Raw genomic sequence first — 115,343 nt, forward strand, 5'->3', positions numbered from 1 at the left:
CTGGGGTGGTACTCTGGATCTACACAAAGGTTCAGGTCAGGAAGCAATGAAAAAAGCAGGACTGCTGGACAATTACTATGCGCTGGCATTACCCATGGGTATTATCATGACTGATGAAAAAGGAGAAACCCTGTTCACGAAACAGTCTACTCCCGAAAATCAGTATGACAATCCTGAAATCAATAGAAATGTTTTGAGAAATATACTATTAGAAAGTTTAACCGTTGATACTGTAGTCTGGGACAAAAAATGTACCGGACTTGATGCTCTGGATGGAAAGTGGCTGCTGCATTTTGAAAACGGAATTCAGGAAACTGCAGATCTGGTTATCGGGGCGAATGGTGGAATGTCTGACGTAAGAGCATTTATTACAGACACTAAAGTTGAAGATACCGGCACCATGATCATCCAGGGAGATATTCCTCAACCCGAAACAGAATGTCCTGAATTTTATCAACTATGTCGTGGTAAAAGGCTGATGGCTGCTTATGGAGGCAACTTACTGGTGGTCAACCCCAACAATAACGGGGTATTGACCTACGGTGTGATTTTTAAAAAGCCTGGAGAATGGACAAATCATAATGAGTCTAATTTTCAGGATGCAAACCTCATCCGCTCCTTTCTTTTGGAAAGATTCGCTGATTGGGATGATCATTTCAAAAAATTATTCCTTTCTACAGCATCTTTTAGCTGTCTTCCGACCAGAAAATTCCCATTGGACCAACCGTGGAATAATGACCGTCCTTTGCCTATAACACTTATCGGAGATGCGGCTCATCTGATGCCTCCATTTGCAGGTCAGGGCGTGAATACCGGCTTACTGGATGCATTGATTTTATCCGAAAAATTCGCTAATGAATCCTATGAATCGTTGGAGGCTGCTATTACAAGCTATGAAGCAGAAATGTTTATCTATGCCCGTGAAGCACAATTAGCCTCAAGCACAAACGAAATTGAAATGCGCCAGCCTGATTTTTCTTTTAAACAACTGATTCAATAGAGAAATATGAGAAGGTAAGCGTCTTGGCGCGAAGTCTTCGACTTCGCGCCAAGACGCTCCATAAAAATTTAAAGATTACTTTTTTAGCAATACGTCAGAAGCCGTGATCATATATCCATCATCTGAAAGATCTTCCAACAGTATATTGGGAGTGAAGCCCTCGCCTACTTTGGCATATTCCTTTTTGTTACGGTCTACGATATTTCCTATTGTTAAAATAAGAAATGCTCCGTCAGAAAGTTTGTATTCCTGATTTCCGGAGGTCAGTCCCATTGTATTCTGCCCGATAACCGTTGTATTCTTTTGTCCGGCAAACGCAACCGTGCAGAATTCACCTGAACTTGATGTTTTTTTGTTGACCATTACGACAATTGGTTTCGTGATGCGCTGAGGAATTTTTTTGATGTTAAAATGATGGGCAAGCTGCTTACCTTCATACAGGTTTCCTTTGTCATCATAATCATAAAACGCATATTGACCTTCTGCATCTATGGTTCCGATTACATTTTTCTTGTCCAGCATTGGTGATAGAGCAGCAAACATGGGATAAAACATTCCTCCTTCATTGTCTCTGAGATCCAGAATCCAGCCTTTTGGTTTTTGGGCATTCAGCTCTTCAATTTTTTTATAAAATGTGTTGACAAACTCATCCCACTCTGCAAAATGATAACAGGCAATGCCGGGAAGTTTGATATAAGCAATTTGGTTTTCCGTCATTTTTGTTTCAATAACAGGAAATTCCTGACCGGTAGCTCTGTAACCCAATGTATAAGCCTTAACCATTTCCGGCGGAAAGAAATTGGAATGGGCATCTTTCAGGGTACCGAGTATGTTTTTAATAAGCGGATACGTTTCTCTGATGGTATGAATTTTTTTTGCTTTTTTGCGGGAGTCGGTGTAAAGGGAATCCCAGTTGATCCGATGTTTATTGACCGATTTAGCCTTCATAAGATCAAGTGCGCTGACTACGTAGTTCTTTACGCTGTCTGACTGCGCATTGGTATTGACCCCTGTAAACATCAGAAAACCGGTGATCAGAATGTAAAATCGTTTCATTATTATGGATTCATTGGAATCCGGTAAAGATAATCTTTTTGGTAAAAAATAAGCTGTGCAGAGTCGGACTTTGCACAGCTTGTTTGTTTATGACAGATTATTTTCTATTGATATGTTATCTGTCGATACATCGACTACAACAGCAAATCCTGCGGATGAAACCACTTGCAATTGTCCATTGTAATTACTAAATCTAAGGAAGGGATTTGATGATGAACTATAAAGTGACCATATCATAGTCCCATCCATATCAAGTTTCACTATAAAGCCTTCATTGCCCATTTCCCCTTCACCACAAACGAAAACGAACTTATTATCTATTATAATCTGATCATTGATCTGACAATTGGACCAAATATCGTCATCGTATTTTTCCACAATTTCATTCAGATCCGTTTCTCTTACTATACTCAAATAATATTCCTTCCCAAAGGTGTTTACTATTTCCTTATTCTCTTTAGACAAAATATCAATTATTTTAATACTTCCATCTGAAAAAACCATTGAATCTATTCCAACTAATTCTAAGAGGCTCCAGTGCTCTTGTAAGAGATTACTCATTTTCAAAATTATTGTTGGTATGAAGGTTCATTTTAGACCTATTTTCATCCTGATTTTTTTATTCAGGAAACAACTCCCTGAATGATTCAGTCATAAAAACAGGAATCCATATTCCTCGTTTCCAAACTATTTTGTTGATCAACAGTTTTTCCTTTATTTGATCTTCTATATTTTCCACTATATAATCCTTTTCTCTGGGTTCTATAATAAGCAGATAATCCTCGTCAGGTTCTTCGAACAAATCATCTTCTTTATCCACTAAAAAAATTGTATATAATTCTGTATCTCCACGGCCCTCTAATCTTCCTTTTTTATTAATAATATTAAGATTCATATTAAATGATTCTTCTATAACTTTTACCAAATCAGCAAATAAAATATTTCCTGCCAAAACTATATGCAATGCTTTATATTCCATAACTATACAAATTAATGATTTAAATGAACCTGAACATCCCCTGTCCTTCTAGCCATATCATCTAATTCAAACGTTCTAAAAATTCTAAAACCAAAAGGTTCCCCTTTAAAAGTGTTATTCGGAAATGCGGCTCTCAATTGCTTATCAATAGACGCCTCTATTTCTGCCATACCAGGTATAATACCCGCCTCCCTTCTCCTATTCGAGAACAATGGACTACTTGCCAAATAATCGCTTTTAATAAATCCATCAACATCAAAATTATTTGGATTCAACGGCTTCGACAAGCCCGGATCGTGTGCCTTACTAATTCCGCTTGCAACACTTCCTCTATAACCAATTGTTGCATTAGGATCTATTTCTTGAATTTGTGGCAAGTGAGATTGTAAAATAGAGTTTACCGTTTGTTGTATTGTACCCAAATCTCCAGATAAGCCAAACACATCCACCCAATTATTTGGATCACGGACGTATCCATATAAAGCCAATCCTCCATTCAACCCAATCGGGTCCTGGCTTAAGTAATTCCCACTCTCATTATCATAATACCGAAAGCGGTTATAAGCCAGTCCTGTTTCTTTATCAACATACTGTCCCTGATACAAAAACGGCACAAATTCATTATCTCCTTTTCGTAAAGAACCATACACATCCAGTTCCCTTTCCCACACAAGAATGCCTTCATGACCATAAGCATGCGTAGGTGTTCCGAGATAATCACTGATAATGCTAAACTCTTCTTCTCCAACAATTTTCCCACAAGGCACAAAACTTCCCTCCTGGTACAGCCAAGTTATTACATTTTCTGCAGATTCAGAAGCTTCCTCTACATTATTTTCTTCATCAATACTCAGCTTTGGTGGAAATTCCCCGTCATACTGCCATTCATGTAAAGGGACATTTCCATCCCATACCCAGCGGGTCACTTTATTTTTATACTGTTTGGCAATACGCCTTCCCAAAGGATCATATGAAAAACTGACTTCACCGCCCTGTGGCAATATCACTTTGGCAAGCATTCCATTTCCTTTCCATTCGTACTGCCAGCCGACGCCACTTCCCATCAGGCTGATTCCGTATTTATGTTCTACGGTAGAAGATGATACAGCTGCCCGTTGCGAACTTTTTCTGAATTCTTTAAAAATCAGGTTTCCTTCTGCATCGTAGTAGTAATTATACCGTATATCTGTCAGCAATTTTCCTCCCGGTCCATAGCTTCGGTCAGTTTGATTGGGTGTTTCAAAAAGGTTACCAATAGCATCCGGAGCTTTATAAATCGTATCCGTCTCCTTGCCACTTTGATACGTACCACTTACCAGATTATCCCACGCGTCATAATTGAAACTGGCGTTGGTTCCGATTATTTCATTGACCGTTTTCAGTAAACGATTCGCAGTTCCCCACGTATACCTTGTTCGGCTTTTTTCAATATTATGACTGTTGATGCTTCGACGAATCACCCGTCCTTGCTGATCATGCTCAGTAATCTGGCTAATACCACCGGTTAGATCGCGCTGTATTTCCAATCCTGTGGCATCATATTGCCACTGGGCTTTCCAGCTGCCGCTTTCCATGGTATTGAGCTGTCCAAAATGATCATACTGGCGGGTAATATTGGCTCCCAATGAACTTTCTGTCAATAAGGAATCGTTTTGTCTATCAACCGTTTTACTTACCCAATGCTGGCCCTGCTGTTCTTTAATGATGCGGCCATCTTTCCCGCGCTGTATTTTTATGCTGATATCTTGGTTTAATCCACCGATTAAAAATCCGTCCTTATTGTAACTGTATCCGGTGAATGAAAGGTCACTGTGCTGTTCGGCAATGATATTTCCAATGCCGTCATAGTCATATTCTGTCCAGCGGTTATCAGGGCGGACTACTTTTTTCACTCTGCCTGTCGCATCGCGCTCGTACTGACGGTGCAATCCATCAAATCCCCATTCACTGATCACATCGCCTACTCCGTCCAGCGCAAACCGGTACACCTCACCTTTTTCATTGCTGATGCTTTTTAACTGCAATTCGGTATCGTATCCGAATTTCACTGTACGATTGTTCTGGGTCCGGCTCAGTAAAATCCCTAAGCTGCCATATCTGAATCGCACATCATGTAAGTCATCCTTCGCATGAATAATATTATAGGAAGTATCATATTCGAAATAATGCTCATTCCCGTCGGATTCTTTTAAATAGATCACATTTCCGGCATCATCATATTGAAAAAACGTTAAATTTCCTCTTGGATCACGCTCGCTTATTACATTTCCCAATTCATCATAATCCCATTTGCTATAGGTTTCATTAGGATAAATCATCTGTACCAGCTGATGTGACTGGTCATAGAAAAAATGCACCGCACGGTTTTTGTCGTCCGTGATTTTTCTGAGGTGCTTATCTTTATACTGATAATGCAACTTTTCCCCGGAAGGAAGCTTCTTTTGAACAATCCGGTTCAATTCGTCATAGGTCCATTCTATTTCTGCACCTCCCGGACTTGTTATTTTAACTAAATTAAAAGCATCATCATATTGAAACTGACTCTGCCCGTTATTTTCGTTTTCAATTGTTTTTAATAAACCGTTTTCGGTGTACAGGTATTTCTGTGTGAAACCTTCCGCATTGATCATTAACTCAAGCTCCTGATACTGATTGTATTTCTGATGGGTAACACCCCCGTTTTCATCAATTATTTTATAGATCAGTTTACTCTCATCATAAAAGTATTCCGATGTAAAACCTAAACTGTTTTTAGTAACGGTATGTCCCTGATGATACTCTGTAAAATATTCCAGCACGCCGCCATCACCCCAGGTGTGGATACATTTTGCATCATCGCCTGCTCCTTCGTATTCCCAATAAAAATTCTGTCCGGTCTGGTTGGTCAGCTGAACCAATAAATGCCCCTGATAGCGGAAAAGCTTTTCTGCCCCAATCACGTCTTTATTGTGCACCATATTTCCCAGATCGTCATAGCTGTATTGGATATAGGTGATCTCCCGGTTTTCAGCAACGGTGTAGAGACGGGTAATGCGATGATCAGAATCGGTTTCTACCTTTATAATTTTGCCTGTACTGTCTGTTATCTTTTTTAAACATCCGTTGGAATGATAGTCTAAGGTTATTGTAAATCCGTCTGTGGTGGCTATTGAAGAAAGCATCCGATAGCCTTCCTGATTCAGCGCTCCATTAAACCTGTATTGTAATTTATCGGAATCCGTTAATAGATAGCCTCTTTCATCTTTGCTAAAGGTGAGCTGTTCTTTTCTGTTAAAATATTTTTCGCCTAAATCGAGCAACGGAACTACAGTTTCCCTCCCGTCTGACAAACGCACAGAAGCAAAATCATTACCCAGATCAAAAAGCCCCATATTGTAACTGTGATGCCAGTTAAAACCTAGCGGTCCGTTTACCTCAGCATCACTGTAGTAGGTTCGCTGCCATACAAATGGAATAGGTCCGGATAGCTCAATATCGGTGTTTGTGGAATATACTCTTCCGGTAGCAGCATCTACAGGTTCACCAAACAGGCGGCATTTTACCGGTTGTAGAACTTTTGCCAGCTTAGGTTTATTGGGTTCAATTCGGTGAATGAAATCCTGTAATTTATTGCCTGCTTTTTTCCATAATTTTCCCATTCCTTTCAAACCAAGACTCATAGCGAGCTGGAAAAGGTCAATAGTCGGTGGACCACCTGCTAAAACAGGTTTTCCGGCTGAAGTGATGATCAGTAGCATAGAAGTAGGTGCCATTAAAGCAACCTTTGGTTTTGGCTTTGTAATACGGAATGGTGCCGGAATTCCAATCAGGTTACATGATAAAGCCAGGTGAAACTGGGTACTGCACGGCCCGCCATCTGCCAAAACAGTGCTGCTACCCAAAAACATTTCAGAGCTTGCAATAGGTTTTACGATCGGAAACGGAATATGTAAAAAGATCCCCGGCAAATGCTGAATCCCTGTACCTGCATTAGCTACCCACTGTCCGTGAACCTGAACGGATGGTTTCATTCCATTGACAATAGCTGTACAAATGGAGCCTAAACTTGTTGGCGGTTCAGAGCCATCTGCCGGAGGAGCCGGAGGTTCAGGTAAAATGCTTGAAATAGCATTCATTACGGCGCTCATGATATCGAAAACCATTCCGATATGTGGCACCGGTAATAAAGGCATTGGCGGGAAAATAGTTTCATGGAAATCGATCCCGATAGCGAGATCAAAATACTTTCCTACAGGCATTCCGGGCATGGCAGGTAAAATACTGGCCATATCTTTCTGCAAATGATCCAGTTTGTTTTTGGCTTCTCCAAACAATTCACCGAAGCCTCTTCGCGGGGCGGGTGATGTGGCTACTTTTCCTATTAAATCAGACATAGGTTAGTTTTTAAGTTTTGATAATTGCTTTTTCCAAACGGACTGGTCCATTTTTAACGATGCTGAATCCACTCCAGCCTGCGCCAATAAAATTTCCCAATCATCCCCTAACCAATCTGCCAACTGCAGTTTTATTTCGTTTACTTCTGCGGGTGTTTTGATCTGTCCACCTAAATAAAGTGCCATAAAAGCCGCATGTAAAAAAGTAGACTGTCTTCTTACACTGATATCTAAATATGCTCCTGCCGCCAAAGAAAACAGTATATTTTCAAAGGCCTTCTGCACATTGTTTTTTTCGTAATAAATATGAGCGATAAGCCTGTTCGCCTCCATGATATAATAGACATCCTGACGTTCGGAGGCTTTGTCCGATAACTCCTCATAAATCAATAAGGCTGCATCTGTTTTTTTGTTTCCGTATAATAATGCGGCCTTTAAAAGCATGCATGATTTCCAGACCGGATATCCTGTAGCATCATCTTCCTGCATCGCTTTTGAGGATTCTTCAAGGGCTTTATCGGTATATTCTTCGCTTTTTTTAGCATTTTGTATGGCAAAATAGGCTTGTGATGCGACCAGTAAACCTGCTATTTTTGAAGATACCGTTCCAATCTCATCTGTGATATTTAAAAGACGTTTTACCTCTACATCTGTACGGTTCTGTATTTTTTTCGTGGTAGAATCCATAACCACAATAACTTGCTTTCTGAATCTGGCATCCGGATCTACCGTATTATAGCTGTCACTTGCTTTATACATTTCGTTTTTAATAGCTTCTGCCATTTTGAGCTTTGGATGCAGATAATGATAAAGAGATTCTCCGTTCTTTTTGCCCTGCAGTTCCACGCGTCTTTCTTCCGCAAGATCCATGGTTACGAGACGGAGATCATTCGGTACCGTTTCGATGACCTGCTGAAACCAATGGGCTATATTTTGTTTACTATGAGCCGAAAGAGGAAAATACAAACTGAAATAAAAATGTTCAGTCTGATCCGTTATACTTATCTTAAGGCGTTCCAGCTCGCTAAAAAGACTGGATATATTCGGAGGCAACTTAGTATCGGGAACAAAGGCTTCTCTGATCATATTGTTTTCCCAAAGGGCTCTGTGAAGATCTTTGTCTTTTTCCGGATGAGGTGTAAACCAGGTGAGGAATTCATTCCACAACTGTTCTTCAAACCATTCTCTGTTACCATTGTATTCGGTTTCAAAACGAAAAAAAATATCATTGGCTTCTCCCACAGGAGACTGCTCGATCTGCATAAACTTATCGATGATCTCCACATCTGCATACTGTGCCACCCAAACGGCCAGCTTCCATGACTGATTTTTTTCGGCTGCAGACCACAGATCTCTTAGTTTATAGTATTCCTGTGCAATTGAAGATGTTTCCATAATTAAGAATTCAGTTTAACCAGACCTCCTGTAATTATAGTCTCTCCATCTCCGTTCATTGAAACCTTGGCTCCGCTGATGCTGGTTTCTTTTCCTGTGATCTGGACTTCTTTGCTTCCGGATGCAGTAACTGTAACTCCGCTTACGGCTGCCACATTTTCTTTTGAACTCAGTTCTACTCCTGCTTTACCACTTCCAACAGAAACAATGGTATCACCTACCACATGGATGTTTTTAGCATGAATGGTAATGGTTTCATCCTCAATCACAATGGATGATTTCCCGTTGTCCAAAGAAATTTTCTTGCTGGCTACAGCGGAAATGGTATTGGTTCCGTCTACGGTGATTATATTTCCGCCTGATTTGTCTTTGATGGTGATCGCACCGGCATCATCAAGGCTTACGATATGTCCGCTTTTACTGCTGAGGCTTTTGATATTATTGCCCTGGCCGCCTCCGCCTCCAGCACCACCATGAAACATTCCGCCCATCACAAAAGGACGGTCCGGGTGCTGGTGAACAAAATTGACCATGATCTGATCATCCACTTCCGGAATGGCCATAAATCCACGGTTTTTACTTACTTTATCGCTGCTTCCTCCATCGGGCGTCATGACACGGATAAATTCTGTTGTATCGGGACCGTTTTGCCAGTCGAACTGTACCTGTACCCTTCCCTGATTGAGTGGATCCGTATTGGAAATAATCTTCGCAAATTGGGGTTCGGCTTTAGGATAATTAAACTGAGGTCTCGGCATAAATCCGGTATCGGCTGCAATGGCGTCAAAAGATCCTGTGTAATATCCTCTTGCATCTACTTCATGTCGTACTTCCGTCATCATGAGTTTTGTAAAATAGGACGTCTCATTGGTGTCCGGTTTACGCATTTCGATGTCTGCTGTACAGCCAGGATACAAAAAGGGTACGGAAGTAGTTCCGGAAGTGGTAAATACATCCACTGAGTTGCTTCCGGCAGCCCCTTTTTGGGAGACATCAATATCCATCACCTTTGAAGCCTTTATGGGGGCTATACTTAATGAGGGAGTGATGAATGTTTTTTCTGAAATTTCGTAAGCACGCCTCGCAATATCTGAGGTATGATTGATTTTTGAAGGTCCGGCTGTCAGTTTTTCGTTTTTACTGCTGTTATACCCGTAAAAAGAGGGCTTTACGTGCTGGGCTAACATTTTGATTTTCACATCAGCTACATTGCTGCCATACGTAAGCTTTATCGGTTTTTGCTGAGGGGGCAGTTTTCCGAAATGCAGAACTTCACCATCATAGAAAAACTGTTCTCCATAGGCTTCTGCCATTCTTGACAAATAATTATAATGGGTCTCATCATACTGCGAACTATAAGAAATATTCCCATACTGAGAGTCTACTCTGACATCGAATTTACTGGCTCCTAAGCCTTCTTTGATGACGTGATCTGCAATATTGTTCAAGCTTATATCCTGCTTCCCTCCAAAGCTTTGGGTATGGGGAGCTGAATCCAATAGGATCGTTGGGCTGTAGCCTGTAAGGATGACATTCCCAAGGCTTCCGTTATCCTGATCGAATCCTACTTCGGTAATCACTCCTACGAAGTTTCTTTCTGGGCCATCTTCTACATCTTTATATTTGAAAACGACGGTGATTCTTTTTCCCAGGAAACTTTGGGCTTCTTCCAGATTATGGTTTTCAGCGCTTCCGAGGGTATCGTGAGCAAGGGTAAGATCAAACTGATGATGTTTAACGGCACTTTGGGTCAGCTTAAAATGTTTGAAAAATTTGATCGGTTTTCCTTCGACAAAAATTTCAAGTTTGACCACTCTGTTTATTCCTGCAATGGCACTTTCAGGTATTGCCTGGGCATTGAAGATATTGGAGGTCGGCTGCTTAGCCCATACTTTATTTTCTATAACAGTCGGCGAATTTTGCAAAAAAGGCTGATTCATAAAGCTTTGCGCCGTATCACTTACTGTTTTTATCTGTGATATGGCCTTTTTAGAATCTTTAATTTTTGCAACTTTCTGGATATTGTCTGCTATGTCTATTTTATCGGCTATATCTATTTTAGCTGAATCTAGTCCCTTCTTGGACAGATTCTTTTCTTCTTGAAACATGGTATACTTTTTTTCGGTAGTGTGGATGTGAACAGGAATTTCTTCCATATTAGAAATAAGACCATTCGACTCATATGAATAATCGGTACTCCGCATCGGTCTCCGTTGCAAGTACAGTTTTGATTGTTCTGAGATGGTTCTGTCAGAGCCTTTTTAAGAGTAAACTCTGCCTAGCTGCTTATCATTGGCAGCTCCGGATCAATGCGGCTTTTTTTCATAAGTTTTTTCTGTGGTTTGGTAGTGGAAATTTATCACATAAAAAAATCACAGGCAAATGAATTAGCCCTTTTTTAGAAAATTGTCGTAGTTCTACGATTGAATTTAGGGGGAAAACACGGGATCACGGTGAGACAATAAAACCCTATGGATTAACACATTACAAATGCACAAAAATGATGAACATGTCTTTAATAATTGTAAATAGTGGAGAGCTCGCGATACTCCATTCCTTATTTGCATTTTGTAAGTATCTCCTCTTTTGTCATGTTAATTTTATTGCCGCTAGCAGACAGAGTGTCTATCTGATTTTGTTTAATTGCACTTGAAAAATCACAGTAATTTTCTAACCCGTTATTATCTATAATGAAGAGGTGATTTATTTTTCTGATGTTTGGCATCCTGATTTGTCCGTTGTAATGCGTATTTTCGTTCAATGCGAATAAACCGCTTACATTTTCAAGCTTTTCCAGATTGATTTCCTTTAAAGGCGATGAATATTCCACCGAGAAGTTTTTCACATTCTTCAGATTTTTAAAATTGTCTACTCTTTCAAGGCTGGTATTGATAATCTGAATGGTTTTGGTCTTCTCTATTTTATGAAAGGCGTCTAGTTTTTGTAATCCCGAATTCCCCGAAATAAAAATACTCCCGACCTCAGTTAAATTACTAAATCCTGTTATTTCAGTAAGTTTCACCTCATTAAAATCATTATTTCCAAAAACTAAGTCACCACTTATGGTAGCTAATTTTTCAAATGTACTGATTGTGTTTAATCCACAGCCGGATATAACAAAATCTCCGTTCACCTTTTCCAGATTTTCCAATCCTCTGACAGACTTCAGGTTTTCTAATCTTGTAATAAGCAGCCCGCCATTAATAATCCTTATACTTTTTAAAGCATCTAAATTGATTTCTTCTTTAGAAAATTCGGAAGAATTTATATCACAAATATTCATACTTCCATTAATAAAAGTATACTTATTTTTTCCAAATTCATCAATGTCTTTCTGAGTAATTAAATTGACGGTTCCCTGATAAACTTTATCATCTTTACCGGGAATTAAGTCTTTTTTCACCTTTATCTGTTCACTTTTCAATTCACTTTTTTTCTGTTCAGTTTTCTGAGAACAGGAAGTTTGAAAGATGATCCAGGCCAGAATGATTACAATTGATTTGATGGTCATTTTTAGAAATTTATTTGTGAAAGTTGGGTTGCTGATATTACTTAATGCTGCGGTTCAAAATAAGCAGTTCCTTATTTTTTGTTTTCTGCTCATCTGATAAGTAAAAGATAACGGCATACCTGTTTTCCTCTGTTTTGTTGATACTGGAAATAATCAGATCTTGCCTGTCAGTAGGAAGCATCTCATTAGTCAATATATTTCTATAGCCTTTTTCATTTTTGCTGTAGAATAATTCCAACAATTCATCATTTTTAATCGTGAACCAGCCGTTCCCAAATTCTCCGTTGAATTGGATGACCACAGTGTTTTCAGCAATTTTTACAGGCTGCCAAGTGTTGAAAAATTCATCACCGTTATCAGCTATAGCTTTAGTGGTACAGTGAAGATCCGGTGCGATGACCTCAACCGATATTTTACCTTCTTCTTCACAAAGGATGTATGAATTTTCATCGAAGGACAAGCTGAGTACCTCCCAAAACCATTCTTTATTGGGACTGATTAATCTTTCCCGTATTACATTTCCCAATTCATCAATCTGTCTGTGCAACCAACCTTTTTTATCATTGGCCAGTAAATGAATTTCACTGTTATTGATGACTATTTTATTGTTTCTCGGAAGGTCTATTTTGATGTTGTGCTTCTTTTTTATCTCATCATTTTTAAATTCAATGGAAAGCATTTTATCAGGCTTCGTTTCAGACCAGATATCTGCCTCATGAAAGATTGAAAACTGCTGCGTAACACCTATAAATCTCCCTGTAAAAGGTCTGTTTCCCTTCGGCAATTCAATATTTTCACGGTTAAAAACAGGAACACTGATTTCTAATTCTTTATCGGGATGATAAGGGACAAATGAAACATAATTTTCCTGAGCAGGACTTAAAAATAAGGTCGGTAAAATCCCGTCATCTTCCGCGAAATTTTCAGCATTTCCGTCTGTATCAATGATGGTGTAAACTAATTTATAGGTCCCTCTTTTATTGTAAACGTAATTAGCCGAAAGGGTTTTATCCCCGAAAGAAATACTTCCATGTGCGGAGACACCAGCTTCTGACACCAATGTGGTCAGTATTCCAAAATCTGTTTTTTTAATCGTTGATTCGTATGAATTTACTTGATCTGGGCTTTTCATAGGCTGTTTATTTTTGTATCACTCCAAACTTCTTATTTTTAAAATCGATGACCAGTATTTTATCAAGGAATAATACATTTCCGGTGAATCCAAAAATACCGTTATCATCAAAGAATTTCTGCGAACTTGCTGCTTTATCGCTGTAGTAAACGTATTCGTTTTTAACCTGATTTTTACCGAGATACATCTTTTTATTCATCTTTTTCTTATACATCTGATGAACGGATCCCCAGCTCGAAATTCCCAGAGAATCTGTGACAGGTTCTTTGGAATCCGTTATCAGTTCAGCGTATTTCGGAAAAGTAATTAAAGGAAAAGCACTGGAACCGGTATCGAACATAAGATATTCCGTTTTGTCACCAATGGTAAACGGGATCATTACCCTGTCGTCTTTATTAAATTTCGCAGGCAAGAATTCAGTTTTAGTCAGCAAACTTCCCGGAATCTCATCAAGAATAGCAATTTTCTGATTGGGATAATCAATAACTAATGTTTTATTGGCACAGAGATCAACGCCGATGGTACCAATGTGTTTAACTGTTTTAGTTTTTACAGAATCCAGGGGGATTTCTTTCCCGAAGCCGGGTAGTTTTACCACGGTCAAATTGGGAAATTTAACCTTGTCAAGATGCAGGGTTAGATTTTTATAGAGCGGAAATTTCTTTCCTTTAATCCGTAATGTATCTCTGGATTCCTTTAAATTAGGCGAAAAAGAAGCATAATGGGTGATGGATTTACCGTAAATAATCGTCGCAAACGCACCAAGATCAAACTGGGCATCAAATTGATAGGGCAAATTTTCAATCTGCAGCGGAATATTAATGTAGGCTTTATCAAAATAGCGGTTCCCGATGGAATCCCCTACCCATTTAAAACTGATCCATGGAATATTTTCCTTAGTCGCTTTCTTTTTCAACTGCTTCACACTTTGGGCAGATAAGCCGGAAAAGAAGCTAAACAACAGGAGAAAAACTATGAAATGGGCACGTTTTGACATAAAAATATAATGTGTTCGGAATTACGTTTACAGGAGTTACTAAGATAGATAAATTTCATTTCTACCCAACACCAACGTATAGAAATCCAGGAATTTGATTGATATTTTAAACTTATCATTCAAAATCTGATGATCAGATTAGCCCGGTTAGAATTACAAAAAATCAGAAAGAGAATCCAAAGAAGGTAAAGTAAATTTTTGCGCCGTTCAGAGGACGTGTAGTCAGAAAATCTCTCCATAAGGTTACAATTTCTTTGAAATCCTTTAAAGGTATACTGTTTACATAGCCCTGACGGTCATAAAAATCTACCAGATGATTACACATGATGATATCATCTACTGTCGCCGTATCGCTTTCAATTTCTAACGCAGGATCTGCCAAAGCTGCATTAATATCCGGCAGCAATGAATCGTTGATTTGTGATGCTGAGTCCCAACAGATTAAAAAACAGGTTAAACAATAATGATTAGTATCTATAGTTTTACTGTTTTTCTTTCCCCGGAATCCTTCCCAGCTCATGGTTTTATTTTCGAACTTCAGCGCATATGTATTGACCATATTCTGATCCATTAGAGGGCGTTTCAATTTTTGAGAGGCATTAGCTCTGCATTTAAATAATAATTAAAATCTGCTGATTTGCGGTTTTGTAAATTCTGAAAATTCTGAGCATCATAATACTCCCAATCCTGCTCATCCGAATGATTAGGCGTCATATCTGTTGCACATCTCAATGAACCGTCTTCATGATAAGAAAATTCTATACCCTCATATTTTTCACCATTCTTATCTGTATCATACCAGTATTTTTTGGTTCTTTCTTCTATCGGAAGATTAGTTTGATCATCTAAGATCTGTATGCATATATAGTGAGTGGATTCAAGATCTTCTGCATGATAAACATATTTTGAAATTAAAGGTCCATTACCATTTTTGAGTATATATGATCTATTGGTAACAATAATAAAATCTCCTTCAATAAGTCTTTCTTTAATTTGAAACTTTTCAGATTGGCTGCAAAGATAATTGAACACCTGTTCCTCGCCTTCATTATCATTAATGAAATATTGAATAAAATCTATCGTGTTATTAATGATGTGATGTTCTTCTTTAAATGGAAAATCAGATAAACTGTCAATTAGTTTAATCGTAAATTCTTTTAATTGAGAGGATTCTTCTTCAGTAATTTTTTCACCTGACAGATGATAATATTTTTTTATCATTTTGCTATTTTAAAAGATAGGTAAGGTTGTGGAATTCTTCATTCGTTATATATCAGCTTTTGAGCCAGCTTAAACATTCCGTGATCTGTCTTTTGCTGATAAACACATCTGAATTGATTTCAGGGGCAGGCGCCAGTTTCAGTTCTATTTTTTGGCTGGAATGCTTGATGATTTCAACAATTGCGTTTTTATTGATGATAAACTTACGGTTGATTTTGAAGAACAGCTGTGGATTCAGTTTATGGATCACGTCTTTGATGGTATCATCATAAATATAGGTTTGGTGGTCAACAGTCGTGAGAAAAAGGTATTTTCCCGAGGCAAAAAAATAGGCGGTATTCCCTTCATCTATTGATTTCAGTTTGTTCCCGTCGCGTACCATAAAACGTTTCATCAGTTCAGGGCCTTCTGCCTGGCGTAATGAGGAGATGGATCTGAGGACAGGTTCGGGATCGAAATTAGATCTGATGGAAATGAATTTTTGCAGTGCTTTATGCAAATCCTCCTCTTCAAAAGGTTTCAAAAGATAATCTATCGTGAAATGCCTGAACACCCTCATGGCATATTCGTCAAAAGCGGTTATGAAAATAATGGGCGTGAACAGTTCCACATCTTCAAAGATCTCCAGACTCATCCCATCACCGAGATGAATATCCATAAAGATAAGATCCGCTGAATGGTTTCCGAAGAAATCTATGGCCTGCTTTTTTGAACGCAGAACCACAGTCTCTGTCAAAGGGACTATGCTTTGTTTATCCAATAGATTTTTCAGATAATTAACAGCCAGCAGCTCATCTTCTATAATGGCAATTTTCATAACGGTACAAAAGTACAAAAAAACCGCTAAAACTATCCAGTTCAAGCGGTTTCAGGGGTTGTTATTATGAAATGTTATAAAAGAGGATTATTCTTCTTGGCACTCATTGGAAATTCTATAGTGTATCTCACATCATTCTGCTGAAGAATATAGTCAGTCCCATTCACTTTATGAGTGATTTTTCTCTGATCTGCTCTTCTTAAATCCATCCAGCGGTGGCCTTCCAGAGCAAATTCTCTGAACCTCTCCTCCAGTATAAAATTCATGAAATCTGAAGTGTTCATTGGATTGATCTGGCTTTGAACGGTAGCATATCCATCAGGTGTGTATCTGTTCTTTAACACTTTAAGGAGTGCCTCTTTAGCTTCGGTCAATCTGTTCAGTTTTAATAATGCTTCAGATTGTATAAAATACATCTCTGCTGTTCTGAAAGACACTCTGAAATCTGTGGTTCCACCTTTGATCACTTTGTATTTGCTACCATTTTTTTCAAAATAAAGACTAAACCTTTTGTCTGTTGTTGTATTATATTTTGAAGTCAGTTCTGTGGAAGCATAGGATACATTCTGCACGCCGATATTGAATGCATTATCCAAAGCCAAAATAGATTCTACGGAAGCATAATGGTTTGGCGCAGTAGCCGTCGTATTTAAATTGCTTAATTCTCCTTTAACGGCAAGCGTTTGCTCAGCATAGTTTAAAGCCTTGTTCCAGTCGCTTTGATAAAGAGCGGTTCTCGCCTGAAATGCTTTTAAAGCTACCTTTGAGAATCTGTAATTGATTCCTGCCGGCTGCTTCTCCTCTACCATAAGTCCCTCTGCCTTTGCCATATCCGCATTCACCTGATTATAAACTTCCTGTACGGAAGAAGGTTTCAATACCTGCTCAAGGTCAATTTCAAGGCTGATCGGCACTCCTCGGTCTGTAGCGGCTGTAGCACTGTTGTAAGGCTTCCCGTAGAGATTAACCATGTCAAAATATAAGTACGCACGAAGCGCATAAGCTTCTCCAAGGATCTGCTTTTTTTCAGGAGAATCTGCCATGGTTTTGCTTCCTTCGTTGATGATCTGATTCAGATAAAAATTCACTGAATAAAAGGTCACCCATGGAAACTCGGCTGTTGCCTGGTCATTATTTGAATCTTTCCACATCGCAATTTCGCGGTAGACATTAAATTCATTCAGACTTTCATCTACAGTCAGCTCATCTGTTCGCAGAGCGGTTAAAGATTTATGCACAGGATATTGGGAATAAGCTGATGTAAGTACTTTACGGTAATCCTCTACGCTCATCGGGATAATTTTCCCTTCAGGCTGAATATCTAAAAAACGGTCACATCCGATACTGGAAAAGCTTAAGGCTGCGATCGCAATGAATGTTGTAATTTTTCTCATTTTTTTCAAGTTTTAAAAAGAAACATTAAATCCTACTGTCACGGATTTGGTAATCGGCTGTGCATAGATGTTACCATAGGTTTCCGGATCAAAATATCCTTTGTACCCGTTACTAAACACAAAAAGGTTACGTCCTTCCACACTCAGTCTCAGACTGCTGATTCCCATGGGGCTGGTAAATTCTTTAGGCAGCGTATACCCTAAACGGATGCTGCTGATTCTTACATAGCTGATCTCCTTTGCCCATACATCAAGTAAGCTGTAGGCATTGGAACGGTTATCGGCAAACCATTTATTGGCCATCCATCCCGGATTGTTTTCCATATTGGGACTGGTGATCCCAGGAAGTGTTGCTCCGGCTTCGTAGATATCTTTGGTATAATTTCTCCCTCTGTCCAGATCCATTCCACGGTAAGAAGGAGTTCTCATTACCGTCTGCTTTAAATTAAAAGCTGCGGAAACCGTCAGATCAAAACTGTGTATTTTGAATGTGTTGATAATACCTCCGGTAAATTTTGGATCTCTGTCTCCTACATATGTGAACAGGTTCCTAAGCTCCTCGTTGGAAAGCTTCGTATCCACAAGCTGGCCAGGAAGGAAGTCTGCGTACACATCGTATAATTTGAAGAAATCTTCGGCTTTTACTTTTTCATTTCCTTTCCAGAACATCGGATTTCCGTTTTCATCCATTCCGGCTGTTTTTAGAGCAAATACAGCATTTACAGGAAGACCTTCTCTTGAGGGAAGCAAGGCATTGTTACGAGGCTGCTCGCTCAGTACTTTACTCTTGTTGTGCGCGAAGTTGATGGTCGTATTCCATTTGAAATTCTCCTTATCGATATTTCTTGTCGATAGCGCCAGTTCGAAACCTTTGTTGGTCAAGCTTCCCCAGTTCATCATCGTATATTCAAACCCGGTTTCGAGTGGCGTTTCTTTCATACTGATCATATCCGTTCCTTTTCTGCTGTAGATATCTGCGGTAAGGTTCACACGGTTCTTCAGCATTCCCATATCAAGACCAAAGTTGACGTTGGTTGTTTTTTCCCAACGAAGTTTATCGTTTGGAGGGCTGAGTACGTTAATCATATTCTCTTTACCTCCCGGAAGAATAGTGGTCTCCTTGTATTCACCGATAAAGAATGGTGACGTATTACGGTCTATATTCCCCTGCAGACCATAAGAAGCTCTTAATCTAAGGTTAGAAACAGCCGTCAGGTCCTTCATAAAGTTTTCTTTCGTTACCAGCCATGAACCTGATACGGCCCATATCGGCAGGTATTTATATTTTTTATTGACCCCGAATAAATTGGTTCCGTCATATCTTACACTTCCGAAGAAAGTATATTTCTGATCGAAAGTATAGGAAGCCGTCGCGAACATAGAAGCATAGGCGTTTTCAACAGGTGCCATTTCACGGTAGGTTTCGTATTTCTTATCTCCTGCAAAATTTGAACTTGGGAAAACGATAGGTGTCCCGGTTCTTGTCGTGCTGTTATACCCGAAAGCTCTGGTCAGTGTTGTATTGTCATTCGTTCTGCGAATTTCTGTTCCGGCCATCAAATCAATTTCATGTTTTGAATTGATTTTTGTGCTGTAGGCTGCCTGTAATTTCCAGTTGTACTGGAAAAATTCATTATCCCAGTTTTGTTTTACCCCTCCGTCGGGAAGGAAATAGCGGAATCCTCCATCTTTATAATAGCGCGTTCCCTCTTTCATTTTTCGGGTAGAGTACGTATTTTCAGCAGCAAATTTTTCTGTTTTGTTGCTGTCATACTGCATTCCGAACTGAGATGTAATCTTCAGGTCTTTGGTAATTTTATATTCTAAATCCAATATCCCTTTCAATGAACGGTTCTTTAGGGTATAGTTTGTATTTTCCCGTTCTTCCAGAAAGTTGAAAGGTACATAGGCATCTCTCAAACCATCGATATCCTGATCATATCTGTAGGATCCGTCTGCATTGTACGGGCTCAGGTAAGGATTGGCGTTTCTTGAATAATTGATAGGGTTGATAGAAGCATCAGCATCTGTTACAAACGATGTACGTTCGCTGCTGGTCCCGAAAATAGAGATCCCTGCGTTTAATTTATCGCTTAGTTTATAATTGTTTTTTAACGTCAGGTTATAACGTTCGAAACCTGTCCCGATCGTTGTTCCCTGCTCGTCATAATATCCTAAAGAGAAATAATAATCTGAACGGTCGCTCCCCCCGGAAACACTTAATCCGTACTGCTTATTGATAGCATTTCTGTACAATAATTTCCCCCAGTCTGTGGTATTGCTTCTTAAACCATCCAATTGCTGACGGGTCATTGAATTCAATGCGCCCAAACCTCCGCTTCTATAAGCATCAAGCTGTCCGTTTTTCGTTAGAATTCTCATCACTTCCCCTTTGTCGGCACGGTAGGTTAAATCTGCACGGCTCGCAAGCATTAATTCCAAATCCACTTTTTCAGAAGCATTCAGAAGGTTAAGCTTATCAAAATCCGGACGGGAGGTTACAAAAGTATCCGCTGAGAAATTAATTCTCATACTTCCTCTTTTCCCTTTTTTGGTGGTAATAGAGATCACCCCGTTTGCCGCTCTCGCTCCATAAATAGCAGTAGCTGCAGCATCTTTTAAAATGGTGATATCCTCTATATCATTAGGGTTTAAACCTGCAATAGAAAAATTCTGAAGCTGGTCTATATTGTCTTTATCGCTGAAGTTGGGAATATCATTTCCTTCTAAAGGAAGACCATCCACTACCCAAAGCGGATCCTGCGGACCTGAAAGAGAAGCCGTCCCTCTGATTCTGATTTTTGCAGGACTTCCGGGAGCTCCGGTTTCAGGAGTCACCACTACACCGGCGATCTGTCCTGCCATCATCTGGTCTACACTGGCAACACCGGCCTGGTTGATATTATCCATCTTCACCGTAGTAACGGCTGAAGTCTGCTTGCGTTTTTCAATTTTCTGATATCCGGTAATGATAACCTCCTGGATTTTATTTTTGTCTGAAACCTCAGGAATCAGTCTTACCGTATAATTGGTCTGCCCTTCACTGATCTGAATTACTCTGGACTCATAGCCCGGATAACTCACCAGTACAGCCTTGGTGTCTGCAGGAATTTCCAGGATAAACTTTCCGTTACTGTCGGTTACTGTTCCTACAGATACGCTTTCAATAATGCCTACCAGATCAGTTTTTGTAGAAACGGACTGGGTTTCTATCTTCACAGAAGCCCCGGAAATCACTGTTGTTGTATTTCCGTCTTCTATTTTTCCGGTAATGGTCTTCTTTTCCTGGGCCAATGCAACCTGAGCCGCCAAAAGAGGTAAAAGTATTAGAGTTTTTTTCATAGCTGATTATTTATTTAAAGCCTCTTTTATTCGGATGATCAAGTCTGCATAATGAGCCCTGGAAGCTTCATCTCCTTTATTCTTACTTTTATTTAATAAGTTCAATATTTTCTGTAGTTCCGCCCTTTTATAGGTAGTGACTTCAGATACTCGTTTCATTGATGAGTAGTTGATATTCCTCAAACCGTGGTCTTCTTCATGGAAATTACAGATCATCGGGATGTTCAGTGTGTTTTCTACCTTTAAGGCTTTCACTGCCGTTTTTTCAAATAATTTATTCACGGAAACAATCAAAGCATCTACATAGTTTTTCTGCGTCATCTTTTCAAGAATTGTCAGGCTTCCTTTTTTGTTGAAGACTGATCCACGAAGCTGGTCGAATAAATCTTCCACTGTGTAGATTTCTTCCTTTGAACCTGAAACTTCATTTTTCAACTGGTTTTCTATCATTCTCAGAAGTCTGTCATCCATCAGCAGGGAATAAATATTGGCATACTGCATTCCTCTTGCTAAGGTGTACGGAGTCTGCTCAAATGGTCCCATCGGGGAGTTTTTCACAGAATACGTTTTCTCCGTAATCGGGTTAAAGAATAACCATTCCGGAAGATTGATTGAGTTTTTAACCAAATAATCCACTGCTCTTTTCTGAATGTCAGCAGGTACCGCTTCATAGGCTTTTTTCTTGCTGCCGAAAACTGTATTATCCAGATAAATTCCTCCTACATTCGCCATCACATGACCTGTGTACAGATCCCACTGCCCGATAGCGCCCATATACAGTTTTCCTGCATCTGTGTACGTTTTTCCGTCTTCATACGTCCACTTCAGAAGGTTGTCTGCAACGATTCTTAAGTTTTTCATTCCGTATTCACTGGCCTTCATTGCATCATCTCCCAAATCTTCAGACTGCGAACGCGGATCGATGGTTTCCAGATAGCTCTGCTGCTCGCCATAGAAGTACAATGGATCATTTTCATGCTTTTCTATTAAATCTCTCAGCGCCTTTTTCTCTGCTGCTGCATCAGGATACCAACGATAACCCCATTCAATAGCATGTTTATCGTAAATCCCGATCTTCGGAGTGATCGCGGTTACTCCATCTTCAGGCTGCGCTACATAGTTGTATCGTGCATAGTCCATAATGGAAGGTGCAGTGCCACCCATTTTATCTGTAAACTCTTTCGAACGGAGAGATTCTACCGGAAAAGCAAAGGAAGATCCCATATTGTGCTTCAGTCCGAAGGTATGTCCCACTTCATGTGACGATACAAAACGGATAGCTTCGCCCATATGCTCATCGCTGAATACATTTCCGCGTGCTTTTTCATCTATCGGTCCGGTCTGAATTCTCATCCATTCCTGAAGAGAAGTCATCACATTGTGCCACCAGATGATATCCGATTCAATGATTTCACCACTTCTCGGGTCTACTACGGAAGGTCCCATCGCATTTGATTTTGGTGAAGCCACGTACGTAATCACCGAATATCTTACATCATCAATATCAAAGTCTTTATCGTTTTCATCCGGCATTTTTGCAATCACTGCATTTTTAAAGCCTGCCTTTTCAAAAGCGACCTGCCAGTCGAAAACACCTGCAATAATTTTCTCACGCCACTGGATAGGTGTTGCAGGGTCTATATAATAAATAATCGGTTTTTTGGGTTCTACCAGCTCGCCTCTTACATACTTTTCTTTATCTTCATCTTTAGGTTCCAAACGCCATCTGGTGATGAACAGCTTTTCATCCATTTTCTGCTGACGGTCGTTGAATGCCCAATGTTTTTCACTGAAAAATCCAACTCTTGCATCTCCAATTCTCGGCTGCATCGGTTCTTTGGAAAGCAATACCAGATTCGTGGTTACTCCAAGGGTTACCGGCAGATCTACTCCACCTTCATTCACGGATGTCGTCAGCTGAGATTTAACGACCAGGTTCTGAGGAAAGGTTTTTACGCCTTCGATGTAGGAAAGGTTGGACTTTACAGATCCTCCAAGCCCTACATTGGCCAAAACATCATTAAAGCTTTTCTGATTTCCGTCAAAAATCTTATTCACTTTAATGGCTACAGACGTAGAATCACTGTTCTGCGCTTCAATATCAAAAACCTCAATCACAGATTCTGAAAAGTTGTCTTTTACAGATTTTGTGATCACATCGTTTTTAGGTGATGATACCTGTGGCACCACTGTTTTCACCCACACCTTTTTGGCTACTGCATCGCGGTGGAAGGAAATTACTTTGTTTTCGTAGTTCATTCCTTTGTTCAGGCCGGCTTCATTCACCTGCATCGGTACCTGAGACAGTTTATTGACCACTAAAAACTGACGTCCCATTAAACTGTCCGGGATTTCAAAATATACATCGGTCTTCACCTGGATGGTATTAAAAAGGCCTTTTTTATACGTTCCTTTTTTAATCAGATCATCAATTTTCTTTGCTTTTTTTGATGAAGTATCTGTTTTCTCCGATTTTTCTTTATCTGTTTTTAATGTGTCTTTTTTCTGTGCCAGTACTGCCGGTGAGGCTAACGTGAGCCCTAAGTACAATGCAAGTCTGTAGTTCTTCATTACCATAGTCCGATTCATTCCAAATTATTATTAGATATCTCAGTTTCAGCTCGCAAAACTATACGTAAAGAAATAATATCAACAGCTTTAGGGAGTGAGAGGCAGTATTTCGGGAGTGAATGGATTTCATTTTTTATTCTAATAATGGCAAAATACATATGAAATATTCACCATCCACAGAAATATTAACAGAATTCTTTTTAAAAAAATCATAAACCTGATTCAAATAGTCAATTCCAAATTTGGCTCCCTGCACATCTTCACCCGTTTTGGGCTGCCAGGTATTTCTCACCGTGATTCCTTCATCGTCTACGGTGATGAGAATGTCCAATGGATGATCTATGGTCGCTATATTGTGCTTGATCGCATTTTCTACCAGCATCTGAAGAGACAGATAGGGAATGCGCTTTTCCAGACTTTTGGGATTATGTATGATCAGATCAAAGGTCAGTTCTTCATCAAACCTGCTTTTGAGAAGCTCCATATACTGTTGGATAAACTTGATTTCCTGGGCTACAGGCACGATATTTTCCTGTGGAGGCACGATAAGGTATCTGTAGATCTTGGAAAGATTCATGGTAAACCGCTGCGCATTGTCTTTATTGATCCCGATAAGCATATAAAGAGCGTTCAGCGAGTTGAAAAGGAAGTGCGGATTGATATTGTTTTTAAGTTGCTGAAGCTGATGGAGTGCTTCTACCCTGTGCATTTTCTCATTCTCAACCAGCAGCAGGTTTTTCTCGGACTGTATCTTTTCTTTTTCTTTATACGCCATGTTAGCCGCCCGATGAAATAAAATAAAAACAGCCACGATCAGAAATAAAGCCGCCAGAAAAATGTAGACCGTATACATCTTGGTATTGCTGACACTTTCATCGATCAGGAAATTCACATGATTGACCACAGCATAGCCATCGAAATTATCTGTTTTCAATGGTTTTACGAAACGGGTAACTTCCAGATTAAGATACTCCGAAACCCCGATTCCTTCTGTATAACCAGCTTTTGTGGTACTACATAGGGTATCTTTTAACTGGATATCCGTAAAATCAAAAATATTCCTTCCTAAATATTTCTTTTCCGGATGGGAAATGCAGATGCCTTCTTTGGTGAAAACATAGGCATAATTGTTCAGGCTTTTGTCTATATTGGAGAAATACTCATGAAGGTCGTTCAAGCTTACTGCAGAACCGTAATAGAGTACATTTTTCCTTGGCAATACGAGCGAGTCGTAGCTCACCCAATAAGTGGTGTCTTTCCGCGTGGTGAGGAAATCTCTGAAATGTCCGGATCTGTTGTTTTCTATTTTGGTGTACCTTGTATTTTCGGACTTCTTTGTAAGTACGTCTGATAAAGTACTGTTGCTTACAGATTTTCCGGAAGCAGCATCATAATAGGAATACCAACTGTATGGCAGCAGGCTCCCTTTCCTGTTCATATTATTCAAGACAGAAGAATATTCTTTATAGTTTTTCAAGCCGTCTTTCTGAATCAGGGCACGCAGCAGGTACTGGTATTCTTCTATATTTCTGAATTCTTTTTCCAGCGTTTCGTATTTCTGAAAAAAGGTTTTCTTGGCAAATCCTTCATTGTTTTTCCGACTGTCGCGGGTAATGAGGAAACTCAAAACAGCAAACGCAACCACCGCAATGAAACAGGCCGACAAAGCCGCTATATAAATAGATTTCTGGGCTAATATATATTTAAAATCAATTTTCATTCTTTTCTTCTATCCTTCATTGCATTCAATGATCAAATTATTAGAGTTTTATCATCAGGCTCTTCCTCTACATCCAATGGATGCATTTTTTGTGGTGTGTGATTTTGTAAGGTGTGTTATATGTTCTTTTGTCTTGAAATCAAAGATTCGACGTAGTCAAACAAAAGAACCAAAAGTTCAAAACCAGGTGAGATCAATTAAGAATCAACTTACGGTTATAGATTCATAAAACAGAGCGCTTTTTTAACGCAAAGTTTCATTCTCATAGTGCATATTTTAAAGGATGCAAAGAGGGAATCAATTGCATTGATTCGACTAAGCGAGCGTTCTATTCACCTGCTTAATCAGCCGATATCCTGATTTCCAGAAAAAATTACATCCTGTATCCGTGACTTTTATGTATAAAAAAGTTCCATTAGCCTTCTAATGGAATTAGTTTTTTCAGCGGAGATGGGGAAGATGATTGTCGAGCACCTAATAGCCCCTTTTAACCTTTCTTGATACCATTAAAAATTAAGCTGCAAATATACTATAAAATATTGAAAGCTTCTTTTAGCGAGTATTGCTGAAATCAAATAAAACCGCTTCATATGCTATCAGAGCTTATTATCCCTGGTTTTTCTTCTAACTTCCTCACTTCAAATACAAAAAAGAGGACCTTCATGCAGAAGATCCTCTTTTCCTATTGAAAGGGAATATCTTATCCCTTTTTCATTATTTTAAATTTAAAGTTTACTGATTCTTTTTGAAAAGTCCGGCCTTTATGTTTGAGCCTATCGAACCTTCTGCTAATTGCAGATAATTACGCTTACTCTGATCTTTTTCAATGTTTACCGTTTCGGTAGTTTGTACGTTTTTCATGGTCAGAAAATCTGTTGAAGTGGCATCATTACCACTTAACGGACCACTTCCGTAGCCTGCCAGATTGGTATAGCCTGCAAAAAGGGAATCAGAAGCTTTGTACCGGCGTGTACTTCCTTTTTCTCTTATCCATACTGTACTGCTGTTTGCTATGATGTTATGGTGAAAATCGAAATCGTCTCCATTGGTGCTTTGTGTCGTCCAGACGCCACTGAAATAACTGCCATATACCAGCGAATAACGCATGGCATTACGGCTGCCAGTCCCTCCATCGTTTTTCCAAAACACAACCGGATTTTTACAGTTGAAGAAGACACAATGATCGATAACCAAGCCATAACCATTAGCTATAACTCCAACGTGCAAAGGCAATACATCCCTATCTCCGGCAAACAGACATTGTGTTACGAGCAGATCGTCTAATTTTTTTCCATCACGCCATATGGGATAGGAACGACGCAGATTTTCACCATCCATATAAGAATAATCCGGACTGCCTGTAAATCGCAGACCTTCAATGGTGACATGGCTAACTTCCGGCTGTATCCCTTTTGCTTCTTCTCCGCCCACGCCCGGTATAAGCGGCACTGCTGTTACTACAACCGGCATTTTTTGGGGCGTCCACTCTGCATCGTCAGGCATCACTTCCGCACGAATGACAAGACGGTTTGTAAGGGTATACTTATCATTGGTGAACATCACGGTTTGAGTTAACAGATGTACACCTTCTGAAAGGACAATTGTGGTTGAACTCTGTTCTTTGTTTAAGTTGACACGCTTTGCGGCCTCCAGAAGGGTCTTTAACGGATGGGTCTTTAATCCGGAATTTGTATCGTTGCCAGTCTGAGGATTAACGTATAGCTGTTCTGCCTGTACGAACAATACGTTCATTACAAACAACAGAAGACTAAGTGTATATTTTATCATATTCCTTTTTTTTTGTAAAATTAGAATATTCACACGCTGTCAAAATGGTCATTTTATCTTTAAAATGGTCATTTATATTTTCTTTCGGTATTCTTGAGGTGTAGTACCGGTAAGCTTTTTAAAGAAACGGTTAAAATTAGATGGATCTGAAAATCCAAACTCGTAGGCAATCTCTTTTGCGGATTTGTTCTGGTAAAGCTGTTTCTTTATTTCTGAAATCAGTTTGTAATGAATCATTTGCTGAGCCGATAATCCACTAAATTGTCTGCAGATTTTATTAAGAAATCCAGAGCTTACATTCAGCATTTTGGAATAGCCTTCTACACTTCGATCCTCCACAAATTTCTTTTCCAGTAAAGATCGAAATCTATAAAAATCTGAATGAACATAAGTGTCTCTCTGAACATTGTAAACCCCTGCATAATATCGATTGAGAATAACCAATAACTGGTATAAAAGTGACCTGATCAAATGACTGCTATCATTCTGAAGCTGGTCAAACTCCTGTTGTATACCGTCTAAAAGTTCCAGACATTTGTCAAATGAAATCCCGGATAGCTGCATTTCTGTAGGACGTGAATATTGATGGAAATATTGAAACCGATACAGAAACAATTCATCCGAAAAAAAAAGATAGAGAAAGTCTTTTTCAAAGAACAATGTATAGCCCGTTACCTTTTCCTTAATTTCCCAACGACGCACCTGTCCGGGGCTTGTGAAAACAACAGTTCCCGGAGCTATTACTATCTTATTTTCGTCCAATGTAATAGTACCGGTTCCCTCTTCGATAAAAAGAATTTCGTAAAAACTAAGCTGATGCGACGTAGTATCTAACACATAATTTTTCAGTGTTTCGATACGTCCAATATCTAACAGCAGTTCTGAACCATACTTATATGGAAGAAAATGATATGTTTTAATTTTCGCGACTGATGCCATTTCTTTTTACAATTTCGTCTTGCTCTGTAGACGAGTTAAAAATACAAATTTCCATTGTCTTTTTAGGAACAAATGTCTTCCTGAGTCAAAGCATTAAGCACTTCATTTAATTTATAAAGACTTTATCCGGATGTATCTTTTATAACCTCGGACAATGTAATGAATACCCATCATTCACCTCTTTATAGTTTATTATTAACAAAATAGATATTTCGAGCTTGTTTTACATTTAATTCTTTGCGCTCTTAACTTCTATAGAGGAATTATTAAAGATAAATGTAAAATTCAACAAACAAATTCCTCCAACTGCTTTAAATATATCAACAGATTAGGAAAAATGACAATATAGTATCAAATAATGCAAAAAAAGACAAGCCCCAACACTGATATATATATTAACTTTAGGAATTGAGGCAATTATGAAGTAGTATATCAAAACTGATTAGGAAGGGATAGAAACTTTGTGAAACTATAGATTCAACAACATGTATTGTTATCATAAATTATTTACCTTTTTTTAATACACAAAAACCTATTACTTTAAATATATCATTATGAAAAAATTACTATTGTATTTCTTTGTTTTATGGGGATCGCTTGTATTTTCACAGCTTTATCAGGTTCCCGTATATTCAGGTACATCTTTGCAGCCGGCACAGCCCGGAGCTGAATTTTCAAAATTGCTTGACGGTGATAATACCACTATTTATCATTCCAAATGGTCTCAGAGCGGTATTCCGGATGAGCTTACATTTTATTTCACTTCAAATGTTACCAGCATTAAAAAACTGGTTTACACGCCCAGATCATCCGGTACAAACGGTATGTGGACCAATGTGAGTATTTCCTACAGTACACAGGCAGCTCCCAATACTTTCATTCCGGTAAGCAATAATTTAATTTGGGCAGCTAATGCTCAGGATAAGGAAGTTATTTTTCCAACAGCTATCCAGAATCCTTACATTATTAAAATTTATGTAAACGCAGGTGTAGGAAACTTCTCGAGCTGCGCTGAGATGAAATTCTTCTCCGAAACACAACCTGTCATTGCTGACGGTACGGACTGCATCATCAATACATCAGAACTAAGTGTAAATGGCGCCAACGATATAAAGGCCACCATTATCCCTGCAGGAACTACTGCATCATCTTACCAGTCGGGAGAAAATATTGATAAGTCTTATGATAATAATGTAAACACGCTGTATCACTCTTCGTATGGCAATACCATTTTTCCGGTAGTGTTAAATTACAGATTAGATGGGATCACTCCTATTGATTATCTGAAATACACGCCTAGAACCAGCGGCGACAACGGTCGGTTTGGAAGTGTGAGCATCAGTTATAATACTACGGCAAACAGCACGTTTGTTACTCTGATGTCGTTTGATTTTCAGTATTCTTCTTCTCCTGTGAATGTCTATTTTCCTAATCAGATTACTCCTTTAAATGTGAGGATTACTGTAAATAATGGCCAGGGAAATTTTGCAAGTTGTGCTGAAATGGGCTTTTACACAGCGGGCTCTTCAGGAACGGCAAATCTTTATACTCAGATTTTTGCAAACACTCTTTATTCAGCATTAAAGCCATCTGTTACTCAAGTAGATATCGATGGGATGACATCGCCGTTTTATAAAGGTTTGGCTCAGTGTCTGTTCAACAGAACTTATGTAAATAAATACAGGGTGCAGGATTATAAAGTGTATCCGCCCATTGCTGTTACTACAGGGAATTTAAAGGTGGGATCCGGCTACGACAGTTTTGAAAATCCTACAGGTATTGTGTTTGAGCAGGGAAATAAGGTGGCTATGTTTGCTCAGAATATCCCTGCAGGAGCCAGTATTTCATTGCAGGTGAAAGATTTTTCTACTGTTCTTGGCGGTACCACTTCCTATTATGAACTTCATAATGGTTTGAATGTATTTCAGCTGACCAACAGCGGCCTGGGATACATCAGTTATTATAATACCAATACATCATTGTCTGATATTAAGATCAATATTGTTTCCGGTAAGGTCAATGGCCTTTATCACTATCAGACCTCTGCACAAAGTGACTGGCAAACGGATCTTACGAATTCAGCCTATCCTATGATTGACGTTGTGGGTCAGCATTCTCATTTGGTTTATAAAAAAAGTATGCTGAAAAATTATGTTCCTTTTAGTCCTGCGGAACTTATTTCAAAATACGATCTTATTGTAAAAAATGAATGGTTGGTGATGGGATTGTATAAATATAATTTAGTTCCAAAAAACCGCATGTTCAGCTATAGTAATAATGGCGGAGGCTGGTATGCCGGCGGATTAGGTATCAATATGGATTCTGACTGGGGCGAAGAGAGTCTGGTTGATGTCAATCAATTGTCTTTATGGGGAATTGCGCATGAATTCGGACATATCAATCAGATCAGACCGGACATTAAATGGATTGGAACTACAGAGGTTACCAATAATATGCACAGTACATGGGTAGATTATCATCTGAATCCACAAAACGATGGAATGTCCCGTCTAGAAAGAGAATCTGTAGAACCAGCCACAGGAATGACCAGTATCGCGGGAGGAAGGATAAACGGAGCCATTTTGAATACAACTGTCAATCAGGAAGCATTACAAGGGAATACCAATACGGATGTTTTTAAAGTGCTGGTACCTTTCTGGCAGCTTGAACTGTATTATCAGCTGGCGGGAGCTTCAAGAAATGCCCCGGTTCTTTCCTTAAATTATCCAACCAATTATACAGGAGTAGATTATGCGCACTGGTTTGGTACGGTTGCCAACAAAGCAAGAAGTTACAATGCTTCAGGAGTTTCAAATGGTGAATTGCTGCTGAATTTTGTAAAAAATACCTGCGATGCAGTACAGGAAGATTTAACCGGCTTCTTCATTAAAACCGGATTTTTAAAACCAATAAACAGATCAATCGATGATTACGGCACCGGACAGCTTACCATTACGCAGGCTCAAATTGATGCCACTGTAGCATCCATACAGGCTAAGAACTATCAGACCCCTGTTTCACCGGTCATGCATTATATTTCATCCCGTAGTGTTGGGGCTTTCCGTAACCAGCTTCCTTTAAGCGGCCAGACAGGTCAGGGAGTTACTTTAAGCAATAATTATCTTACTGTACAGCACAGTGTTTGGAAAAATGCAGTGGCCTATGAAACATTCAATGCCAATAATCAATTGATTTATGTATCTGTTATAGGTACAGGTGATACTACCAATCAGACGACAAAAGTGTACTACCCTTCCAACGCTGCAGCTGTTTATGCAGTGGGTTATGACGGACAGAAAATTTTGGTTTATCCATCTTCCCCACCTGCAACATTGAGACTTACGGAAGTGGAAAACAAAGATTTTGAATTGATTGTTTATCCTAATCCCGTGGAGCAGAATGGTTCCATTCACATTCAATTAAAGAATGCTTCGGGAGAGTACAGTGCACAGATTTCCGGTATGGATAGTAAAGTATTATTCAGCTCAAAAGGAAGTCTTGAATCTATTGAAAAATCGATCAATGCAGATCTTTCTAAATATCCTGCAGGTACTTATTTACTTTCTCTTAAAGATGCCAAAGGCAATGTCTTTAAAACAGCAAAGATGATCAGAAAATAATAATTTTTGAATTTTTTTCAAGCAGAAAGCACAGATTTTTGGTCTGTGCTTTTTATATTTAAAAAGGATGACAAATGCCATCCTTATTGATGTTACTCAAAGTTTTATTTTAAAAATAAAAATCCCGGTGATAAATTGGATATTCTTTCTGGATAAGAGGAAATGTGCCTTCATATCTGAAAGGACTGATCCCGAATCCATAAAACAAATTGGCCTGGATTCTCGCTTTCAAATCAATAACACCTTTTCTTTCAGGAATAAGAACGACCCCCAGCGAAGGAACAGCAGATACTCTTCCTTTTAAACCCGAATTGGCTAAAGGAACAGTGATAAACATCAGACCGACAGCCCCTTTCGCTTCTACCCCAGCCTCCGCATTAACGTTGCCTTCCAGATTGGTGATCCTCAGATCGTCCTCTTTTTTCAGAGAAACATTCATGGATGGATTTCTTCCAACCAAAATATTAGCATTTCCTGTAATATCAAGAAGTTTAATCTGTGCTTTTCCTGTAGTGGCTATTCCTACAAACGGACCTGCTGAAACAGTCGGGCTCAATACAAGACCTGTAGGTCCCAGTACTATTGGCGCAATAGGAATATTAAGATAATCCGTTACACTAGCAGTATAACCCAGACTTCCCTGGATATTCGCAAAAGTCTGCAGGGCTATTTCGTCCATAATAAAGTTGATTTCAAAATTGGTTAATCTTCCGAAAGAAAAATCAATTTTATAATCAATTTTTGGAGTGAATCCTCCTTTTATATGAACATTGGATGCTACAGATACCGGACCTGCCTGTTGAGTAGGCAATGGAATTGTTTTATCAAAGTTGAAACGGTTGAATTCGATCAGTTTTTGTGATGCGTCTGCCGATTTTCTTTCAAGGTTTTCAATACCGTTCACCAGATTTGGAGTCGTGAAACCTTGCAAAGGAACATAATTAGCCATCTTTCCATTAATATTGATCGGTTTATTTTCAGCCGGATCATAGGTTCCGCTGATGGTTCCGCTATAAATAAATTCTTCAAGTTTTGCGCTTTCCGTTTGCACGAAGATCTGATTCTGCGCCTTAGATACGGAAGTAACTTTGGCAAGAATAGTATGTACCTGATCCCCTTCTAACTGGGTTCCGGTAATGATGCTTCCCGTATGGATACTGTCTGTTTGTGGTGAAGATCTGCTGAATATAATTTCATGATTATCGGTAGAAGAAATGGCCGAAATCGATTCCTCATTAAGAATAATCACATTTTTCTGCAGGGTAATATCCCCCATTTTTTTCAGATTTTGGGTTTCAGGCGCACCTAAAGTACCATTCCCTTCCGGTTCATTCTGTTCACAGGAAGTGAGCATCAGAAACGAAAATAAATAAAAGATGATCAGTAAAGATCCTTTTTCATAATTTTTTGATTTTTGGTAGTTATTTTTCATGCTGTCAAATATTTCACCTAAGTTAGAATTTAAAATTCCGATAACTTAATTTTTTGTTAAAATCTATTATGCAAACAATAAAGATCATTCAATCAATAGCTTAACATTTAGAAGCTATTCATTAATTTTGGACAGGCTTAAAATCTCGGTTTTATTTTTCTAACGCAAAGAAAATTATGATACGGCCTGTAAAGGAAAATAAAGACGGAACCAACATCATTGATTCTGATGAAGGGAATGGATACTGATCACATGATTTTTAAATTTCACGCAGATTAATCAGATGATGCAGATTTTTACTTTTGCACATCTGCTCTATCCATATCATCTGCGAGAGAAAAAATTCACCCCATTAAGATTTTGTTAAGCTTTTAAGAAAATTAGGTTTTAGCTTCGCGTTAAGACGGACAACTTAAAAAATCATTTGATTTTTTCTTATCACATAGGGTATAATAAAGTAGATAAAAACAAAAAAAACTTCAGATTGAATCTAAAGGTTTTGGTATATCTTAAGCGGATGAAGCGACTCGCCCCCCGTACCTTTTACAGTCAATAGTTTTCAAGACTATCGCAATCTCATCAAACTGCTGCCAGGCATCGTTTTTTGTTAAAGATTTTATTTCTTCAGTTCCATTTGAATAGTGTCCTTGTATAAAATCATTTTCCATTGCATTGAGTTATTTCTAAAATTGTTAATCTGAACAGGAATTGTGTCAGGTTTATTCGGATTCTTTTCGTAAGATATAACCTTAAAATTCTGTTCTTTATCATCGTGATGATATTTCATAAATAGTGAAGTATTCTCCACATACATATATGGATTCGGACAATAATACATTTTCCCTCTTTCTTCAATATAAATTGTTTTCCAGGCCAAAGTATCCTGTTGCCATTGATTTTCTTTAACCAATTTTCCATTACGTGTCATGGATGTGACTTTCCATTTTCCAAAATATTTTTTTGAAAGGTGGACGTCATAATTATAGTAAATAACAAACAATAAAGGAATTAGAATACATAACACACGAGCGATTGAGCGTGAAAAATGATTACCAATGGATGGCAGTCTGTTTTTGTATTGATTAAAGAAGTTTATGATATCAACTTTTTGCTGTAAAAACAGATTAATCAAGCCTAATGTTATCAGGATAGATGTAAATAAGGTAATTGGGCCAATACTATAAAAAACATTAATCAAAACAATGTTCAGCATGACAGGTAAAAGTATGGTAATGCCTAATAAAGTGGTACGTTTGAATAGCAAAAGAATAGCACCAATTATTTGAAACAAGGCCAAAATCACAGCAAGTCCGTAAGAAAATCCATAATATTTCCAGGTTAATTCCGGCCCCGTTAATACGCCTGATAAAGAATCATTTATATGATATGAATAATTAAAGTTGACTTCAAATATTTTTTGAAAGCCAAAATCCAACAGTAGAAACGCCATCCAATACCGTAACAGTGTTGAAAACCAGGAAATATATGGTATAGAATTAAAAGTTCCGTTATTTTCTTTTCTGTGCCAATAAATAGAAAAACCAATTGAGAATAGTATGGACAATCCTAATGCTAAAAATCCTACAGGAAATATAAACTGTGAAATTTCATAAGGTAAAAGAGGTAAGATGATAAAAAGAGCAGTATTTGTGGTACCAACAATGGCTAAAAATGATAATGAAAATTTCGAAACCCATTTTGTACTATTTATTACTTCGGCTGAATTCATAGATTTTTTTAAATTAATATTTTTTGGTTATTGTTTTTACAAAATGACGCCTAGCAATATTTTCCACGAAACAAAAGATATAAAAACTTCGTAAAAAAAACACCTATATCCACATTTCGTGACATTGCTCGCTAAGATAAATATTTATTTATGAATTAAGTAATTAATAAAAAAACTTTCATGGATGCCAAAGATCATGAGTAGGAGCTCTAAAAAAAAATACGAATTGGTAGACAGTCAAAACCCGAATAAAATTACCTTTTCTAAAATGGAAAATAAATCAGTGACCAGCCTTTTTCTGGTTCCATTATTTTTTAGCGTTTTTGGAAATTTCAGGCTCAATTTCAAAACTTGGGAAGTAAAATAAATACAATCAAACCTATAAGAGTCTGTTTAAAATTGATCTTAATTTTCTTAACCTCAATAAACTTTAGTCTATTTCTTAATTTAAACATTAAGGATTTAAGCAGTATGCTTATTGTTATGAATGAAGAAATCAATAAATTGATTTTTTTAAGTTCTTTAAGCACGCCATCTTTTAAGATCTTAATTTCTCTTTTTGCCTAGCCCCCAAGTTTTGAAACTGAGCCAACGTTGGTATGTTATTAAAGTGACTATTACACGTCATTCAGAAATAAAAAAACCTTAGAATAAAATATCCTAAGGTTTTTTTTGCGGAGAGAGGGATTCGAACCTCTCTTGTAAATGCTCTGTTTATGCTGCTTTTTCTAAATGAATCTAAAAGTGCCATGAAATTGCCACAATTCTATAGTATAGACTCAAATAATAAAATTTCTTATTCCTGCAAAATTATTACAACTTGAATCAAAGAACGCGTTAATTTCTTGCAGCAAATTTAATACTTTTTTTAGCTAACAACAAATTTTAATTATCCAGGAACCCTTAGCTAATAAAAGATTAAGTAGATATTCCTATCTCAGTAGTGAATCTTTCATCTTAATTAAGCTTGCCAATGCAATTTCAATATCATCTACAATTTCGTTTAATAAATCAGACGGTTCAGGTAAATTATCAAGATCCAGCATCTCATCATCTCTTAGCCAAGTCATGTCCAAGGAAGTTTTTGGATTTGCTAATATCTCTTCATAAGTAAATCTCCGCCATCTTCCTTCTAAATTATTCTCGGACCAAAATTCCGTACATTTACTTCGATCTTTTGCTTTAAAACATTCCACAAATCCACTAAGATTTTCATATTTAAGAGGATTCTTTTTTAGTGTATGCCTAATGTTACTTCTGTAGTCATAAAACCAGACCCCATCTTTGCTTGCTCTTTTTGACTCAGATTTTATATCGAAAATAATACATTAGCTTTTACTCCATTTGCATAAAAAATACCTGTAGGTAACCTCAGTATGGTGTGCAAATTAACTTTCTCTAATAGATTTTTTCTGACCGCCTCTCCAACTCCTCCTTCGAATAAAACATTATCCGGTAAAACAACCGCAGCTTTACCAGTTACGTTAAGCATTGATACAATATGTTGCAAAAAATTAAACTGTTTGTTAGTTGTAGTTACCCAAAAGTCTTTTCGATTGTATGTTAAGTCTTCGTTATCATCTTCGTCAATATTTCGTATTATAACACTGCTTTTTTTCCAAACGGCGGATTTGCTAACACATGATCAAACTTTTGGATTGGCTCATTTTTCAAAGCATCCCCACAGTAAATCGGTGGTTTACTTTTTAGATCACCGATGTTATGTAAAAAGAGATTCATTAAGCACAGCCTGCGTGTAGAAGGAACTATTTCCCATCCATAAAAGGTCTCATTTTCCAAAAAAAGCTTTTCCTTTCTACTTAATTTACTGTTATTCTGTAAATGTTCAATTGCAGAAAGAAAAAATCCCTCTGTTCCACAGGCTGGATCTGCGATAGTTTTCATAGGATGTGGATCTATACATTCCACGATTGCTCTTATCAGATCTCTTGGCGTGAAATATTGACCTGCTCCACTCTTTGTGTCCTGCGCATTTTTTTCCAAAAGCCCCTCATACATATCTCCTTTTGTATCAGTATCCATCTGTACCCAAGACTATATTCCAATCATTTTTACCAAACGTTCCAATTTAGCAGAATCTTGTATTTTATTTTGAGCTTTTGCAAATATCTGGCCTAGCATCCCAGGCTCTTTACCGAGGGTGTCTAGGAGAATTTCATAATGTTCTTTAAGTTTCGAACCTTTTTTATTAACTAAGCTTCCCCAGTTATAACTATTCGGTATTCCAGAAATCTTTTTTTGTGGACTTTTTTCGTACTCATCTGCCATTTTTTGTGATTGATAAACAGCTTTCAGGATATTATTCTCATACAATTACGATTCCTTCTTTTTCCTTCAATCCGCCTTCAACACCATTGAATTTGAATTTGGTAAGTACGCGGTTATTCTCGTCATTATAAAAACTACCTATCCTCCGCTTCCTTCCGTTTTCTCACACGATGCGAATGTTAAGAAAACAGCTACCAAACATATTAATTTCATATCGTCTAATATAAATAAAATTATGGACGAATATCATATACCATTCCTTGTTTATAGTTAAAGGAACCACCTGTATTATTCAAATAATTTGTCTGATAATAACCATTATCCAAGCCATTCCAGCCCCAGTTCATGTAACCGTAAAGGTAGCCATAAGCAGCTATAATCTGCCCTGTTTCATAATCCCAGTTGCAGGACCAAGCTAATTTTGCTCCTTCAACAACCCAGGCATGACCATTTGTATAGGAGCCGTTTACATTCTGTCCACCTCTCATGATAACAACTCTGCCTGCCTGCAATTCAGTCAACATTTTATCTCCATTAAAATCCATATATTTTGCGGAACTGTAACCAAAAGTATTTTTAAATGCACTAGCAACATCATTTTGCGTATTTGCACCAGATCCGTTGCATGTCCAGTCCATGTCAACGGCATCGCCAATGTGCTTCATCAATTTTGCTGTTTCAGCTGAAGGCGATGTAAGTGGCATAGCATTCCAGCTGTATTGTGATGGATAACTATAGTACCGCATAACTTGTCCCATAGCGGTAGCAACACACCCTACGGGAGGCTTTCCGTTGCTATAATTCATGCATGACATATATGGTAACTGGTCATTATAGCCTACACCTTGGCCCCAAGCCGAATTGATTTTGGGTGCGATATTAATCTCCTGATAATCACATGGTTCGACCTCGCAAACTGTTTTTACTGAAAATTCAGGGTCTAGCCCTCTAAATACTGCTGAAGGACATGGTCCATCCCACAATGGATTCACATTAGAAGTATTGACCGCCCTATCAGTATTGGTTTCTATATTTTGAACATATGTAACAGTAACATCTACCCAGTTTTTTAGTTCGGGACTAGTTTTATCGTTCAAAACAAAATTACCTTTCGCAGAGGATGCAAGAACAGGTACTGATCTTTTATCTGCTGCCAAAAGTATAAACCCGTTATTATCAACATAATTGATTATGTAAAACGCAGGGGTTTTCGCATTGGGATAAGCAAGAACCTCCTTGATTTGACGTTCTTTTAATTCTCTGTTATTTCCGCTCGCCTGTTTCGATCCAGATAAGGATATCTGGGATGCAAGACCTGCCAGTTTTCTGGCATCATTTACGGTAACGCCATATTTTTCATTTTTGTTAATCGACATATCATCTTGTTGACATGAAAGAAGGCCTAAACAGGCAACAAAAATTAAAAGGTACTTAAATACTTTCATAATGATTATTAGTTTAGATTAATATTGAATATAATTCACTTCTAAGTTAATTAAAATAACAATCTAATGTTTATTTACTTCTAATAACTACACTTTTAAGTAATTGAAGGTTATCTTTCCGACTGGTCTTATAATAAACCTCAGAAATAATGCTCAAAAGTAACACCGACAAATAGCGACTCAGTTGTCATTTTATTACACAGAAGAATGTGATAAATTTCTGCTCAAATACCTTTTTGAGATTTTTACTAGATTTAAAATTTGTCGCTTTATTTTGTGGACTAGACGATCTACTCCAATTTTTATTGTGTCTAACCTTGTTATTCCTATGGATCAAAGCCTTAAAATAACTACAGGATTAACCATATTTCTGCTAATTAGAGAATAGGAAAATACATTATAATTAAAATTTTTACAGAATTTCAATATATATTATTCATTTTACTATATTTACACCATGTAGTGAATTATTTCTACCGTCAGAAAATCTATGTGAAAATTCTGATCAATTTGAATGTCACAGCAATTCTTGCTGATATTTATTCCTTATTAGGATGTACCATCTTAATGTACCGTATCGACCTTTTTTTATAATATGATCGTTTTGTATTAATTCAGCCTGCGTTTATCGTTGTGCCAATCATTAATATGCACCCCATCTTTGGACTTACCCAATTATTTATTTGCAATTTGCTAAATAACCAATTTGCCAAACACTTGTAAATACTAAGTATTATGACTTTGGATCATCACATAAATCTTGAGGTGGATTATTCTAAGAAAACGTATAATGCCCAACGTTCAATGGGCAACTAACTAATACCTATTTAAACATGTTAAAAAACAGTTATCGCCTTTTAATGGCAAGTCTGGTTATGTTATTTCTTGTTACATCCTGTAATCAAGACAATAGTATTACTGAGCAAAATGAATCCAACACTTTGATAACCTCCAATGGCAAAATTGTCACCTTGAAATCAGGAGTTGAAGTTCTGCTAAAAGATGGAAAATATTACCTGTCTGATGACATTCTCCTATCTGATCTTCAACTGAAATCGCTGGAGGAACATGGTGATATAACGCCGCCAAATTCTGCGCCTCCCGGACCTGAACTTAAAGTACACCCTGTTACTGGCATGCCCTTATCAGCAGATGCAGGCAAAGCAGTAGGGCAATACCCCACTTCATATAATATGTGGGCTATGGTAAGGTATGTATATGGACCGAGTCTCTCATCGGTACAAAGAGAAATTATGAGGCTTGCCATTGAGCATTGGGAAGCCAATTCAAATGTGCGTTTCTATAACGCTACGGGAATGCCAACAGTTGATCCTACCTATGGTTTTGCCTATCCTTATATTGAATTTGTAAACGGCAACGATGTTAACAGTTCGCAAATCGGGCGCAATGCAAATGGCGGCAGACAGGAACTAAAGATTCAGAGTGCATCTTGGGCTTTCCCTGAAGTTGTGGGCAATGGAATTCACGAACTGGGACATGCTATCGGACTGGATCATGAGCATAACGCTAATGACAGAGATAATTTTATCAATTTAAACCTCAATAATGTACTGCCAGAAAAACGTTATAACTTCAACAGACGGACTACCAATTATCATCAGATCGGAGCAGTTGATTTTCAGTCTGTCATGATTTATGATTCGCAAGCTTTCGCCAGTAGTCCTAATTTAATAGTAATGACCAGAAAATCAGACGGCAGCACGTTTTCTGGAAATGATGTTACCTCTGGGACGGATAGGAAATGGGTTAATAACCTGTATATCCCTTATATTGCAAGGTCTGACGTTTACAGGGAACTTGCCGATATTGTTTATAAAACTGACAACACTGTTATGACCGCTCAGGAAAGACAACAGTTTCAAGCTCAGCTCAATAACGGGAATCCTTACCCCCCGGCCGGAGGAAGAATACCTAATGACCATAGTAGATATCAGTAAGCATCTTTTACAAGAAAAAAAATAAAAACATTTCACATACAAGAGATATATTTATAACTTTGCAGTGATTAAACCAAATAATATTTTATGAAAAATTTTATAATCGTAATCAATATTTTATTTCTCTCGCTTTTATTTGTTGGATGTAGTAAGGATGATGAGTCCAGTGTCAGAGAAGCAGAATTTGACATATCATCTGCTTATGTGGAGTGTAATGTAACATTTAATTCACCGGCTTCTCAAAAATGTCTGACCGTTACAGAATCTGGCCACTCAAATAGTTATACTATCGGCCAGGGCACTATAGCAGGATTTGATTATGAACCAGGTTACAAATACAGGGTAAATTTAAGGTTAATCAAAATTGCAAATCCTCCTTCTGATGGAAGTGATACAGAATATGAGCTTATAAAAGTCATCTCTAAAGTAAAAGTTGATTAGCCACCTTACTTAAGGATCGCCTTAAAAACTTGGGCTTCAATCTTCAATTATTATTATCCAGCCATTTAAGTAATTATGGCTGGATAATTTTTTATGTATACTTATTTCAATCGTTTTACAGAAACCTGCGTAACAGGACCTGAACCCGTAGAGCCCGTGCTTAAATACTTGAGTGTGTAATCTTGTGTATTTGTAGATCTAAAAGAATAAGTGCTTGCTGCCAACATCGGAATGGAGGTAATTAAAGTATAAGTTTCCAATCCGCCGGTTAGCGCAACATAATTATCATTTACTCTTGCCATCCAGCCTCCAGTGGTATTATTCCATATACCAATAACCGGTAATGTTCCATTGGTGTCTCCTTAAGTGACATAACAGGATTATCCTCGAACATTTTTTTAGCAGATTTAATGCTCAGACCAAATACTATTTCCCCATGGTTACGGACAGAAAGAGATCCGGATTCCAGTGTTCTTTTTTATATTTTAATATTTTTCAAAACTTTATTCAACAGCACTGTGAGTGTCTGCAATTCAGCATGATCTAAGACAGCCGAGACCTGATCAGTTACCGTTTTTCGGAAATCCTCAGAATTGTTGATCAAAAATTGACCTTTTTCTGTCGCAGAGAGATTAAATATTCTTCTGTCGGAGCTGCTTTGTTTCTGTTTGATGAGATCATTATTAATTAAAAATCTGATCTGTTTTGACACGGCAGCCTGGCTCACATTAAAGGCTTTAGATATCTGCTTTCCCGTCACCTCTTCTTTTCGGTATACATATTCTATTATATTGTAATGAGTTGCCGTTACCCCACTGATATTTCCTTTATTCATATTCGCCAGTATAAAACACTGCAAATCTGTAAAGACATCAAAAAAATCATCATTCTCTTGTTTCATGAAAAATACTTAACTTAGTTAACTATTAACAAAGTTAATAAAAATTATCATGAAAGAGATTATTATTACCCACGCCCGACAGAATAATTTGAAAAATATTTCATTACGCATCCCAAAGAACAAAATAACGGTCTTCACGGGAGTATCCGGATCCGGGAAATCATCTTTGGTATTTGAAACCATTGGAGCCGAAGCACAACGCCAGATTAACGAAACACAAAACAGCTTTGTCAGAAACCGTTTGCAACATTTCGGGGTTCCCAATGTTGATAAAATCGAGAATTTGAATGTTCCGTTTATTATCAATCAGAAAAGATTGGGTGGAAATGCACGTTCAACAGTCGGAACCGCTACGGACATTTATGCTTCTCTTCGATTACTTTTTTCCAGAATTGGAGAACCGTTTGTTGGATACTCCAACGTATTTTCATTTAACAATCCACAGGGAATGTGCCGTGAGTGCGAAGGATTGGGCTACGTACAGACGGTAAATGTTGACACTCTTTTTGACAAAAACAAATCGCTGAACGAAGGTGCCATACAGTTTCCGACATTTCAGCCCGGTGGATGGAGGCTGACCCGCTATATTCATTCAGGCTACTTTGATAATGATAAAAAACTCAGTGATTTCACCAAAAACGAATGGGAACTATTATTGAATGCAGAAGAGCACATCCCTAAAAAACCCAATAAAGAATGGGGAAAGACCGTAAAATATAAAGGAGTCATCCCAAGAATTGAAAACTCATTTCTAAAAAAAGATTCAAAAGAGAATGTAACCAGAAAAGATATTTTAAAGAAAGTCATCATTACTAAAGAATGCCCTGTCTGCAAAGGACAGCGTCTCAATTCAAAAGTACTGACCAGTAAAATAAGCGGTAAAAATATTGCAGACTGTACGGCTTTATCCATCGATGATTTACTCAGTTTTATCCAGAAAATACCTTCTAAAAAATATGTTTCTGTCATACAGGAACTTGAAAAAAAACTTCAAAACCTCCTTGATGTAGGTTTACAGTATCTGAGCCTGGACCGACAAACAGACACGCTTTCAGGAGGGGAATCCCAACGGATAAAAATGGTCAAACAGTTGGGGAATAGTCTTGTGGATTTATTATATATTTTCGATGAACCCAGTATTGGTCTTCATCCGAAAGATATTGACCAAATTGTGGATATCATCAAAAAAATAAGGGACAAGGGAAATACCGTCCTGATTGTGGAGCATGATCCGGATCTCATCAAAATAGCAGATCTGATCATTGATATGGGACCCGGTTCAGGAAAAAACGGAGGTGAAATCATGTATCAGGGAACCTTTAAAAGCTTAAAAAATGCGAAAGGCAAAACGGCCAGCTATTTCAGCAAAGAAAGGGTTTATAATACAAATCCCAGAACGGCAAAAGGCTTTCTTGAAATAAAAAATGGTCGTCTTCACAATTTAAAAAATATCAATATCAAAATACCTACCGGAATCATGACCGTAGTAACCGGTGTAGCGGGTTCAGGAAAAAGCACACTGATCAATAAAGTTTTACCTTTGTTCTACCCTCAGGTGACTGTAGTAGATCAGTCCGTTTTCACAGCGAGCAGCCGCTCAAATCTTTTAACCTATCTCAACCTGTCAAATACCGTACGGAAACTTTTTTCAAATGCCAACAATGTTTCTGAAAAACTTTTTAGCAGAAACGGAGAAGGCGCATGTCCGAATTGCAGAGGACTAGGAGTTGAAAAAATAGACCTTGCTTTTATGGATGATATTGAACAGCCTTGTGAAGTCTGCCACGGATCAGGATACAGGCCTGAAGTTTTACACTATCAATACAAAGAAAAAAATATCGCTGACATTATGAATATGACCGTGTTGGAAGCACTTCACTTTTTCCCGAAATCCGGTTTTGAACATGAACTTAGTCTGCTGATTAAATTAGGATTAGACTATCTGACGCTGGGACAAAGGCTGGACAGTTTTTCAGGTGGTGAAAGACAGCGTTTAAAGCTAACCAAAGAACTGAATCATACCGATCAAATCATTATTTTAGACGAACCCAGCACAGGACTTCATCCTATTGATAATGAAAAGCTCCTATCTTTCCTTGAGGAACTGGTTAATAAGGGAAATACCCTCATCGTTATTGAACATAATCTGGATATCATTGCTCAGGCCGACTGGATTATTGATATTGGTCCGGGAGCAGGAAAATTGGGTGGTAAGATTGTATTCGAAGGAACTGTAGAAAATTTGTTGTCTGCAAAAAATTCTGCAACATCTATTTATCTAAAAAAGCATCTGAAAGGAAAATAATTTTATTTATGCATAAAGCCAAAGTAAAAATTCCTGTCTTGATTGCCTTATTTTAAGGGATTTCTATTTTCCAAACCTTCCCCGATCTATTTAAAGCATTAACTGGTTCAAAATCTATTCCTGTGCTTAAATATCCTTTACCCGAATTTAAAATACCCCCATTTAATTCTCCTTTATGGTAAAACGTCATTATAGGGTCTGAAAAATCAGCCTTCAAAAGAGAGAATGAGAAAGTTTAATTTATTTTATATTAAAATCATTTAAAACAATATAAAAACACCTATTATTAAGTTTTTATTCCGAACTTCGGATTAAATAAAAACTTAATAAAAATAATTACATACTATTCAATGATTTACATATGAATACTATAACCCAATAAACAATTTGAAATTAATGAAAAAATATAGTATTCTTTTTCTTCTTCTTTGTTTTTCCAGTAGTCTCTTTGCGCAAGATTTGTATGTCCCCAGGAATATTAAGAAGGCGTATAAAAAAGAAACCCGTTCCCTATCGGGATCTCCTGGTTCTAATTACTGGCAAAATACAGGAATTTACAATATTCAAACAAAGGTTGATGCCATAAGTAAAGTAGTTTCAGGTAACGAAACAATTCAATATTCTAATAATAGCCCAGATACTTTGAAAGTTATTGCCATCAGATTTGTCAATAACCTTCATAAACCTGAAGCCCCACGTTCTGGGCTGGTATCTAAAGATTTTCTTACAACCGGGCTTGAGATCAAATCAATCCTTATTGATGGAATAAAATATGAAGTAAATAATGAAGAATGGGGAACAGTTAAAGACATTAAACTTAAAACTCCATTGCTTCCGAAATCTCAGGCTACCCTTCAGATAGAATGGCAATATCCGCTCTCTGTAGAGAGCGGACGAGAAGGACAAATTGACTCAAATACTTTCTACTGTGCTTACTCTTATCCACGAGTATCAGTGTACGATGATTATAATGGTTGGGACATCCTCCCTCATATTAACCGGCAGGAATTTTATAATGATTTCAATGATTATACTTTTTCCATTACAGCTCCTAGAAATTATGTAGTATGGGCTACAGGAAATTTTCTCAATCCTGAGGAAGTTTTACAGCCTGAAATACTCAAAAGATTCAAACAATCCCTGATGAGTGATCAGGTTTTACACATTGCTGATGCCAAAGAAATGCAAACAGGAATGGTCACCCAACAAAAAGACTGGAACACCTGGAAATTTAAAGCTGACCATATTACAGACTTTTGTTTTGCCCTTAGTAATCATTATGTATGGGATGCAGCGAGTGTTCCTTTAAAGACAAAACGGGTAAGTGTACAAACTGCTTACAATGCTGGAGCTAAGGATTTCGAGCGCTATACAGACTGGATGAAATACGACATTGATTGGTTCTACAAAAACTGGCCGGGTATTGAATACCCTTATCCTGTAATGACGGCTTTTCAAGGCTTTGCAGATATGGAGTATCCAATGATGGTGAACGACGGCAGTGTTCCTGATAATCTTATTGATTCCCGTTTGACATTGGATCACGAAGTGGCTCATACTTATTTTCCTTTCTATATGGGAATCAATGAGACCCGGTATGCTTTTATGGATGAAGGTTGGGCTTCTACCTTCGAATATCTTATTGGAATAAGTGAACATGGTGAAGAAACATCCAAAAATATTTACCAGAAATACAATGTAAAACAATGGATTAACGATCCATCAGCAGAAGAAGATCAGCCTATTATCTCAATGAGTACGCAACTCAGTGGAAGTGCTTATGGAAACAACACCTATGGAAAAGCTTCACTTTCTTATCTGGCATTGAAGAATTATCTTGGTGATACATTATTTAAAAAAGCACTTCATCATTATATCAACGATTGGAATGGCAAGCATCCTACTCCATGGGACTATTTTAATTCCATGAATAAGGGATCTGGAAAAAACCTGAATTGGTTTTGGAACAATTGGTTTTTCAGTAATTATTATATCGATTTAAAAATTGCATATACAAAACACAGTGGTGAACAACTCTCAGTGAACATTGAAAACCCTGGAGGATTTGCCATTCCTTTTGATGCTATTATTTTATATCAGGACGGAAGCAATACAAAAACTCACTTTTCACCAGTAGTTTGGGAGAAAAATCAGAAAAAGATAATAATAAAACTTCAAGCCATAAAAAAAATAAAATCCATAACCCTAGACGGTGGAATCTTTATGGATTATAATCCAGAAGACAATACAAAAATTTTCAAATAAGCTAAAATTCTTTTTTAGAAACATTTCTTCTTGATACATTAGGATTTTAAAACTCCTAGCTATTTTCATCCAAAATATTTACGCAATTTTAAATTTTTGTGAACCAAAAAAAAATTCACACTTAAGGGAAAACAAAATACATTTACTAGCTTGGGAGATACAGTTAATTATTTCTACTAACACTGTATTTGATTGTTTGATAATTTTAAAATTTAAACAATCAAATATCACTATGAAAACAAAAGAGTACGAATTCATTAAAAAACATTCTGTTTTATTGGATTCAACAGCAGAAAATGAAAGATCTGATTTATTCACCGATGTAAAACAAAGATGCTTCAAAAAGATTCCTCTATTTTTACTCTGTTCTACAATTATTTCTTTATCCTCACCTCATTTTAGAGCACAGACTAAAATCAGTGAATCTGTACATGAAAAACCTTATCCAGCTAATGAGATAATTTCCTTGTATGGTAAGGAGCGTAATGATCTTTCTGCTAATATCCAAAGAAAGTTTACGAATGCAACGCCAATTGAACTTTATTCAAAAGAAATCAAAGAAGTATTGACCGGTCAGGATTATTTTCCTGCGGATGTTTTTTTAAACGAAGATTATAAAACAAATGTAAAAGCACCTTCAGGTCATAATACCCAGGCTCGTCATTATGATGGGTGTGATGTTATTTTTGATGGGCAAATGCATAAGGGCCTTACTGTTCATGAGATCATTGACCAGTACACATTAAAGAATAAGATTACAGAAAGTGATTATCATTATGATAATATTTACTATATTTTCCGTGATGCTACAGGCAATACCCTTGCTACAGTATATTATATTGACAGAACAGTAGGATTTTTAAAGTCTGAATATAAGGTTGTGAGTACAGGAAGATCCCTTATCACATTTCCACTCCTTGTAGCTCCCAATCCTGCCAAACATATGATTAATATTACCTATCAGGTTGAAAAAGATAGCCAGGCCAGTCTCCAGATCGTAGATATGAATGGCCGTACTGCAGATACAGTATTCAGTGATAAGCAGATCAAGAGTGGGAAATATACTATTCAACACAACATCAACCTTCCAGCCGGCAATTATCTGATACAGTTCAATGCTCAGGGACAAGCGTCTGTTACTCGTAAAATCATTGTTCAATAAATTTCGGTCAATTATGAAAAAATTAATTATACTTTTAGCCTGTATGCTGTTAAATATGGCATGCACTTATGCACAATGTCCCAATGGAGATCTTGAAATGAACAATTTAACCAATTGGCAAGGATATAAAGGAAATAATGTTGGAGGTACGTTGAACTTATCTACTTTTACACAAGGTATTGCTCCGGATCAACACGCTGTTGTAAATACTGGTAACGATCCAATTGTAGGCAGCTCTTTACCAATGGTTGCTGAAGGGAGCAGTGCATTGCGTCTTGGAAATACGACTCAGGGTAAAGGTGCTGAGATTATGTCTTATACTTTTACGGCCAGCAATACCTTATCATTTATGTACGCGTTGGTTTTACAAGGTGCTCACTCGGATCCCAATCTTAATGGATTCTTCAGCTTCTGGATTAGTACGACCAATGATCTTGCTAACAGTACAGTTCCTGGCAATTTGGTAAATGCTCCTGTTAAAATAAATGCGGATGTATCCGATCCATTTTTCCGATCCATGATCTATAGTGGAAGTCCTCTTACTTGGAAGGAATGGCAGACGCAATGTATTTCCATACCTTCCCAATATGTTGGACAGCAGCTTACGATCTATTTTGCGACAGCAGATTGTAGTGAGGGTCAGCATTTTGGTTATGCTTATATCGATGCCGTATGCAAGCCTTTACTCTCTGTGCCTGTTCTCAACGGACCTTATGTTGCCTGTAATATTGAGGATCCAATTCTTTTTGACGGCAGTAGTACCTCAAATGAATCTCAATATGTATGGTCAGCTCAGGAATGTGATGCCGTTGGCAACCTGATCGGAACTCCACCTTTTGCAATAGTAAAAAACGGACCGGTAGGCAATTTTAGTCTTCGGTCTAATATGCCTAATTTACAATCCGGTCATTATTATAAAGTTAGACTTAGGGTTCGTAATTGTACCAGTGGTTGGGTGGAAGCCTCTAAAATTGTCAAAATTGAATATCCTCTCATTAAAACAAGTAATAAGGTGATCTGTTGTGGTTCAAGTATTAAATTAAGTGCCAATATTACTGCTCAAGGTAATGATATAGTAACCAATTATAAATGGTATGATGAAAACGGTAATTTTATTGGTAATGGATCGTTGTCATTTACTGGTCCTCCAGGCGGCCCCTTTATTCCATATAACGAGATTACAGTAACCCCTACCAGATGTACTAGATATCGTATTGCATTTGATTACAAAGGCTGCAAAAACGAAAAATGGGTCTATGTTACTGTTATTCAAAATGTAAAAGGAGGTTTTGCTTGTGTAAGCTATAATAATTGTACGGGGTTAGGTACAGTAAGATTTGATCCCTGGATAAAACTTTGTGGGACAGAAGCTGAAGTGGGACCGGATTACAGTTTCCATATGCAGCAGGCTACGAGCAATGTTAAATATTCCTGGAGTACAGGCAGTACAAGCGATACATCCGCTGTTACGGGAAATACTACCTCTACGGTTACCATAACAAGTGTTTGCGGAACCAATACTGCAACTATCAAACCTCCTGTTTTTACAGGTTCTTTTCCTGGTTTGTTTAAACCCACAGCCATGTCTGTGACCAATCCTTTTATAATTTATAACACGCTAATGAATCAATATGCTGCACCTGCTTACAATGCTTTTTCGTATGAGCTAAGTGTATATGATCGGTGGGGAAATCGTGTTTATTACAAGTATGAAACAACATGTTTAGGTTTTTATAATGGCCAGATTAGATGGGACGGCAGATACACACCTGATGCTAATGGTAATCCTGGTCCATATGTTAATATTCCTGGTGTATATTCATGGAATCTTAAACTTACCAATTGTAGTGGTACCGAAAACTTTACAGGTGATGTAAGCTTTATACAATAATCTTATTTAAAATAAAATTATTTGAAAAATACCCGCCACTTGTGTCGGGTATTCTTTTTCTGCATGAACTGAATACTCATATATAAAGAAGCTGAATTAAATTGTCATCCCTAGAGCCCTTAGTACTAATTTAATTTATATTTTAACGTTTTATTTGATTTGATTTAAATACATAATTAGTGCTTTAAAAAAAACTCCATGGCAAAAACGGATCTAACTTATTGGTTGCAAAGTTCATAAGATATCTTATGTTTTTTTGAAAAATGGGAAAGTATATATGGATTATAACAGACCTGTAACGTAATCGATCCTGTAGCTCTTATCTTGTTTTCAATTGTTTTCAAATAACTTATGTATATCGCCATATCCATCAGTCACTTAAGCGAAATAACTGCATCAAATCAGTCACAAAAGTATTCGAAGATAGGTCCTGTCATAATCACTTAACAGGAACATTTTTAGAAAAAAGTACTACGTTTTCTGGCGCCAAAAAATGACTACAAAGGACATTAAAAGACAGATGATCACAGTTAATATCTATTAGCAAATACATTTACCCAGCTAAAGATATTACTCAATGGAGCAAGTCACCAAAGATGATCTACGTAAGTTAAGCATTCAGCTATTGCACGATCTTGAAAGAATAATCAACAAAAAAATAACAACAGAAAATGGGAAGGAGCCTCAAGAATGGCTCCGTAGTAAATCAGTTCGACGAATAATGGATATTTCTCCTGCTACACTTCAAAATATTCGTATTGCCGGAAAAATCCGCTTCCGGAAAGTGATGGGGTCCTATTACTATAGCAGAACCGATTTACTAAAACTATTTGGAGATGACAACAAATAATTGTGAGCAGTGGCATTTATTTTTAGATTTCAAAAGTGCCACGAAGTTGCCATATAGTTTATGAGTGCTTTTGAAATTTTGGCTATACTGCCCAAAAACAAAAAACCTGCAATTAGTTAAAATTGCAGGTTTTAATACCTTTTAAGCATTTTTTGAGTTTTACTCTTGCTTTTCAGCGGAGAGAGAGGGATTCGAACCCCCGGACCTGTTACAGTCAATAGTTTTCAAGACTATCGCAATCGACCACTCTGCCATCTCTCCTGAATCACGGCTATACCGTTGTTTTCAGTGGTGCAAATATAAAACGATTTTATATTTCTGCAAAACTTTTCCCTGATAAATTTTAACTAAACTTAATAATAGGCTTAAAATCAGGGGAATTATTTTTTAGCGATTTGTTGAAACAATCTTCCTGCATTCGGTTCCTGAACTAAAACTGTAGTCTCAAAATACCTTGGGGACTTTTGTTTTGCTTAGAGCCGCTTCACCTCTTCCCTATCCACTATGGAAATAAAGCTGTTTTTCAGAAGATCCGCCGGATATACAAACTGATCTCCGTTTTCTCCCTTCACAACAATGGCACCCTGCTCATCGTTCAGGCATTTGTCCAGCTGAGTTTGCATTTCATTCAGTTTTCCCTCCTTTACATCAATGATGTAGGTTCCTGTGACGTGTTTTATTTTTATGATTTTGTTGTGCATGTTTGTTTTTGATTGGGGGATAAATTTAGGGATTTTAGTTTAAGTGGAATCAGAAATATTAGGGAATAACTTTAAGTATTCTTATAAATTAATTAATCTCTTTGATAGCTTTTTTTATATTTGTGAAAACTAATGATAAATGGCTGCCTTAAATAAAGAACAAATTGACACAGAATATAAACAATTACATGATGATCTTATAAGATTTGAAAAAGCCTTAATAACACAAATCCAGGAAATACTTTCAAGTAACAATATAACCCTTGGTTTTCCAATACAATTCAGAGTTAAAACAGTTAATTCTATTATTGAAAAACATGAATCGAAAAGGTTTACAATTAAAAAAAGCATACTGGAGCTTCAAGATTTAGTGGGATTTAGAATTGTAATGCTATTTAAGCGTGACATTGAGAAAGTAAATAACCTAATAGAGGATAACTTTGAAGTGATAAAGAAATATGACACTATTGATAAACTTTCACATGACCAATTCGGTTATTCTTCAAGACATTATATTATAAAGATAAATAAAGAATGGTGTAACGTCCCCACTTTTAAGAATCTAGATAAATACGAAGCTGAAATACAGATTAGAACGCTTTCTCAGCATAATTGGGCAGAAACTTCCAATGCATTACAATATAAAAATACTAATAATGTTCCTAAAGAGATACTGAGAACAATTGGAAGAGTGGCTGCCTTATTAGAAACTGTGGATTTAGAACTTGAAAGAACATTATTTGAAAGAGATGAATATAATAAAACAATTGTCCAAAATTTGGGGGAAGATAAAAAATTAGATATGGAAATACTAAAGATCGTTCTCGATAAAGCTTTTCCTGAGGATTATCTAAGAGATGTTGAGAACTATTCTGAATTATTATCAGACCTTTTTAATTTCGATATAATTAAAGTAGAAGATTTAGAATCTCTTATTAGAGAAAATATTAAATTTTCAGAAAACAAAGCCAATATAAGACACAGTAAAAGCGATGAATGGATTGAATATGATATTCTTATTGTAGATACTGTATCTGGAATTCTCGAATATATTTTATTTAATTACGATCATAATAAATGGCATACTTTGTATGGAAATCCGTAATAAGACAGCTCCTTAATTGTGGCTCTTATTTTTTAATATCCTTCTCAATTGCAAAGAAAAAATTTAATATAAGTTGATTTTTAGCACTTCTTTAATCGCTTCAAAAAGTAGATAATTTTTTTTCTATATTTGTACAAAACACACCGCACTCTATGGAAAAGCTAAGAACTCTAAGAAAACAAAGAGGCTATACGCAGGAGTATATGTCCAATATTATCGCTACCGATGTATCCAACTACAGCCGTAAAGAAAGCGGTGATGTCAGAATATTTGATGATGAGTGGGAGAAGCTGGCTAAAGCTTTGGACGTAAAGGTAGAAGACATTAAAGAAGAGAAACCTGGTAATACCGTCAATTTCAATGACTCGTCTACCAATTCAGGTCCGTTTCTAAATAATCATTACAACATCCCGGATTATATCTTAGAAAATCAGCAGGAATACATCAACCTCCTGAAACAACAGATAGAAGCCCTAACCGCTGAAAATAAGAAATTAAAATCCAGAAAATAGATCTGCACAACAGAACTCATTATAAAATAAAACTGCTCCATCGGAAGCAGTTTTTTTGTTTTAGCCCTCCAACTAGTGTTGGTCAGAAGAATTTTTCTTCCGGCCAACACTAGATTCTTAGTATCCATTTTTTTTTAATTATTTTTTATCGCAAAAGAAGACGATGATCTATTTTCTTTAAATGCTATTATTAAGATAAACAAAGGCGTAGACTTATCAATGTAAGACAAGGGCAATTCCTATTGTTGTATTTCTTAGAATAAGCGAAGCGGCTTTGTCTTTCCTAAAAAATTTAATAATATAATCTTTGTCTTTCTTTGCGATAAAAAATTTTAAAAAAAACTATCATTTTTGATCATGTAAAACTTTAAAAGATTCCATTTTTGGGTATTCATGGTCGGAGGAATTTTTCTTCCGGTCATCTACTAGGCCTCCGCCCCCTTCCATAACCGTTGGCAGCCCCTTGCCTAAGTCCCTCTACCCCCTTACCCAAGGGGGTATCTCCCCTTCCATAAGTGGATAAAACCCGTTCATCAACCGGGTCTAGGTCGTTCAGTAACGGCCTACAGACACTTACAAAGAGCCTGTAGCCACTTCAGGAACCGGAGAGAGCCCGTTTACAGACCATCAGGAGGGAGTTTAGAGCTGCCTGAAGGCTAAAACCTTCAAAACTGACGTCACAATCTGCGTCATCTGAGAAATCTGCGGGAGATCAAAAACTGAAGCTATAAGCTTTGGCTAAAGCCGGATGAAATTTTGACATCTATTTAAACGGGCTAAAGCCCGTTCCTATTGAATATAATGAGTTTCCGTTCAATGGAAAACCAAATATTTTTATGAAATTGCGGGGTTTATTTTACCATAAAAGTCACAAAATATTTTACTGCTAAACAATTTAGAACACTTTAGTTTCAAAAGTGTTATCATCCTGAACACTGTAAGTTCACATAAACAGAAAATCAAAGATTTTCATAAAAACTTAAGCGTACTTCTTATCCACAATGTATTTAACTTTAAAATAACTAAAGTGTTTAAAAAAGCGTTTGAGACTTTTGTGGTTTTGTATTTTTTATATCCCGCAGATCTCTCAGATGACGCAGATTTTTAAGCATTGCGCCTTAAAGCGAAGCTCCGCTTACTATTCTTAAAACCTTAAAATACCTTAATGGTTCAATTTTTATATCTCCAATAGATTGAGCATATTTCACAGATTAAAGTAAAACAAAAAAGCGCACCCACCGGGTACGCTCTATATTGTAAAAACTGAATATTAATGTAATTCAGCAAGATATTTCTCTGCATCCATCGCAGCCATACATCCGCTTCCTGCAGCAGTGATCGCTTGTCTGTAGATATGATCCTGAACATCTCCAGCCGCAAATACACCCGGAAGATTGGTTCTTGTAGATCCTTTTTCAGTAAGGATATATCCGTTTTCGTCAAGATCGATCTGTCCAACGAAGATATCGGTATTCGGCTTGTGACCGATGGCGATGAAAATCCCGTCTACATCAACTGAAGATTTCTCCTGAGTCTGATTGTTGATGATCATTGCTCTTTCTACCAGGCTGTTTTCACCTTCAATGCCTACTAATTCATGATTGAATTTCACTTCGATATTTGGTGTATTTTCCACTCTGTGGATCATGGCTTTAGAAGCTCTGAACACGTCTTTTCTTACCAGCATCGTTACTTTTTTCGTAAGCTTTGCAAGATAAGTCGCTTCTTCTGCCGCTGTATCTCCTGCTCCTACTACTACCACGTCTTTTCCTCTGTAGAAGAATCCGTCGCACGTAGCACATGCGGAAACACCACCTCCTGCATATTTCTTCTCATCATCAAGGCCAAGATATTTTGCTGTAGCCCCGGTAGAGATAATCACCGTTTTGGCCAGGATTTCCTTATTTCCTGCGTATAATTTGTGAACACCGCCTTCTTCTTTGGAGAATTCAGCTTTAGTGATCATTTCGTAATGAACTTTAGTCTCGAATCTTTCCGCCTGCTTCTGCAGATCCATCATCATTTCAGGCCCTGTAATCCCTGCCGGATATCCTGGAAAGTTATCAACCTCCGTAGTTGTGGTTAATTGTCCGCCCGGCTCCAAACCTGTGTATAATTCTGGTTTCAAGTCTGCTCTTGCCGCATAAATAGCCGCTGTAAAGCCAGAAGGCCCGGATCCAACGATCACACAATCTAAAATGTTTTGTTCCATAATTTACTTTGTTCAAAAAGATTTTAATTCAGACCGCTAATTTCGTAATTTTTACTGTTTTATTAAAGTATTTTTAATGATACTTGTCAATATGAAATATGTAGACTGTCAATTGGGTGGTATGTGTTTGAGTGTGGGAGGGTTTCGGAGTTGGAGAGTTTGAGAGTCGGAGAGTTTGAGGGTTTTAGAGTAAATGAGTTTGGGAAGCGTTGCTAGTTGCGGGTTGCGGGTTCTTAGGGTTAAGATACTTTGGATGCGGGTTTCGGGTTTCGGGATACGAGTTTTTTTGGTTTGAGAGGTTGTTAGTTGTTGCGGGCTCATAGTAATTAAGTTAATGAATTCAGCGTCTGATATCTGATGTCTTGTTTCTTAACTGATGTCTTGTATCCTATCTGTTGAGTAAAATCGAAAGACCATCATTTCAACCTTCGGCACAATCCCTAATCCCTAATCCCTAATCCCTACAACCTGCTACCTGTTACCTAATATCTGCTACCTAAAATTCACCATCCACTTCACCAGCTCATTTCCGTCTACGATATTCCAGGAGTGCGGGTGTCTTGTTCCGTTAGCTCGGATGCCTCGGTCCTTGGTTTGGATCAGTTCAGCCTGTGTATTTCCTGCTTTCAGTAATGTCTGATAGGCTTTTTCCAGTACGTAGGCGTTAAGTTCTTCGTAGGTTCTGTTTTTGTTTTCAAGCTGCCATTTGAGGTCTGGCTCGCAGTACAATCTTGTTTTAATATTCTTTAAATATTGGATATTGCCTTCATCAGGAGATGCAGACATTAAATAGGGTGAAAACATTTTATATTTTTCACGGCTGGTATCCGGTTTTCCTATTTCTTTTTCAAGAAGCTCCGTCAGGTACCTTCCCTCTTCTACAGCTTCGGGATCTGCATTTTTGGCTACATCTTTTTTGGCGTTATCATAGAGCTTTTCAAGATCGATGGGAGAATCTACTACCATCAGGCCTTTGGGTTGTAGAGGATCCTGATTTTTAATGAGGAAAGCCGTCATCAGAAGGGCGACATTTCCTCCACCGGAAAAACCTCCGATGTATATATTATCGGGCGAAATTTTGTTGCGTTTAAAAATCCTGTGTAAAGTTTTTGCGTACTCCTGCTTTTCGGATTCCGTTAAAAATAATTTCTGATTATAGTCTAAAAGAATCGTGGTGATGCCTTTCTTGTCGATGCCTTTCAAAAATCCGGCTTCAGTTTTTGTATGTTCTATATTACAGGGAAAACAGGGAAATAAAATAAGAACCGCTTTTTGATCCGGGGCAACAGTTAATTCATAATGACTACCCTCTATCGTCTGTCCAAAAATATTCTGCGTTGCAAAAACCATTAAAAACACAGATAAAACAGTAAGGAAAACACTTTTTCTCATATCAGCAAAAAAATAAAACCCTAAAACACTCCCATTCTAAAACGCTCCCACACTCATACTCCTTACACTTTCATCTTAATCTTATCCACATTGATAATCTTATACACAAGTTCCTTGATCAGTTCAGCCTCACTCATATTCACTGCTCCAAGGCCCTTTCCTTTCATATCAAATTCTCTTAAGATAGAAATAACTCTGGTGGCATGCTTTAAAGGATATAACCTCGCACTTTCCGCATAGTCTTTGATGAAATAGGGATTAACGCCCATTTGTGAAGCAATAGCCTGTGGTGATTGTCCCACCATGGTTTGGTAAATGATCACATTAGAAAAGTAGCTATACAGATTCGCCAGCATCATGACAAAAGGATTATTCTTTGGATTTTTGCCCATAAAATGAGCGATCCTGAAAGCGGCATCTGCATTTTTAGTCCCTAAAGCTTTCTGAAGTTCAAAGACGTTGTATTCTTTACTGATTCCGATATGGTTTTCTACAATCGTACCATCCAGCATTTCGCCTTCTCTAAGGATGATCTTCAGCTTGTTCAGCTCATTCGCAATTCTTGAAAGGTCGTTTCCTAGATATTCTGCCAGTAGATTGGAAATATTTGGGGCCGTTTTGATTTTCAGCGTTGCACATTCATCAGCGATCCATTTTGGAAGATTGGAGTCTCTTACTGATTCGCTTAAGAAAAGTGCTTTGGCTTTATCCAGTGCTTTTGTCGCCTTTTTTCTACTGTCCAGCTTCTTATGTTTATGGGCAAAAACAAGGACCGTTGAAGGAACCGGATTGTCCACATAGGTTTCCAGAATGCGGTTTTCATCCTCATTAAATTTCAGATCCTGAGCTTCCTTTACAATAATCACCTGCCTGTCACCCATCATCGGGAACTGTCTCGCAAGGGAAAGAATCTCCTGATAGGATGTATCTTTTCCGTACACTACAGTCTGGTTAAACGCTTTTTCATCTTCCTCCAGAAAATCGTGTTCAAGCACTTTTACGGCAGCATCAATAAAGTAAGGTTCTTCTCCGTGGAAAAAATAAATAGGTAAAACTTCTTTATTTTTAATATTTTTGAGGATTAAATCTAATTCTTTCATCTTATTAATGGAACTTCCAAAACTGAATTTTCAGGAAACTTTTGATTTTAAATTCAAGAAAGACAAAGATAAGTTTTTTATTTATGACTTAGTCCGCAAAACTTACCTTCTGCTCACTCCTGAAGAATGGGTACGCCAGCACTGGATCCACTATTATCTTACGGTAAAAGGCTATTCTCCATCTGCCCTGATCACTGAAAAAAAGATCCTACTGAACGGCCTTACCAAAAGAATCGACCTTCTGGTAACAGAAAAAACCGAACCCGTAATCCTGATCGAATGCAAAGCCCCACAGATCAAACTGACAGAGAAAACATTTGAACAGACTGCGAGGTATAATTCCATCATCGGAGCAAAAGAAATTATCCTGACGAATGGGCTGCACCACATTAATGCGTATTATGAAAATGAGCAGTATATTTTTTATAAACCTGAGTAAACTGCTGATTTTTTTTTAACCACAAAAGGCACAAAAGTTTTTGAACACTTAAGTAATAGAAAAATCTGCCTGATCTCTTTAATTTGCGCGAGGGAAAATTTTAAACCATTAAGGATCATTAAGCTTTTAAGTATATTAAGTTTAGCTTCGCTTTAAGATGTCCAGCTTATATGAACCCAGTGTTTACCGAATAAGGATCTTTTAAAATTTAAGTATTCTAAAGGGTTTAAATAGCAAAACTTTTGCGATTTTTGTAGTTCAATAAAATCAAAAAGTTTAAAAACATATATGGAAATTAAAAATATCATCTTCGATTTTGGTGGCGTTTTAATGGATTGGGATCCGAGGTATTTTTTCAAAGATTATTTCAATGACAATGAGAAAATGGAATACTTTCTGGAAAACATTGCTCAGTCTGAATGGAATGAGCAACAGGATAAAGGAAGAAGTCTGGCAGAAGGTACCGATATTCAGGTGAAAAAATTCCCGCAATGGGAAAAGGAACTCAGAGCCTATTACGACAATTGGACGGTGATGCTGAAAAGTGATATCCCACAAAATGTAGACATCTTAAGACGTTTAAAAAACACCGATTATCAATTGTTCGGGCTGACCAACTGGTCCGAAGAAACTTTCCCCTATGCGCTGGAAAACTACGATTTTTTTCAAATATTTAATGGGAAAATTGTGGTTTCAGGAACAGAAAAACTGATCAAACCGGATCCGGAAATCTGGCATATACTATTGGAAAGATACAATATCCAGGCAGGTGAATCTGTTTTCATTGATGATAATCCAAAGAATATTGAAATGGCTAAGACTTTAGGCTTTACCACCATCAAAATCAATCCTGATACGGATCTGGAGCAGGAACTGGCCAACCTTGGAATTAAGCTCTAAACGGTTCCTTCTTTTTATAATATACTATTAATCCTCATCGTAAGTTATTTTTATTAATTTAGATGAGGATTTTATGTCTGCAAATGGAATGAGCCTAACTCATGTTTTAGAGATTGCTTCGTTGCTTCGCTCCTCGCAATGACAATAGCGACAGTACAATCAGCTACATTTTATACTTTAATTAAATTACAATTATGATACGAACCCTTTTATTAACCGCATGCATTTTGAGCACAGGAACCGTTTTCAGCCAGAAACTTAAGACGATTTCTTATCAGGACGGTTCACAGAAACTGAATGGCCTGGTGACTTCCAACGCAGGTAAAAAACTTCCGGGAGTTCTGATCCTTCCCGCATGGAAAGGTATTGATGATGAAGCTAAAACTGCTGCCGCCGAACTTGAAAAACAAGGGTATATTGCTTTCATTGCTGATATTTACGGTGAAGGAAATATTCCGGCAGATAATGCTTCTGCAGGTAAAACGTCAGGATATTATAAACAAAATTACGATGCTTATCAGAAACGTATTTCTTTAGCTTTGGAACAATTGAAAAAAAATGGAGCCATTTCTGATAAAATTGCCGTGATTGGATATTGTTTTGGTGGAACAGGTGCTTTAGAATCTGCCAGAGGAAGCCTTCCTGTTGCCGGTGTTGTGTCTATTCACGGAAGTATCGGAAAAGATCAGACCCGAAAAAACGGACCTATTGCCACGAAAATCTTAGTTGAAAACCCTGCGGATGATAAAGGTGTAACTCCTGAGGATTACAATAATTTAATAAAGGAAATGAATGAAGGAAACGCCGACTGGCAGATCATCACATATGCCCATTCCAAGCATACATTCACCGATCCGAAGTCACCGGATTACAATGAAGTGATGGCCAAAAGAGCCTGGAATCATACGGTGATGTTTTTGAAGGAAATACTGAAATAAATTTCATTTATTTCAATGTAACAATGTATCAGTGTAACAATCTAGCAATGTATCAGTTTAACAATGTATCAATGTAACAGTGTAATAATGATTTTACCGGGAAATGTAATTGGTACATTGTTACACTGCTAGATTGGTACATTTTTAATTGGTATATTTTTAATCTTCTCTATTCACCAGTTCCATAGAAAACGCGGGAAGGCAAATGGCAATATAATCACATGGTTCTGAGAATGGGTTGCTGTAACGTACTCTTGCTCCTTTCTCGATCAGAATGCTCTCTCCTTTTTCAAGAATAACAATTTCTCCATCGATTTCAAACTGCTTTTTTCCGGAAATGATAAGGGTAAATTCATCAAATTCCGGAGTCTGATGTGGCTCACTCCAATCCGGTGGTGCCACCATGTGAGCGATGGACACATTTGAATTTCCTGTAGAATTCCCCCAGTGTTCTTCTATTAATTTTCCATCTGTCGTAGGCACTACAAATGGTGATTTCTGGATTTTGTATTTTTTCATGAGTGATCTTCTTTTTTTATTTCATAGACAAAATTGGTTCTTGTAGGCTCTGCAAAATAGGCCACTTCCTCTTCACCAATCTTCTGTCCACCAATCCTTTCCAAAGCAGTCTGGGAACGGATGTTCTCTTTGCCGATATGAAAATGTACTTTATCAACAAACTTAAAGATATAATCGAGCATCATTTTTTTCACTTTAGGATTGATTCCTTTTCCCCAGGATTTTGTTCCATAGAAAGTATATCCAATGAAAATACGGTTCTCAGCTTCATCATAATTATAAAAACGGGTGCTGCCGAGAACATCACCGGAGGATTTCTCTATGATTTTAAAAGCTCCTTCGCTTTCCATAGCACCTTTAAAAAAGCTCTCAAAAATTTCTCTCTGATAGCGGTTTTTATTAGGATGCTGTTCCCAAACCCGTGGATCGGAAGCCACTTCATATACAGACTCAAAATCCCCTTGTTGTAAGGGGATTAATTGATATTCTTCACTGTCTAAAACAGGTTGTATTGAAAATTTCATTGTCTAGCCTTTAGCTTTTGCTGCGTCTGCTTCAATTTTTTTGATTTCTTTCAGCTTATCTGAAATTTTGATTACCGCATCAGGTTTTGCCGGTTTTAAAGCAACCTCAGCCTGAGCCATATCCCACTTAATCACTAAGTTTCCTGAGTTTTCATCTGTAGGATTAAGGGTAATTTCAAACCATTCCTGCTTGTCTGCCAGTTTATTCACAGGGACCATAACATCTACGACATCCTGTTTTGGATCATAAGTATAAGCACCCCACTGCTGGAAGTCTTTATTTAATATTACTTTCCATTCTTTTTCTGTAGGTACGATGAAAAGACCATATGTTCCAGCTGGAACCATTTTCCCTCCGAAATTCACAGACTGTCCGAATGTGATTTTAGTCGATGAGTTCGCTCCTGCTCTCCAAACCTGTCCGTAAGGAACCAGTTCTCCAAAGATCTTACGTCCTTTCACTCCCGGTCTTCCATAATCAATGCTGATCTTAGACATTGAAAACTGCTGCTCTACCTTCTGACGCGGACTTGCAGCCGGTACAGAATAATCTTGAGCAAAACTTAAAGCCGAAGCTGATATGCAAAGTGCAAATAGTAACTTTTTCACGTGTAAATTTTTGCCTAAATTTACAAAAATCAAAACAAAATAGCCTTCTCTACTACCAATAATTTTTGCTTTCTCCAGATCTTCCTGCATAACCCTCCAGTTCTCCGTTTGAACCGATAACCCGGTGAAATAGTATTAGAATGGCAATTTTATTGATCCCGTTTAGCAACTATTTCTCCTATCAAAGAATATTCAAAAACTCTTTCTGCCTGAAGGATATGTCTGTCATTATGATAAATAACAAAACGAAAGGTATCTCCCAATTTAATTTTAATCAGTTTTGAAATGCTAACGCTGGTTTTTATTGTATTTAAATCAACACTGACTGCTTTTTCCAGCAAATCTAAAAATTGACTTTGCTGTCTGATAAATTTCTCCACTACACTTTTATCCAGTTGACTGTTGATGGGATCCATGCTTTTAAGAGTTTTCATTTTGTTTAATTTATCTTTCGGAAGCATCGATTTCGCAAAATAATTCCCCAAAAGTCCCGGTTTAAAAGCATTTGCAGGAGATGTTTTTGAAGAAGAAATTCGTTGAGTGATTTCGGGAATATAGAAATCTCCATAACGGTTGAGATGTTCAAGACATTCCAGCACGCTCCAGCTGCCATCTGAAATTCTGGAATTTAGTTTTTCATCAGTTTCCTTCAAAAGGTTTTCTGCATATTTTATATGGGCCTGAGTAAGCGTCTTCAACTCATCCAGTAATTGTGATGTAGACATTTTCATTGATAATTTTTATGCAAATTTCGGGATCGTTTTCTTCTTAAATCTTGATTGAACTCAAGATTTTTTAAGCCGTGATAAAGTTTCAGGCGACATTCTAAGGTAATTGGCAATATATTTATTCGGAACTTCCTGAAACAGTTTCGGACTTCTTTTTAAGACTCTTTCAAAACGTTCTTTGGGTGAATTCGTCAATAGGTCTTTTTCTCTTTCGAGCTGCTGCAGGACAAGATCTTCTAAAATTGAGATCCAAAACTTAAGATGTTCTTCATCAGATTGGATAAATGTATAGAAATCCTTCTTTGAAGTAACTCTTACACTTGTTTTTTTGATCGCCTGAATATAAAAATCAGAAGGTTTCCCGGATAGAAACGAATCCAAAGAGACAACAATATTTCCGGTATATCCGAAACGGATGATCCTTTCTTCATTTTCATCCATTATAAAAATCCGGACGCTGCCATTTTCTACAAAATAAATATCCGTATCGGTACTCCCTGAGATCTTCAGAAACTCATTCCGTTTGAATTCCTTCTTTTCCCAGTGCAGTCCGCTATTAAGCAGTTTTTGAATCATTTGATATTAATGTTTGCTTTTCCAAAGATAATAGGTAATTTTAAAATTCTGGATTTTAACCACTAATCACTTCATCATGTTCAAAAAAACAAGTCTTATCTTACTGTTTTCTGCAGGTTTTTTCAGCGTACATGCACAACAGACCATTCCTTTCAGACTCACGAAACACAATAATATCATCGTAAAAACTTTAGTGAATAAAAAGGATTCTCTGGATCTGATGTTTCAGATCGCCATGGAAGACGCTGCTATTTCACCGGAAAGACAACGAAAAGCAGATCATATTGTTTTTGACAAAGATGAAATCAGTGAAAACAATACGGTGCAGATTGGAAAATTAACATTGAATAACGTCCGTTTTTCAGACAATCAAATGGCTGGTCACGAGGCCGACGGAAAGATCGGAACTGTCCTGTTTGGAGGAAAAGCATTTAAAATCGATTACGACCATAATCAGTTTATTGTTTATGATAAAGCACCTGATGTGAAGGGCTACCAACCTATTGTCACCCTATATGATCACGAAGCTTTTTATATTGTAGCTGACAACGTTATTGACGGTGACAAACAACAGGAAGCCTATTTTGTACTTCAATCCGGATATTCAGGAGGATTGCTTTACAGTAACGATTTTGCTGCAGAAAAAGAACTGGATAAAAAACTGAAGATAACAGGCGAAAAAACTTTAAAAAACTCTAGTGGGAAAAGCATCATTACCAAGCAAGGTATACTTCCTTTCCTGAAAGTGGGAAACAGTGTTTTAAAAGATGTTTCAGCCGGATTTTTTATCGGTGATCTGAAAAAACAAACGGTTAATTATTTTGGCGCGGACCTTTTGCGAAGATTTAACTGGGTGTTTGATGCTGATAGAAAAACGGCGTATATCAAGCCGAGTAAGTATTTCTCGGAACCTTATTATAAGATTAACTGAGGATAAAATAAATAATACATGCTTCGACTCCGCTCAGCATGACAATTCTAATACTAACTGTTTTCTGTATGCTTTCATGCTGAGTACAAACTAAAGGTTTACGAACTAAGTTCACAAAGCATTTTTCATATCCGCATCTTGTTTTTTATTTCTCTCACGGATTTTGCAGATTAAATAAAAATAGTTTCAAATTAAATCACTGATTAACAACAAATAACCATGAAACAAAATGTTCTTCTTTTTATAGTCTGTACTTTTATTAATGTACTGATCGCCAATTTAGCATTAGTTATCATGGCTACAGATTTATCTCTTATCTATCTTATTCTTATATCATCAGGTATCTTTTTAATGTACAGTGTTGTATTTTACAGAATACATATACATCCCGGAATATCAGGAAAATGGAAACTGGCCGGTACTGCTATCGGTTTAAGTCTTTCAGCCTTGCTGCTTGCCTGCATTCTTACTTCAATTTCCACCCGTCTGGCCACGGACGGAATCATCATTGCAGGATTAAAAGGAATCATTCCTCTCTTTGTATTTGCGATCGTTGTTGCATCTCCTTTCTGGGTGATTTCCGCATTATTCAATTTTGTCTGTCTTCTGTTCATGAAACCAAAAATTAGATAGTTTTTTAATATTGGTTCTGAGACTAAGGATGAATATGAGATTGAGATTGAGATTGAGATTAACAAAATTAAAAGTTCTTCTGAAGAAACTCAAAGACTTTATCGAAATGTTGATACGGTTCGGAATGGACACCTTTGAATGGTATGTGTTCATAATGGTATTTAAAGTGATTCTTTTTCAATCTTTGAATGATTTTTTCAGACATTTCTGATGAAGGGCAGATTTCATCTTCTGTTCCGGACATCAGGAGAATCGGAGCTTTAATCTGTTCCACTTTGATAAGGGATTTTTGTTCAGATTCTTTATCCTGCAACATCGCTTCAAAGGCTTTTCTTATTTTCCGTTCCATCATAAAAGGGACCGCTGCTTCATTCACCGGAACAAAAGGAAGTTCTTTCCCGCCAAAAGTCCAGCTCGAAGTCGAAAAATGATCTGTATTTCCAGGAAAAACAGCATGACTTGCTGACAACCCGATGATACATGAAATATCAGGATAATAGCTTCCCAGAAGTAAAGCGAGGTCAGCTCCTCTCGAACCTCCTATAATGGCGACTTTATCTATATGGATTTTCTGTTTTGAAAGGCTTATAGCGTTATATACATCCTGTATTTCAATCTTTTCAAGTAGTTTTGGAGAATTCTTTGATCCGAAATAAGCCAGCGCAAGGAATGCATATCCTTTGTCTAAAAACTGATCTCTTACGGTTTTCCAATGTTTCGATGCCCAGGCATTTCCTCCTTCCGATCCTCCAAGTCCTACGACAAGACCCTTATTTTTTTTTGATGGCTGATACAAAATGGCATCCGTATTCTTTGAATAAATGGTATCCTGAGCTTTGGCAAGTGAGCATACAAACGTCAGGAGGCAGAAAATTTTAAATAGTAGTTTCATTGTTTTTTTAACAAAAATATCCCAGCGAATCCGGATAATTTTTGCTCTAGATCAAAAACTACTTTTCTGCCCGTAATCTGCTAAGCGTAGACTGGGTAATTCCGAGATAAGATGCCGTCATCCCAAGCGGAATTCTATGATAAATTCCTTTGTAAACGGTCAGGAAATGTTCATATTTTTCTTTCGCAGTAGTAAATCTTTGAGATGTAATCCGCTCCATCAGGTGCCCGAATACACTTCCCATAGACAATCTTGCATACCGCTCCATTTCAGGAAAATGATCGAATAAATAGCCAAGATCATTTATTTTGAGGCAGAAGGTTTCTGTTTTTTCAAGACAGTCAATGGAGTAGATATCTTTTGTTCGTCCTATAAAACTCTTTGGTGAATTAACCCATTCGCTTTCACTGGAGAAGTATTCGCTGATCTCTGTTCCGTCCTTCAGATAATAAGTTCTGGTTAACCCGTTCAGAATAAAATAACTTTTGGTGCAGATTTTATCAGCGTCGTGAAGAAGTTCTCCCTTTTCAAAAGTCTGAAAAGATAATCTGTCCAGCAATTCTTTTTTTAAAGTCTCGCTGAGCTTAATATATTGGCTGAAGTGATGTAGAACGGGGTCAAATTCTGAGGGCATGGTGGTGTTTTCTGTAAAGATATTTAAAATAAGATGGCGCCTTCCAGTTCCAGTAACTTTTGTTTCCTCCATATTCCTCCGGCATATCCTACCAGCTCACCATCTGAGCCTATCACCCGGTGACATGGAATAATAATCGCAATTTTATTAATTCCATTGGCTGTTCCTACAGCACGTACAGCTTTAGGATTACCCAAAAATTCAGACTGCTGTTTGTAGGTACGGGTTTCTCCTTTGGGGATTTCTGTTAAAAGTTGCCACACTTTTTTCTGAAAATCTGTTCCTGTAATATAAAGGGGAACCTCAAACGTAGTTCGTTTTCCCTCAAAATATTCATTCAGTTCGTTTTCCAGCAGTTCGAAATGTTTATTTTCACCCTGAACTATTTCTGCGTTCATCACTTTGGATAAATGGGCAAACTGCCGGTCTATATTTTTCCGATCCGTAAATTCGAGCAGACAAATTCCCTCTTCGCATGAACAGGCGAACATGGGTCCTAATGGGGTCTCAATTCTTTTCAGATCAATGATCGTCCGGCGACCTGTATTCTTAGGTGTGGTACCAATGACTTCTTTAAACCGTTCATTGAAGCCGCTTAAACTTTCATAGCCTGATTCCAGTGCCACTTCCATGATACTTTCACCGTTTTTTATTTTTTTGAATGCTTTATTCATTCTGAATTCTCTTTGAAAAGTATGAAAGGTCATTCCATGGTTTTTCAGAAACCATCGCCTGATCGTTACCGGTTCAATATTTCTTTCCAGAAGATCTGCGTCTTTGATCTTTAGTGATTCATGTTGCTGTAGTTCATCCAGCAAATCCTGAATGTAACGGGGTGTTTCATTCAATTTTTCAAGCGGTTTGCATATTTTACAAGGTCTGTAGCCATTTTCTATCGCTTTTTCGGTATTGATAAAAAATTCTACATTTCCTCTTTTGGGTTTTCTGGCCGTACAAGTGGGCCTGCAAAATATACCCGTGGTTTTTACAGCCATCCAGTAAATGCCTTCAAATGAGGAATCTTTTTCTAAAGATGCCCGATACATTCTTTCTTCTGTAAGTTTCATGATATCTAAAAAATCGGAGAAAAACTTCCGGCCTCTCCAATGGCTTTTATTGCGGTTTCCAATTGACTATAAATATAACTATTTAAGAAACTTCCTGATGAAATTCTTTTAACACCTAACTTTTTAAGGGTTTGAAAATCCGGAAGTTCAGGCATACACATCACACTGAATGGAAGCTTTGCCGTCTTAATAACGTTTTCAATATCCTGTACTTCGGTAATGCATGGAACAAAAATTCCATCTGCACCTACTTCCTCAATGATTTTTATACGATCTAAGGTTTCCTGTACTGCATGGTCTACAGCGAGAAGAAACGGATCTATTCTGACATTGATGAAAATATCAATATTCTGTTCTTTAAGTTGGAGAATGACTGCATTTAATTTTTCATGAAAATCATGTGTACTCAATAGTTTTCTGGTTCCATCAATGATGACGCTGTCTTCGATATTGATTCCAACGACACCAGCCTTTGCCAGTCTGGAAATGTTTAAAACAATTTCCTCCACCGTTTTTCCATAACCTCCTTCCAAATCTACGGACAAAGGAATGGTGATGGATTTCAAGGTTCTTTCAACGATATAAAAGTATTCATCAAAGCTCATGTTTTCGCCATCCTCGTATCCCAGACTAAATGCTACCGCAGAACTCGAGGTTGCTACTGCCTGATAGCCCAGTTTTTCATATGCTCTGGCGCTTTGTACATTCCAAACATTTCCTATTAATAATAGATCATCCTGCTGATGCAGTTCTCTGAATCTCTGAATTGCTGTCATTTTAATTTTTTATAAAAGTAAGGTGGATCCTGTTTTTATGCAACCGAAAAATGGACAAGTATTTTATATTCTTTTTACAGTACAATTAAAGCATCCTGGTTTTGCATTGTGTAAATGGATATATTCAATCTTTGGATTTTCCAGAATTTGTGAAAGTTTTTCTTTTAAAAATTTACCTTCAGAAACATCAGCAAAAATCATCATTGCCTCTTTATTATACCCCCGAAGTGAAAGCAATCTATGATTGAACATTACCGGAATTTCGTTGTTTTCATAAGTCTTTGTTGGTTGATTTGCCCTTACAAAAACAGGTCCATTAGCCCGATAGGGAGAATTGACATTGTGAAAATCATAGTTGAGGAGAAAAACCATTTCATCGATTTTAGCATCTTCCAAAGTAGTCCTGCAAGGAAAACCCGGGAATTTATCTACTATCATCTTTTTAATATGATTCTCTGCGAGTTCAGTTTCTGATAAATCATTCAAATATTCAAAATCTAAATGATTCAGTGCTTCAAATTTAAAATTATTCATTTCCTTTTTTTACAAATTTAAATTGGCACCGTTTATAGTACAACCGAAAAACGGACAAGTATTTTTTATCTCATTAAAAACAAAAACCTCGCAAGAAAACTCGCGGGGTTTGAAATATATGATCTGGTTCCGAAAATTACATCGTCTCCATTTTTTCATTAACAGAGATTACTATTAATCGTTCTTTACATTATTTAAGAAGTCTTGACTATTTATTAATTGCTGCACTAAATTGTCAATAGCCGGCGGTAGGAATTTTTCAAATTTAGATCCTTTCGTATTTGCTTTTCCGGTGATTAGATCAGTCCACACAACTTTCCCTTCAGTGTCAATCAATTGAAATTTAACTGTAATTTGGGGAATAAGCTGAACTGTTGAAAATCCTGAAATAGCTTCGTAATCTAATTTTTGCAATTCTGATTTTAGCGTAAAATTCTTATTATCATTACTTAATGAGATATTTTTTTCGCTAAGTCCGTTTTTTATGGCTTCTGTCAGAATTTCTGAGACAGGCTTTTCAGCCATATACGCGCCGGACATTGTTTGGTTGTACATATTTTTCTTGTAGAAAATAACTTTGTCATCCTGATACCCTCTTACATCCATCATAGGTTCAATCTGAACAATTTTACTGGAAGCCAATTTATTCTCAACTTTCAAATTTGATTGATAATTAATTTGCTGAACCGAATTTGATAATGCACAACTTGTCAAAGAAGTTAATGAAATACCCAAAACAAAAATTTTAAACATTGATTTCATTGATTTTTTCTGTATTATTTTATTATTTTTAATAGGGTGCAAATTTACATATTTTATCGATTTCATACTGCTTTTCCATCTAATTAACACTCAAAAATTTATCAATTAAAAACAAAAAAGCCCTTTAAATTTTACATTTAAAGCGCTTTTTTAAATTATTTTTTTTTGAATTACATCGTCTCCATTTTGAAACTCATGCTTTCAATTACTTTCAGGATGGCTTCTACTGTGTCCATGGATGTTAAACAAGGAACGCCGTTTTCCACACTCATTCTTCTGATCTGGAATCCGTCTCGTTCTACCTGCTTACCTTTGGTCATCGTATTCACAACATACTGCACTTTTCCTTTCTGGATCAGGTCGATCAGGTTGACATCATCTTCTCCGATTTTATATCCGATTTTACAAGGGATTCCTTGTTCTCCGAAGAATTTAGCCGTTCCTTCCGTTGCCCAGATTCTGAAACCAACTTCATGAAATCTTGCCGCAAGATCTGCAGCTTCCTGCTTGTGTTTATCAGCAACTGTGAACAAAATTGAACCGTGCATCGGAACTTTTCTTCCTGCCGCGATTAATCCTTTGTAAAGTGCTTTCTCCAATGTGGTGTCTTTCCCCATTACTTCTCCTGTAGACTTCATTTCTGGTCCCAGAGAGATATCAACTTTCGTCAGTTTTGAGAAAGAGAATACGGGAACTTTTACAAAGACTCCTTCTTTATTTGGAACTAGTCCGTTTTTGTACCCTAAATCTGTCAACTTCTGGCCTAAGATCGCTTTTGTTGCTAAGTTCGCCATAGGAACTTCAGTGATTTTAGACAGGAAAGGGACTGTTCTTGATGAACGTGGATTCACTTCGATCACATATACGTTTCCTTCGAAAAGAACGTACTGGATATTCATTAAACCAATCACATTCAATCCTTTTGCCAGTCTCTGGGTATAATCTACCAGGGTATCGATTTCCTCCTGCGAAACATTCTGAGGCGGATACACTGCAATAGAGTCTCCGGAGTGAACTCCCGCTCTTTCAATGTGTTCCATAATCCCAGGGATAATTACTGTTTCACCATCGCAGATTGCATCTACTTCCACTTCTTTTCCGGTAATGTAACGGTCTACCAAAACCGGGTGTTCCGGGCTTGCATCTACCGCAAATTCCATATAGTGAGCCAATTCGCTTTCTGTGTACACAATTTCCATGGCTCTACCTCCCAGTACATAACTTGGACGAACCAAAACCGGATAACCGATCTCGTTGGCAATTTTTATCGCTTCTTCTTTTGATGTTGACGTTTTTCCTAAAGGCTGTGGAATTCCCATTTCCTGAAGGGCTTTTTCAAACTTATCTCTGTTTTCTGCTCTGTCTAGATCTTCCAGTGAAGTTCCCAGAATTTTCACTCCGTAACTTGCCAGTTTGTCCGCTAAGTTGATTGCGGTCTGACCTCCGAACTGAACCACTACTCCCATTGGTTTTTCAAGATCAATAATGCTCATTACATCTTCTTCCGTTAAAGGTTCAAAGTATAATTTATCTGAAATTGAGAAATCCGTAGAAACCGTTTCAGGGTTGTTATTGATGATAATCGCTTCGTAACCTAATTCTTTGATGGCCCAAACCGAGTGAACTGTTGCGTAGTCAAACTCAACTCCCTGACCAATTCTGATAGGTCCTGAACCTAAAACGATTACTTTTTCTTTATCAGTTACAACACTTTCATTTTCTTCTTCATAAGTTCCGTAGAAATAAGGAGTTTCGCTTTCAAATTCCGCCGCACATGTGTCTACCATTTTGTAAACCGGTATCACGCCATTTTCTTTTCTGAAATTGTAAACTTCTCTCTGAGAAGATTCCCATAAGTGAGCGATATTCTGATCTGAGAATCCTAATTTTTTAGCCTGAATTAAAGTTTCTTTGTCGAATTTATTTGCCGCGATTACTTTTTCAAAGTCAACAAGTTTCTTTAATTTCCAGATGAAGAATTTATCAATCTTACTCCATTCTACAATTTGTTCCCAATCGTAACCTCTTCTTAAAGCGTCACAAATAATGAACAGTCTTTCGTCATCACAAACTCTGATTCTTCTTTCGATATCTTCTGGTGTTAACGCTGCAGCCTGTTTTGTTTTTAATCCTAAATGTCTTAAACCGGTTTCTAAAGAACGAACGGCTTTCTGTAAAGATTCCTCGAAGTTTCTTCCGATAGCCATTACTTCTCCGGTCGCTTTCATCTGTGTAGACAGTCTTCTGTCTGCCGTTTCGAATTTATCAAACGGGAATCTAGGGAATTTCGTTACCACATAGTCAAGGGCAGGCTCAAAACATGCGTATGTTTTTCCTGTCACAGGGTTCATGATCTCGTCAAGCGTTAAACCTACCGCGATCTTTGCTGCAATTTTCGCGATCGGATATCCTGTCGCCTTACTTGCCAATGCTGATGAACGGGAAACTCTAGGGTTCACCTCGATGATATAGTAGTTGAATGAGTGCGGGTCTAAAGCCAGCTGTACATTACATCCACCTTCAATTCCCAAGGCTCTGATGATCTTTAGGGAAGCATTTCTCAGTAACTGATATTCTCTGTCAGAAAGTGTCTGAGAAGGTGCCACTACGATGGAATCTCCCGTGTGAACTCCTACCGGATCAATATTTTCCATGTTACAAACCACAATCGCGTTGTCGTTCGCATCACGCATTACTTCGTATTCAATTTCTTTGAAACCTGCAATTGATCTTTCGATAAGACATTGCGTCACCGGACTGTATTTTAATCCTAGTTCAGCAATCTCCTTCAATTCAGCTTCCGTAGAGGCAATACCTCCTCCTGTTCCTCCCATCGTAAAGGCAGGACGAACAATCACCGGATATCCAATCTGTTCAGCAAAACGGATTGCTCCTTCTACTGTATTTACGATATCTGATTCAGGAACCGGTTCGTTAAGCTCTCTCATCAGCTCACGGAAAAGATCTCTGTCTTCCGCTCTGTTGATCGCAGAAAGTGTAGTTCCCAAAACTTCCACTTTACATTCTTCAAGAATTCCTGATTTTTCCAGTTCTACCGCCATATTCAGACCTGTCTGACCTCCAAGCGTTGGTAGCAAAGCATCCGGACGTTCTTTTCTGATGATGTGGCTTACAAACTGAAGTGAAATCGGCTCGATATATACTTTATCTGCGATTTCTACATCCGTCATAATCGTCGCAGGATTTGAATTAATCAAAATCACCTTGTAGCCTTCTTCTCTCAAAGACAGACAAGCCTGCGTTCCTGCGTAATCAAATTCAGCTGCCTGCCCGATGATGATGGGCCCTGAACCGATTACTAAAATTGTTTTTATATCGTTTCTTTTCATAGGTTTAAAATGTAACAATTTATCAATCTAACAGTGTAACAATGTTTACAAACCGTTTTCCTTTGATAAACTTGTGCTTAAAATTTTATAAATAATTTTCCCAATTTCTATGATCTGTGCTTCCAACTTATCTTCAAAAGGATAATTTTTGGAGTGTTTGCACAGATATAACCAATATTTTGTTTCTTCAAGTTCTTTGGCAGCAATTTTTATTTTATTCACAAAATCTTTTTTACTGTAGGGATTCTGTGCTTCAAAAGAATTGGCACCAATACTAGTTCCTGAACGTAATAACTGTTTAGCAATGACAAATTTCTTATTCTGCTCCAATAATTCGCAAAACTCAATAATATCTAAAGAGAATTTTACGGTTTTTCCAATTAAAGGATTGTTTTCGAAATTGATCATTTAATTATTGTTAAACTGTTACATTTTTAAATTGGTACATTAAATTGATGAACTCATCAAATAAGTAGTTCGCGTCTTCAGGCCCCGGGCTTGCTTCCGGGTGGTACTGAACGGAGAAGCAAGGGTGGATCTTGTGTTTAAGACCTTCGTTGGTTCTGTCGTTTAGGGCGATGTGAGTTTCGATTAGATCTGTATCTTTAAGACTTTCCTGATCTACTGCATAGCCGTGGTTTTGAGAAGTAATGGACACTTTGTTTTTCTCAAGATCCAGTACAGGGTGGTTTCCTCCTCTGTGTCCGAATTTTAACTTGAAAGTTTTCGCTCCACATGCTAGACCGATCAACTGATGTCCTAAACAGATTCCGAAGATCGGAACTTTTCCTAGTAATCCGCGGATCATTTCTAATGCTTTAGGGTTGTCTTCAGGGTCACCAGGACCATTTGAAAGCATAATTCCATCCGGATCCATTAGCAAAATCTCTTCTGCTGTGGTGTCGTGGGAAACTACAGTGATGTCGCAGTTTCTTTGAGACAGCTCTCTGATAATTCCTAATTTGGAACCAAAATCCACTAAAACAACTTTCAGTCCTCTTCCCGGATTGGCGTAAGCTGTTTTTGTAGAAACTGCTGCCACCTGATTGGTTGGGAAGTTAGTCCCTTTTAATTCTGTAACAACTTCGTTTTCATCAGCTTCAACGTTTACAATTTTTCCTTTCACAACTCCTGAATTACGTAGAATTCTGGTCAGTCTTCTGGTGTCGATTCCGGAAATTCCTGAAAGGTTTTTCTTTTTAAATAATTCCTCTAAAGTCATCTGAGTACGGAAATTGGAAGGAAGATCGCAAACTTCTTTTACGATAAGTCCTTTAATAGCAGGCTCGATGCTTTCATAATCATCACGGTTAATACCATAATTTCCGATAAGCGGATAGGTCATGCAAACAATCTGACCGCAGTATGACGGATCGGAGATCAACTCCTGATACCCTGTCATTCCGGTATTGAAAACTACTTCTCCGGCAGTTTCCAATTCTGCTCCGAAACCTTCTCCATGAAACACTTCACCGGACTCCAGTATTAATTTTTTCTTCATTTTTAAAAATTAGATATTAGATTTAAGAAGTTAGAAGTTAGACTTCCTCTTTCTGTTTTATTTTTTTCTTTTAAACCACCCCATCAAAGGGAGGCAATTTTTTTTATTTTCAAGACCCGGAACCCGAATCTCAAAACTCGTTACCTATTTAAAGGTGTACCCTTCTTTTTCCAGTGCTTCTTTCAGAATCGCCATTCTTGCGAAGACTCCGTTCTGCATCTGTTTGAACACTCTTGAACGATCGCATTCCACCAGATCGGTATCTATTTCAACCCCTCTGTTGATGGGTGCGGGATGCATGATGATCGCTTCTTTTTTCATTGCTTTTTCTCTGTCTTTCGTCAAACCGTATTTTCTGTGGTATTCAGAAGCGGTGTAACTCATTTTTGCATCGTGTCTTTCGTGCTGGATTCTTAACAGCATCAGAACATCTACTTCAGCGATCAGCTGATCAACCGGTAAATAGGTTCCGTTGATTAAAGCTCCTTCATCAAACCAGTGTTCAGGTCCTGAGAAATATACTTTAGCGCCTAATCTTCTCAATGCTTCAGCATTTGAATTGGCCACACGGCTGTGTTTTACATCTCCTACAATTCCTATTTTCAGTCCTTCAAATTTTCCAAATTCCTGATAGATGGTCATCAGATCCAGCATACATTGGGAAGGATGATTTCCTGTTCCATCTCCTCCGTTGATCATCGGAATTTTGATATTGCTCAATTCTTCAAAATATCTGTCTTTCTTATCTCTGATTACTACCAGATTCACTCCCAGGCTTTCAATAGTTTTTACAGTATCGTAAAGACTCTCCCCTTTGTTTACAGAACTGTGGGAAGCATCAAAAGGTACTACCTGCAGACCCAGTTTTCTTTCTGCGATGTCAAAGCTTGTCTTTGTTCTTGTACTGTCTTCAAAGAAAAGATTTGAGCAGAAAATTTCTCCTTCAATTTTTGCAGTTTTCCCGTTGGCAAAAGCCAGTGCTTCGGTCAGTATACTGTTGATTCTCTCTGTACTTAGTTCTGTAATCGTAAACATAATTCTTATTTTTTGAGCATAAAAAAAGCGAAGACAGGATCTTCGCTTAATAACAATAAATATCGTAAAGGGCGCTTTCGCCCGGTAAATCTAATGATATAAACACTCTTTTATTCATTAGGTGCAAAGATATAGTATTTTTACGAATCTACAAAACCAAATTTTCAAAAAAATTAAAACCTGTAATCTTTCCTTATTTTCATTTATAATTGATATTTTTGTTAAAACTCAACCCTACCTATGGATTTAAAAGACAAAATGATTCTCAGCATTATTCAGGAAGACTCTACGCTATCTGTAAAAGAAATTTCAGAAAGGATAGGTCTTACGTTTACTCCTACGTATGAAAGGATTAAACAACTGGAGAAACATGGCATCATTGAGAAATATGTCGGTCTTTTGAACCGTGAAAAACTAGGTTTGAATATTGTGGTCTACTGTAACGTCCGTCTTAAGGAGCAATCCCAGAAAGTACTGGAAACCTTTGAAAAAAACATTATGAAACATGATGAAGTTCAGGAAATCATCAGTCTTTCCGGCGAGTACGATTACATGCTTAAGATCATTGCAAAGGACATTAATTCCTATAATGATTTCGCAGTTAATGTGATCTCAAATATTCCTAATATTGGCCAGTATCACAGTTCTATCGTCCTTCACGAGGTGAAAAAATCGACTAAGTTTAAAATTGATCTGGAATAATTTTCATTTAAACTACTAGATGCTTCGACTTCGCTCAGCATGACATTTCTTATACTAAACGTCATTTTGTAGCGATGTCATGCTGAGCATAAACTATCGGTTTACAAACGAAGTTTACGAAGCATCAAGATAGTACTAACCCAATAATTTATTCTTCAGCTTATTAAACTGATATTCTATTTTGTCCAGACATAGATTTCCTATACTTCCCTGATGGCTGTGGTCAAGGTTTCCAACTTCAAACTCAAATTCATTATTTTCAATCTCCTGCCCTACTTTTACATAAGCATCGCGGAATGAACTTCCTTTTTTCACTTCTTCATTGATCTTCTCTACACTGAAAAGATACTTGTACTTCTCATCTTCCAGAATTCCGTCTTTCACCTGAATATTCGGAAGGGTATAACTTAAAATCTCCAGACATTCCTTTAACGAATCGATAGCCGGGAAAAGAATTTCTTTTGTCAGCTGTACGTCTCTGTGGTATCCTGACGGTAAATTATTGGTCAATAAGATAAGCTCATTCGGTAAGGACTGAATTCTGTTGCATCGTGCACGAACCAGCTCGAAAACATCCGGGTTCTTTTTGTGAGGCATAATACTGCTTCCTGTCGTAAATTCTTTCGGAAAGCTGATAAAATCAAAGTTCTGGCTTAAATACAAGCAGACATCGTAGGCAAACTTTCCAAGAGTTCCCGCCAAAGTAGCCATAGCCATAGACAGCATTTTCTCTGATTTTCCACGGGTCATCTGCGCGTACACAGAATTATAGTTCATCGACTGAAAACCTAAGTTATAGGTCGTGCTTTCTCTGTCAATAGGGAAAGAAGAACCATATCCTGCCGCTGAACCCAAAGGATTCTTATTGATGATATTCTTCACCGAAAACAACAGTTCAACATCATCTAACAATGCTTCAGCATAGGCTCCAAACCATAATCCAAACGATGATGGCATGGCAATCTGAAGATGGGTATAACCCGGAAGCAATTTATTTTTGTGCTGATCAGCCAGTTGGATTAAAATCTGGAAAAACTCATCAGTCAAAGCTGTAATCTCACGGATCTCATCCAATAAATAAAGTTTAATATCCAATAAAACCTGATCATTACGGGATCTTGCCGTATGGATTTTCTTTCCGGTATCACCCAATTTTTCAATGAGTATTGCTTCAATCTGAGAATGGATATCTTCCGCTTCTTTATCGATCTCAAAATTTCCGTTCTCAATATCTTTTAAAATATCTGTCAAAACAAAAAGCATCTGTTCTGATTCTTCACCGGAGATAATTCCGGTTTCTGCCAACATCTGGCAGTGCGCCATGGAACCTTTAACATCATATTTTGCTAAACGTTCGTCAAAGTCAAGATCTTTCCCGACTGTAAATTTGTTGACTAATATATTGGTGGCCAGGTCATCCTTTTGCCATATTTTTTTCATAATAATATTCTTTACAATATTTAATTCGTTTCAACCTGCTCAGCAAAGCCTCTTTAACTATAAAAAAACATCTCCGCATTGAAAAGTCTTCATTTTTAATTGTCTTTTTGCATAAATCCTTATTAAAAACTGAACTTTGATTGGCCTGCTGAGCGTGGTTAAAACATTTATTCTTTTAGATATTAGATGTTAGAAATTAGATGTTAGTATTACGGTGTATGTATCAATTTCCGGTATCTAACTTCTAATTTCTAGCCTCTAACTTCTCTCTATAAAACTTTTTCTAAGATCCTGATATAGATCTCAATTCCTTCCTCGATCTCTTTGATATAGATGTATTCATCTGCCGTGTGGGAGCGCCTACTGTCGCCGGGACCTATTTTCACGGATGTGCATGGAATAATGGCTTGATCGGATGATGTTGGTGAACCGTAAGTGGTCCTTCCGATTTCCAGACCTGCTTGTACAAACGGGTGATCCATTTCTATTTTTGAGGAATTTAACCTGAAAGATCTGGCCGTTAATGAAGATTTCATCTGCGACTGAATGATTTCAAAAGCTTCCTGATTGGAATATTCATCGGTAACCCTTACATCCAGAGTGAATGTACAGACTTCCGGAACTACATTATGCTGAACACCGGCATGAATTCCCGACAGCGTCACTTTAACTTCCCCTAAATAATCTGAAACCTTCGGAAATCTGTAATTCAGAATACGCTGAATATCTTCCATACATTTTACAATGGAGTTATCATCGTTCGGATGAGCAGCGTGAGAAGGAGTTCCTTTCATTTCCCCGTCTATCACCAAAAGTCCTTTTTCCGAGATCGCCAGATTCATCTGCGTGGGTTCTCCTACAATGGCAAGTCCGATGTTCGGAAGCTGTGGAAATAAGGCCTCAATTCCATCAAATCCTGAAATCTCCTCCTCTGCCGTCAACGCAATCACTAAATTATATTTTAAATCTTCTTTCTCATAAAAATGTAAAAAAACCTGAGCCATAGACACCAGAGAAGCTCCGGCATCATTACTTCCCAATCCGTACAGCTTTCCGTCCTGCTCAACCGGAAGAAACGGATCTAGTGTGTAGGCTTTATTCGGTTTTACTGTATCATGATGGGTGTTCAGTAAAATAGACGGCTTCAATATATCAAAGTTTTTATTGACTGCCCAGATGTTGTTTTTAAAACGTTTCGCAGGAATATGATGCTTGTTAAAAAAGTTCTCAATTTCTACGGATGTATTGTATTCATCCTTACTGAATGAAGGAATGGCAATCAGTTTTTTAAGCAATTCAACTGCTTGAGTCAGTAGCTCTTCTTTACTATAAACAGATTTCAGTTCCTCCATGATGATTTTCTATATGGTTTTTTAATTGGGTTTCTTTGATTAAGAATACCTTGTTTACATTATTTTTTACTGCTCCAAGAGCGTTTTCAAGTTTGGGTAAAATTCCCTTATGCAGCTTTCCTTCTTTTTTTAAAACAGAAAACTCTTCTTCAGATATTTTTTTTATAACAGATCCGGAATCTTCAATATCTTCCAAAACCCCTTCTTTATCAAAACAATACAACAATTCTACATCATATTTTGAAGATAAAGCCTGAGCCATGACCGAAGCAATCGTGTCTGCATTGGTGTTAAAAAGATTTCCTTTTTTGTCATGGGTAATGGCTGAAAAAACCGGTACAAGTTTAAGTTTAATCAATTTTGAGATCAATTTCCTGTTCACGCTTTTCTTCTCAATATCTCCTACAAATCCGAAATCTATTTCCGGATGCTCTCTTTTTTTGGCTTTAATCAAATTCGCATCAGCTCCGGAAAAACCCATTGCCCTACATTTTTTCTGCTGAAGTTTTGCCACAATATTTTTATTGATTCCTCCCGCATATACCATCGCCACAATATCCAATGTTTCTTTATCCGTGATTCTTCGCCCGTTGATCATTTTTTGTTCAACGCCTAATTTATCCGCCAGCGTAGTTGCTAATTTTCCGCCTCCATGAACCAAAATTTTCTTTTCCTTAATTTCAGAAAACTGCTCTAAAAATTGGTCCAGCAAATCCGGATCGTCGATCAGAGCTCCTCCTATTTTTATGATGTATAATTTTTCTTTCATTTTAATTGATAGGATTTCATCCTATCTTGGGTTAAATCGTTCCGTTGGAACTCTTTATGGATTTATGTTTGATTGATAGTTTGACAGGATTGCATCCTATTCTTGGCTAAATCGTTCTGTTGGAACTCTTTATGCGTTTATTTCATCTAGAATTTCGCTGAATACGGCTTGTGCAGAGAAAATTCGGTTTTTGGCCTGCTGATAAATGATGGAGTTTTTTCCGTCCATTACCTCATCGCTTAATTCTACATTACGACGGACAGGAAGACAGTGCATTACTTTACCATCGTTGGTGTTTTTCAGTTTTTCTCCGGTCAGCATCCAGTTTTCTTTTACTTCCGGCATGGCTGCATAGTCATCGAAAGACGACCAGTTTTTCACATAGACAAAATCGGCATCTTGTAAAGCTTCATCCTGATTATGAATCACTTTGATGTCTTTTGTGAAATTTTTATCCAGATCATAACCCTCAGGATTGGCGATTACGAAATCAACGTCCATTTCCTGCATCCATTCTGCAAAGGAATTTCCTACGGCCTGAGCAATCGGCTTGATGTGTGGCGCCCAGGTCAGAACTACTTTCGGTTTGCGTTCCTCCTTCCAGTTTTCTGTAATGGTAAGGCAGTCTGCCAGACTTTGAAGCGGGTGTCGCGTTGCGGATTCCAGAGAAATAACAGGTACTTTGGCGTGCTGCTCAAACTGACTCAGGATACTTTCGTTAACATCGTCTTCTTTAGATTTCATGCCCGCGAAACAACGCACTGCAATGATGTCACAATATTGATTTAATACTTCTATTGCATCTTTGATATGTTCAACGGTATCGCCATTCATTATGGCTCCGTCTGCAAATTCCAGATTCCAGGCTTCCTGGGCTGCGTTTAAAGTCAGGACATTCAATCCTAAGTTCTGTGCGGCGATCTGGCTGCTTAAACGGGTTCTTAAACTTGAATTTAAAAACACAAGGCCTATTGTTTTTCCCTTTCCTTTTTCCGGTTCGGAATTGGGGGTTTCTTTGATTTGTAAAGCTTTCTTTATGATTTCCTGTAAGTTTTTTACGTCGCTTACAGAGGTGAATTTTTTCATTTGATGAATTTTTTAATTAATTGTGATAATCATAACCCATTTATGGATTAAATCTTATCTAAAACTACTTTTAAAGCAACGACAAAAAGATCTGTTTCTTCTTTGCCGATATTAAGAGCCGGAAGGATCCTCAATACACTTTTGTCATTGGAATTTCCTGTAAAAATGTGATGATCGTACAATAGACTTTTCCTCACTTCAGAACAGTCCTGATCCAACTCTGCTCCAATCATTAAACCTTTCCTTCGAATGGATTTAATATGGGGAAAGTCTTTAATTTCGTTTTCAATATAGTCACCCATTTGCTGAGCATTGGCCATAAGATTTTCCTCCTTCATCACATCCAGAACAGCGATTGCTGCTGCACAGGCTAAGTGATTTCCCCCGAAAGTCGTTCCCAATAAACCGTTACTTGCCTCAAACTTTGGATGAATTAAAACACCTCCGATCGGGAAACCATTTCCCATTCCTTTGGCTGTCGTGATCATATCCGGTTCAATTCCAAATTCCTGATGGGCAAAGAAATATCCGCTTCTACCATATCCTGACTGGACTTCATCCAGAATCAATGCTGCGTCATATTTTTCACACAGTTCTTTAATTTTGGATAAGAACTCTGCTGTCGGGATCATAATTCCGCCTACACCCTGAATTCCTTCAATGATAACGGATGAAATTTCGCTTCCCTGAGCTTCAAAAATCTCTTCAAGCTGTTTGATATCATTCCACTCAGATTTAATAAATCTTTCAGAAAAATTAACCGGGGCGACAATTTTCGGATTATCTGTCACAGAAACCGCCGCAGAAGTTCTTCCGTGGAAGGATCCCGAGAAATAAAGCACTTTACTTTTTCCATTATGGAAAGAGGCCAGTTTCAATGCGTTTTCATTTGCTTCAGCTCCTGAATTACACAGAAAAAGATTGTAATCTTCATAACCTGAAAGCTTGCCCAATTTTTCGGCCAGTTCAATCTGCAATTCATTTTGAACCGAGTTTGAATAGAAAGATATTTTTTCCAGCTGCTCTTTCAATTGAGCTTGATAATGAGGATGATTGTGTCCGATGGAAATCACTGCGTGACCGCCATAGAAATCAAGGTATTTTTCGCCTTTATCGTCCCAAAGGAAAGAACCTTGGGCCTTTACCGGATTTATGTTGAATAATGGATATACGTTGAATAAATTCATGTCTTGTTATAAATAATAATTGATAAATGATTGTTGCGAGGTTCGGGTTACGTGATTCGAGTTTAAAAATTCACTATTGACTTATTGACCATTCACTTTTTTAAAATGCTACCGGCTTTAGGTTCAGTCCGAGGTTTTCTTCCCAACCCATCGCTATATTCATATTTTGTACCGCCTGTCCGGACGCTCCTTTCAACAAATTGTCAATCGCTGAGTGAATAACTGCTACATTCCCACTCTTTTCTATATGAATCACACAGCGATTGGTATTGACAACCTGCTTTAAATCAATTGCATTTTCACTTACCTTGACAAAAGGCTCCCCTTCATAAAAATCCTGATACAACTGAACGATATCTGAAAGTACTAAATCCGTTTTCACTGTAGAACTTGTAAAAATTCCTCTTGCAAAATCTCCTCTCCATGGAACAAAATTCAGACTGATATCTTTATGATTAAACGAAACTAACTGCTGTAAAATCTCTTCCACATGCTGATGGGTCATCGTTTTGTATGCCGAAATATTATCGTTCCTCCAGGTGAAATGTGTCGTTGCCTGCAAAGACTGACCCGCACCTGTAGAACCTGTAATTCCCGTCGTGTACACTTCATTCAACAACCCTTTTTCCGCTAACGGAAGAAGCGCCAATTGAATTGCTGTTGCAAAACATCCCGGATTGGCAATGCTTTTTGCACCTTTCAGATTTTTTTTATTGATTTCAGGAAGTCCGTAGATAAAATTTCTGTTTCCCAAACTTCCGTCCAAACGGAAATCATTTCCAAGATCAATGACTAAAGTCTCATCTTTTACTGGATTTTTAATAAGCCAGTTCTCACTCTCCTTATGAGGAAGACACAGAAATAAAATATCCACCTCTTCCGGTTGATCCGTTAAAACCTGCTCACAAACTGCCGTTAAATCCGGGTACAAATCTGAAATTTTTGTCCCCGAATTGGAACGGCTATATAAAAAACTCAATGACACATTGGGATGAAAAGCCAGCACACGGACCAATTCGCTTCCTGTGTAGCCGTTGGCGCCTACAATTCCTACTTTTTTCATATTTTAATGATATGATGATTTGATTATGATTGATAGGATTTTATCTTATCCTTGGGTAAATCGTTTTTATTGATAGGACTGCGTCCTATCCTGGGGTAAATCGTTCCGTTGGAACTCTTTATTCAGAGCTCTTTATTTTGAATTGATCTGGTGGTAGATATTTAAGGAATTGCTTACAATTTTTGTATATCCTTTTACATCTTCTCCTGTCCAGGCTCTGTTGGCTTCACCGTAACTTCCGAATTTATCAGACATCAGATCGTGCTTAGATTCAATTCCATTTAAAATAAACCTGTATGGATGAAGGGTTACAAATACTTTCCCGCTCACTGTTTCCTGAGAATCCGTTAAGAAAGATTCAATATTTCTCATCACAGGATCCAGGAATAATGCTTCATGAAGCCAGTTTCCATACCAGTCGGAAAGCTGAGACTTCATCATCTGCTGATATTTTGAAAGCGTATGTTTCTCCAACAAATGATGCGCTTTAATGATCACTGATGCCGCCGCTGCCTCAAATCCTACTCTTCCTTTGATTCCAACAATGGTATCTCCAACATGAATATCACGTCCGATTCCATAAGCGGAAGCCAGTTTTTCAATTTTTTGAATTGCCTTCACTGAATGTTCAAAATTTTCTCCATTGACAGCTACAACCTCGCCGTTTTTAAATTCAATTTCCAGTTCTGAAGGCTGGGTTTCTTTAATTTGAGATGGAAAAGCTTCTTCCGGAAGAGAATTTCGTGATGTCAACGTTTCTTTTCCTCCAACCGACGTTCCCCAAAGACCTTTATTCACAGAATATTGTGCTTTATGGAACTCCATTTCGTACCCATGATCTTTCAGGAATTCAATTTCTTCTTCACGGGACAGGTTCATATCACGGATTGGCGTGATGATCTCTATTTCCGGACACATCACCTGGAAAATCAAATCGAAACGGACCTGATCATTTCCGGCTCCCGTACTTCCGTGGGCAATAGCATCAGCACCCGTTTCAATGGCATATTTTGCAATTTCCTGTGCCTGAACCGTACGTTCCGCACTTACAGACAATGGATAAGTATTATTTTTCAGCACATTTCCGAAGATCAGATACTTTACGCAAGAATTATAATAATCCTCCTGAGCATCAACGCACCTGTATTCTTTCACCCCCAGATTGAAGGCTTTTTTCTCCAGTTCTTTTTCTTCTTCCTTAGAAAAACCTCCGGTATTTACAGTCACTGCATACACTTCATATCCCAGTGTTTCACTAAGATATTTAGCACAGTAAGAGGTATCCAAACCTCCGCTAAACGCTAAGACGACTTTCTTTTTCTCCATTGTACTCATCAATTTCGGACTGCTGAATTACAGTACCATTTACTTTATTATTATTTTCAGGAACGAAAAGCATCGCTGTACACAGACAGTTTTTACGTTCCTTTTTCATTAAAATTTCATAGTTCACACAGTTCTTGCACCCGCTCCAAAACTCTTCATCCTGAGTCAATTCAGAATAGATCACCGGCTTATAGCCTAGATCACTGTTGATTTTCATGACCGCAAGTCCTGTGGTTAAACCAAACACTTTCGCATTCGGATATTTTTCTCTAGATAATTGGAAAACTCTATTCTTAATCAAAGTGGCGACTCCTCTGTTCCTGTAATTCGGAGATACAATCAGTCCCGAATTGGCTACAAACTGACCGTGTGACCAGGTCTCAATGTAACAGAATCCTACCCATTCACCATTTTCAGTAGCAACCACAGCGTTACCATCTGAAATCTTTTTCGTTAAGTATTCGATGGATCGTTTTGCGATCCCCGTTCCTCTGCGCTGTGCTGAATCATACATTTCCTGCTGTATTTCACTTACATACATGAGATGTTCGCATGAGGAAATTTCTATTTCCATTTATTTATCTGATTTTTTTGGCAAATTTAAAGCATAATAACTTTAAAAACCAAATTAAAAAGATATTTTTTTTGATTTAAAGAAATAAACAGGTAATTTTATCTTTACAGAAAAATATAATTTTGCTAAATTATTATATATTTGCTAAAAACATATAGCTATGGAAAGTAAGTGTCCAAAATGCAGTGGTAGTACAATTGTAAAAAGCGGCATCATTAACGAAAAACAGCGTTTTCTCTGCAAAGACTGCAACTACTATTTCACCGTCAAAAAAATGGGAAAACAGATTGACGACTATTACGTAACCAAGGCGCTACAGCTCTATCTTGAAGGTTTAAGTTTCCGTGAAATAGAACGGATTATCGGCGTTTCTCACGTCACCATCAGTTCCTGGATCAAGAAATACAATATCACAAGACCACCCCATTCTGAATTCCATCCCGTTTATAAAATCCTAAAACAGAATGAATTAATTGAATACATCGCCAAAGAAGAGAATATTAAAAACTCGGGACTTATCATTACCCAGTTTGCGGATAAGTATATGTTGATTAAGTGGGAGAGATTTAAGAAGTAGGTAAGATTCAAGTAAGACATCAGATTTCAGATTTCAGACATAGGAATGGTGGCTTCGAGGGCCTCAGCCACCAAACATCTGTCATTTATTAATCAAAACTCAACTCACAACTTTCTCCTGACACATTCACTCTTCAACACTCAGACTCTCGAAATCTCAAACTCTCCAACCAAAAACCCGAAATCCGTAACTCGTAACTCGTAACTAAAAACCAGTCGGTTACAATAAAACTATACCATTACCACTAATATATATTAAATTTTTATAAATAAATTATTAATTACAATTTGGCTTTCACAAAAAACAACGCCAAAAATTGATAATTTATGAAGAAATTACTTGCATTTATTGGATTAGCCTTAATAAGCAGTTCTTTATATTCACAGGGTTCTCCTGATTACGGAGGCGGATTAAAATTAAACCTCAATCAGGAAGGAGATAAGTACATCAGATTTATTTTATGGGACCAGTTCTGGCTCAGAAATACCCAAATGAACCCGGGAAGTATGGTGGGCGGAGAAGCTGCCGACAATTCCTGGAGTCTGGGCAACCGAAGATTACGTGCTTTAATGTATGCCCAAATCTCTAAAAGATACATGATCCTGGCTCACTTTGGGATCAATAACCAGACCTTCATCAATGGTGGAGCTACGGGCACCACAGGAACAGGAGGTTACGGAAACGGAAAGAAACCACAGTTATTTTTTCATGATGCATGGAATGAATACGCAGTTATTTTACCTGGAGAAGCAGGAAAATTCAGTTTATCTTTAGGGGCCGGACTTCATTACTACATGGGACTTTCCCGAATGACAATGGCTTCAACACTAAACTTCCTTACCGTAGACTCTCCTATCTTCTCATGGCCGTTAATCGATAATTCAGACCAATTTGCAAGACAGCTCGGAATGTTTGCGAAAGGAAAATACGGAAAACTGGAATACCGTTTCAGCTTAAATAAACCATTTGCAACAGATTTAGCCCCGGTTAATGTTACAGATCCTTCAAGAGCTGCAGCTGTGGACAACAATGGAAACCCAAGCTTTTCAAAAGCGGGTTATGTTGAATACCAGTTCCTTGATGAAGAATCTAATACACTTCCTTTCAAGGTGGGCTCGTATTTAGGAACAAAGAAAGTTTTCAATGTGGGTGCCGGTTTTTATCATCAGGCCGACGGGACGAGAACTTCCATCAATTCCAATATTGAAAAACACGATATCACGCTCGTTGCCGTGGATGCTTTTGCAGATATTCCTTTGGGAAATGCCAAGCATAAAATGGCCGTTTCTGCCTATGCAGGATATTATAACTACAATTTCGGTCCTAACTACATAAGAAATCTGGGAACGATGAATATTGCAGCCAATGATCCTAATTTTGTAGGAAACAGAGCCATCGCAGGTCCCGGAAATTTACAACCGATGATCGGAACCGGGAATGTAGTATATGCTCAGGCGGGCTTACTTCTTCCGAATCAGGCAGAAAAACCGAAAATCAGAATACAGCCTTTCGCGGCATATACCCATAAAAGTTTTGAAGCGTTCGACAAATCATCTTCACAGTTTGATGTGGGCGCCAACTGGTTCATAGACGGACATCACGCAAAGATTACTACGCAATATTCCACAAGACCGGTTTATACCAGTCCTACGGAAAGCCCTTCTTCAAAAGGTGAATTCATTGTACAGTTTCAAATTTACCTTTAAACTCAGGATGAACTTAATATCTTAATCCATTAACATCAAAATCAATCAACATGAGCGAAAATCACCACGAAAACTACGAGAATATGACCGAACGGCAGAAAAATCGCACCATCTGGAGCGTGATCACCGCCTCATCACTCGGCACTCTGATAGAATGGTATGACTTTTATATTTTTGGAAGTTTAGCCATCGTTTTAGCGACCAAATTTTTCCCTGCTGATAATCCTACTGCCGCATTTTTATCTACTCTGGCGACTTTTGCAGCTGGGTTTGTCGTAAGGCCTTTCGGAGCTTTATTCTTCGGGAGATTAGGGGATATTATCGGAAGAAAATACACTTTCCTTGTCACATTGCTAATCATGGGATTTTCCACTTTCCTGATCGGATGTATTCCAGGATACGAAACAATAGGCTTCATGGCGCCAGTTTTAGTTTTAATCTTAAGACTTTTACAGGGTTTGGCATTAGGTGGAGAATACGGAGGTGCCGCAACTTATGTTGCAGAATATGCACAACCTCACAGAAGAGGCTACTGGACTTCATGGATTCAGACTACAGCTACTGCAGGACTTTTCATTTCATTAATTGTGATTTTAATTACTAAAAATACGTTATCTGCAGCAGAATTTGATTCCTGGGGATGGAGAGTTCCGTTCTGGATTTCAATTTTAATGGTGGGGGTCTCTTATTTCATCAGAAAAAACATGAAAGAATCTCCACTTTTTGCAAAGGCTAAGAGTGAAGGAAAAACTTCTAAAAATCCATTAAAAGAAAGCTTCGGGAATAAATTCAATTTCAAATTTGTTTTACTGGCACTATTCGGTGCTGCCATGGGTCAAGGTGTTATCTGGTATACCGGACAATTCTACGCCATGAGCTTCCTCCAGAAAGTAATGAATATAGATTCAATGCAGGTGGATTACTTAATGGCTACTGCCCTGTTAATGGGAACACCATTCTTCGTGTTCTTTGGCTGGCTCTCAGATAAAATCGGACGAAAAGCAATTATGATGACCGGTATGCTGATTGCGATTTTAGCCTACAGACCGATTTATGACAGCATGTACAAAAGTGTCAACATTGAAGCTAAAACGGTTGCAAACGATGGGATCAAGGAGACAAGAACCGCTGCCATTCACAAAGACATTGCATCGGACAGTTTAATTACATTTCACAAAGAAACGACGTACACAGACGGAACTTTCATTAAAAAAGACAGCATCGTACACTGGTCTGCAGCCGGTCCTGTGATGAAAGACGGAAAAGCGGAAGACCCTAAAGTCACAAAATCGATTACATTGAGTACTGATACAAGATGGTATCTGGTATTTCTGGTTTTCATTCAGGTATTGTTTGTAACTATGGTTTATGGTCCTATTGCAGCCTTCCTTGTTGAAATGTTCCCGGTTAGGATTCGCTACACTTCAATGTCTCTGCCTTATCATATCGGAAACGGGGTATTCGGAGGACTTCTTCCGGCAGTGGCCACTTATCTGGTGACTCAGGGGAAAGATGCAGGACATCCCACATGGTATCTGGAAGGGCTTTGGTATCCGATTGGAGTCGCCGCAGTCTGTTTAGTCATCGGATTGTTTTATCTTAAAAATAAGAATAATAATATTCATGATTAAACACCGAATCACTTAATTTTTTACTAATTTTAAAACTACTAAAATGAACGGACTAAAAAAAATATTAGGCATACTCTGGATCGCAGTGGCACTGGTGGTGGGATATTTCGGAACTACGGTTCTGGGAATTCCAAAGATCACTTCCGGAAAGCAGGAAGATCTGGTATTCGGGATCATCATCTTATTTGTACTGATGCCGATCATCTCGGGCGGACTGGCTATTTTCGGATACTATTCGCTGATAGGAGAATATTCAGACGATAAGATTTAATTTATAAAAGATTAATGATAATTGATGGGTGATAGTTTACTCATCAATTATCTTTTATCAATCATCATTTATGAAGAAAAGGCACGAACAAAAACTGATTATCCTGAGCATCGGACTGATGATGGCTTTCAGCATTCCTATTTCACTGCTTTTCAACAGTGAGAAAGATGTTTTTGGCTACCCGATGATTCTAATCTATCTGTTTGCGGTCTGGATGATTTCTATCATTATTTCTTTTGTAATCGTAAAAAAGTATGATGAGTAGTTTCGCGTTATTTGTTGTTGTTTTACTCTATCTCGCCCTTTTGTTCTTAGTTGCCCACCTGGCAGAGAAGAAGAAGAGCAAGCGGTGGATCAACAATCCTTACATCTACGCATTGTCTCTGGCGGTGTACTGCACAGCCTGGACGTACTACGGAAGCATAGGTGTTGCCGCTACCAGCGGACTAAATTACCTGCCGATTTACATTGGGCCTATTATGATTATTCCCGCTTGGATCTACATCAACACGAAGATTGTAAGAATTTCCAGAATCAACAAAATCAGCAGTCTTGCCGATTTCATCTCTTTACGATACGGAAACAGCAGAAGCTTCAGTGCGATTATTACAATTGTCTGTCTATTGGCCATCGTTCCTTATATCGGACTTCAGATCAAAGCAATTTCTGAAACCTTCCATTTGGTGACTGAAACTTCGATGTCCAGCAATATATTGACTGACAACGCAACGTTTGTAGTTGTTTTAATCGCCTTATTCTCATCCTATTACGGAACGCGGTATGTGGATGCTTCAGAAAAACGTCTGGGCATTATTTCCGCCATTGCCCTGGAAAGTTTCTTAAAGCTTTTCTTTATTATTATTTTAGGCATTTTTGTGATTTACTTCGTCTTCGACGGCTTTTCCGATATTTATGAAAAGGCCAGCAAGTTTGAAGATTTTAAAGAAAAAAATACATTCAACGGTATTGAGGGAGCTATGAACTGGATGGTTTTATGTATGATTTCTGCTACAGCTATCTGCATTCTGCCGAGACAATTTCACACGGCAATTATTGAGAACCGACAGGAAAAACACATCAGAACAGCGATCTGGTTTTTTCCTTTGTACTTATTGATTTTCACCATATTCATCTTCCCGATTGCGTGGGGAGGCAGACTTATTTTTGACGGAGAAAAAGTAAATCCGGAGTTTTATTCTATTCTAATTCCCCAATATTTTGACAATACTTTAATTACAGTTTTTGTATTTTTGGGTGGATTAAGTTCATGCATTTCGATGATCATTATTTCAGCCATCACGCTTTCCATTATGCTTTCCAATAACCTCATCATCCCTTACGGTTTGTTGGGGAAATTCAAATCAGACAACGAGGTTCGAAATACAAGGAACATCACAAACATCCGGAAATTCAGCATTTTTGCTTTAATTATCATGGCTTTTGTTTTCTATAAATATTTCATCCTGAAAACATCGCTGGATTCCGTAGGACTTATCTCATTTGTTGTCATCGCACAGCTGGCACCGTCTTTTTTCGGAGCGATATTCTGGAGAAGAGGAAGCTATAAAGGTGCTGTAGCAGGGCTTCTTGCAGGTTTGGCTATCTGTTATTTCGGATTGATTATTCCGCAGTATTATTTCTCATATAATCAGGAACTGAAAGGCGTTATCCGGGAAACGTATGATGCTTTCGGATTTTTCAATATTTCTTTTTTAAGCCGAATTCCGGAGATCTTTTTCTGGTCAATTTTTACCAACACAGCTTTATTTACCATTATTTCGGTAAGCGTTAAAGGAAACTACCGGGAAAGAAATTTCGCAGAATTATATGTAGATATTGATAAGCATATTTTAAATCATGAGAATGCTTTTGTCTGGCGCGGAACCGCTTACGTATCAGATATCAGGAATATTCTGGAAAGATTTTTAGGCAAGAATAAAACAGAACAGGCCTTAAGGATCTTCAATTTAAAATATAATATTGATTCTAAAACGGAAACCGCAGATTCAAGGTTTATCAAATTCTCTGAAAACCTTCTTGCTGGCAGGATCGGGACTGCATCTGCAAAAATTCTGATCGAAGGTGTGACCAAAGAGGATAAAATATCTTTAAGGGAAGTTTTAAATATTTTAGAGGAATCTAAAGAAAATATTACACTCAATAAAAAGCTCACGGAACAGTCTGAAGAATTACAAAAACTCTCTGATGATCTGAGAACAGCCAATGAGAACCTAATAGTGAAAGACCGTCAGAAAGACGACTTCCTGGATTCTGTTGCTCACGAATTAAGAACACCAATCACCGCCATTCGCTCTGCAGGAGAAATTCTGGCAGATGATGACGATATTCCAACGGATATCAAGCAGGAATTTTTAAACAACATCATCACGGAATCTGACAGACTCAGCGAGATCATCAACGATATTCTTTACCTTGACAAACTGGAGCACGGCGAAATTGCTCTGAACATCAAAGAAAATAATATTCTTGAAACCTACAAGAAAGCGTTAAATCCTCTACTCCATCTGATACAGCAGAAAAACATTCATTTAAGTGAAGTGAATCTCCTGAATCATCCTACATTTGAACATGACGAGGCGAGAATGATTCAGCTTTTCCAGAATATCCTCGGAAATGCTTTAAAATTCACCGATGAACAGGGAACTATACAAACCAAACTGTCTGAAAAAGAAGATTATCTGATCATCAGTATTTTTAACACCGGAAGACATATCCCGGAAGAAGATCTGGAGATGATCTTTGATAAATTTTATCAGTCAAAAAACCAGAATATTTTAAAACCTACAGGAAGCGGACTCGGACTGGCTATTTCAAAAAAAATTGTTCAGGCTCACAGCGGAACCATACGAGCAGAAAACAGCGGTCTGGGCGTAACTTTTACGATACGCATTCCTTACAACATACTACAAGAGATTATAAATGAAGTTGAACAAAACCAATAACCATCTATGAGAAAGATCATTATTGCCGATGACGAACACAAAATATTAATGTCGCTGGAATACAGCTTTAAGAAAAACGGCTACGACGTTTATATCGCAAGAGACGGAACAGAAGTTCTGGACTTCCTTACAACCATGGTTCCTGACGTCATCCTGCTGGACATCATGATGCCCAATCTGGACGGATACAGCGCCTTGGAAGCTATCAAAAAAGATGAAAGAATGAATGACACAAAAGTCATTTTTCTGAGCGCAAAAAACAATCCGAAAGATATTGAAAAAGGTTTGAAAATGGGCGCTGATGCGTATGTAACGAAGCCCTATTCCATTAAGAAGCTGATGCAGCAGATTGAGGAGATGTTTGGGTAGGGAGATTTCAGATTCCAGATTTCAGACACGAGATGTGAGACTTGAGATATCCTTGCCAAGGATAGAAAATTTAGGCTTACAGCTGAAATATCAGACAGTAGATTGAAAACAAAACGCTGACCTTCGTCTATTCGCATTAACAAAAACATGAAACACAAAAATTAATATGGACGCAGATACTCTGTTTAAACAAAGCATAGAAGACAAAGAAAATTTCTGGAAAGAACAGGCCAAAGAAATCCAATGGTTTGAGTTTCCGGAACAGATTCTTTCTAAAGATAAAAATGATTATCCGCAGTGGTATGCGGACGGAAAACTCAATATGTGTTATCTATGCATTGATCAACACATTGAAGATGGTTTTGGGGATCAGATTGCCATTGTCTATGATTCTCCGGTTACAGATCAGAAGAAAACCTATACGTTTAATCAGGCCAAAGAAGAAATATCAAAATTGGCAGGAGGGCTGGTGTCATTAAGTCTGCAAAAAGGAGATACAGCGGTTATTTACATGCCTATGATCCCGCAGGCTCTTTTTGCGATGCTGGCTTGCGCAAGAATTGGGGTTATTCACAATGTGGTTTTTGGAGGTTTTGCCCCGAATGAACTGGTCGTAAGAATTGATGACTGTAAACCAAAAGCATTGATCACCGCTACAGCCGGTGTAGAAATAGCCAGAAGGATTCCTTACTTGCCACTTGTTGAAAAAGCGATTGAACTGGCGCAGGATAAAGTCGACAATATCATAGTTTACAACAGAAAACTGGTAGACAATCAGGATGAAATGTTCGAAGGACTGATTGATTATGAAGCACTGGTTCAAAAATCAGAGCCTGTCGATTGTGTTTCCGTGGAATCTACGCATCCGCTATATTTGCTTTATACCTCAGGAACTACCGGAAAACCAAAAGGAATTGCACGGGATACCGGAGGTTACGCCACAGCTCTCAAATTTTCCATGAAATACATTTACGGAGTTGAACCCGGAGAAATCTATTGGGCAGCTTCGGATTTCGGTTGGGCGGTAGGCCACAGTTTTAGCGTCTATGGACCGTTGATCAATAGAAACACAACGATTATTTTTGAAGGAAAACCTATTATGACCCCTGATGCGGGTACGTTCTGGCGGATTATTTCAGAATACAAAGTCTCTACGATGTTTACAGCTCCGACAGCCATCAGAGCCATCAAAAAAGAAGACCCGAACGGTGAACTGGTTAAAAAATACGATCTGTCTCATTTCAAAAAACAGTTTCTGGCCGGAGAAAGATGTGATGTAGCGACTTTGGACTGGTTTGCAGAACATATTGGAGTTCCCGCTATCGATCATTGGTGGCAGACAGAATCCGGATGGCCTATGCTGGGATTAATGACTTTCGATGATCAATATAAAATTAAAAGAGCTTCCGCCGGAAAACCTATTCCGGGATATGATATCAAGATCTTTGATGAAAATGGATATGAACTCGACGCTCATCAGGAAGGTTATTTAATCATCAAACTTCCTCTTCCTCCAGGAGCACTTTTAGGCATCTGGAATGACAATGAGCGTTTTCAGAGCAGCTATCTATCGCAGTACAAAGGGTATTATTTCTCAGGAGACGGCGCTATTCGGGATGAAGACGGCTATATTTTCATTACCGGAAGAGTGGATGATGTGATCAATGTAGCCGGACACCGACTTTCCACCTCAGAAATGGAGGAAATTGTTTCATCACATCCCGATGTTGCAGAATGTGCTGTCGTAGGGATTGATGATGAATTGAGAGGACAGGTTCCTTTTGCTGCGGTTGTTTTGAAAAACGGGACCATCATCTCTGAAGAAGAAATAGAAAAAGATATCATCAGAATGGTTCGTGAAAAGATTGGCGCTGTGGCTTTTTTAAAAAACGCTATGGTTGTCAAACGCTTACCGAAAACCCGTTCCGGAAAGATCTTAAGGAAACTGATAAGAACGCTGCTGGATGAAAAATATTTTCAGATTCCATCAACCATTGATGATGAAAAAATCATTGAGGAAATTCAGGAAAAAATCAATGATTATAGGGCTTAAGCGATAAATTAAACATATATTTAATATTAATAAAATTCAAATTTCAAAAAAAGAAGGGATATGAGAAATTACTTAATTGAAGATCTGCCACATTATTTTGAAGAGTATAAAAAATCTATTAAAAATCCTAAGAAATTCTGGGATAAAATAGCCGATCAAAATTTTGTGTGGTACCAAAGATGGAGCAAGGTGGTTAAGTATGATATGAATGAAGCCAAAATCACATGGTTTAAGAATGCTAAATTAAATATCACCAAAAACTGCATAGACAGACATCTTGCGGTAAGAGGTGAAAAAACAGCGATCATCTGGGAACCCAACGACCCGAAAGAGCAAGCACAGCATATTTCCTACAATGAACTGTACAACCGCGTCAATAAAACGGCCAATGTTTTACGTGAAATGGGCATTGAAAAAGGCGACAGAGTCTGTATCTACCTTCCGATGATCCCCGAACTGGCTGTTACCATGCTGGCCTGCGCCAAACTGGGAGCCGTACATTCTGTGATCTTTGCAGGATTTTCCGCTTCTGCCGTAGCTTCAAGAGTCAACGACTGTAATGCCAAAATGATCATCACATCAGATGGAAGCTACAGAGGAAACAAAGTACTGGATCTGAAAACGATCGTAGATGAAGCATTGGAAAAAACACCCAGTGTAGACTCCGTTCTGGTAGTGAAAAGAACACACAACGAGATCAAAATGAAAGAAGGCAGAGACCACTGGATGGCTGATCTTTATGAAAAAGCCTCCGCTGATTTCGTGACCGTTATCATGGATGCAGAAGATCCTCTTTTCATCCTGTATACTTCAGGTTCTACCGGAAAACCAAAAGGAATGCTTCACACCTCCGCCGGCTATATGGTGTATACTGCCTACACGTTTAAAAATGTATTCAATTATAAAGAAAACGATATTTACTGGTGTACCGCAGATATCGGATGGATCACAGGACACTCGTACATTTTATACGGACCGCTCCTTAACGGGGCAACCACCGTTATTTTCGAAGGTGTACCTACGTATCCTGAACCGGACCGTTTTTGGGAAGTCATAGAAAAACATAAGATCACTCAATTCTATACCGCTCCTACCGCCATCCGTTCATTAGCTAAAGAAAGTACGGAATGGGTAGACAAACATGACCTGAGCACGCTGAAGGTAATCGGTTCCGTAGGTGAACCCATCAACGAAGAAGCATGGCACTGGTTCAACGACCATGTCGGAAAGAAAAAATGTCCGGTGGTTGATACCTGGTGGCAGACGGAAACAGGAGGCATCATGATCTCCCCGCTTCCATTCGTTACTCCAACCAAACCGACTTACGCTACCCTTCCGCTTCCTGGAATCCAGCCTGTCTTAATGGATGATAAACGCAATGAAATTACAGGAAATCAGGTGACCGGAAATCTCTGCATCCGCTTTCCATGGCCGGGAATCGCCAGAACGATCTGGGGCGACCACCAAAGATATAAAGAAACGTATTTCAGTGCGTTCCCAGGGAAATATTTCACGGGTGACGGTGCATTGAGGGATGAAGTCGGATACTACAGAATTACAGGCCGTGTAGATGATGTGATCATTGTTTCCGGACATAATCTGGGAACCGCCCCTATCGAAGACAGCATCAATGAGCATCCTGCCGTTGCAGAATCTGCGATCGTGGGTTATCCTCATGACATCAAAGGAAATGCTTTATATGGCTTTGTGATCTTAAAAGAAACCGGAGAAGGCCGTGATAAGGAAAATCTTAAAAAGGAGATCAATCAGCTGATTTCAGACCAGATAGGCCCTATTGCCAAACTTGATAAGATCCAGTTTGTTTCAGGGCTTCCGAAAACACGTTCAGGGAAAATTATGCGTAGAATCCTTAGAAAAATTGCGGAAGGAGATTTCAGTAATTTCGGAGATATTTCTACGCTGTTGAATCCGGAAATTGTGGAAGAAATCAAAAATGAAAGTATCAGTTAAGTAAATTGATCTAAACACCATAAAGTAAATGCGCAGAAAACCTCTGCGCATTTATTATTTTTAATCTGAGTCCGGATTAAGAAAATTAAGATTGATCAAGTTTTTTTAACGCAAAGCTTCATCTTGTTAATGTTCAGTTTTGAGGAAGGCAAAGACTGTGACTGCGTCACTGATGAAGCCACCGGTATAAAACATCCGCTTAATCGAATCGGTCAGAGATCGATTCCGTCTATGCAACCTTTAAACTACACATAATTCTTGTAAACCTTTGCGTTAAAAAAAATTATCTCATCCCCAAATTTTGAAATTGATCCGGTATATAGATGTAAAAGACAGTTCCCGGTTTAAACCACAAAACCCGCATCCCGAAACACTGAATACTGTGTTGATTTTCCGCAAAGCCGCAAAGAAATAATATATAAGGACTATGCTTTAAGGTGCCAGGATTTTATCTGCGATAAAATTGAATACCGCCGTCATTACGAGGAGCACAACGACGAAGCAATCTAACCCATTCTCCTTGCTGAAAATCTTTGATTTTCTCGCGCCTTTAAATATTCTCATTTTTGATCAAGCTTTGCGTCCTTTGCGTATGCCAAAAAACATTTTATTATTTCCTCATTAAAGCTAGATTGTTTTAAACGCAAAAGAGGTGCTAAGATGCATACTTTAAACATCCCGAGATCATTATAAAACAAATGTCTCATCCCGAACTCAGGTTAATTTAAGATATTGTAAAATTTAATGAAGTAGTTTTGTAGTTGTGTCTTTGGACTTCAACAACTTCCCTCTTCAAGCTTCCAGCTTCCTTACTCACTTCTTACTTTATTATTTTAATCGACTGCCTTCCCAGATTAGAGTGCACATCAAGAAGATAATTCCCTTTTGGATAATTGAAATCCAAAGAATATTTTTTCAATCCTTTAGCGCTGATATCATCTTTCAGAATATTTTTAATGAACTTTCCGGAAGCTTCGTACAATCCCACAACAATATGATCGGTATGTACATAATAAACATGGAGGTTCAGCTTATCTTTTACAGGATTCGGAGCGACTTCTACTTTCAGTTTTCTTTCCTGATTTTCACCAGGGTTTTCTTTAACATCCAAACTCCCTCTCGTCATCTTATAAATATTGGATCCGGCAGCAAAAGCAAGATTATTGTTGACAAAAAAGATTCTGTTCAAAGAGCCGCCTACTCCGGTATTGGTCCAGGTATTTCCACCGTCTAACGTTTCATAAAATCCGGTACTGTGACCGCCCATCCAGCCATGGGTTTCCGATATAAAACCAACAGCCTGTACGTAAGGATCCGGAAAATCCTTTGTTTCCCACGTAAACCCTCCGTTCACCGATTTAAGAAGCTTCCCTGCGTTTGTGGCTTCAGATTCAATAGCACAGAAAATTTTATTATGATCCAGAAGCTGCATTTTCCAGACAAATTCACTAGCGATATTGCTGTTATAAATCTTTGTCCAGCTTGCCCCGCCATCCAGCGTTTTAAGAATCACAGCTCCATCATTGTCACTTCCTGAAACAAAACCTACATTTTCGTTAATGAAAGTAATTTCCACCAAGGCATTGGCATAGGCAGACATATCAATATACTCCCATGTATTGCCACTGTCTGTAGATTTTATAATATAGGCAGGAGAAAACCATGCACCACAGCCATAAACAGTGGAAGTTCCTACACAGTCCAAACCGCAGATGGCAGCAGGATAAGGTGAAATACTGTTTACTTTCTGCCATGAATCTCCACCATCAATGGTTTTATAGAAACTGTTATTCAAAGTTCCCAGAAACCCAACATTTTCGTCAAGGAATTCTATATTCCGGTAATACTGATTAGCAGGTCCATTTACCGTCTTTTGTACCCAGGTATCGCCTCCATTTGTCGTTTTAAAAACAGCTCCACTTCCTCCGCGTACAGCCCAACCCAGGTTCTCATTCAGAAAAAATACATCATCATATCTTCCGGTTCCGTTAGAAGGCGGATAGGAAAAAGCAGTCCAGCTGTACTGCGCGTGCATCAATGAAGACAATAAGGAAAAAATAAATAAAATTTTTCTCATGGTAGATTAATTTTTACAAAAAACAAATTTGAATTATTTAAAACAAGTGTACAATACTTTTAAGCATGTAAAATTTAAACTTCATTAAAAACCAAACACGTGTTCAATAGACATTCCTAAACATTTTAACATTATATTATAGATAAAATAATAAATGCCAAGTTTTATTAAATTTATATTAGTTATATTAGAAAATATTTATTATCTTTAAGTACAATTTAAAAACTATTGCTTATGTCAAATATATTAGCTGGATTATTTGCACACCACAGCGATTACAAAAAGCTTGAAGCCGATCTGGAAAATTCAGGATTTGAAAATTCAGATTACATAGTATATCTTAATGGCTCTGAAACCTCTCAGTACCTGGCGAGTGTTGCGGTAAAAGATAATAACCAAACTGATGGCGCCCGGAATATTTTTAGCCAAAATTCAGTACTGAAGACCTATTTATTCGAGAATATGGGTATTGGGCAGGCGAATTACGATAATCTCAAAAGATTTATCGATGCCAGAAACAGAGCCGACATCCATAACAGCCCTGATGTGAAAATAAAGGCATCAAGCAGCGGCATGGATTCAGAAGTGAAATTCTGACAAAAAACATAAAATCTAATAACCGGAAATCCGCGGAGCGTTCTGCGGATTTTTTATGCGTGAAAAGTTTAAAAAATTTCGTATTTTCGTTTAAATATAGGCATTAGCACAAATGAGTTACGATTTAGAACAGGAAAATAAAGAGATCCTTGCCCGGTATAAGGATCTGATTTCTAATACATACAGAACGCTGGACGAGGAAAATAACAAGCTCATCCGGAAGGCATTCGATATTGCATTGGATGCTCACAAGGATCAAAGAAGAAAATCCGGCGAACCTTACATCTACCACCCCATTGCTGTTGCTAAAATTGTAGCAACCGAGATTGGTCTGGGAGCTACTTCCATTGCCTGTGCCCTGCTGCATGACGTGGTAGAGGATTCAGACTATACCTATGAGGATCTGAAAAAGATTTTTGGAGAAAAGATCGCCAATATTGTGAACGGGCTCACGAAGATCTCTATCATGAATCATCAGAACATTTCTGTACAGTCTGAAAATTACAGAAAACTTTTACTGACACTTTCCGAAGATTTCAGAGTAATTCTCATCAAAATTGCCGACCGCCTTCACAATATGCGAACGCTGGAAAGCATGGCTCCGGACAAGCAGAAAAAAATTGCTTCGGAGACGGTGTATATTTACGCTCCCATGGCGCACCGTCTGGGTCTGTATAATATCAAATCAGAGCTTGAAGATCTTTCATTAAAATATAACAGCCCGGAAGTTTACAACGAAATCACGGAGAAATTGGAATCTGCCAAAGAAAACCGTGAAAGATATATTGAAGAATTTAAAACCGAAGTTTCGGAAAGATTAAAAGAAGAAGGTTTAAACTTTAATATCAAAGGCCGCGCTAAAGCCATTTCTTCTATTTACAGGAAAATGCTGAAGCAAGGAGTTTCTTTCGAGGAAGTTTTTGACAATTATGCGATCAGGATTATTTATAAATCGGATGCAAAAAATGAAAAATTTCTTGCCTGGAAGATCTACTCTATTGTAACGGATGTTTATCACAGTAACCCTTCAAGGATGAGAGACTGGATCACACAACCCCGCTCTACTGGGTATGAGAGTCTCCATTTAACGGTTCTCGGTCCGGACAGAAAGTGGATCGAAGTGCAGATCCGTTCGGAAAGAATGAATGAGATTGCAGAAAAAGGAGTTGCTGCCCATTACAAATACAAAGAAGGCTACAAACAGAGCTCTGATGACCGTAATTTCGAAAGATGGGTAACGGAGATCCGTGAAGTTCTTGAACAGCAACAAAACCTTTCTACGTCTGAGCTTTTAGATAATATTAAACTCAATTTATATTCCAAGGAAGTATTTGTATTTACACCAAAAGGGGAAATTAAAATCCTTCCAACCAATGCTACGGCGCTGGATTTTGCTTTTTCCGTTCACTCTGACCTTGGGATGAAATGTCTCGGGGCAAAAATCAACGGAAAGCTGGTTCCTATTTCTTATGTTCTTCAAAATGGTGATCAGATCGACATTCTTTCCTCACAAAACCAGAAACCGAAGTCTGACTGGCTGGAATTTGTGGTTACATCCAAAGCGAAGTCCAAGATCAAAAGTTATCTGAATTCTCAGAAAAACCAGCTGGTAGAAGAAGGAAAAGAAATCCTCCAGAGAAAACTGCGTCATGCGAAGATCAATTTTAATGATGAAGAAGTCAACAAACTTCAGAAATTCTTTAATTTAAAAACATCACAGGAACTTTTCCTAAAATTTCAAAGCAACGAACTGGATGTCAGCAGCCTGAGAAAATATATTGAAAGTAAAAACGTATTCAATAATTTACTTTCCAGATTCAGAAAATCACCACCGAAAAACGTGCATTATGAGGAGCCGAAAGAGCAAAACCTCGACATGATCATTTTCGGGAAAGATGAAGAAAAGCTTAATTATTCCTACGCAAAATGCTGTACGGTAATTCCTGGTGATAAAATTTTCGGATTCATTACCATTTCAGACGGTATTAAAGTTCACAGCGACAACTGCCCGAATGCCATTAACCTGAGAGCTCAGTACGACTACCGTGTGATCCCTGCCAAATGGGTGAATGCAGAAAGCTTCAAGAATAGAGTGAAGATCGAAATCGAAGGTCTGGACAGAATGGGGATGATCAACGATATTACTACTGTGATCAGCGGCAGTATGGGAATGGATATGAAAAGTATGTCCATAGAATCCAACAACGGCATATTTACCGGGAATATCAATCTCGAAGTTAAAAATAAAGGTCAGCTGGAAGAAACATTTAAAAAACTTAAAAATATTGACGGAGTTTCAAGAGTGAGACGAGTACAATCATAAGCATGAATTTATCTCTATATTTTAAAAAATTTTTCAGCAGTAATCAGGCATCAGGAATTATCCTAATTTTTTGTGTACTGGTTTCATTATTAATCGCTAATTCGTCTGCAGGTGAAGGTTTCCAAAATTTTTTAGACAAAGAAGTGGGCACCCACCTTTTCCACCTTACCTATCCGGTCAGCATCTGGATCAATGATGGTCTTATGGCTGTTTTCTTTCTGCTTGTCGGACTGGAGATCAAACGGGAAATGGTGGAAGGAGAACTTTCTTCTTTTAAAAATGCTTCCCTTCCCATCTTTGCAGCTGTGGGCGGAATGTTGGTTCCTGCGGTGATCTATACCTTTTTCAATGCCGGGACGGATTATAGCAGCGGCTGGGGAATTCCTATGGCGACTGATATCGCTTTCTCACTGGCGATCATTTCAATGCTTGGAAAAAAGATCCCAAATTCGATCAAAATATTCCTTGCTGCACTGGCCATTGTAGATGATCTGGGTGCGATTCTGGTGATTGCTGTTTTCTATACGGAACAGATCCACTGGACGTATCTGTTGTTGTCTTTTGGAACGGCGGCTTTGTTATTTTTATTAAACTTTTTAAAGGTTACACGCCTTGTCTTTTATATTATTCCAGGATTGTTTTTATGGTATTTCCTGCATCATTCAGGGATTCATGCGACAATAGCAGGGGTTTTACTAGCTTTCTCCATTCCTACGAATGTTTCGAATGTAGATATTTCTCCTCTTGAAAAACTGGAGCATAAGCTTCATTTTCCGGTAAGCTTTCTGATCATGCCGATATTTGCCTTAACGAATACCAATATTACGTTTACCAGTGAAATGGTGGCGGGAGTTACGAGTACGTTAGGAATGGGAATTATCTGCGGGTTGATTTTAGGAAAACTCATCGGGATCAATCTGTTCTCGTTTATTGCCATTAAACTAAAACTCAGCTCTCTGCCTCAAAACAGTACATGGCCACAGATGGCTGGTGTCGGGCTGCTGGCTGGAATAGGATTTACGATGTCCATTTTTATTGCACTTCTTTCCTTTAAAGATGACATTCCGATTCAGGATGAGGCTAAATTTGCCATTCTGATCGCTTCATTTTTAGCGGCAGTTTTAGGATTCGTGATCTTAAGTATGAGTTCGAAGGAAGATGAAAATGCGGTGGAGAATTAATCTTTTTCCCTCTCTTCCAGCTTTCTTCGGTGTTCTTCGTCGCTTTCCAGATTCGGTTCTGTAATGGCTGCATGGTAACGAACTGCTTCTCTTTTAATTTCATCGGAAAGCAGTTTTTCTATCCTAAGTTTTCTCAGAGCCATATTCAATTCATTCCCGAAAAGGAGAAGATATACGTTGACATTCACCCAAACCATCAGAAGAATCATACTTCCAATGGATCCGTAAAGAACGTTATAACGGGCAATATCTTTTACATAAATCGCAAAGATAAAAGTCGTTAAAACAAACAGAACCGTCGTTAAAATAGCTCCGGGAATCGCCTGTCTGAATCTCGCAATTTTCACGGTACCCAACCAGTAGAAAAGGGTCAGAAGAATAAAATAAAAGACCGGAAAAGAGACAAATCCAATGATCTTGGAAAGGTTATTCACCAGCCACGAAATATCATAAGCTGGCGTGAATAGTTTCATAACAACCTCTACATAATATACCCCGAAAAGCGCTAGAAAAACAATGGTAATAAAGCCAATTGTAATAAAAAAGGAAAGAATAAATTCCTTTACATCAGTGAGTTTTTCGTCTGAGTTTTCATTAAATCCGTTGATGAGTGAAAAAGTCCCGTTAGTCGCAAAAACCAATGCCAGTACGATGGTCAGATTGCTGATCCCTTTCATATTCGGGATGATATTGGTTTCTATATATCCTCTTACATCGCCTTCCATATTGGATGGAAAAACGTTGTGCATCAGCACTTCAAAAATATAAAACTGAAGCTTATCATAGTGCGGCATATAGGGCAAAACGGAAAGTAAAAAGAGTAAAAAAGGAAAGAGACTGATGGTAAAACTCCAGGAAATGGCCGCCGCTTTTCTCCCGATATTCCCTTTGAAAATTCCGGAAATATAGATCTGAAACATCTGCCAAAGCGATATTCCGAGAACAGGAATATGTATGCCGTCAAAAAACTCTTGAATTTTCAAGATAAATCTGGGAATTTTAATACTCATCTATTTGGTGTATTTCACTTCATAAAGCAACACATTGATCTCCTTTAACAGAGAAACATCTGCTGTTTCACATAAGTCTTTGTACAAATATAAACATTTTCCTTATCCTTCCTATACCGCTGAAATTGATTGATGCGCATCAAACGTACAGAATATCTGTACTCCTCTCATTCCCTGAAAGGATATTATATTTGAAAAATAATGTAAGTCGCAAATTTTTTTCATCTGTTCAATAAAAGCTTTCTCGGAAATTTTATGCATTAAACTGTCGCAAATGATGATCCATATGCTTGTAAACAAAAATCCCGATCTCTTCTCTTTTCATCTTTCCAAAAAAGTCATGGATAAAATCAGGATTTGAATAATTTTCATACGCTAGGATTTGTTGCATCCATAGCTGTTTTTCGTATCCCGTATCACCATTCGTTTCTTTTATGGCAAAGCTGCCTGCAGGCACATTTTTCTTGATCGGGGTTTCATCTTTTACAAGACCTTTCAATGCCATTTTCCCAAACAGCCAGCCTAAAAATTCCTGCTTGTAGGTGTAGTGACTTTTTCCCATGATCCAGTCATTCCAGATTGTACAATGTCTCATCATCTGGAAAAGATTCATTTTCCCCCATTGGGCAGTATTCTTCTGTGAAAGCGTATCAATTCTTGTGATCAGCTCTTCTCTCGTGTTTTGGTCAAATATTGTTTTCATAACCGATTCTTTTTGTAAAGGTATTATGGTTTTTAAAAGATCCTGGTCCGTAAAAACGACATCCGACAGTGTGTTTTGTGCCAAAATTTATCTAACTTTATCCTCATATACGTACAGCGATGAAACATATTTCGATCATTATCTATGACGGTGTCCTGTCTACAGCCGTATCCAATACCGCTTCTCTACTGATGAGCGCCAATGAATCTGCCGTGAGAAAAGGGATTGATATTCCTTTTGAGATAGAGCTGATCGGTGTACAAAATAAAACCGTACAATCTAATCTTCCTCTGCAGTTCCATTGTACAAAAATGATCTCAGAAAAGTTTAATACTGATGTGATTATTATTCCTCCCATGAGCACGGACCTTACAGATATTGATTTCCTGCTGGCCAAAAACGAGGTTCTCATCAACTGGGTCAAAAGAAAATATCACGAAAAAGCACAACTGATCAGTCTGTGTACGGGAGCCTATTTCCTTGCAGAATCCGGTTTACTGGATCATATGCCGGCCACTTCACATTGGGGCGCCATGGAGGATCTGCAAAAAAGATATCCACTTATTGATTTCAAACCTGATCATGTGGTGACCCATTCAAAAGCAATCATCACAGGCGGAGGCGGCTTTTCATCTTTAAATGCGATGCTGTATTTTATTGAACAGAATTCCAGCAAAGAAATATCTGTTGAGCTGAGTAAACTCTATGCACTGGATTATGGACGGACCTCACAAAGTATTTTCACTGTTTTCTCGGGACAGCGGCTTCATGATGATGATCAAATTCATAAGGCACAGAGTTACATCGAGAAAACATTTAAAACGGACATCACCGTTGAGCAGATCGCCGGACAGGTCAATATGAGCAGACGTAATTTTATCCGTCGATTTAAAAATGCAACCCGATTAAACCCAATTGAATACATACAAAGGGTAAAAGTGGAAGCGGCCAAAAAAGCATTTGAAACCGGAGGGGCCAATATTGCAGATGTTACCTACAGCATGGGATATAATGATTTAAAGACATTCAGAACGGTTTTTAAAAAGATCACCGGGCTCACGCCGGTTGATTACAGAAATAAATTTAAGGGGCAGGAGATTAGCTATTAAGAGATTGAAGGCATTGAAAGATTTAAAAATTTAAAAATTACGGAATGGACCTTTCCTTAATATTTTTTACGGTTCACAGCTTCAGTCCTTTTCTTTAAAAATGGTATCTTTGCCTTTTGAAATCCTTTTATACATGCGAATCAGCTTACTTTGTATCGGTAAAACAGATGACAAGGAGATCACTTCTCTGATCAGCTATTATCTGACCCGACTTCCCAAACACTGGAACTTCGAGATCACAGAAATTCCTGATGTAAAAAATGCAAAAAACCTTTCTCCTGATCTTTTGAAAAAGGAAGAATCTAAGCTGTTCTTAAATTATATTGACAAGAACGACCTTGTCGTCATCCTTGACGAAAAAGGAAAACAGTTCACCAGCCGTGAATTTGCCCAGAAAATTGATACCTGGATGAATTCTTCGGTTAAGAAAGTTCATATCCTGATCGGAGGTGCTTACGGATTTTCAGAGGAGATTTATAGTAGAGCCAACGAAAAAATGTCATTATCTAAAATGACATTTACGCATCAGATGATTCGTTTATTTATCGTAGAACAGCTTTACAGGGCTGATCAGATTTTACAGGGAAAGCCTTATCATAATGATTAAAAATTTCCGGTTCTCAGAATGAATATTCTAAACTTTTAAACCGATCTGCCTTTTTGCTTCACCAATTACAAAAGCAACAGAATTAGCAATATTAAAGCTTCGGATCAGTTTTGACATTGGAATGGTGAGATGATTCCCGAAATGATCAAGAACTTCTTTACTTAAACCCACACTTTCCTTACCGAACACCAGCCAGTCGCCATCCTGAAATTCATTTTCCAGATAGGATTTTTCAGCATGTGAGCTCATTAGGAAAACACGGGAAGAATCCGGAATACAATTCATCCACTCCTCCACATTGGCATATTCTGAAACATCGAGATGCACCCAATAATCCAAACCTGACCGTTTCAGGTTTTTATCATTGATGACAAATCCAAAGGGATGTACTAAGTGTAATTTACTTTCTGTGCCTACACATAATCGTCCTATGTTACCTGTATTGTTGGGTATTTCGGGTTCTACAAGAACAATATTCAACATCTATATATCTTTCTTTATTAGGTTCAAAAATAGCCGAAACTATCTGTTTATTTTTACCGGTTTATTTGGGTTTTACAACACATTTAGCATAATAATCCGCTAAAATAGCCTTTTCATATCCTAGAGTGACTGCCCGGTCCAGATTTTCACAGGCTTCCTTAGGTTTTGCCGTATCAAATAAAATCAAAGCTTTGGTTACGTAAGAATGCGCAAATTTCGGATCAATGGAAATGGCTTTATTGACATCTGTGAGGGCTTCTTTAGGCTTTTTCATTTTGAAATACACGTCTGCTCTTCCGTTATAGAGAAGTGATTCCGGTTTTTCCGAGATAAGCTGGTTGTAATCTTTTAAAGCGCCATCCAAATCACCATTATTTTTTTTCAGATTGGCCAGTCCTGTTTTGGCATAAATATTATCCGGTGCAAAGGTTAGGATTTGCTTCAGATCATTTAGCGCAAGATCTTTTTTTCCCTGGCTGTCATAAATTTTGGAACGGGTAAGGTAAAATTCAGGATTTTCAGCATCGATGCTAAGACCGGTGGAAATGTATTCCAATGCTTTGGTTTTGTTTCCTTTCTGGCTATGTAATGAGGCGAGATTGGCATAAACCGGAGCCGACAAAGGATTAGCCTTTAAAGCTGAGTCATACGACCTCAGGGCCAATGCAGTTTTTCCCAGTCTTCTTTGGGCTGTCCCCAGACTATTGTAATATTCAGATTGATATTTCTGAATCTGCTCTTTCTCTGCCAGTTTGGTGTATTGCTCTTCGGCGCATTTATAGTCCGCTTTTTTGAAGCATTCTTCGGCTGTTTTTTTGTCCTGTGCGTAAAGGCTGAATGAGGTGCATAAGAATGCGGTCAGTAATAAAGTTTTTTTCATGAAGTTATAGTTTGTTTGTTGATGACTTTTTTGGCGAGTACTCCAAATATCACTCCCAATAAAGATCCAACAAACGCCCCCACCAAAATATCTATCGGGAAATGAACTCCTAAATATATTCGGCTATAAGAAACTACTACAGCCCATACAAATATAGCATATGGAAACCAATTGAGCTTCTTTTTCAATAAAATACTTAAATAAGCTGCCAGAAAGAAGGTATTGGACGCATGGGCAGAATAAAACCCGTACTGTCCGCCACACTTCACAATCCTCATATAATGTTCCAGACTTGGATCATGACAGGGCCGCAGCCTGGCCACTCCATATTTGAAAATACCGGCCAGCTGGTCTGAAACCGTAGCTCCAAGTGCAATGAATATAAGAATGAAAACTAAAGATTTTAGTTTATAGTTTTTGTATAAAAAGTAAAGAAATATAATATAAAGCGGTACCCAGATCCATGTGCTGGAAATCAGCATCCACAGCTGGTCGAAGGAAGTATCGCCCAAATTATTAAGGTATAGAAAAACCTTTTTGTCCTCCTGAATGATTTCCTCCATGAATTATCTGCTTACTGGCCCTTCGTAGGTTTCGTCGTCGGCAGGCTTTATTTTGGGAGGTTCATTAGTCGTCGAAGGTTCCGTTACGATATCTTTTTCAATGTCCTTCATGGGATTGAAGTCTTTTGCTGCATCTTTTACCTTCTCAATTTCACGCTTGATTTCAGAAACCGGATTATCAGTTTCTTTCATGATCTCAGTTTTAATGTCTTCCACTGCACCGCGCATTTTTCTAACGCCTGCCCCTAAGTCACGCGCTATCTGAGGAAGTTTATCCGGACCGAATAATACAACAATCGCCACCGCAATCAATGCCATTTCTCCAATGCTTAATTCCATGGGGTAAAATTACGAAAGTTTATACTATTTATTTACAGTAAACTAAAATTTTAAACAAATTTTAAGATTTTGACTCGAGTTCCGGCTTTCGGGGTACATGTTCCGGGGTTTTCGAGTTGGGGCGTTCATGAGTTTGAGGGTTGGAGAGTTTTAGTGTAAATTGGGTTTATAGGTGATGGTGGCTTCGAGTGCCTCAGCCACCATTTGGAATATCACTTATTCATTGGAATATTCAATCACGAGTGCAATATCTGGTGGCTGAGGTACCCGAAGCCACCATTCCTATATCTGAAATCTCATGTCTATTATAAAAATTCACCATTCACTTGCAAAGCAAAATTCACCATTGACATCTGTATCAAAGTCTCATGTCTCGTGTCTGACATCTGACATCTGACATCTGACATCTGACATCTGACATCTAGCATCTTGCTCCTCCCTTAACCTCTCCACAACTTTCCGTTAACAAATATTTAATTCAAATAAATGGGAGTTATAATTTATTTCATTATATTTATTACACACAAAATAATAAATATTTACTATGAAAAAACTTGTTACTACTTTCAAGCTTTTTGCCGTGATATCGGTACTTACGCTTACTGCCTGTCAGGATGACAACAGCGAAATGATGCAGGAATCTGCTGCAACCAAAGTATCATCTGCTGATCTCAAAAAGGAAATTACACCCGGATTAAAGGCTGTTCCGGAAAATGTTCAGACACAGATCAATGATTCCAAGAAAAACCTTGAACAGTATCTGAACAACGATCTGCAGATCACAGGAATTACTGTTTTAGGAAAGCTATCCACTCAAAAAGGTATTGAAATCTCTCAGGAATTAATTTCTGACAGAGATCAGTTTACAGCAGAAGGAAATATTCTTGCTCCGGAAACTGTAAAAGTGGGAAAAATCGGGACATTATTCTCCGGAGATCAATTGGCTGAGGCTCAAAAAGGGCTTAAAGAAGCGGCTTCAGAGCAAATCAAAACAGGGACTGAAGTTCTTGAAATTTCATGGAATCATAAAGGAGAGCAATTCACTTCTCTTTGTTTTTACAATGAATCAGGAATTATCTGGGACAATGTATTTGCCGGACTTGTGATGATGGACGCCAGAGGAACTACTGAAGTTTCTCCTACTGATGCTCAGGCGAAAGTGGCTTCAAAATGGTTCAAAGAATGGTGGACTGCCAAATGGCTTTGGGGTTCTAAAAGAGGAGAAATCGGGTATCAGATCACGATCTACTATTCCGGTTCTACGGTTTCTAATGTAGACGTTAGCGACTGGGGAAATATCAGCCTGGGTAAAGCAAAAAGCGAAAGTAAAGTTACGAAGAGAACCGGTGCCTACGGACAATGCAGATACGCACTTGGATTATGTACCCCTACAGGTTCTTTAAGCTTTAATTCAAGTAATTTCTCTGTATCGTTTTCCGGATTGGGAAGCAATGTAGTAAGCAACGGAACGAAATCACTTTATCCGTAAAAAACTCTTGAACACATTATTATATTTTTCAATAGAAGATGGGGAAGCTGTAGTGGCTTCCCTGTTTTATTGATGTATAAAAAAATTAAATGATTGGGTAAAATAATGGTTTAATTAAATAACCTTACTGCTGCAAACACTCCATAATTCTGTTTACTTTCTTTAAAAGGTCCGTAACTGTCAAAGTTGGCTCCCGCTCCAAAAGTGATGGTTTTATAACTCACCCCTACCCTTAGCATCAGATAACTCCGGGCATGTTCGCCGTCTTTTATCGTCTCGGAATACAACCCTTGGATTCGGGAATATCCTTTCCAGTTTTCACTGATTTTAGGTTTATACTCCATCATGACAAAACCTTCGGCAATACTGCTTTTCGAAAACCCTATAAACCTTGGATTGACAATCAATAAGAAATCATTAAAATTTTTAGAATACATGAAGCCGGCAGTCGGTCGAAGGCCTGTATTAGGAGTATAGTGAGAACCTCCTAGCAAACGAATATTTTTGAGAACCTCAAAGGTCAGATTAGCCTGAATCATCGCATCTTTGGAATTATCCTCATTCCATTTCGAAGAAATATTAGCCACACTGAAGAACCCCAGTTTTTTACTTCCTTCAAATGCTTTATTTACTGTCATCTGTGAAGCAAATCCTTTATTTCCAGCTAAAGCTTCAAATGATACCGGCGGATTGGTAGCTGGGATATTAGTCTGGGAATGAAACAGCAACGGAAATATTCCTGCTGCGAAAAGAATTATTTTTTTCATGTTTTAACCGTGATCAATTATATCCGCAAAATTCCGGATTACAGGAGAAAATGGTTAGAACAGATAAATCGATTATCAGGACAAATCAATCCCTTTCCGGTAATCCGAAGGGCTCGTCCCGCTATGTTTTTTGAAAAATCGTGAAAAGTAGGAAACATCTTCAACGCCTAGAGCAAAGGCAATTTCTGAGACAGAAAGATGGGGCAGCGATAACAGGGCTTTTGCTTCCATCAATAAAGATTCGTTGATAATTTCTGAAGCGGTTTTACCCGTTGTATTTTTCACCGTTTTATTGAGATGATTAGGAGAAACACTGAGCAGATCAGCATATTCCTTCACCGAATGTAAATTCTGAATCTGACTGGTGATCAATTTCCGGAAACGAAAAACCAATGTTTCATTCACTGAAAGATCATGGTGTGGAAGCTTTTCTATGAAATGCCGGATCTCTCCCAACAAAGTAAAAAGATACAAACGGATAAGATCCAGATTCCGGTTTTGTTGGTACAAAGACTCCATCTGCTGAAGGATCACAAAAATCCGCTCACGATGTTCCTGATCAAGAAACAAGGTTGGATCATAGATAATATCGGCATGATTTAATATATCCTGCAGGTATTTCAAACCAGGCCCGTCCGCAATGAAGTCATTGGAAAAGTGGCAGTAAAATCCTTCCACGTCAGGGGTATTATGGATAAATGTCCGGATCTTATGCGGAGGAAGGAGCATGATCATTCCTTCCTGTACATCAAATAGGCTTGAACATACCATTTTTTCGACGCTCCCCTTTCTGATGAATATAAAATCATTGACCGTTTTCCGATGCGGCTGGGAAGGAGTTCTGGCTTCTTGAAGTACCTGAAGAGGTTCTATAAAAAATTCATTCAGTTCTTTTTTTGCTGTACTTTTTTCTTCCCAATTTATATCCAGGATGGGTTTGAAATCATCAGGTTTATATTGAGGAATACGGCTCATAAGATCTGTTTGATTTAAAATATTTTTAGTATTTCAATTACTCTAATCAGAGTTTTTTGATCAGCTTTTTATCATTTTTCTGTTTCTGAAAAGCATAATAGGTCATCACCACACTTATTGCCATTAAAATAAACGCTAAGAAGAACGGTGCTCCCGAAAATTTAAAAGGTGCTTCATCATGGGTAAAAAAGTAAAACAGATTGGTCATCAATGGCGGTCCTACGATGGAAGTAGCACTCATTAAACTGGTCAATGCGCCTTGTAGTTCACCCTGTTCGTTGGATGGAACACTTTTCGTGATCACCGATTGAAGCGCAGGTCCACAAATTCCGCCTAAACAGTAAGGAACCAGGAAGGCAAACATCATCCAGCCTTCTGTAGCAAAAGCAAACAGAAGCATTCCAAATGCATACAGCGCCAATCCATAATAAATACTTTTTTCCTCGCCCAATCTTGGAGTTGTCCAGCGTATCAGAACACCCTGAACCAAACCTACTAAAAGCCCTACGACACCCAGTGAAATTCCAACCACCCTTTCCGTCCAGTTAAATTTATACATGGTAAAAAAGCTCCAATTGCTCTGTACGGCATGGCCTGCAATATAGATTAAGATAAGGGCAAAGATCAATGCTGAAATTTCCGGGTGCTTCCCTAAAAATTTAAATGAACCAATGGGATTCGCCCGTTTCCAGTCGAATTCTCTTCTTTTATCTTTATCTAAACTTTCAGGAAGAACAAAGTAACCGTAAAGGAAATTTAAAAGACACAAACCAGCCGCAGCATAGAAAGGCACTCTCGCTCCATAATGTCCCAAAACTCCACCTAATACGGGGCCGATAATAAATCCAAGACCAAATGCAGCTCCGATAAGTCCAAAGTTTTTAGCCCTATCTTCATCTGTAGAAATATCAGCAATATAAGCACTGGCCGTTGTTATACTGGCCCCTGTGATCCCGGCAATAACCCTTCCGAGAAAAAGCCACCAAATCGTTGGTGCAAGTGCCAGGAAAATATAATCTACCGCAAAACCGAAAAGTGAGATCAAGATAATAGGTCTCCTTCCGTATTTGTCACTCAGGTTTCCTACTACCGGAGAAAAGATAAACTGAGTAAATGCATAGGCAAAACCAAGCCAGCCACCATATTTCGCAGCTTCACTGATATCGGCATGAATGAGTTCCTCAATTAATTTGGGAACTACAGGAATAATGATTCCCCATCCTGTGATGTCGATGAGCAGAGTGATAAATATAAAGCCGATGGCTGCTTTTTTCCTTGAATTTTCCATAGTGCTGCAAAATTAATCAAATCTGAAATATAATGGTTCTAAATTGTGAGGGTTTCGGGTTACGGGATGCGAGTTTTTTCGGGATGCGAGTTTTTCGAGTTTCGGGGTACGGGGTTTGAGATGCAGATGCGAGATTTTAAGTACTTAGGTGAAATTTTGTATCAATTTAATCATCAAATAAAAAAAACAAGCCTCTCACTGCTCATATTTAAAAATTCTTATTCTCAAAAATCTACTCCCAAAAGGCGAGTAAATATAACTTTAAACCTTGAATTTTAAATATTAATTTTTTTAAATATAAATCCCAACCCTCGAAACTCGAAAAACTCTCAAACCTCGCATCCCGTAACCTGTAACCTGATCACAAAAAAAGACCGCTTCTTTCGAAACGGTCTTTACTTATTTATTGTAGTTGATCTTATTTTGAAGCAAGTACTTCTTTCGTACTTGTTGTTTTACCGTGTACCTCGTCTTCTTTTCCTGTCTTAAGGAAGTCGTACGCGATAGCCGATGCAATAAAGATGGATGAATAAGTACCGAATCCAATACCGATTAACATCGCAAACATAAATCCTCTTAAGTTATCACCACCAAAGATGAAGATCGCTAAGATAACAAGAATCGTTGTGAATGAAGTGTTGAACGTTCTACCCAATGTACTTGAGATAGAGTCATCAAATAATCCAGCTAACGTTAAAGCTTTTTTCTCTCTCAGGTATTCTCTAATTCTATCGAAGATAATAACGGTATCATTGATTGAGTAACCTAGTACCGTAAGTATTGCTGCAACGAAATCCTGATTGATCTCCATGTTGAACGGCATAAATTTGTGAAGCAATGAATAAGCTCCTAAAATAATTACCGCATCATGGAATAGTGCTACAACAGCACCCAATGAGAATTGCCATTTTCTAAATCTCAGTAAGATATAGATAAAGATACCCGCCAAAGCAGCTGCCACAGCAAGAATACCGTGAGTCTGGATATCATCTGCAACCGTAGGTCCTACTTTTTCAGAAGAAATAATTCCTGCGTGTTCTTTATCTGCAGATTTGAAATCATGAAGTGTTGTGTTAGCAGGTAAGTTAGCTTTTAACCCTTCGTATAATTTCTGTTCTACCGTTTGGTCAGCTTTTAAAGATTCATCTTCAATAAGGTAATCTGTAGAGATTTTCAGCTGTCGGTCGTTTCCGAACGTTTTAGCTTCTACAGAAGAGTTTTTACCGTCTTCAGTTTTGAATACTTTTACTAAGTTCTGTTCGATATCTTCAGCGTTGACCGCTTTATCGAATCTTACCACATAGTTTCTACCTCCTGTAAAGTCGATTCCATATTTGAATCCGTTAATAGCAATAGATGCTACACAAATTACGGTCAAAATACCTGAAATAATGTATGCATATTTTCTCTTTCCAATGAAATCGATCCATGTATTTCTGAATAGATTTTTCGTTGGAGCTGTCCAGACAGAAAGTTGTTTTCCTTTGTTCAGTCTTGAGAATATCATTACTCTTGAAAGCAATACAGACGTAAAGAATGTCATCAAGATACCAATTCCTAATGTCAAAGCAAATCCTTTAATAGGTCCTGTTCCGAATAAGAAAAGTACACCCGCTGTCAATAACGTCGTTAAGTGACCATCGACAATCGCGCTTAATGCATGTTTGAAACCATCTTTGTAAGCTTCTAAGATGCTCTTGCCTGCGAATAGTTCTTCTTTCGTTCTTTCGTAAATAATTACGTTCGTATCCACCGCCATGGCCATCGTAAGTACAATACCCGCAATACCAGGAAGCGTTAATGTAAAGTCTCCGGAATCCATAATTCCGAAAATATAGAATAAGTTTACAATCATTGCAATTACCGCGTACACACCTGCACCACCGTAATAGAAAATGATATAAACAATGATAATTAAAAATGCGATAGCAAATGAAATAACCCCTGCATTAATAGACTCCTGTCCTAATGATGGTCCTACTACGGTAGCCTGAACTACTTTTGCTCCTGCAGGTAATTTACCCGCTCCTAAAACGTCTACCAGTTCTTTAGCTTCCTCCTGAGAGAAGTTACCCGAGATCTGAGTTCTACCGTTAGGAATAGCGTTGACAACGTTTGGCGCAGTATATACTCTACCATCCAATGTTACCGCTACCGGCTTACCTACGTTTTTCTCTGTTAATGTTTTCCACTCTTTAGCACCTTTAGAATCCATCTGCATGTCTACCACTACTCTGCTCAGCTCATCATAGCTGATGCTTGCAGTTTCAACAGCACCATCTACAGGAGCTTTTTGGTTGATGTTACCTCTGATGGCATACAATACTAAACTTTCAGTATCTGTACCTTCAGGTTTGTAACCCCACATGAACTGTGTATATTTAATGTTGGAAGGACGTAAAGACTGACCTACTTTGCTGTTCAAAATTTTGTTTACAGCAGCTGTATCAGAAAGTTTTACACTTGCAACACCATTTGATCTTAGTTTGTCAAGGTTTAGAAGATTCATGAAGTTGATGTTCTTCGCAACTCCCATAGAATCACCTTTGATTCCCACCATTGTCGCCAATGTCTGGAAATATGGTGCGATTTCAGGAACCTGCTGTACTTCCCAGAACTGAAGTTTTGCGGAAGTCTGAAGCATTTTCTTCACTTTATCGATATCTTTCATACCAGGCATTTCAACAGAAATTCTCGCTGTACCAGGTACTCTCTGAACGTTTGGCTGCACCGCACCCATTTTATCGATTCTGGTTCTGATTACTTCGAAAGCTGTTCCTACAGAAAGATCAATTCTTCTCTTGATGATACTTTTTACCTGCTCATCAGAAGTATTGTACTTGATTTCTGATAAATTGGTATTCCCGAAAAGTTCAGGATCAGCAAGTTTAAGGTTCGTCCCTTTTACTTTGTTGATCGCCTCAAACTGATCAAAGAAGTTATCAATATAAGATCTTGTAGAATTCTTCTGAACTTCATCTGTTTTGTTTAAAGCCTCGATAAGAACAGGATTGGTAGA

At 38.0% G+C, this 115,343-nt stretch carries 95 protein-coding genes, 1 tRNA gene and 1 pseudogene (2 of these 97 running past the window's edge); 32 read left to right on the forward strand and 65 right to left on the reverse strand.

The window, feature by feature from the left end; all coding sequences use genetic code 11:
* Positions 1-1,000: the 3' portion of an FAD-dependent oxidoreductase gene (locus N0B48_RS01160; protein WP_259835911.1), read on the forward strand. The gene continues 131 nt to the left of window position 1, outside the view; 1,000 of the gene's 1,131 nt are visible here — the last part of the coding sequence; its start codon lies beyond the left edge, outside the window; its stop codon occupies positions 998-1,000.
* A 75-nt stretch (positions 1,001-1,075) separates the two neighbouring features.
* Here N0B48_RS01160 and N0B48_RS01165 read toward each other — a convergent pair whose 3' ends face one another.
* From N0B48_RS01165 to N0B48_RS01250, 18 genes are all read right to left on the reverse strand, one after another.
* Positions 1,076-2,056: a S41 family peptidase gene (locus N0B48_RS01165; protein WP_259835913.1), complete on the reverse strand. Its 981-nt coding sequence runs from the start codon at positions 2,054-2,056 to the stop codon at positions 1,076-1,078.
* Between the two features lie 87 nt (positions 2,057-2,143).
* Positions 2,144-2,617: a hypothetical protein gene (locus tag N0B48_RS01170; protein ID WP_259835916.1), complete on the reverse strand. Its 474-nt coding sequence runs from the start codon at positions 2,615-2,617 to the stop codon at positions 2,144-2,146.
* A 58-nt stretch (positions 2,618-2,675) separates the two neighbouring features.
* The gene (locus N0B48_RS01175) at positions 2,676-3,035 is read right to left on the reverse strand and encodes a hypothetical protein (RefSeq protein WP_259835919.1); all 360 of its coding nucleotides are present in this window, start codon (positions 3,033-3,035) and stop codon (positions 2,676-2,678) included.
* Between the two features lie 11 nt (positions 3,036-3,046).
* Positions 3,047-7,408 carry a DUF6531 domain-containing protein gene (locus N0B48_RS01180; RefSeq protein WP_259835922.1) on the reverse strand — a complete coding sequence of 1,454 codons (4,362 nt, stop codon included), beginning with the start codon at positions 7,406-7,408 and terminating at the stop codon, positions 3,047-3,049.
* 3 nt (positions 7,409-7,411) lie between these two features.
* Entirely contained in the window at positions 7,412-8,803 is a 1,392-nt protein-coding gene (locus N0B48_RS01185; RefSeq protein ID WP_259835925.1) for a tetratricopeptide repeat protein, read from the reverse strand.
* 2 nt (positions 8,804-8,805) lie between these two features.
* Entirely contained in the window at positions 8,806-10,911 is a 2,106-nt protein-coding gene (locus tag N0B48_RS01190; protein ID WP_259835928.1) for a type VI secretion system Vgr family protein, read from the reverse strand.
* A gap of 449 nt (positions 10,912-11,360) precedes the next feature.
* Complete coding sequence (locus N0B48_RS01195) at positions 11,361-12,314, reverse strand: hypothetical protein (protein WP_259835930.1); 954 nt, start codon at positions 12,312-12,314, stop codon at positions 11,361-11,363.
* 37 nt (positions 12,315-12,351) lie between these two features.
* Positions 12,352-13,446, reverse strand: coding sequence for a hypothetical protein (locus N0B48_RS01200; protein ID WP_259835933.1), 1,095 nt, complete (start codon positions 13,444-13,446; stop codon positions 12,352-12,354).
* Positions 13,447-13,453: 7 nt separating this feature from the next.
* A complete protein-coding gene (locus tag N0B48_RS01205; protein WP_259835936.1) occupies positions 13,454-14,443 on the reverse strand; it encodes a hypothetical protein in 990 nt (329 codons plus the stop codon).
* A 163-nt stretch (positions 14,444-14,606) separates the two neighbouring features.
* Positions 14,607-15,029: a hypothetical protein gene (locus N0B48_RS01210; protein ID WP_259835939.1), complete on the reverse strand. Its 423-nt coding sequence runs from the start codon at positions 15,027-15,029 to the stop codon at positions 14,607-14,609.
* Positions 15,026-15,664, reverse strand: coding sequence for a hypothetical protein (locus tag N0B48_RS01215; protein WP_259835942.1), 639 nt, complete (start codon positions 15,662-15,664; stop codon positions 15,026-15,028). Before N0B48_RS01215 ends, N0B48_RS01210 begins: the two co-directional genes overlap by 4 nt.
* Positions 15,665-15,716: 52 nt before the next feature.
* Positions 15,717-16,481, reverse strand: coding sequence for a LytR/AlgR family response regulator transcription factor (locus tag N0B48_RS01220; RefSeq protein ID WP_259835945.1), 765 nt, complete (start codon positions 16,479-16,481; stop codon positions 15,717-15,719).
* 74 nt (positions 16,482-16,555) lie between these two features.
* Positions 16,556-17,875, reverse strand: coding sequence for a RagB/SusD family nutrient uptake outer membrane protein (locus tag N0B48_RS01225; protein WP_259835948.1), 1,320 nt, complete (start codon positions 17,873-17,875; stop codon positions 16,556-16,558).
* 12 nt (positions 17,876-17,887) lie between these two features.
* Complete coding sequence (locus N0B48_RS01230; RefSeq protein WP_259835951.1) at positions 17,888-21,217, reverse strand: SusC/RagA family TonB-linked outer membrane protein; 3,330 nt, start codon at positions 21,215-21,217, stop codon at positions 17,888-17,890.
* A gap of 6 nt (positions 21,218-21,223) precedes the next feature.
* Positions 21,224-23,806: a zinc-dependent metalloprotease gene (locus N0B48_RS01235; protein WP_371830613.1), complete on the reverse strand. Its 2,583-nt coding sequence runs from the start codon at positions 23,804-23,806 to the stop codon at positions 21,224-21,226.
* A 115-nt stretch (positions 23,807-23,921) separates the two neighbouring features.
* A complete protein-coding gene (locus tag N0B48_RS01240) occupies positions 23,922-25,508 on the reverse strand; it encodes a sensor histidine kinase (protein ID WP_259835958.1) in 1,587 nt (528 codons plus the stop codon).
* Positions 25,509-26,240: 732 nt separating this feature from the next.
* Entirely contained in the window at positions 26,241-27,296 is a 1,056-nt protein-coding gene (locus tag N0B48_RS01245) for a hypothetical protein (protein WP_259835961.1), read from the reverse strand.
* A 72-nt stretch (positions 27,297-27,368) separates the two neighbouring features.
* The gene (locus N0B48_RS01250; protein ID WP_259835963.1) at positions 27,369-28,235 is read right to left on the reverse strand and encodes a helix-turn-helix domain-containing protein; all 867 of its coding nucleotides are present in this window, start codon (positions 28,233-28,235) and stop codon (positions 27,369-27,371) included.
* A gap of 554 nt (positions 28,236-28,789) precedes the next feature.
* On the opposite strand from N0B48_RS01250, the gene N0B48_RS01255 reads away from it, so the two are divergent.
* Positions 28,790-31,855, forward strand: a complete 3,066-nt coding sequence (locus tag N0B48_RS01255) for a M60 family metallopeptidase (protein ID WP_259835966.1) — start codon at positions 28,790-28,792, stop codon at positions 31,853-31,855.
* Between the two features lie 109 nt (positions 31,856-31,964).
* On the opposite strand, the gene N0B48_RS01260 is transcribed toward N0B48_RS01255, so the two are convergent.
* From N0B48_RS01260 to N0B48_RS01290, 7 genes are all read right to left on the reverse strand, one after another.
* Positions 31,965-33,287 (reverse strand): hypothetical protein, encoded by a 1,323-nt coding sequence (locus N0B48_RS01260; protein WP_259835968.1) that lies wholly within the window; start codon positions 33,285-33,287, stop codon positions 31,965-31,967.
* 616 nt (positions 33,288-33,903) lie between these two features.
* Positions 33,904-35,016, reverse strand: a complete 1,113-nt coding sequence (locus tag N0B48_RS01265; RefSeq protein WP_259835971.1) for a hypothetical protein — start codon at positions 35,014-35,016, stop codon at positions 33,904-33,906.
* 932 nt (positions 35,017-35,948) lie between these two features.
* Positions 35,949-36,086 (reverse strand): hypothetical protein, encoded by a 138-nt coding sequence (locus N0B48_RS01270; protein WP_259835975.1) that lies wholly within the window; start codon positions 36,084-36,086, stop codon positions 35,949-35,951.
* Positions 36,087-36,325: 239 nt separating this feature from the next.
* Positions 36,326-36,619: an HsdM family class I SAM-dependent methyltransferase gene (locus N0B48_RS01275; protein ID WP_349644525.1), complete on the reverse strand. Its 294-nt coding sequence runs from the start codon at positions 36,617-36,619 to the stop codon at positions 36,326-36,328.
* Positions 36,616-37,059, reverse strand: coding sequence for an HsdM family class I SAM-dependent methyltransferase (locus N0B48_RS01280; protein WP_259835978.1), 444 nt, complete (start codon positions 37,057-37,059; stop codon positions 36,616-36,618). The genes N0B48_RS01275 and N0B48_RS01280 overlap by 4 nt, the downstream gene beginning before the upstream one ends.
* Positions 37,060-37,071: 12 nt before the next feature.
* Positions 37,072-37,305, reverse strand: a complete 234-nt coding sequence (locus N0B48_RS01285) for a hypothetical protein (protein WP_259835980.1) — start codon at positions 37,303-37,305, stop codon at positions 37,072-37,074.
* Between the two features lie 233 nt (positions 37,306-37,538).
* Entirely contained in the window at positions 37,539-38,750 is a 1,212-nt protein-coding gene (locus N0B48_RS01290) for a C10 family peptidase (protein ID WP_259835982.1), read from the reverse strand.
* A 971-nt stretch (positions 38,751-39,721) separates the two neighbouring features.
* Between N0B48_RS01290 and N0B48_RS01295 the strand changes: the two genes are divergently transcribed.
* Together N0B48_RS01295 and N0B48_RS01300 are read left to right on the forward strand one after the other, a co-directional pair.
* A complete protein-coding gene (locus tag N0B48_RS01295) occupies positions 39,722-40,708 on the forward strand; it encodes a M12 family metallopeptidase (RefSeq protein WP_259835985.1) in 987 nt (328 codons plus the stop codon).
* Between the two features lie 87 nt (positions 40,709-40,795).
* Positions 40,796-41,149 carry a DUF4377 domain-containing protein gene (locus N0B48_RS01300; RefSeq protein ID WP_259835988.1) on the forward strand — a complete coding sequence of 118 codons (354 nt, stop codon included), beginning with the start codon at positions 40,796-40,798 and terminating at the stop codon, positions 41,147-41,149.
* A gap of 478 nt (positions 41,150-41,627) precedes the next feature.
* Here the strand turns inward: N0B48_RS01300 and N0B48_RS01305 are convergent, their stop codons facing one another.
* A complete protein-coding gene (locus N0B48_RS01305; protein WP_259835991.1) occupies positions 41,628-42,050 on the reverse strand; it encodes a MarR family winged helix-turn-helix transcriptional regulator in 423 nt (140 codons plus the stop codon).
* Positions 42,051-42,099: 49 nt separating this feature from the next.
* Between N0B48_RS01305 and N0B48_RS01310 the strand changes: the two genes are divergently transcribed.
* The 5 genes from N0B48_RS01310 to N0B48_RS01330 all read left to right on the forward strand — a co-directional run bounded on the left by N0B48_RS01310 (position 42,100) and on the right by N0B48_RS01330 (position 50,523).
* Positions 42,100-44,355 carry an ATP-binding cassette domain-containing protein gene (locus N0B48_RS01310; protein WP_259835994.1) on the forward strand — a complete coding sequence of 752 codons (2,256 nt, stop codon included), beginning with the start codon at positions 42,100-42,102 and terminating at the stop codon, positions 44,353-44,355.
* A gap of 396 nt (positions 44,356-44,751) precedes the next feature.
* Positions 44,752-46,620 (forward strand): M1 family metallopeptidase, encoded by a 1,869-nt coding sequence (locus N0B48_RS01315; RefSeq protein ID WP_259835997.1) that lies wholly within the window; start codon positions 44,752-44,754, stop codon positions 46,618-46,620.
* A 232-nt stretch (positions 46,621-46,852) separates the two neighbouring features.
* Positions 46,853-47,782, forward strand: a complete 930-nt coding sequence (locus N0B48_RS01320; RefSeq protein ID WP_259835999.1) for a T9SS type A sorting domain-containing protein — start codon at positions 46,853-46,855, stop codon at positions 47,780-47,782.
* Between the two features lie 13 nt (positions 47,783-47,795).
* On the forward strand, positions 47,796-49,673 hold the full coding sequence (locus N0B48_RS01325; RefSeq protein WP_259836001.1) for a gliding motility-associated C-terminal domain-containing protein: 1,878 nt from the start codon (positions 47,796-47,798) through the stop codon (positions 49,671-49,673).
* 577 nt (positions 49,674-50,250) lie between these two features.
* Positions 50,251-50,523: a helix-turn-helix domain-containing protein gene (locus N0B48_RS01330; protein ID WP_259836004.1), complete on the forward strand. Its 273-nt coding sequence runs from the start codon at positions 50,251-50,253 to the stop codon at positions 50,521-50,523.
* A gap of 176 nt (positions 50,524-50,699) precedes the next feature.
* On the opposite strand, the gene N0B48_RS01335 is transcribed toward N0B48_RS01330, so the two are convergent.
* Both N0B48_RS01335 and N0B48_RS01340 read right to left on the reverse strand, forming a co-directional pair.
* Positions 50,700-50,784 (reverse strand) — tRNA-Ser (locus N0B48_RS01335).
* Between the two features lie 212 nt (positions 50,785-50,996).
* Positions 50,997-51,224 carry a glyceraldehyde-3-phosphate dehydrogenase gene (locus N0B48_RS01340; RefSeq protein ID WP_259836006.1) on the reverse strand — a complete coding sequence of 76 codons (228 nt, stop codon included), beginning with the start codon at positions 51,222-51,224 and terminating at the stop codon, positions 50,997-50,999.
* A gap of 139 nt (positions 51,225-51,363) precedes the next feature.
* On the opposite strand from N0B48_RS01340, the gene N0B48_RS01345 reads away from it, so the two are divergent.
* Both N0B48_RS01345 and N0B48_RS01350 read left to right on the forward strand, forming a co-directional pair.
* The gene (locus N0B48_RS01345) at positions 51,364-52,329 is read left to right on the forward strand and encodes a GTP pyrophosphokinase (RefSeq protein WP_259836009.1); all 966 of its coding nucleotides are present in this window, start codon (positions 51,364-51,366) and stop codon (positions 52,327-52,329) included.
* Positions 52,330-52,481: 152 nt separating this feature from the next.
* The gene (locus N0B48_RS01350; protein WP_259836012.1) at positions 52,482-52,841 is read left to right on the forward strand and encodes a helix-turn-helix domain-containing protein; all 360 of its coding nucleotides are present in this window, start codon (positions 52,482-52,484) and stop codon (positions 52,839-52,841) included.
* Between the two features lie 1,270 nt (positions 52,842-54,111).
* Here N0B48_RS01350 and trxB read toward each other — a convergent pair.
* From trxB to holA, 3 genes are all read right to left on the reverse strand, one after another.
* Entirely contained in the window at positions 54,112-55,053 is a 942-nt protein-coding gene (gene trxB, locus N0B48_RS01355) for a thioredoxin-disulfide reductase (RefSeq protein WP_259836014.1), read from the reverse strand.
* A gap of 492 nt (positions 55,054-55,545) precedes the next feature.
* A complete protein-coding gene (locus N0B48_RS01360) occupies positions 55,546-56,445 on the reverse strand; it encodes an alpha/beta hydrolase family protein (RefSeq protein WP_259836015.1) in 900 nt (299 codons plus the stop codon).
* Between the two features lie 62 nt (positions 56,446-56,507).
* A complete protein-coding gene (holA, locus tag N0B48_RS01365; protein ID WP_259836018.1) occupies positions 56,508-57,545 on the reverse strand; it encodes a DNA polymerase III subunit delta in 1,038 nt (345 codons plus the stop codon).
* Between the two features lie 7 nt (positions 57,546-57,552).
* Between holA and N0B48_RS01370 the strand changes: the two genes are divergently transcribed.
* From N0B48_RS01370 to N0B48_RS01380, 3 genes are all read left to right on the forward strand, one after another.
* Positions 57,553-57,984: a type I restriction enzyme HsdR N-terminal domain-containing protein gene (locus N0B48_RS01370; protein WP_259836021.1), complete on the forward strand. Its 432-nt coding sequence runs from the start codon at positions 57,553-57,555 to the stop codon at positions 57,982-57,984.
* A gap of 288 nt (positions 57,985-58,272) precedes the next feature.
* Entirely contained in the window at positions 58,273-58,884 is a 612-nt protein-coding gene (locus tag N0B48_RS01375) for an HAD family hydrolase (protein ID WP_259836023.1), read from the forward strand.
* Between the two features lie 194 nt (positions 58,885-59,078).
* On the forward strand, positions 59,079-59,822 hold the full coding sequence (locus N0B48_RS01380; RefSeq protein ID WP_259836025.1) for a dienelactone hydrolase family protein: 744 nt from the start codon (positions 59,079-59,081) through the stop codon (positions 59,820-59,822).
* Positions 59,823-59,981: 159 nt separating this feature from the next.
* Here N0B48_RS01380 and N0B48_RS01385 read toward each other — a convergent pair whose 3' ends face one another.
* The 5 genes from N0B48_RS01385 to N0B48_RS01410 all read right to left on the reverse strand — a co-directional run bounded on the left by N0B48_RS01385 (position 59,982) and on the right by N0B48_RS01410 (position 62,778).
* Positions 59,982-60,341: a cupin domain-containing protein gene (locus N0B48_RS01385; RefSeq protein WP_259836028.1), complete on the reverse strand. Its 360-nt coding sequence runs from the start codon at positions 60,339-60,341 to the stop codon at positions 59,982-59,984.
* On the reverse strand, positions 60,338-60,865 hold the full coding sequence (locus N0B48_RS01390; protein WP_259836030.1) for a GNAT family N-acetyltransferase: 528 nt from the start codon (positions 60,863-60,865) through the stop codon (positions 60,338-60,340). Before N0B48_RS01390 ends, N0B48_RS01385 begins: the two co-directional genes overlap by 4 nt.
* A 3-nt stretch (positions 60,866-60,868) precedes the next feature.
* Complete coding sequence (locus tag N0B48_RS01395; RefSeq protein WP_034731184.1) at positions 60,869-61,474, reverse strand: DUF2911 domain-containing protein; 606 nt, start codon at positions 61,472-61,474, stop codon at positions 60,869-60,871.
* A gap of 149 nt (positions 61,475-61,623) precedes the next feature.
* Positions 61,624-62,199: a DinB family protein gene (locus N0B48_RS01405; protein WP_349644515.1), complete on the reverse strand. Its 576-nt coding sequence runs from the start codon at positions 62,197-62,199 to the stop codon at positions 61,624-61,626.
* Positions 62,200-62,259: 60 nt separating this feature from the next.
* Complete coding sequence (locus N0B48_RS01410) at positions 62,260-62,778, reverse strand: Crp/Fnr family transcriptional regulator (RefSeq protein WP_259836037.1); 519 nt, start codon at positions 62,776-62,778, stop codon at positions 62,260-62,262.
* Positions 62,779-62,854: 76 nt separating this feature from the next.
* Here N0B48_RS01410 and N0B48_RS01415 point away from each other — a divergent pair, with 76 nt between their 5' ends.
* Both N0B48_RS01415 and N0B48_RS01420 read left to right on the forward strand, forming a co-directional pair.
* Positions 62,855-63,709, forward strand: coding sequence for a hypothetical protein (locus N0B48_RS01415; RefSeq protein ID WP_259836038.1), 855 nt, complete (start codon positions 62,855-62,857; stop codon positions 63,707-63,709).
* Positions 63,710-63,928: 219 nt separating this feature from the next.
* Positions 63,929-64,342 carry a hypothetical protein gene (locus N0B48_RS01420; RefSeq protein WP_259836040.1) on the forward strand — a complete coding sequence of 138 codons (414 nt, stop codon included), beginning with the start codon at positions 63,929-63,931 and terminating at the stop codon, positions 64,340-64,342.
* A gap of 67 nt (positions 64,343-64,409) precedes the next feature.
* Here N0B48_RS01420 and N0B48_RS01425 read toward each other — a convergent pair whose 3' ends face one another.
* The 10 genes from N0B48_RS01425 to N0B48_RS01470 form a co-directional block, all read right to left on the reverse strand.
* On the reverse strand, positions 64,410-65,234 hold the full coding sequence (locus N0B48_RS01425; RefSeq protein ID WP_259836041.1) for an acyl-CoA thioester hydrolase/BAAT C-terminal domain-containing protein: 825 nt from the start codon (positions 65,232-65,234) through the stop codon (positions 64,410-64,412).
* A 58-nt stretch (positions 65,235-65,292) separates the two neighbouring features.
* A complete protein-coding gene (locus N0B48_RS01430) occupies positions 65,293-65,868 on the reverse strand; it encodes a Crp/Fnr family transcriptional regulator (RefSeq protein WP_259836042.1) in 576 nt (191 codons plus the stop codon).
* A gap of 23 nt (positions 65,869-65,891) precedes the next feature.
* The gene (locus tag N0B48_RS01435) at positions 65,892-66,935 is read right to left on the reverse strand and encodes a bifunctional transcriptional activator/DNA repair enzyme AdaA (protein ID WP_259836045.1); all 1,044 of its coding nucleotides are present in this window, start codon (positions 66,933-66,935) and stop codon (positions 65,892-65,894) included.
* 5 nt (positions 66,936-66,940) lie between these two features.
* A complete protein-coding gene (locus N0B48_RS01440) occupies positions 66,941-67,711 on the reverse strand; it encodes an isocitrate lyase/PEP mutase family protein (RefSeq protein WP_259836048.1) in 771 nt (256 codons plus the stop codon).
* Positions 67,712-67,774: 63 nt separating this feature from the next.
* Positions 67,775-68,245: a DUF1203 domain-containing protein gene (locus N0B48_RS01445; RefSeq protein WP_259836050.1), complete on the reverse strand. Its 471-nt coding sequence runs from the start codon at positions 68,243-68,245 to the stop codon at positions 67,775-67,777.
* A 174-nt stretch (positions 68,246-68,419) separates the two neighbouring features.
* Entirely contained in the window at positions 68,420-69,073 is a 654-nt protein-coding gene (locus N0B48_RS01450) for a hypothetical protein (RefSeq protein ID WP_259836051.1), read from the reverse strand.
* Between the two features lie 104 nt (positions 69,074-69,177).
* Complete coding sequence (gene carB, locus N0B48_RS01455; RefSeq protein WP_259836052.1) at positions 69,178-72,357, reverse strand: carbamoyl-phosphate synthase large subunit; 3,180 nt, start codon at positions 72,355-72,357, stop codon at positions 69,178-69,180.
* 45 nt (positions 72,358-72,402) lie between these two features.
* Positions 72,403-72,765 carry a four helix bundle protein gene (locus tag N0B48_RS01460; RefSeq protein WP_259836053.1) on the reverse strand — a complete coding sequence of 121 codons (363 nt, stop codon included), beginning with the start codon at positions 72,763-72,765 and terminating at the stop codon, positions 72,403-72,405.
* A 10-nt stretch (positions 72,766-72,775) separates the two neighbouring features.
* Entirely contained in the window at positions 72,776-73,858 is a 1,083-nt protein-coding gene (locus tag N0B48_RS01465; protein WP_259836054.1) for a carbamoyl phosphate synthase small subunit, read from the reverse strand.
* A gap of 144 nt (positions 73,859-74,002) precedes the next feature.
* Positions 74,003-74,893 (reverse strand): aspartate carbamoyltransferase catalytic subunit, encoded by an 891-nt coding sequence (locus tag N0B48_RS01470; protein ID WP_283950680.1) that lies wholly within the window; start codon positions 74,891-74,893, stop codon positions 74,003-74,005.
* 240 nt (positions 74,894-75,133) lie between these two features.
* Between N0B48_RS01470 and N0B48_RS01475 the strand changes: the two genes are divergently transcribed.
* Complete coding sequence (locus N0B48_RS01475) at positions 75,134-75,595, forward strand: Lrp/AsnC family transcriptional regulator (protein ID WP_034731090.1); 462 nt, start codon at positions 75,134-75,136, stop codon at positions 75,593-75,595.
* A gap of 135 nt (positions 75,596-75,730) precedes the next feature.
* Here N0B48_RS01475 and argH read toward each other — a convergent pair whose 3' ends face one another.
* The 8 genes from argH to N0B48_RS01515 form a co-directional block, all read right to left on the reverse strand.
* Complete coding sequence (gene argH, locus N0B48_RS01480; protein ID WP_259836055.1) at positions 75,731-77,035, reverse strand: argininosuccinate lyase; 1,305 nt, start codon at positions 77,033-77,035, stop codon at positions 75,731-75,733.
* A gap of 269 nt (positions 77,036-77,304) precedes the next feature.
* Positions 77,305-78,387, reverse strand: coding sequence for a M20 family metallo-hydrolase (locus N0B48_RS01485; protein ID WP_259836056.1), 1,083 nt, complete (start codon positions 78,385-78,387; stop codon positions 77,305-77,307).
* Positions 78,362-79,156 (reverse strand): acetylglutamate kinase, encoded by a 795-nt coding sequence (gene argB / locus N0B48_RS01490; protein WP_259836058.1) that lies wholly within the window; start codon positions 79,154-79,156, stop codon positions 78,362-78,364. Before argB ends, N0B48_RS01485 begins: the two co-directional genes overlap by 26 nt.
* Before the next feature lie 129 nt (positions 79,157-79,285).
* Positions 79,286-80,242 (reverse strand): Rossmann-fold NAD(P)-binding domain-containing protein, encoded by a 957-nt coding sequence (locus N0B48_RS01495; protein ID WP_259836060.1) that lies wholly within the window; start codon positions 80,240-80,242, stop codon positions 79,286-79,288.
* Positions 80,243-80,289: 47 nt separating this feature from the next.
* A complete protein-coding gene (locus tag N0B48_RS01500) occupies positions 80,290-81,429 on the reverse strand; it encodes an aspartate aminotransferase family protein (RefSeq protein ID WP_259836061.1) in 1,140 nt (379 codons plus the stop codon).
* A 100-nt stretch (positions 81,430-81,529) separates the two neighbouring features.
* On the reverse strand, positions 81,530-82,492 hold the full coding sequence (gene argC / locus N0B48_RS01505) for an N-acetyl-gamma-glutamyl-phosphate reductase (protein ID WP_259836062.1): 963 nt from the start codon (positions 82,490-82,492) through the stop codon (positions 81,530-81,532).
* A 132-nt stretch (positions 82,493-82,624) separates the two neighbouring features.
* On the reverse strand, positions 82,625-83,818 hold the full coding sequence (gene argG / locus N0B48_RS01510; protein ID WP_259836063.1) for an argininosuccinate synthase: 1,194 nt from the start codon (positions 83,816-83,818) through the stop codon (positions 82,625-82,627).
* Entirely contained in the window at positions 83,787-84,392 is a 606-nt protein-coding gene (locus N0B48_RS01515; protein WP_259836064.1) for a GNAT family N-acetyltransferase, read from the reverse strand. The genes argG and N0B48_RS01515 overlap by 32 nt, the downstream gene beginning before the upstream one ends.
* A gap of 160 nt (positions 84,393-84,552) precedes the next feature.
* On the opposite strand from N0B48_RS01515, the gene N0B48_RS01520 reads away from it, so the two are divergent.
* The 9 genes and pseudogenes from N0B48_RS01520 to acs all read left to right on the forward strand — a co-directional run.
* A complete protein-coding gene (locus tag N0B48_RS01520) occupies positions 84,553-84,969 on the forward strand; it encodes a transposase-like zinc-binding domain-containing protein (RefSeq protein WP_259836065.1) in 417 nt (138 codons plus the stop codon).
* A gap of 326 nt (positions 84,970-85,295) precedes the next feature.
* On the forward strand, positions 85,296-86,675 hold the full coding sequence (locus N0B48_RS01525) for a porin (RefSeq protein ID WP_259836066.1): 1,380 nt from the start codon (positions 85,296-85,298) through the stop codon (positions 86,673-86,675).
* A 50-nt stretch (positions 86,676-86,725) separates the two neighbouring features.
* Positions 86,726-88,306 carry an MFS transporter gene (locus N0B48_RS01530; RefSeq protein ID WP_259836067.1) on the forward strand — a complete coding sequence of 527 codons (1,581 nt, stop codon included), beginning with the start codon at positions 86,726-86,728 and terminating at the stop codon, positions 88,304-88,306.
* A 43-nt stretch (positions 88,307-88,349) separates the two neighbouring features.
* Positions 88,350-88,577 carry a DUF6814 family protein gene (locus tag N0B48_RS01535; protein ID WP_047455982.1) on the forward strand — a complete coding sequence of 76 codons (228 nt, stop codon included), beginning with the start codon at positions 88,350-88,352 and terminating at the stop codon, positions 88,575-88,577.
* Between the two features lie 70 nt (positions 88,578-88,647).
* Positions 88,648-88,842, forward strand: a complete 195-nt coding sequence (locus tag N0B48_RS01540) for a hypothetical protein (protein WP_034731116.1) — start codon at positions 88,648-88,650, stop codon at positions 88,840-88,842.
* Entirely contained in the window at positions 88,835-91,540 is a 2,706-nt protein-coding gene (locus N0B48_RS01545) for an ATP-binding protein (RefSeq protein WP_259837527.1), read from the forward strand. Before N0B48_RS01540 ends, N0B48_RS01545 begins: the two co-directional genes overlap by 8 nt.
* 6 nt (positions 91,541-91,546) lie before the next feature.
* Positions 91,547-91,909, forward strand: coding sequence for a response regulator transcription factor (locus N0B48_RS01550; RefSeq protein WP_259836069.1), 363 nt, complete (start codon positions 91,547-91,549; stop codon positions 91,907-91,909).
* Between the two features lie 166 nt (positions 91,910-92,075).
* A complete protein-coding gene (locus N0B48_RS01555) occupies positions 92,076-93,962 on the forward strand; it encodes an AMP-binding protein (RefSeq protein WP_259836072.1) in 1,887 nt (628 codons plus the stop codon).
* A gap of 57 nt (positions 93,963-94,019) precedes the next feature.
* Positions 94,020-95,933 (forward strand): annotated as a pseudogene (gene acs, locus N0B48_RS01560) (acetate--CoA ligase); the annotation flags it as partial.
* Between the two features lie 820 nt (positions 95,934-96,753).
* On the opposite strand, the gene N0B48_RS01565 reads toward acs, so the two are convergent.
* Entirely contained in the window at positions 96,754-98,010 is a 1,257-nt protein-coding gene (locus N0B48_RS01565; protein WP_259836078.1) for a T9SS type A sorting domain-containing protein, read from the reverse strand.
* 234 nt (positions 98,011-98,244) lie between these two features.
* On the opposite strand from N0B48_RS01565, the gene N0B48_RS01570 reads away from it, so the two are divergent.
* The 3 genes from N0B48_RS01570 (at position 98,245) to nhaA (ending at position 102,111) form a co-directional block, all read left to right on the forward strand.
* Positions 98,245-98,607, forward strand: coding sequence for a hypothetical protein (locus N0B48_RS01570; protein ID WP_090026747.1), 363 nt, complete (start codon positions 98,245-98,247; stop codon positions 98,605-98,607).
* 112 nt (positions 98,608-98,719) lie between these two features.
* On the forward strand, positions 98,720-100,930 hold the full coding sequence (locus N0B48_RS01575) for a RelA/SpoT family protein (RefSeq protein WP_259836081.1): 2,211 nt from the start codon (positions 98,720-98,722) through the stop codon (positions 100,928-100,930).
* Positions 100,931-100,932: 2 nt separating this feature from the next.
* Positions 100,933-102,111 carry a Na+/H+ antiporter NhaA gene (nhaA, locus tag N0B48_RS01580; RefSeq protein WP_259836083.1) on the forward strand — a complete coding sequence of 393 codons (1,179 nt, stop codon included), beginning with the start codon at positions 100,933-100,935 and terminating at the stop codon, positions 102,109-102,111.
* On the opposite strand, the gene N0B48_RS01585 is transcribed toward nhaA, so the two are convergent.
* On the reverse strand, positions 102,108-103,121 hold the full coding sequence (locus N0B48_RS01585; RefSeq protein WP_259836085.1) for a YihY/virulence factor BrkB family protein: 1,014 nt from the start codon (positions 103,119-103,121) through the stop codon (positions 102,108-102,110). The genes nhaA and N0B48_RS01585 overlap by 4 nt on opposite strands.
* Positions 103,122-103,374: 253 nt before the next feature.
* Positions 103,375-103,824, reverse strand: coding sequence for a DUF1569 domain-containing protein (locus N0B48_RS01590; protein ID WP_259836087.1), 450 nt, complete (start codon positions 103,822-103,824; stop codon positions 103,375-103,377).
* A 119-nt stretch (positions 103,825-103,943) separates the two neighbouring features.
* Here N0B48_RS01590 and N0B48_RS01595 point away from each other — a divergent pair, with 119 nt between their 5' ends.
* Both N0B48_RS01595 and N0B48_RS01600 read left to right on the forward strand, forming a co-directional pair.
* Positions 103,944-104,933 (forward strand): GlxA family transcriptional regulator, encoded by a 990-nt coding sequence (locus N0B48_RS01595; RefSeq protein ID WP_259836089.1) that lies wholly within the window; start codon positions 103,944-103,946, stop codon positions 104,931-104,933.
* A gap of 133 nt (positions 104,934-105,066) precedes the next feature.
* A complete protein-coding gene (locus N0B48_RS01600; RefSeq protein WP_259836091.1) occupies positions 105,067-105,540 on the forward strand; it encodes a 23S rRNA (pseudouridine(1915)-N(3))-methyltransferase RlmH in 474 nt (157 codons plus the stop codon).
* Positions 105,541-105,567: 27 nt separating this feature from the next.
* Here the strand turns inward: N0B48_RS01600 and N0B48_RS01605 are convergent, their stop codons facing one another.
* From N0B48_RS01605 to N0B48_RS01620, 4 genes are all read right to left on the reverse strand, one after another.
* Positions 105,568-106,023, reverse strand: coding sequence for a tRNA (cytidine(34)-2'-O)-methyltransferase (locus N0B48_RS01605; RefSeq protein ID WP_259836093.1), 456 nt, complete (start codon positions 106,021-106,023; stop codon positions 105,568-105,570).
* A gap of 61 nt (positions 106,024-106,084) precedes the next feature.
* A complete protein-coding gene (locus N0B48_RS01610; RefSeq protein ID WP_259836095.1) occupies positions 106,085-106,903 on the reverse strand; it encodes a tetratricopeptide repeat protein in 819 nt (272 codons plus the stop codon).
* A complete protein-coding gene (locus N0B48_RS01615) occupies positions 106,900-107,466 on the reverse strand; it encodes a phosphatase PAP2 family protein (RefSeq protein ID WP_259836097.1) in 567 nt (188 codons plus the stop codon). The genes N0B48_RS01610 and N0B48_RS01615 overlap by 4 nt, the downstream gene beginning before the upstream one ends.
* 3 nt (positions 107,467-107,469) lie before the next feature.
* Positions 107,470-107,805 carry a Sec-independent protein translocase subunit TatA/TatB gene (locus N0B48_RS01620; RefSeq protein WP_072923038.1) on the reverse strand — a complete coding sequence of 112 codons (336 nt, stop codon included), beginning with the start codon at positions 107,803-107,805 and terminating at the stop codon, positions 107,470-107,472.
* 544 nt (positions 107,806-108,349) lie between these two features.
* On the opposite strand from N0B48_RS01620, the gene N0B48_RS01625 reads away from it, so the two are divergent.
* A complete protein-coding gene (locus tag N0B48_RS01625) occupies positions 108,350-109,294 on the forward strand; it encodes a hypothetical protein (protein ID WP_259836103.1) in 945 nt (314 codons plus the stop codon).
* Positions 109,295-109,404: 110 nt separating this feature from the next.
* Here N0B48_RS01625 and N0B48_RS01630 read toward each other — a convergent pair whose 3' ends face one another.
* The 4 genes from N0B48_RS01630 to secD form a co-directional block, all read right to left on the reverse strand.
* The gene (locus N0B48_RS01630; RefSeq protein WP_259836106.1) at positions 109,405-110,061 is read right to left on the reverse strand and encodes a hypothetical protein; all 657 of its coding nucleotides are present in this window, start codon (positions 110,059-110,061) and stop codon (positions 109,405-109,407) included.
* Between the two features lie 75 nt (positions 110,062-110,136).
* Positions 110,137-111,036, reverse strand: a complete 900-nt coding sequence (locus tag N0B48_RS01635) for a helix-turn-helix domain-containing protein (protein WP_259836109.1) — start codon at positions 111,034-111,036, stop codon at positions 110,137-110,139.
* Between the two features lie 46 nt (positions 111,037-111,082).
* Positions 111,083-112,324, reverse strand: a complete 1,242-nt coding sequence (locus N0B48_RS01640; RefSeq protein WP_259836112.1) for a TCR/Tet family MFS transporter — start codon at positions 112,322-112,324, stop codon at positions 111,083-111,085.
* A gap of 418 nt (positions 112,325-112,742) precedes the next feature.
* Positions 112,743-115,343, reverse strand: partial view of a protein translocase subunit SecD gene (gene secD, locus N0B48_RS01645; RefSeq protein ID WP_259836114.1) — the 3' portion only. It continues 309 nt past the right edge of the window; only the last 2,601 of its 2,910 coding nucleotides appear in the window; the start codon falls outside the window, past its right edge; it ends in the stop codon at positions 112,743-112,745.

Origin of the sequence: Chryseobacterium herbae (assembly GCF_025154075.1) — a bacterium.
In the GTDB taxonomy this organism is placed as follows: Bacteria; Bacteroidota; Bacteroidia; order Flavobacteriales; family Weeksellaceae; genus Chryseobacterium; species Chryseobacterium herbae.

What these genes read in the sequence shown, in the direction of transcription:
- N0B48_RS01165 (WP_259835913.1), bottom strand. Translation starts at nt 2,056, where the DNA reads ATGAAACGATTTTACATTCTGATCACCGGTTTTCTGATGTTTACAGGG.
- N0B48_RS01170 (WP_259835916.1), bottom strand. Translation starts at nt 2,617, where the DNA reads ATGAGTAATCTCTTACAAGAGCACTGGAGCCTCTTAGAATTAGTTGGA.
- N0B48_RS01175 (WP_259835919.1), bottom strand. Translation starts at nt 3,035, where the DNA reads ATGGAATATAAAGCATTGCATATAGTTTTGGCAGGAAATATTTTATTT.
- N0B48_RS01180 (WP_259835922.1), bottom strand. Translation starts at nt 7,408, where the DNA reads ATGTCTGATTTAATAGGAAAAGTAGCCACATCACCCGCCCCGCGAAGA.
- N0B48_RS01185 (WP_259835925.1), bottom strand. Translation starts at nt 8,803, where the DNA reads ATGGAAACATCTTCAATTGCACAGGAATACTATAAACTAAGAGATCTG.
- N0B48_RS01190 (WP_259835928.1), bottom strand. Translation starts at nt 10,911, where the DNA reads ATGTTTCAAGAAGAAAAGAATCTGTCCAAGAAGGGACTAGATTCAGCT.
- N0B48_RS01195 (WP_259835930.1), bottom strand. Translation starts at nt 12,314, where the DNA reads ATGACCATCAAATCAATTGTAATCATTCTGGCCTGGATCATCTTTCAA.
- N0B48_RS01200 (WP_259835933.1), bottom strand. Translation starts at nt 13,446, where the DNA reads ATGAAAAGCCCAGATCAAGTAAATTCATACGAATCAACGATTAAAAAA.
- N0B48_RS01205 (WP_259835936.1), bottom strand. Translation starts at nt 14,443, where the DNA reads ATGTCAAAACGTGCCCATTTCATAGTTTTTCTCCTGTTGTTTAGCTTC.
- N0B48_RS01215 (WP_259835942.1), bottom strand. Translation starts at nt 15,664, where the DNA reads ATGATAAAAAAATATTATCATCTGTCAGGTGAAAAAATTACTGAAGAA.
- N0B48_RS01220 (WP_259835945.1), bottom strand. Translation starts at nt 16,481, where the DNA reads ATGAAAATTGCCATTATAGAAGATGAGCTGCTGGCTGTTAATTATCTG.
- N0B48_RS01225 (WP_259835948.1), bottom strand. Translation starts at nt 17,875, where the DNA reads ATGAGAAAAATTACAACATTCATTGCGATCGCAGCCTTAAGCTTTTCC.
- N0B48_RS01230 (WP_259835951.1), bottom strand. Translation starts at nt 21,217, where the DNA reads ATGAAAAAAACTCTAATACTTTTACCTCTTTTGGCGGCTCAGGTTGCA.
- N0B48_RS01235 (WP_371830613.1), bottom strand. Translation starts at nt 23,806, where the DNA reads ATGAATCGGACTATGGTAATGAAGAACTACAGACTTGCATTGTACTTA.
- N0B48_RS01240 (WP_259835958.1), bottom strand. Translation starts at nt 25,508, where the DNA reads ATGAAAATTGATTTTAAATATATATTAGCCCAGAAATCTATTTATATA.
- N0B48_RS01245 (WP_259835961.1), bottom strand. Translation starts at nt 27,296, where the DNA reads ATGATAAAATATACACTTAGTCTTCTGTTGTTTGTAATGAACGTATTG.
- N0B48_RS01250 (WP_259835963.1), bottom strand. Translation starts at nt 28,235, where the DNA reads ATGGCATCAGTCGCGAAAATTAAAACATATCATTTTCTTCCATATAAG.
- N0B48_RS01255 (WP_259835966.1), top strand. Translation starts at nt 28,790, where the DNA reads ATGAAAAAATTACTATTGTATTTCTTTGTTTTATGGGGATCGCTTGTA.
- N0B48_RS01260 (WP_259835968.1), bottom strand. Translation starts at nt 33,287, where the DNA reads ATGAAAAATAACTACCAAAAATCAAAAAATTATGAAAAAGGATCTTTA.
- N0B48_RS01265 (WP_259835971.1), bottom strand. Translation starts at nt 35,016, where the DNA reads ATGAATTCAGCCGAAGTAATAAATAGTACAAAATGGGTTTCGAAATTT.
- N0B48_RS01270 (WP_259835975.1), bottom strand. Translation starts at nt 36,086, where the DNA reads ATGACTTGGCTAAGAGATGATGAGATGCTGGATCTTGATAATTTACCT.
- N0B48_RS01280 (WP_259835978.1), bottom strand. Translation starts at nt 37,059, where the DNA reads ATGGATACTGATACAAAAGGAGATATGTATGAGGGGCTTTTGGAAAAA.
- N0B48_RS01285 (WP_259835980.1), bottom strand. Translation starts at nt 37,305, where the DNA reads ATGGCAGATGAGTACGAAAAAAGTCCACAAAAAAAGATTTCTGGAATA.
- N0B48_RS01290 (WP_259835982.1), bottom strand. Translation starts at nt 38,750, where the DNA reads ATGAAAGTATTTAAGTACCTTTTAATTTTTGTTGCCTGTTTAGGCCTT.
- N0B48_RS01300 (WP_259835988.1), top strand. Translation starts at nt 40,796, where the DNA reads ATGAAAAATTTTATAATCGTAATCAATATTTTATTTCTCTCGCTTTTA.
- N0B48_RS01305 (WP_259835991.1), bottom strand. Translation starts at nt 42,050, where the DNA reads ATGAAACAAGAGAATGATGATTTTTTTGATGTCTTTACAGATTTGCAG.
- N0B48_RS01310 (WP_259835994.1), top strand. Translation starts at nt 42,100, where the DNA reads ATGAAAGAGATTATTATTACCCACGCCCGACAGAATAATTTGAAAAAT.
- N0B48_RS01315 (WP_259835997.1), top strand. Translation starts at nt 44,752, where the DNA reads ATGAAAAAATATAGTATTCTTTTTCTTCTTCTTTGTTTTTCCAGTAGT.
- N0B48_RS01320 (WP_259835999.1), top strand. Translation starts at nt 46,853, where the DNA reads ATGAAAACAAAAGAGTACGAATTCATTAAAAAACATTCTGTTTTATTG.
- N0B48_RS01325 (WP_259836001.1), top strand. Translation starts at nt 47,796, where the DNA reads ATGAAAAAATTAATTATACTTTTAGCCTGTATGCTGTTAAATATGGCA.
- N0B48_RS01330 (WP_259836004.1), top strand. Translation starts at nt 50,251, where the DNA reads ATGGAGCAAGTCACCAAAGATGATCTACGTAAGTTAAGCATTCAGCTA.
- N0B48_RS01340 (WP_259836006.1), bottom strand. Translation starts at nt 51,224, where the DNA reads ATGCACAACAAAATCATAAAAATAAAACACGTCACAGGAACCTACATC.
- N0B48_RS01345 (WP_259836009.1), top strand. Translation starts at nt 51,364, where the DNA reads ATGGCTGCCTTAAATAAAGAACAAATTGACACAGAATATAAACAATTA.
- N0B48_RS01350 (WP_259836012.1), top strand. Translation starts at nt 52,482, where the DNA reads ATGGAAAAGCTAAGAACTCTAAGAAAACAAAGAGGCTATACGCAGGAG.
- trxB (WP_259836014.1), bottom strand. Translation starts at nt 55,053, where the DNA reads ATGGAACAAAACATTTTAGATTGTGTGATCGTTGGATCCGGGCCTTCT.
- N0B48_RS01360 (WP_259836015.1), bottom strand. Translation starts at nt 56,445, where the DNA reads ATGAGAAAAAGTGTTTTCCTTACTGTTTTATCTGTGTTTTTAATGGTT.
- holA (WP_259836018.1), bottom strand. Translation starts at nt 57,545, where the DNA reads ATGAAAGAATTAGATTTAATCCTCAAAAATATTAAAAATAAAGAAGTT.
- N0B48_RS01370 (WP_259836021.1), top strand. Translation starts at nt 57,553, where the DNA reads ATGGAACTTCCAAAACTGAATTTTCAGGAAACTTTTGATTTTAAATTC.
- N0B48_RS01375 (WP_259836023.1), top strand. Translation starts at nt 58,273, where the DNA reads ATGGAAATTAAAAATATCATCTTCGATTTTGGTGGCGTTTTAATGGAT.
- N0B48_RS01380 (WP_259836025.1), top strand. Translation starts at nt 59,079, where the DNA reads ATGATACGAACCCTTTTATTAACCGCATGCATTTTGAGCACAGGAACC.
- N0B48_RS01385 (WP_259836028.1), bottom strand. Translation starts at nt 60,341, where the DNA reads ATGAAAAAATACAAAATCCAGAAATCACCATTTGTAGTGCCTACGACA.
- N0B48_RS01390 (WP_259836030.1), bottom strand. Translation starts at nt 60,865, where the DNA reads ATGAAATTTTCAATACAACCTGTTTTAGACAGTGAAGAATATCAATTA.
- N0B48_RS01405 (WP_349644515.1), bottom strand. Translation starts at nt 62,199, where the DNA reads ATGTCTACATCACAATTACTGGATGAGTTGAAGACGCTTACTCAGGCC.
- N0B48_RS01410 (WP_259836037.1), bottom strand. Translation starts at nt 62,778, where the DNA reads ATGATTCAAAAACTGCTTAATAGCGGACTGCACTGGGAAAAGAAGGAA.
- N0B48_RS01415 (WP_259836038.1), top strand. Translation starts at nt 62,855, where the DNA reads ATGTTCAAAAAAACAAGTCTTATCTTACTGTTTTCTGCAGGTTTTTTC.
- N0B48_RS01420 (WP_259836040.1), top strand. Translation starts at nt 63,929, where the DNA reads ATGAAACAAAATGTTCTTCTTTTTATAGTCTGTACTTTTATTAATGTA.
- N0B48_RS01425 (WP_259836041.1), bottom strand. Translation starts at nt 65,234, where the DNA reads ATGAAACTACTATTTAAAATTTTCTGCCTCCTGACGTTTGTATGCTCA.
- N0B48_RS01430 (WP_259836042.1), bottom strand. Translation starts at nt 65,868, where the DNA reads ATGCCCTCAGAATTTGACCCCGTTCTACATCACTTCAGCCAATATATT.
- N0B48_RS01435 (WP_259836045.1), bottom strand. Translation starts at nt 66,935, where the DNA reads ATGAAACTTACAGAAGAAAGAATGTATCGGGCATCTTTAGAAAAAGAT.
- N0B48_RS01440 (WP_259836048.1), bottom strand. Translation starts at nt 67,711, where the DNA reads ATGACAGCAATTCAGAGATTCAGAGAACTGCATCAGCAGGATGATCTA.
- N0B48_RS01445 (WP_259836050.1), bottom strand. Translation starts at nt 68,245, where the DNA reads ATGAATAATTTTAAATTTGAAGCACTGAATCATTTAGATTTTGAATAT.
- N0B48_RS01450 (WP_259836051.1), bottom strand. Translation starts at nt 69,073, where the DNA reads ATGAAATCGATAAAATATGTAAATTTGCACCCTATTAAAAATAATAAA.
- carB (WP_259836052.1), bottom strand. Translation starts at nt 72,357, where the DNA reads ATGAAAAGAAACGATATAAAAACAATTTTAGTAATCGGTTCAGGGCCC.
- N0B48_RS01460 (WP_259836053.1), bottom strand. Translation starts at nt 72,765, where the DNA reads ATGATCAATTTCGAAAACAATCCTTTAATTGGAAAAACCGTAAAATTC.
- N0B48_RS01465 (WP_259836054.1), bottom strand. Translation starts at nt 73,858, where the DNA reads ATGAAGAAAAAATTAATACTGGAGTCCGGTGAAGTGTTTCATGGAGAA.
- N0B48_RS01470 (WP_283950680.1), bottom strand. Translation starts at nt 74,893, where the DNA reads ATGTTTACGATTACAGAACTAAGTACAGAGAGAATCAACAGTATACTG.
- N0B48_RS01475 (WP_034731090.1), top strand. Translation starts at nt 75,134, where the DNA reads ATGGATTTAAAAGACAAAATGATTCTCAGCATTATTCAGGAAGACTCT.
- argH (WP_259836055.1), bottom strand. Translation starts at nt 77,035, where the DNA reads ATGAAAAAAATATGGCAAAAGGATGACCTGGCCACCAATATATTAGTC.
- N0B48_RS01485 (WP_259836056.1), bottom strand. Translation starts at nt 78,387, where the DNA reads ATGGAGGAACTGAAATCTGTTTATAGTAAAGAAGAGCTACTGACTCAA.
- argB (WP_259836058.1), bottom strand. Translation starts at nt 79,156, where the DNA reads ATGAAAGAAAAATTATACATCATAAAAATAGGAGGAGCTCTGATCGAC.
- N0B48_RS01495 (WP_259836060.1), bottom strand. Translation starts at nt 80,242, where the DNA reads ATGAAAAAATTCACCTCTGTAAGCGACGTAAAAAACTTACAGGAAATC.
- N0B48_RS01500 (WP_259836061.1), bottom strand. Translation starts at nt 81,429, where the DNA reads ATGAATTTATTCAACGTATATCCATTATTCAACATAAATCCGGTAAAG.
- argC (WP_259836062.1), bottom strand. Translation starts at nt 82,492, where the DNA reads ATGAAAAAAGTAGGAATTGTAGGCGCCAACGGCTACACAGGAAGCGAA.
- argG (WP_259836063.1), bottom strand. Translation starts at nt 83,818, where the DNA reads ATGGAGAAAAAGAAAGTCGTCTTAGCGTTTAGCGGAGGTTTGGATACC.
- N0B48_RS01515 (WP_259836064.1), bottom strand. Translation starts at nt 84,392, where the DNA reads ATGGAAATAGAAATTTCCTCATGCGAACATCTCATGTATGTAAGTGAA.
- N0B48_RS01520 (WP_259836065.1), top strand. Translation starts at nt 84,553, where the DNA reads ATGGAAAGTAAGTGTCCAAAATGCAGTGGTAGTACAATTGTAAAAAGC.
- N0B48_RS01525 (WP_259836066.1), top strand. Translation starts at nt 85,296, where the DNA reads ATGAAGAAATTACTTGCATTTATTGGATTAGCCTTAATAAGCAGTTCT.
- N0B48_RS01530 (WP_259836067.1), top strand. Translation starts at nt 86,726, where the DNA reads ATGAGCGAAAATCACCACGAAAACTACGAGAATATGACCGAACGGCAG.
- N0B48_RS01535 (WP_047455982.1), top strand. Translation starts at nt 88,350, where the DNA reads ATGAACGGACTAAAAAAAATATTAGGCATACTCTGGATCGCAGTGGCA.
- N0B48_RS01540 (WP_034731116.1), top strand. Translation starts at nt 88,648, where the DNA reads ATGAAGAAAAGGCACGAACAAAAACTGATTATCCTGAGCATCGGACTG.
- N0B48_RS01545 (WP_259837527.1), top strand. Translation starts at nt 88,835, where the DNA reads ATGAGTAGTTTCGCGTTATTTGTTGTTGTTTTACTCTATCTCGCCCTT.
- N0B48_RS01550 (WP_259836069.1), top strand. Translation starts at nt 91,547, where the DNA reads ATGAGAAAGATCATTATTGCCGATGACGAACACAAAATATTAATGTCG.
- N0B48_RS01555 (WP_259836072.1), top strand. Translation starts at nt 92,076, where the DNA reads ATGGACGCAGATACTCTGTTTAAACAAAGCATAGAAGACAAAGAAAAT.
- N0B48_RS01565 (WP_259836078.1), bottom strand. Translation starts at nt 98,010, where the DNA reads ATGAGAAAAATTTTATTTATTTTTTCCTTATTGTCTTCATTGATGCAC.
- N0B48_RS01570 (WP_090026747.1), top strand. Translation starts at nt 98,245, where the DNA reads ATGTCAAATATATTAGCTGGATTATTTGCACACCACAGCGATTACAAA.
- N0B48_RS01575 (WP_259836081.1), top strand. Translation starts at nt 98,720, where the DNA reads ATGAGTTACGATTTAGAACAGGAAAATAAAGAGATCCTTGCCCGGTAT.
- nhaA (WP_259836083.1), top strand. Translation starts at nt 100,933, where the DNA reads ATGAATTTATCTCTATATTTTAAAAAATTTTTCAGCAGTAATCAGGCA.
- N0B48_RS01585 (WP_259836085.1), bottom strand. Translation starts at nt 103,121, where the DNA reads ATGAGTATTAAAATTCCCAGATTTATCTTGAAAATTCAAGAGTTTTTT.
- N0B48_RS01590 (WP_259836087.1), bottom strand. Translation starts at nt 103,824, where the DNA reads ATGAAAACAATATTTGACCAAAACACGAGAGAAGAGCTGATCACAAGA.
- N0B48_RS01595 (WP_259836089.1), top strand. Translation starts at nt 103,944, where the DNA reads ATGAAACATATTTCGATCATTATCTATGACGGTGTCCTGTCTACAGCC.
- N0B48_RS01600 (WP_259836091.1), top strand. Translation starts at nt 105,067, where the DNA reads ATGCGAATCAGCTTACTTTGTATCGGTAAAACAGATGACAAGGAGATC.
- N0B48_RS01605 (WP_259836093.1), bottom strand. Translation starts at nt 106,023, where the DNA reads ATGTTGAATATTGTTCTTGTAGAACCCGAAATACCCAACAATACAGGT.
- N0B48_RS01610 (WP_259836095.1), bottom strand. Translation starts at nt 106,903, where the DNA reads ATGAAAAAAACTTTATTACTGACCGCATTCTTATGCACCTCATTCAGC.
- N0B48_RS01615 (WP_259836097.1), bottom strand. Translation starts at nt 107,466, where the DNA reads ATGGAGGAAATCATTCAGGAGGACAAAAAGGTTTTTCTATACCTTAAT.
- N0B48_RS01620 (WP_072923038.1), bottom strand. Translation starts at nt 107,805, where the DNA reads ATGGAATTAAGCATTGGAGAAATGGCATTGATTGCGGTGGCGATTGTT.
- N0B48_RS01625 (WP_259836103.1), top strand. Translation starts at nt 108,350, where the DNA reads ATGAAAAAACTTGTTACTACTTTCAAGCTTTTTGCCGTGATATCGGTA.
- N0B48_RS01630 (WP_259836106.1), bottom strand. Translation starts at nt 110,061, where the DNA reads ATGAAAAAAATAATTCTTTTCGCAGCAGGAATATTTCCGTTGCTGTTT.
- N0B48_RS01635 (WP_259836109.1), bottom strand. Translation starts at nt 111,036, where the DNA reads ATGAGCCGTATTCCTCAATATAAACCTGATGATTTCAAACCCATCCTG.
- N0B48_RS01640 (WP_259836112.1), bottom strand. Translation starts at nt 112,324, where the DNA reads ATGGAAAATTCAAGGAAAAAAGCAGCCATCGGCTTTATATTTATCACT.